Consider the following 115,343-nt stretch of genomic DNA (forward strand, 5'->3'; position numbering starts at 1 on the left):
TGTGTTTAATCCTAAATTTATAAAAATATTTGAATCAATGATTCAATTGAAGTAATCGCCTAATTGCTTAGTTAGAAAAACGCTGTGCGCTAAACGGCGCAATATCAACCAATAATGGTTTATCATGAATCATCTCTTCTACGATACGTCCTGTCATAGGACCTAGCGTGAAGCCCTGATGACTGTGACCAAAAGCGAACCACAGTTTGTCATGCTTGTCTGCAGGACCAATCACGGGCTTCATATCAGGCATGCAAGGACGTGATCCAGCCCATGCCTCACTTTCTACCGCATCTTCTAGTGGTAAGATTTTACGAGCCAGCTTTAATACGGTTTTTAATTGGCCAAAGTTCTTTGGTGCATCCATTGTGGTCATCTCAGCACCAGTTGTAATGCGAATACCCTGCTGCATTGGCCCCATAACGAAACCTTTATCCATGTCAAACATGCTGTGATTAATCGTGTTTTTTTCAGTCACTTTAAAGTGCTGATGGTAGCCGCGCATTGGGAATAAAGGCAAATCATAGCCGAGTGGTTTGATCAAGTCATTAGACCAAGGACCCGCAGCAATCACCAATTTATCACTATAATAAGTGTCATTATCAGTGATCACTTTCCAGCCATTTTCTTCCTGTACAATTTCTTTGACGCCGCTTTCTTTAAGCGTCCCACCTAGTTCTTGGAAGTTTTTTGCATAAGCTTTGACAAGCGAGCTTGGATTGGAGACTTGCCAAGAGTTTAACCAATGAATCGCGCCAACGAAACCATCAAAATTCGCGCTTGGCTCCATTACTTTTAATTCTTCTACTGTCAATACATTGTGCTCGACGCCCTGATCGCGGTCTTTGATTGCGGCAGCAATAGCTACGTTCAGAGTCTCTTCAGAACGATGTAGCTGCAACCAGCCTTTTCGACTGATCAAATCTTCAGCACCAGATGCGGTAATCATCGTTTGATGCTCACTGGTACAATGCTCAATCAGCGTCTGCCACTCTGCTTCTATTTTTTTGACAGAGGCAGGTGTAGAGTATTTCCAGTACTTCAAAAGCGCTTGATGATAACGCAAAATCGCTGGTATACGATAGCGAATATCAGTCCCTTGGTTGGGCAATACTCTGATCATTTCAGTCAACTGACGCGGGAACGGATGCGTGTGAATCGCTTCGCGCTGAATGAGGCCTGCATTACCATAAGAGGTCTCTGACCCTGGTAGTTTCTTGTCTAACAGCAATACTTGTGAATTGTTTTTTTGTAAATGCCACGCAACTGACGTGCCAACCATGCCTGCACCGATAACGATAACTTCATAGCGCATAACCTATCCTTTTCTTAGGGTATTAATACAGAGTGTCAAATATGAGGGTCTAGCGAATAAGGTGGTAATAGTAACGCATTGAGCCAAAGATTAAACCCTTATCTCATAAATATTTTTGCTATTAAGCACTTTTGGTTATGCATTAATTTAAGAGGTATTTTTTATAGGAATAATGAGGAAGTTAACGAAGTTTTTGCCTCTGAATTATTCTTTTTAAACTGAATATATATAATTCTGGTTGTTTATTTAGGAACGCTATTGAAGTAATAAACATATTTTACAAAAAGGTGGTGCCTTGAGTAGCTTCCAAAATTTTATTTGTAGTCAACCTCTCTTTCAAATAATAGCTGCAACCAGTCACTGAGACCATCAATATCAAAGGTTTTTGCACCATAACCAATATTTAGTAAATCCTCAGGCAAATACTTATCGAACTTTTCAATCATTTTATTCGGTACATTTTCAGCAAGCTTAGTCGCAGACGGCATAGGCTCATGAGCTAAAGTTTGCAAGAACCTCATAACCTGAACTGAATTAACTTTGTTAATACATATCACACCAGCATACCTCTCAGTAGAGAAATCATGTTGTATCAGCAGAGCTGCCAAGGTGTTGACAACTTTATCACCACGCCACATAAAGATATAAGTATTACCGTCTTGGTCTATAAGAGGTCGATGACGTAATTGACATCTATCAAAAGTTTCAATACTTTCTTTGAATAGCTCGCGCGCTGTTTTATCAGCGAAATCGACTTTTTTATCGCCAACTGAAATACGGTAATTGCCACTGCTTAATATGTCATACATCTCTTGACGCACTCGGTCGTGTATCGACATATCTCCGTCGCCATCAAAATTTGGAGGCTGACCGCCACCTTGGACAGCGCTCACATAAATGACCTTTTTATCCATATCGATATCTTTGACTTGCCAGCGTATACCAGCGAAGATGATGTATTGTTCGGGTAGCAGCAGAGTAGTAACGGGTAATGTGCCCAGTGTTTTACTACCAGCCACAAGACGATATTCTTCTGGCGTCTTAAACACCGCATAAAAAGTATAATGACCAACGATACGCTCGCCTACTATCCCTAACACTAATTGCTGATTACCAAGCTGGGTAATCAGTTGCATCGCGCCCATTTGTAATAATAAGGATTTAAAATGAGTAGGTGTTATCTTTTGAAAAGAACCTTGCCTACATAGCAAAGTATAAATTTGATCGGCACGGATACCGCCCCATTGACCAATGGTTGCGAGCACTTGATGAAGGAGCGTTGAGAAGTGATAAAGCGACGTGTCCGCAGGCTCAAACCATCTGCTAGCGATAAGCAGTCTTATCATTGCTAATGACTGAATAAGCTCTAAGCGTAGCCTATCCACTAAATTGGTATTCACATCGATTTCTTCTTCCGTTATAAGCATACGTAGCACTGATGAACCGCCGCGCCTACCCGAGCGCCCAAGCCGTTGCCTTAAGCTTGAAACTGAATGCGGAGCGGTAACCTGCACGACAGAATCGACTTTACCAATATCTATACCTAGCTCCAAAGTCATCGTGCAGACGGCAGTCGTTGGCAGATTATCCTTTTGCAAACGCTGCTCTAAACCTTCTCTCAACTCTTTTGCTAATGAGCCGTGATGAGGGAAAAACTCATTTGGAACGATGTTTTGCTCACATTTCTCACTTAGCAATGTGGCTATAAGCTCGGTACGTTTACGGCTATTGGCAAAGATAAGATGGTTACCGCCACGGCAGAAGCGATACAAATCCGTGCATATTTGTGATTGAGCATCATAGGAAATCTCAAAATTACTGCTCTCAATAATGGCACTCTCTAAACCAATACCTGTAAACCTTTCTTCTTCAGTTTTATTACTTTCATAGTCAGTCTCAATACCATCGATTTGTACCATTTGCATTATCTGACTAGGTTCTATATAACCTTTTAGCTGAACTTTAACGTTTGATGTCGATTCAGTGTCTTTAATAATGACGCAAGGTAAAGAATGATTAGGGCGTAGCGATAAAGGCACAGTTTCTATATTTCCCAAAGTGGCGCTTAGTGCGACTCTAGGAATAGGCGTCTCTAACCGCCCAGCCACATGCTCAAGGCGATTCAACAGCGACAATAAATGCTGTCCGCGCTCACTACCCAAAAACGCATGAAACTCATCAATGACAATATATTTCAAATCGCCAAAAGCTTGTTTTACCCAGCCTGCATCTCTTATCAATAAGGATTCAAGTGATTCAGGAGTAATCAAAATAATCCCTGAGGGTGACTTTTTCTGTTGTTTCTTTTTACTTAACGGACTGTCGCCATGCCATGGAGTCAATTGCATATCGAGTAGCTCCGCTAGACTTTGCAAGCGTCGATACTGGTCATTAATCAACGCTTTTAACGGACTGATATAAAGAATGCCAACGCCCTTTTCTTGATGAGCAATAGCGCTACAAGCAGGCAAGAAGAAAGCTTCTGTTTTACCCGCAGCCGTTGCCGCGCTGATAAGCACATCCGTTTGCCCTGATAAAATGGGCGCAATGGCTTTGGCTTGTACTTCGCGCAGTCCGTGCCAGCCTTGGTTAAAAACCCAGCGTTGCACGCGTTTATCAAGCTCGATATGGGCATCTCTCAAAGTAATTTTCCGTCCTAAAATTAAGTGTCAAACTTATAAGCTAAAGTCTGCAAGTCCATCATCTTCATCAACATCGCTCATATCGATATCCATATCGGAGGGCGTCTCAGGATCGATAGCTACCGAATTGATTAGATGATCCCATGAGATAGTAGGATTTTGGTCGATGACGGCCAGCATATCCAAAAACGCCTTGATGGTATTGCGCGGCGTTCTAAAGTAAGCATCGCCAATCGTCTGGCTACAATGTTGCAAAAAAGCTTGTAGTGATTCATCAGGTACAAGATAAGCAGTCTCATCACCGCCTGCATAAACATGACGTAGGTTTTTGAGTAAGATATAAAGCTCCTCTGGCGTTAAGCTGGCTAAATGTAGAGCAGGAGAAGAATAATCAATCACTCCTGCTTTTTTAGCAAAGCTATTATCCGCCAAACGCGTTTGCAGGGCATCATAGCTGTATAACCCTTTGCGCGGATCGAGTAAAAACTCAGGAGTACCGCCTAATAAAAACCCTAAATGCTCAGCCGTTCCTTGTAAACAATCATTTAGGATACGCAAAATTTGCTCATAGTTGCCTTGACGCGCTTGCGTGCTATTGAGCTTATATAAATTTACCATTTCATCCAAATTAACGAGCAGTCCTTGATAACCGGCATGGCGCACGAATAAACTCATGATTTTTAATGAGTCGTAGAAGGAAGCATCAGAGATAATTGTGCGCACACCCAGATCACGTTTCGCGTCGGTCTTAGTAGTATATTCTGCCCGCAGCCAGCGAATAGCGTTAACTTTTAGCTCGTCATTGCCTTCTTCGTGTCCTTGCCAATAAGCCTCAATAACTTTGGCAAAATCATAGCCGCCTACAAGTTCAGTCAGCTCCGTTAAATTGTGCTGGATAACGTCACTAATCGCCTCCCCACTGCTATCCGCTTGTTTGCGGGCCTCAGTAATAAAACGCTCAACCACACTAGCAAGACCATTACCATCAGGCTTATTACGCGTCGATAAATTACGCATCAGCTCAGAATATAAATTTCTTGCTTGCCCTGATGACGCTTGGATACGTCTATCAGGTGATAAATCGGCATTAACGGTGACCAATTTACGCTCAAGGGCAATGGCGCGAACTACGCTTAAGAAAAAAGTCTTGCCTGAACCATATTCGCCAATAATCAGCCGAAAGGCAGAGCCACCGTCAGCCACACGTTCAATATCGTCTATCAAGGCTTTGAGCTCGTTAATACGTCCGACTTGGATGTGCTGAATACCAACTTTAGGAGTCACGCCAGACTTGAGCGACTGGATAATTGCATCACGCTCTTTGGCTCTGATTTTTTTAACGCTCATATTTATTCCCTTTATTTACTGTTTTATTGACTGAAAGCTTTTAGCTCTTCTACAATCTCAAAATCGACTATGACTTCATCATCATCTTCTAATACAGGCGCATCGACGTTTTCATATGCCCAATCGTTAATAGTTTCAATGGCGCCATTTATCATTAGGTTAAGCGACTCGCATAATACGTTAACAGCTTCACGTTGCCATACCTCAGCACTAATAAGCTGATGATATAATTGGCTATGACTACTATCTAAGCCATCTATGGTCGGCTTGTTATCTGAGTTTTCAATAAGCACATTACTCTGCTGATCAGTCGCCGTCTGATTAATTATCTCTAAGGTTTCATTTTCTTCTGACTCATCCTCTACGGCAAAAATGCTGCTTAGCATCGCTTTAGCTACTGCTGTCTCGCGTTCATGTAGGGCTAATAGTTCAGCGTCAAAACTAAATAAGGTGCTGTTTTTGCTGCTATTATCTTTGGCTTGAGGCGCATTATTTATGCCCGTGTTTACTTTTTTATTCGTCGTCAACTGATGGATATCACTAGTCACTAACGTTTTATCTAAACCTAAAGCTTGATATAGCTTTTCGATTTGTTTAATTTGACTGGGTTCGATATTACCATTCGCTAAGGCAACCGTAATAATGAAACGGCTGATAAAACCAATATATTGCTCATCAAGAGTAGCCAATGTTGACTTTAGACCCGCCATATTTGCTGGAGTGTTTAATTGCCATAGCAAATAAGCTCTAAGCGAGTCTTTTTCAATAGTGCTCAGCTGACTGTCTTCATTGAGCAGCGTCAATAAGGTGTCCACTTCCCTTTTATCAACATAGCCATTAATAGTCGCTACCATGGCGCCCAGCCTCATGGCTAAACCGACTTGATAGAAAGATGAACTGGGCTTAAACTCTTCACTAAACGCATCATAACCACCAGCAAATAACACAGCGTAACCATCTGATTGCAAGCGCGTCTGATGATAACGTTGGTCAGGAGCAATACCAAAACCGGCAAGCTCTAGCAGATTAATGATCAGCTCGTTTTGTTTTTTACTCAGCGCTTTGTTATCTGTTGGTAGCAAAGGCTCGTTTAAATATGACCATAGCTCTTTAGTCGTTGTCAGCCCTTCATTATGTTCTATAACAGATTCAGCCCATCTCTTAAATTTTTCAATGACAGGGTAACGGCTGTTATGAAGTAAAGGTTTTGGCAGTAGCATGATAGCGACAATGTCATCAGTCGAGCCGCCCTCTTTACCCAAATAACGACTGTAAGCATCTAAAGCGTCATTGCACTGCTCAGCGATATTTATAAGCTTTTTAACAGGCGCTCGTAAGACGCTCGGATCTGGTAGATCATCAAGGGTAAGCTCTACACTAATAATAGAGCGACTGGCAGCATTATAGCTAAGCTTGAGCCTAGTTTTATTAGCAGAAACCAAAAATCCGTTTGAATTAGCTTCATGATATAGAGTTTGGAATAATGCTTTGAACTCAGTCTCGCAGCGCTTGGCGGGAGTTTTAAAGTTGTATTCATTAGAATAAACAAGCCACTCCCACGCTAATAGCGCAGGAATAGGCAGTTGCAACGCTACTACCTTTGCCAAACGCATCTTAAATTCTAAGTTTTGGCTAGTTACGGGCGGCGGTAGTAAATGCCCAGTTTGCGCTTTATCTTCAAACAATAATGAGCGAATAAGGGTCATAAATGCTAAAAAATGCGCTGAATAACTGTCGAATGAAGCAGACTGACTGCCGTAGATATGATTGAGTCGTGTGATCTCTTCATAGATAGCCATAAACTCAGCGTCAGAGACGATATCGTCGTTAATGTGTTCAATAATACGGCGCTCAAAACCACCAAAATAAATGAATATATAACCAATAGGAGTACTTGGATGGGCGCGATTTGAGGCGAGCCAATCAAGATAGGCTCCTCGGCATTTAGAGGACAAGCGCTCATAACTGGGCCAGTAGCCAAGAGAGTCATCCTGATGAATTTGCGAGGCACTATGGATCACTTTAGAAGAGCTAACAGACAAGCTATCATCGAGTAGTGACGGTTCACATCCGAACCCCGTTAACATTTCCAGCTGACCACCAAGATAATAAAAACCGCGCTCAATAGAGCGTCCGTTAATATTCAAAGATTCATTTTCTTTGATCCAGCGTCCTAGCTGTTTATTGGATGAAGTATTCGAAGCGTTGGATTTAGCAGACGAGATAATAAATGATGCAAACTCATCGTTATCATGATTTTGAGTAGAACGGATATTTCTACGAGAGTTATGAGAATTGTCAGGCTTGATATCAGGGGGCAATTCTATAAAAGTGGACTTCGCTGTTTTATTACCTTGAGCGTCGGCATCATATTTTTGTTTAAAAAGTGCCTTCACGTCTGCAATAAAATTCTTCATTAATGATAAGATCCATACTGATTAATATCAAAGTTGTTATAAAAAAGCACATGACTAACATTCATTCTAACAACAAACGTGCATTTTTTAATATTTATTTATTAAAATAATCAACCTATCACCACCACACCGGATCATCACTTTCCCTAATAGATTTTCTAATTGTCTCGACCGTTACCTCATCTGCGGACAGCTCAGCGATAAACCGTGATGGCTTGTCAAAGTAACCTGAATAGCTAGAGAAATAATCTGGCGCAGTCAAGTACAGCCTGCTCTTAGCACGACTACAGGCAACATAAAATAGTTTGCGTTCTTCTTCGAGTTCCTCAAAATCAGCCAAAGAGCGATGATGCGGCGTGATACCATCGACCAATGAATTAACAAAAACCACTGGCCACTCCAGTCCTTTAGCACTGTGGATGGTCGAGATAGTGACTTTGTCTTTATCTGCTTCCTCAGACTGACTGGTCATCGCCACTGAGTCATTAGGTGGATCAAGCGCTAGATTCTCTAAGAAATTATCAAGACTACTGTGCTCTGTTGCCAAGTTTTTGAGTACGCGAAAGTCCTCGCTGCGCTCTCGCCAGTTTTCTTCAATCGTTTTTAGGATAGGAATATAAAAATCTAAAATCAGCTCAATGATCGTATCAACCGACTCTGCTTGTTGAGCCTTGGTCAGTACAGTATGTAGCGGCTCAAGCTCAGGGCTTTTTTTGCTAAATTTCGGTAATAGTAATGGCTCAAATGAATTATTCTCAGTGTTGATAGCTTGAGTCAATCGCGTGGCAGTGACTGCCCCTACTCCTTTGAATAAGGTTAAAATACGATGCCATGCAATGGTGTCATTGGGGTTATAAAGTATTTTGACAAAGGCCAAAACGTCTTTGATATGCCGTCTTTCAATAAACTTGATACCGCCTACCACGATAAAAGGAATATGCCGCTCCATAAATTCTAACTGTACATAGTTGGACTGAAAGGATGTGCGACACAGTACCGCAAAATCATTGTAATCATGATCTGATTTTAACGCGATGACCTTATCGGCGATATATTTCGCCTCTTTCGTTTCATCACTTGCGCGGCTAAAAATAGGTTTTTCGCCCGTTATAGTCGCGTTTGAGTACAGCTGTTTTTGATAACCCAAAGTGATTTGCGCCGATAGCGCGTTAATATAATTTAAAACAGCGGGCGTACTTCGATAATTTTGCTCAAGCTTGATAAGACTCGCTTCAGGATAGGTTTCACCAAAGAGTAAAATGTTTTCATAATTAGCGCCGCGAAACGCATAGATACTTTGGTTGTCATCACCCACGACCATCAGCGATACGGACGCTGGTGCGCAAATCAAGTCGATCAATTGTTTTTGCGGAATATTGGTATCTTGATATTCATCAACCATAATATAACGATATCGGTTTTGTAATAACTGTCGAAAAGTATCATTGGTCTTTAAATGGCGCACGACTTGACTGATAATGTCATCGAAGTCATAGAGATGATTGGCGCGTTTATACTCATGAAAATCGATCGCCAATTGTTCAATAATAGGAATATGTACGGCAATATCAGGATAATTACTTTCGATTAAGTCGCGAATCTGAATACGACGATTTCTAGAGGTGGAAAAAATATTTTGTAGCGTGCGTTTGCGTGGAAAAGCTTGTTTTTTGATTTGGGCGGGATACTTTTTTTCTTTATAAATTAAGTCGATGGCATCTTCACTATCGCCTGTGTCTAGGATAGTAAATCTTGGGTTGATACCAAGTAGCCCTGAATACTGACGCAATAGCATATTGCAAAATGAGTGAAAAGTGCCACTGGTGATATCGTTTAGCGCTTTAGTGGTTGGCAGTATATCTTCAGATAATTCTTCATCAGACAATCGATTGACGAGTAACGTTTTGGCGCGACTTTTAATTTCATTGGCAGCTTTACGGGTAAAAGTGAGTAGCAAGATACTGCTGGGCATCACGCCGTTTTCTAACAAATAGCTGGTACGATACGTCAGCGTTTTGGTCTTGCCAGAGCCAGCACCAGCGATTACCAATACTTTCCCATCAATGGTAGTGGCAGCTAGCAATTGGTCAGGATTTAGCTCACTGGCGTAATCTACTTTTAAGCCTAAATCACTATTCAATCTTTGCTTAAGTAACTCAATATTTGCATCGTCGTCAGCATCTATTAGATTGGCCTCTAGCTTTTTAATCGCTTTTTCAAGACGCGCAAGCTTGGGTTTAATCTCCATAAAATTCTGTGGATAGTCATAGCAGCGCGTATCAAAAATCGTGGTAGTCATTATAGGAATTTGCCTTTCATTTTATTTTAGCCGCCTTTACCTATATAGAGCACTCAATACGACGTATTTCTACATAGAAGCTTAAAGGTTTGGCGAAGAGATTTTATTATTAATAGTGACTATGGCTTGTAAATATTAGTGTTGCTCAATAAGTTACGGGCGCTCATCTTGAGTGTATCTATAAGCCAAACTATTATTTTATAGTACAGCTTACCATAATTGATAAAACAGCAAAATTGCCAACGATGAGTCACACAAAATCTCAGTATACCGGATAACAACATCACCCATATTGGGTTAAATTTGCTACAATATGCCCAATTTTGATTTACTATTTGACTAAGTTTTATAATGACTAAGTTCTATAATGACTAAGTTTTATAATGATTAAGTACCGAGTTTTACAATAACTAAGTACCGAGTCTTATATTGACTACGTATCAACTGATTTTATTAATACATTGAGAGACTGTTATGGGTTTTAATTGCGGCATCGTCGGCCTACCAAACGTGGGTAAATCCACCTTGTTTAATGCTTTGACCAAAGCGGGAATTGCCGCTGAAAACTTTCCGTTTTGTACCAAAGATCCCAATACGGGTATCGTGCCAGTGCCAGACCCACGCCTAAAGAAGCTGGCTGATATCGTCAATCCTGAGCGCGTATTGCCCACCACGATGGAATTCGTTGACATTGCAGGTTTGGTTGCTGGCGCGTCCAAAGGCGAAGGTATGGGTAACCAGTTCTTGGCCAATATCCGTGAGACCGATGCAATTGCTCACGTGGTACGCTGTTTCGACGATGATAACGTCGTACACGTTGATGGTCGCGTCAGCCCTATTGATGATATCGAAACTATCAACACCGAATTGGCATTGGCTGATTTAGAAGCCGTTGAGCGTGCAATCCACAACCAAACCAAAAAAGCTAAAGGTGGTGATAAAGACGCGCAAGCATTGCTTGATGTGTTTAAAAAAGTTGAGCCATTATTAGCAGAAGGTAAAGCAGCACGCGCGGCAAACCTTGATAGCGATGAGAAAAAACTGATCAGAAGCTACGGATTAATCACTTTAAAGCCAACCATGTATATCGCTAACGTCGCTGAAGATGGCTTTGAAAACAACCCTTATCTAGATGCTGTACGCAACTACGCGACTGGCGATGATTCAATTGTGATTGCACTCTGTAATCAAATTGAGTCTGAAATTGCCCAACTTGATGAAGATGACAAAAAAGACTTCTTGGCTGAAATGGGCATGGAAGAAGCGGGTCTTGACCAAGTGATTCGTGGTGGTTATGACTTGCTCGATATGCAAACTTACTTTACCGCTGGTGTAAAAGAAGTTCGCGCTTGGACAGTCGCTATCGGGGCAACGGCTCCTCAAGCAGCTGGTGTGATTCACACTGATTTTGAGCGCGGTTTCATTCGTGCCGAAGTTATTGCCTATGATGATTTTATCGAGCACAACGGCGAAAAAGGTGCTGCTGCGGCTGGTAAATCACGCCTAGAAGGCAAGACTTATATCGTACAAGATGGCGATGTGATGCATTTTAGATTTAACGTGTAGTACATTCCCGTTCTGATAAAAACCAATATAGAGCAATCTATGTTGGTTTTTTTTATGTCTTTCATGTTATATTATAACGTAACTATTTCGGTTCTTATATTCCCTTGTTTCATATTTATAAAGGCATTTTTCATGATAGCGTTTACCCGTACTCATTCTAAAACGGCTCTACTTTGCTTTGCTTTCTTATTAGTGGGCGCAGGCTGCGAACAAAAACCTGAGACACCACTGCAAAGCGATAACGCTACCGCGACGGACGCCAGCACGGATACCACGCATGAGGATCACGAACACGACGCTCATACGGACCATGATGAACACGCGCATGATGAGCATGCAGATCATGAGGAGCACGATCACGGACATGAAGGCCATCATCATGATGCAGCAGATATGACCACTTACGCCTGTCAGCCTGAGCAAGAAATCAAAGCCCATTACGATCCTGAAAACAGCGCTCAACCTGCTACCAGTGCGCACTTATTAATCGATGGGATTGAATATGATCTGACAGCCATGACTTTACCTAAAAACAGCAATGCGGGTGCTGCCTATGAGACCGATATTGGTATTGCTAATGATGCTGGCATGAGATGGCAAGTGAGCGCTGATGCCACTAAAGCCGTATTAAGCAATAAAACACTAGATAATAGTGTCGCTGAAAGCAATGAAGCCGTACTATTTGACTGCCAAAAAACAGACGGCTAATAGTTATTAATCAATACTTATCTTAATCACTACTCACGACTCACTAAAGTTTATCCCAAAAAGGTTGTCACTATCTGCCATAAAACAGACGGTGACAACAGATGAACCGACGCGACTATTTTGCTATAGTCAATAATGAATAAAATGGATACAGGACACTATCCTACGTGACTGAGACAAATTTTTCTTGCTTGCTGTGCCTATCCAGACAGAGGCGACAAAAAATTTATCCCAGCCCCGTTGTATCTTTTTTATATTGACCAGACTCTATGCTAAGAGCAATATAATAACGACTGTCCATTCATCATTGGGATCATAATAATAATGTCTAATCATCTATCGTTCTCCTCTGCTACCACACAATGGTCACACTTACTGAGCGCTCAACGGCTGGGATCATCCAAAAAACCCAAAATAGGTGAAACGGCGCGTTCGCATTTTCATAAAGATTATGACCGATTGGTTTTTTCTCACTCCTTTCGCCAACTCAATCAAAAAACTCAAGTGCATCCATTGACCAACCAGCTCGGCATTCATACTCGCTTGACCCATTCACTTGAGGTCTCTTGTATTGGCCGCTCTTTAGGTATGATGGCAGCAGAGAAGCTCCATGACAAATTAGATAACGGTTTACCAGCGGGAGTCTCGCCAGCCGACGTTGGAGTGATTGTACAAGCAGCTTGTCTTGCTCACGACATTGGCAACCCGCCATTTGGTCATGCGGGAGAATACGCGATTCGTGATTGGTTCAGAAATCCGAACGCTCAGGCTGTTTTACGAAACTTAAGCACCAACGAGCAATTAGACCTGCTGGCGTACGAAGGCAATGCACAAGGATTTCGCCTGTTAGCGCGCAATGAACATCATCCTGATAAAGGCGGTATGCGTCTCACTTGTGCAACGTTGGGTGCTTTTATGAAATACCCTTGGCTGGCAACTCATAGCAATGATGTTAGTAACGATGTCAGTAATGATAATCCAGACAATAGCGTGAATATAAGCAGTGCTGTGAGTATAAATAATAACGTGAGTATAAACAGTAACGTGCAGAAATTTGGTTGTTTTGATAGTGAGTCAGCGCAGTTAGAAGCATTGGCCGCAACGCTGCACTTACCTCGCTCAGAGCAACACGATGGTTTTGCCCGTCATCCATTGGCTTATTTATTAGAAGCTGCGGACGATATCTGCTATGCCTTGATAGATTTAGAAGATGGCATCAATCTGAATATGCTCACCTATACCGATGTGGCCAGTATATTTTATGAGCTGATCGGCGAACGTCCTAGTAGTATTCAACTGCCAGCTCACATGTCAGTCAGGCAGAGTTTAGCGTCATTACGGGCACGCGCGATGATGCGTCTGGTCAATACGGTGACTGATGCTTTCGTGGCTAATAACGATGCCATGTTGGCTGGGAAACTGGACGGTAGCTTATTTGCTCACTGTGATGCAAGCGTGCAAAACGGCATCAATCAAGCCAAACAGTTGGCACGTGAGCAAATATTCAATCACCCAAGTAAAGTGAGAATGGAGCTAATGGCCAATCAGTGTTTGCATCGTTTGCTAGATGCCTTTGTGCCAATTGCTTGGCTAGGCAGTCAAACCGCAACCACCTCAATCACTTCAGCACCTATGTCTTTTGAACAGCAGCGTCTATTAAGCCTATTACAGCCACATCTTGACGAGCAGCGCCGCGAACTATCAGACAATACCTATCATAATATTTTGAATATCTTAGATTTTATTACGGGTATGAATGACCATGAAGCGTATAGATTGGCACAGGAATTACAGGGTCATTGGGGAACGATGGTGTAGGCGTTTAAGACAAGTTGCGTATTTCAGTCGTATTTATGCGCTGAAATGAGTATCATAAACCTCTAATGGACAATTTTGAAATATTATGAGCAGTCGCGAACAAAAGAAACTTCAAACTCGGCACGCGTTTTTTAATGCAGTGCTCGACTTATGCATGACAGGGCAATCTTTTAGCTCTATCAGCCTCAGACAAGTCACTCGTGAGGTCGGTGTTGTGCCGACGGCATTTTATCGCCATTTCAATGATATGGAGTCGCTTGGGCGCGCATTGGTGGTAGAGGAATTGGGCGGTACGCTAGCAATATTAAGCGACAGCTTACAGATTGGCCGCAAACGTAGCTTTGATCGCCAAATTGCCAAAAGTATTCAGCTGTTCCTATCTATGGTTAGTGATCAACCTTATTATTGGCAATTTTTAGTCAGCGAGCGTTACGGTGGCTCAGAGGCAGTTCGCAAGGCTATTAACGAATTGGTTAAAAAGCACGCACGCAGTCTAGCAGAAGATCTTGCGCTACAGCCAGCCTTTACCCACATTAATACCTATGACCGCCGCCTATTGGCTGAGGCTGGTGTCAATATGTTCTTTTCTTGGATCATTGATTGGTTGGAATTGACTTATACGGAAGACCATGATGATGAAATCGATTTGAGCGAGATCGAAAACAATAAACAGCTGATGCTACACAATTGCACCCGCCAAGCACAGATGCTGTTTTATGGCGCTTATAACTGGAAGTCTAGTGAAGAGACGCGCCTAAAAGATTAATGGTTGGTTTTTGATAATTATCAAAAGCTGGGTCTAAAAGCCCATAAGCGCTGCGTCACTACTTTAATATTTTTGGCCTTATTACTGTCATCAGTATTGTTCGTGCTATTGGCGTTGTTGTTACCAGTATTGGCGTTCTCGCTATTAGGGCTATTAGGAACAGTATTATTAGAATCGCCACTATTTGCTATTCCGCTAGCATCAGTCGCCGTTTTACTGATCAATACCGTTGCAAAGCGTTGTCTTGCCTGACCAACATTCGAATTGTCGGTAACCGTAATAAGTGCCATAAAAGCCTGACTATCAATGGCCAATAATGGTGTTAATTCGGCTCGTTGCTTTGTATCTAAACCACTTAAAATAGGCAGTTGCCACACATCATCAACGGATTCTAACGCCCGCTTTGACCTCATATCGACCAGCTGTTGCATCTGCTCACGAGTGCCACCGTCCATCAGTGCAGCCAACAAAACAGGACTCGCTGTATTAACGTTAATAGGCACTGAGTAAGGCACAGCGGTGACATAAGGACGGAGTGTGGCCAGCACCTCAGCAGTGACACCTCGAACTTCTTGCAGCTGATCGATACTGACAAAAGGCTGATTTGGCAACGTTTTATTCACTGCGGTACTTGATTGCTGATTGTAGACTGCTTTTTCATCACCACCATCTAAATATACGTCACTGTCCGTGTCTTGATAATCAAGTACGGCAATGGCAATATCAGGCTCTAAGTTTAGTTGTGTCAATAGCCTTTGAAAGAGTGCTAAAGCGGCGGTATCAACCGCTCCATTCTGATATAAGTTATTGATATTAAAACGAGCGGCCTCATCGCGTAATTCAATGCCGATACTGTGTGCGCCTAAAGCATAAGGCGGTATTGGTTGCGCCCAAATATCTTGCTCGCTATCTGTGTCGTTCAGTTTGTTGTCAGCACCAATCATAGTAATTGCCAATTGCTGACCTGCATTGATGTCTTGCAATAATTGGTTTTGGTCAAACACTAAGCCACTGCGCCTAATGGCAATCTTTTGGCTGGCTAGCATCGATCCTGCGACCACAGTAATACTGACCACCAAAAGCAAGATAGTGAGCAGCGCTACTCCGCGCTGAGAGTGCGCTGTCATTGACATAAACAGGCTCTGTCACTGATTCGATGGGACATTTTTATACGACCTTATCATTCAATACTACATTATAGATTGCTATTTCCCACATCACTATTAGCAGGGTTATTGCTACTTTCACCTTCGTTATTATTGCCATCATCTTTGCTATTTTCATCGTTTTTATTATTAGGAACGTTTGAGCTACTGCGTGGAATCGGTTGCGGCGCAAGTGCCCACTGCCAAGTGATTGGCATGTCTTGATAAGTAAAACTGACTGCTATACCTTTTGGCAGTAAAGCCACTTCGGGCTGTGCGCTCGCTGTAGCAGCTATCTGCCCAGAAGCACTATTGGTATTATTGTTGCTGTTTTCGTCAGGGAACTTAGGGCTCAATTCTGGTAAATATGCTTGCCAACGTCCTGCGGCGACACCTTCGAGCAGCACACTATCCAAGCTAACGCTATCACGCCCACTATCCAAGCTGGTGTATTGGCGACGAATTAAACGCTCATCTGCAAAAACGTACTCGACATGTTGTACACTGGTACTGCTTTGATAGCGTGGATCAGGATCGGCAAAGCGTATAAAGCTGACATGTTCGCCATCTAAGCTCATAAAAGGCTCAGGTTGGCTCTGTTCTGCTTGGCCACCATCATTGAGACTGTTATTCGAAATACTGTTATTCGAGATGCTGTTTTTTTGAATACCTACTGCTTGATAAGGCATGATTTGACCCATGTCTTGCTGTAGCTGCAGATAAGCATATTGTAATACAGCCAAATTGTCAGCATGGAACTGCGCGCGTTCACGAGCACGGTTGACACTATCGAATACTTGCCAGCCCGCCACTGCCAACACCGCAAATATTGCCATGGCAACCATCAGCTCAAGCAGCGTAAATCCATGTTGTTGCCTCACAGATTACCCCCTGCTGATCTCGTCACATCTGTACCAAGACTGCCCAAATCCAAACTACCAATATCTTGCTTGGCATTGCTTACTATGACATCGATATCAGTCACTGCGTTGCGCGTCTGTCCATCGATAATAGGGGCAACGGCAATATTCACCTTCTTTAATGCAGGCGTAATGGCATCACTAACCGTCATTACAATTTGCCAATCACGACCTTGAGCATTGATAGTCTGAGTACGATTTGCCGTCAGCCACGTCTCTTGAATACGTAAATCAGCCGCCGCATTCTGTGCGACGAAATGTGCCAGTGTGCGGGTGCGCAATACATCAACTGAACTCAAATAGGCGCTACTTGCGCGGCTAGCGGCGATAGCGACCACTGCCAAAATAGCCAAAGCAACCATCACTTCAATTAAGGTAAAGCCCCTCTCACGCCTAGACTTAGGAAACACTCGCTTAGCAGACATAGTAAGCGACTTAGAAGAAGTATCCATCAACTACGACCCCTGTCCGATCATCATACTACCATCAGGCATAATCGTAATCACCTCACCTACCAAACGTGAATTATGAATCACTTCAAGGGTAACAGGAGCCGCCTGCCCAGTCCCAAACCATAATATCTGTGGTACCGTTTGATCGGTAAACCAAGGCTGTAATGTTTGAGTTTGTTCAGGATTCGATGAGTTACCAGACGCCAAGCTTTGAACCCTTAAACTGACACCAGCAGGCAATTCAGGCAAGCTGACTTCTGGCTCAATCTCCCAGCTTGGGGTTGGCGGTTGATCGCCCATAGACCCTGACATATTTGTCAGATCTGCAGACAACTCCATGGCGTTTTTGGGACGACTATCCATCCTATCTGATGTGACCTCAGCCGTTTGATACGCGGTATAAGGATTCGATAAGGTGACAATGACAGGGGTGATCTGACCTTGCTTATCCGCTTGCAAACTTAAACCCATTGGCTGCATACGCTCTGCCGATAATAGTCGAACGTAATTTAATGAATCGGTCAAGTGCTCATAAAAAGCACGGTTTTTTCGGGATTCACTGCTACCGACCGACAAGCTCATCATGCCAGCAAATATGGCGATAATAACCACCACGACCACAATTTCAACGAGCGTAAAACCCGTTTGTGACCGAGAAATACTCGATGGGTTAGCATTTGATCGATTAGAAAAGGAAACAGGAGGATTGTTTAATGAGGAATATTCACGTCGATGATAACGATGTAGCGAACGTTGGCTGGTTAGGCCTACATGGCAAATGGCCGCTGAGCTGGACTGAATCTTGGCAGTGACCGGCATATTGCACCTATAAGTCTATAATTGGCTTGTCGTATGTAGACGTGTGTCACGTAGTATCGTTAATTTTTTAAAGAATTTGGCGCGATAGATTTAACCATGCTGCCAGATAGAATATGACAACACGGTATGCTTTCAACAGTACTCTAGATGATATCAAAATTAGTAGACAAGCTAATAACTGGTATTGCGATGCTCTTCCGATTCAGTATCGATTTGCTCTACCAGCTCCTGCATATCTTCATCCATTACCTCGTCTTCATCTTCATCCGCAGGATAATGACTGGGCAGCTCAAGCATTTGCTGGACAAAGGCGTAACGCAAGGTATCACGGCGACCCAAGTAGCGCTGATAAAAACTAGAATTTAATAGCCCTGCACCGCCTTGACCCATTGCCCAAATGGAAGATAAATAATCACGAGTACTTAGGTTACTATGCTCATCCTTCAGATAAGCACTGATAATATCAATCAAACGCTTCATACGCTGACGACGAATATCATATAGCTCACCAAATAAGCGATTGAGACCGGTTACCGAAGCTGCCAAACGCTCTTCAATTTGATTGAGTAACATCGCTTTTTGTGGATTAAACAGCTGCTGAAAAATCATTCGAGCAACGCCTGCCGATGGGCAGTCATCAATACGATTGATCTCAAACAACTGCTCTTCATAACGAATGATAATACGCAAATAAAGCTCATCTTTGCTGGAGAAATGCTTATATAGTGTGCCTTTAGCCAAATCAAGCTGGTCTGCCAAACTGTCTAAAGTAATATCACCATCGCCCGACTCAAGTAGCAGTTGCTCTGCCATCGCTAAGATATTCTCTTCTCGTGCCTTGAACTGATGCTGACGACTCATAACCTCTCCTAAAACCTGACAATATTAGGCATATGACCATTGTATATGTTCATGAATCGGCATTAAAAGTATGAAACCATACAAATTCTGCTCGAAGACCATCAAAGGAAATATGCTTATGTGTGCTAAAGAGTCATTGATAATCATAGGATTACGCTAGCCGTTCAAATTACTGAAAGCGTGAAAACATAAGGCTATCTCATAAATGACTGAGTGGTCATAGCATAACCATTTTAGTGATACTGTGCCAGTAAATTTTCAAAGTTTTTTGCAGTCAATGTACCCACGTCCTCCGCACTACAACCATACATATCTGCGATATAACTCGCCACGTAAGGCACATAAGCCGGCTCATTGGGTCTGCCACGTTTGGGCACAGGCGCTAAATAAGGGCTGTCTGTTTCGATCAATATTCTGTCTTTGGGCATATTTTTTGCAGCCTCTTGAATTATTTGAGCGCTTTTGAAACTGACGATACCCGAAAATGAGATATAAAACCCTAAGTCCAGCGCTCGTTTCGCTGTCTCCCAATCTTCAGTAAAGCAATGAATGATACCGTGTTCAGCACCTTCCGCTTTTAGGATATCAATCGTATCTTCTTTGGCATCACGCATGTGTATCACAAGTGGTTTTTTCAGGCTTTGGCTAGCATGAATATGACGGGCAAGGCTGGCTTGCTGCTCTTTTTTATTCTCAGTTGACCAATAATAATCCAGACCCGTCTCCCCTATCGCCCATACATGATCAGCGCTGGCAGTTTCTATCAGTCGCTCGACAGTCGCTGACTGTAACACCCCTATATCTTCGCAAGGATGGATACCCACGCTCATACCGAGATTGAGCGTCTCATCATTATAAGTGGTAATAATTTTGGCAATGTCATCGTATTCAGCAAAATCGCACATAATCGCCATCGCACGGGTGACATTGGCAGCTTTCATAGCATCAATCGCACCGGACAATTGACCATCATATTTCGTTAAATCTAAACGGTTTAGGTGGCAATGCGTATCTGTAAACATAAATAATCTCGTTGTTAGAACGTTATTGGTAAAAATGGTATTAAGTAAAAATTCGTTAGCGTATTTATTGCTCTATGGAAAGGTTTTTTCAAGCAATTCGAAACTATAGTCAACGAAAAGTTAAATCGATACATCCATAATCAGGTACTACTGGTATAAATTTTTCTCGCTTGCTATGCCTGCGCAGACAGAGGCTATGAAAATTTATCCTAGCAGCCGTATATTTTTATAGTGGATTGACTATACATAGAATTAGTGCAGCGGCACATAGAATTAGTGCAGCGGCACATAGAATTAGTGCAGCGGCACATAGAATTAGTGCAGCGGCACTACGCGCATGACTTCTTCTATGGTTGTAAGCCCTTCGCTAATGCGCTTTGCTCCAGACAAACGAAGTGGTTGCACGCCTTCTCGGTACGCTTGCTGCTTGAGTGAATCTAAACTTGTATCAGCAGCGACCAACTTCTTTAACTCATTTGATAACGGCATGATCTCATATAGACCAACACGGCCTTGATAACCCGTATGGCGACAATGCTCACAACCCTGCGCCGTATAAACTTGCGCGGGCACTGACGCACGCCAAGGCTGTACCAGCTCTTGCCACTGAATGGCAATTTCACTGTCTGGAGTCACGTCTACTGCTTTTTTGCAGTGCGGACATAATGTGCGTAACAGGCGCTGCGCCATCACACCCAATATAGTGGCTGAGGTCAAAAACGGCTGGATGCCCAAGTCATGCAAACGCGTGATCGAGCTTGGCGCATCGTTGGTATGCAACGTCGAAAGCACCAAATGCCCAGTGAGTGAGGCTTGCACCGCCATATTTGCCGTTTCGGCATCACGAATCTCGCCCACCATAATGATGTCGGGATCTTGACGCATCAACGAGCGAATACCATCAGCAAAATGCAAATCGACACCTGGGTTGACTTGCATTTGATTAAAAGCGGGCTCGATCATCTCAATCGGATCTTCAATGGTACAGACGTTGACTTGCTCTGTAGCCAGCTGTTTGAGCGTACTATATAAAGTGGTGGTTTTTCCTGAACCCGTCGGACCTGTGACAAGGATAATACCATTAGGATGAGCGGTCAGTTCATGCCACATTTCAAGCTGTTTACCGGACAAACCCAATTGAGCAAACGAGCGCACCAGCACTTCAGGGTCAAACACACGCATGACCAATTTTTCACCAAAAGCGGTCGGCATGGTAGATAGACGTAGCTCAGTCTCTAGTCCTTTTGGCGTACGTGTCTTGAGGCGACCATCCTGTGGTTTACGTTTTTCGGCAACATTGAGCCGTCCCAGTATTTTAATGCGTGCGGTCACCGCCACTATAATCGCTAATGGCATCTCGTACACCGTATGGAGTACACCATCGATACGAAAGCGCACCTTGCCTGTCTCACGGCGCAGCTCTAAATGAATATCGCTGGCACGCTGCTCAAAAGCATATTGTAATAGCCAGTCAACCACTCTGACGATATGCTGATCATTGGCATCAGGATTGGTGTTATCACCCAGCTGCAATAATGCCTCGACATTGGTGACATCAGCCGCTGCCCGTTTATGGACACTATTTGCCCCTGCAATCGCTTGCGTGACTTGATAGAACTCTCGCCGATAGCGATGAATCTGCTCAGGACTCAGATAAACCGTACGATAGCTTTTAGCTTTTATCAGCTTTTCGATACTTGCCTGCCAGTCAGTATAAAAGGGCTGATCTGTACCAATAACCACTTCATCACCCTTCACATCAACCGGTAAAATATGCTGTGAGCGTGCATATTCAAAAGACATCAGCTGCGTCACGGCAGGGACATCGACTTTTAAAGGATCAATACGAACGAGTGCCATACCCGCTTTACTAGCAAGCCATTGATTCAACCATGCCAACGTTAATTTACTCTCAGGGTTATTATCAAGTGCGTGACCATTCGGCAAGCCAAACTCACTGATGGTGAGCAGTGGATGCTGCGCTTTATCACGACGGCTGGTAATCACTAGATTGTAGCCACGCTGATCAATCACCTTATCTGCCAATAATTCATCGAGGCACCAACGTAAATCAATCACTATCGAATACTTCTGAACAGACATATTTTTCTTCTTTTATTAGGGCGTGAATTAACTCGCTTGGGAATTGATACCAGTCTAAAACCAATGCAATGCAGCTACTGTATTATTCATCACCTAATGATTAATAAATTAGTGATTAGAAACTTATTTATTAACCGTCATACGGCGTTAATATGGTGCTATAAATCCACGCCTATTATATCGTTTATCTGCAACTGTCCCGACTCTAGCAATTGAAAGCTCACATCGACAGACTTATAGCGCATGACAAATGGCGCTTTTACTTCATGACGGCGATATGCTGGACGCGGGTCTTGCGCGATTAATGCTTTGATAGCATCGATATCAGAGACGAGTAATTGATGTTGAATCTTTTGAATCAGCGCAGCGACTGTAGCGGATTCTTTATTTTTACTATTTCTATAGCCACTTTTATCAGACTGCCCTTCATGAACCAAAAGCATGAATTGCTCATACGCTGATTCGGTGATGGTCACTTGTAATAATATAGGGGCAGTCGGTGCAAAACCACTCTCTGCATGTGCAATCGCATCACTATAAGCCACATAGGGTTTGATATCGATAATGGGCGTGTCATCTATCATATCTGCACCGCGAATCACCAGTAATACGCGCCCTTCTACAATCTCAACGCGCTCAAGTTTAACGACAGACAATCCTAACGCCGAAGGCCGATACATGCTACGACTGGCGAATACACCTATTTTTTGATTACCACCGAGTCTTGGTGGCCTTACCTGCGGACGAAAACTGCTGTCTGTCTTATTAACGCCATTATTCTTGTTGATATGGTTGTGATGAAACTGCCAACTGATCCAAATATGACTAAATTCGTCCAAACCAACAAAAGCTGCTGGCGTGTCATAAGGCGCTCGCATCTCAATGATGCTGGTCAGCGCCACCAAATTAGGCTGTCTGGGTGCGCCAAATTTTTGTGACAGCGGTGCACGATGGTAGCCAATAATTGGCGCATAGTAATCGTCATTTTGGGACGAATTTTCACAACGCATAAACCTACTCCATGATTGACAAACTTGCTTTTATCTTACAGTTCTGCCCGATCTTACAAAATTACTCGCTAACGATATTCCATTTTATCATGCCACATAGTCACTGCTGGTCGGATTTTTATTTTAAAGTTTGGTATTATGAGCGAACAATTTGATGACAGCCTTTTAAATTGGTAGATTATTCTACGTTTTTACAGATTTTCTGCGCATCTCTACGTACTTATAACATTCGATAAAATGTTAAAATAGCGCTCAGATTTTTGGTTAATGAATATATAACATTATCAAACGCTGGCAAAATCGATACTTTAAAAACAATTACCTAGATAATATACAATACCAAAATACGGTCAGTACCAAGATACGATTTTTTAATTTGTCATTGAAAATACTTATTGAATACTCATTTAACTTAACGACACAGATAGCAACTTATTGACGAGGACTTTATGTCAAAACTTCGCACCGAAACGGTCACAGAGGTTCATCACTGGAACGACTCTTTATTTAGCATCAAAACCACTCGTGACGACGGCTTACGTTTTCGTAATGGCGAGTTTGCAATGATTGGTCTCGTTGTTGATGGCAGACCACTACTTCGCGCTTACTCGATTGCTAGCCCTAATTACGAAGACCAGTTAGAATTCTTTTCTATCAAAGTGCCAGACGGCCCACTGACCTCACGCTTACAGCATATCAAAGTAGGTGATGAGTTATTGGTCAGCAAAAAGCCGACAGGAACACTGGTACTAGATGACCTACTGCCTGGCAAACATCTATATATGCTATCAACTGGGACTGGAATGGCGCCCTTTTTGGCTCTAGCACGTGATCCTGAAGTTTATGAGCGTTTTGAAAAAATCATTTTGGTTCATGGTGTACGCCATGCTAAAGACTTGGCATATCGCGATATGTTTGAAAACGAGCTACCGAATGACGAGATATTTGGAGAATGGTATCGCGAAAAGTTTATCTACTACCCTACGGTTACTCGCGAGGAATTTAGAAACCAAGGCCGCGTTACCGATTTGATGAAGTCAGGCAAACTTTTTGAAGATATTGGATTACCACCAATCAACAAAGAGCATGACCGCGTTATGATATGCGGTAGTATGCCTTTTAATGCGGAAGTCTCAGCAATTTTAGATGACTTTGGCTTAACTGTTTCACCACGTATGGGCGTACAAGCGGATTACGCAGTTGAGCGTGCGTTCGTTGGATAAATTGCATTTTATCGATTCAATTTAAAATTATATTAAATAATTCTTGACGGCGAAAAATAGGCTGCTATAATACGCAGCCTATACAGAGTTAACCCTGTAGCCCAATTCGGTGATATCTATCTAATAGACATTATCTTCTAACATGCCAGTGTGATGGAATTGGTAGACATGACGGATTCAAAATCCGTTGCCTTTAAAGCGTGTCGGTTCGAGTCCGACCACTGGTACCAATACATAGTTCTATACTATCTTATAGAATAGCTAAAGCCCCTGATATCAGGGGCTTTGTTGTATCTGGCGTTCTATGCTGTCCTGCTCTGTCTATCCTAATCCATGCACTTTAAGTATACTCATGATGTAGTAGCTAATTAAATTGGACAGCTTCTAGGAGCTTGAACGCGAAAATAAAGAGCTTAAGCGAGCGAGTAAAATTATAAATAAGGCTGCTGCTTTTTCGCCTAAGCGGAGACGGGCTATCAACTCAACTAATGATCAACTTCATCGACGACAATAAAAAGCTCTATAGAATCGAGCCTGTCTGTAGGATTCTCACAGATGATAGTTTTTGATGCATTTCATTCTCTTGACGCCTTTTTCACTGATATGTTCAGTGAACGACTATCATATTAACTCTGCCCTTTAGGTAAATTTAATATTCAATTAACGCTGTATTATTAATAGCAATAATTGATTATGCAGTTTTTAGAAAAACACATTATCTCTCTCAGATAGATAGTCCTAAACATAATTTAGTACATTTGTACACCTAAAGACGAACACTAAACGTTCACTAGTAAGCCTACAATCAGGCTACACTATCTATAATCGGGAATACTCCTTAATCCTTTAAAATAAGAGATACAAGATGAGTAACGACACAAAATTGACAGTATACGAGTTGGGTATAATTAAGAACTTTCTTAGAGATCGATTGATATCGATAAAAATAAAAGAGTTTAGAACTGATTATCTAGCTGAAACCAAAGAAGAAATAAACGAGCGAGCGGATGCTTTCGGGTTAGAATTAACGGCAATTAGGGATAAAGTCGAAGTAATGATTTCAAGTCAATCAGATGTAAATAGCCAACTGATAAAAATCCTACCCAATAGTAAACGCATTGCTAAACCTGCTGTAGTTTAATAAAAATTAAGCAAATTCCTAAATGCTAAAACCACGATAAGTCGTGGTTTTTTCGTTTCTGGAGTTTAAGCACCTAAATAAAAAATTTGATTATTGTTTGTTATAGTCGAATCCAAACTGGTTTTACATAAGTATATGGTCCGGACTCTCAAACAATCCCTAATTTATTCAGCTTAAATTGAATACCATTCCTGTTATTTTTCAAATTTAAAGTAATCGGCTTTAATCAGAAAACTTAGTATTCAATTGCGAATATTTATCATTACGGTTACAATCCTCAACTTAAATTTCGAGCGAACACAATAGAGTTGCTTAATACTGCTCTAACCCTGTGGATTATAAAATGACCCAAGCAATGAGCGAAAATATCATTCGCGAGCAACGAAAAATAGAGAAAAAACGCCGCATGGTATTGTTGGCATTTGCAGTAGCGTGCTTAGTGGGGCTAGTTTTGGATGTGATGACAGGCCCTTCAATGTTACCTATAAGGGATGTGATTGAGGCATTATTGCGCCTAACGGGTGTGGAAGATAGCACCCATACCATTGTTTATGATCTGCGATTGCCCGTTGCTGTGATGGCGTTATTGGTTGGTGCATCGCTTGGGGCAGGCGGCGCTGAAATGCAAACCTTATTAAACAATCCCATGGCAAGCCCTTATACGTTGGGGTTGGCAGCAGCGGCAGGGTTTGGGGCTTCGCTCGTGATTGCGTTTGGTGGTTTTGGTTTACCTATACAATATGCCGTACCGATTGGCGCATTTGTTATGACCATGCTAGCCTCAGCAGTGTTGTTTTTATTCGCTTCTTTAAAGCAATTTGCTGCCGCTACTTTGATACTGGTGGGCATTGCCCTTTTGTTTATTTTTCAATCGCTATTATCGTTGGTGCAATTTATCGCATCGCCTGAAGTGTCTCAGCAAGTTCTATTTTGGTTATTTGGTAACCTAAATAAAGCCACGTGGACAAATATTGCGGTGGTTGCGGTGGTCAGCACAGTTTGCATTACCTTATTGATGCGAGATGGTTGGCAATTAACGGCTTTACGTTTGGGCGAAGACAGAGCCGCTGCCCTTGGCGTGAATTTAAAAATGTTGCGTATTAGAACGCTAATTTTGGTCGCTATGATGACGGCAACAGCGATTAGTTTTGTTGGAATCATTGGGTTTATCGGCTTGGTTGCCCCGCATGTTGCACGCCTATTGGTGGGAGAAGACCAACGCTATTTTTTACCAGCAACCATGCTCGCTGGAGCGGCTTTTTTATCATTTTCATCGGTGTTATCGAAAGTTATTATCCCAGGAGCATTGTTTCCTGTAGGAATTGTGACCTCATTTGTGGGCGTGCCCTTTTTGTTTTGGATTATTTGGAGTAAGCGGTGAGACAATTTATTCGTGCCACGTTGGTGACAGCAGTATTAATGACAGCGATGAATGCACAAGCTGAAATTAAGACCGTTCATGATGTATTAGGCCGTGACGTTAAAGTTGATTTACCTGCCAAACGAGTGGTTTTAGGGTTTTATTATCCTGATTATATTGCGGCAACGGGGGCAGATCATTTCGGACAAGTGGTGGGTATTTCTCGAGAGTTTTGGGAAAAATTCAACCCTGGCAGCTGGGCGTTATATAGTGAAAAATTGCCCAGTTTACAAGGCATTGCCGATATTGGCAATGTCGATAGGGGCACGTTCTCGCTTGAAAAAACCTTGGCAATGAAACCTGATGTAGTGGTATTAGCAAAGTGGCAATACGATACGCTAAAAGCTGAAATGCCTCGTTTTGAGGCGGCAAACATCCCTGTAGTGGTGGTCGATTATAACGATCAAAGCGTCGAAAATCATACGAATAGCACCAAAATATTTGGACAAATTGCAGGAACCGAACAACGGGCTAACCAAGCCGCCAAAGAATACGCCGATGGGATTGCTGATATCCAACAACGGGTTAAAGCCGCTGGGTCAGCCAAGCCAAAAATCTATATTGAATTTGGTGATAAAGGACCAAAAGAGCACAGCTTTACGTTTGGCAAAAACATGTGGGGTGCAATTGCCGATACGGTGGGCGGTGATAATATTAGTAAACCGTTTGTCGAAAACTGGGGGCCTATCAACCCTGAGCAAGTATTGGTGAGTAAACCTGATGTTATTATGATCTCAGGTACAGAAGTTGGTATGAAACAGACCGATGCGATGGCAATGGGCATCGATATCAGTGCCGATGAAGCCCAACGTCGGCTCAAAGGCTTTACCACGCGTAACGGCTGGGAAAATCTACCTGCGGTAAAAAATAACCGTGTGTATGGCATTTATCACGTGGCTTCTCGCTCGTTGTCTGATTTGGCATCGGCTCAGTTTATGGCAAAAGCCCTCTATCCTAAGGCCTTTACCGATATCGATCCTGAAAAAACCTACATGGATTTTCATGAAAAATACTTGCCAGTTAAGCCGAATGGCACGTTTTTTATCCAGCTAGGCTGCGGCGCAACTGTGTGTAAAGACGATGTATCAACGACAGCCACAGCGCCCAACAAAGTATCAGCCACAGAAACCACTACAGCCCAATCGACACCAACTGCTACGCCACCTCAAACAATATCATGGTGGGATAAGCTCGTTAATTGGCTGGGTAACCTGTTTGCTTAATTTTTGCTATTAACTTTATAAAGATATAATAATGCTTGAACTTGACCATTTAACCGTACAGCGTGGCTCGCTCACCGTTGTCAAAGCTATCAACGCCCAGTTCCACTCAGGCAAAATATATACGCTGCTTGGAGCAAATGGGGCGGGCAAATCAAGCTTATTAAAGGCGATTTTTGGTGAATTAGCGTTCTTGGGCAATATCCGCTATCAAGACACTGTGCAACGTAAAGCCCATCTGATGGCATGGCGTAAGCCCATTGCCTATATGCCCCAAGACAGCCATACCGATGCCGAGCTTAACACGCTTGAGGTAGTGCTTTTGGGGCGTATGGACGCGTTGGGTCGGCATATTAGCGATGACTTAATGCGTGAAGCGATTGACCTGATGGCGCAATTAAATATTGCCGAACTGGCACATCGCCCTATCAGTGCGCTAAGTGGTGGGCAGCGTCAGCTCGCTATGTTTGCCCAAGCCCTGCTACGTCGTCCCAAAATCCTATTACTTGATGAGCCGGTGTCGGCACTGGATATGGCACATCAAATCAATTTATTACAAAAGGTAAGGCATTATACTCAAGAACATCACCTTATTTGCTTGATGGTATTGCATGATTTAAGCCTTGCCGCTCAGTTCTCTGATGAATTGTTGCTGTTGGCAAATGGTAAAATTCAAGCACAAGGTACACCTCACGCAGTGTTACAGCCTCAAATTTTACGTCAAGTGTATCGAGTAGACATCGAGATTTTAACCAGTAGCCAAGGGTTGCCTGTTGTGCATCCTTACCGGAAAATCGATTAAATTGTTGATAATGATTAATCCACTTTTAACCCGTTTTCTTCTCAGGCAAGCTACTCGCTATCCCTGCCAAAATCACTGCCACAATACCTAAAATCTCTAATGCGCCGATGGTTTCCCCCACAAAAACTACCCCATAAATGGACGCAAATACCACGGTTAAATAAGACAATGCTGCCACCGTAAATTTTTGTCCCACATGATACGCATGGGTCATCGCTAGCTGTGCCAATAATCCTGCGCCACCAATACCGACGATATAAGGCAGGCTTTCTAGCGTCACACGATGCCATCCCACCCACGTTGCCAATACTGCCGAAATGACCGCTGCCACCGCCGAAAAGTAAAACACAATCCGCCACGCCGGTTCACCCATCAGCGACAACGCTCGAACTTGTAATAGAGCAAAAGCGGTGAAAATTCCGCCACTCAGCGTAATCAGTGTTGGAATCAACCTGTCTGACTCAAAGGCAGGTTTCAACATCAAACAAATACCGCCCAAGCCCATTAACAGCGCTACCCATGTTTTTAATGAGGGCGTTTCTTTTAGCCAGACAATGGATAAAATGGCAATGAAGACGACTGAGGTATAGTTAAGGGTTACAGAGGTTGCCAAAGGTAGCTGACTCAACCCATAAAACGCCAGTAACAATGCGGTTGTGCCTGCGACGCTACGCTGCATATGACCCCAAAAAAATGGGGTTTTAAGGGTCTGCCGACGCACGAGCGTCCCACAAAAAATCATCAATGCAGGCAGCAAAGAACGCCAAAACGCCAATTCGTAAGGGTTCATATCAAGCTGTGTGGCGGCATTTTTTACCAAAATATTCATTAAGGCAAATAAAAATGCCGCCACAATCATCCATGCTGAGCCCAACGCATACTTTGTTTTTATCATATCAATTTATCAAATGGTGAAAAAACGCTATTGTAGCATTTAGCTTCTCTATAATAGGCATGACCCCTACTATCAATCACGAGCAAAAACAGTTGGCGGTAATACCAGAGTCAGCTTTTTTTATCAGTGTAGCGAATGGATCACTATTAGGACGTGTCCTCATTTGGATTTTTTTGTGTCAGTAATCATGGTTGATGTGCATATTTCATCTGATAACAGACTCAAATTCTCTCTCTAAAAATCTAACAATACCTACTAAAACAAATCCATCAAATCAGGTAAGATAGGCATTATGACAGCGCTTATCTTACCTACTAATAATCCCCGCAAAATTATTCACATCGACATGGACGCTTTTTATGCCAGTGTCGAGCAACGTGACTTTCCTGAGCTACGGGGTAAACCATTGGCTGTTGGGGGCGATCCTAATGGTCGCGGGGTAGTAGCGGCCGCCAGCTATGAGGTAAGAAAATTTGGCGTACGTTCCGCTATGTCCTGCTATGAAGCACGCAAGCGTTGTCCAGAAGTCATATTTGTGCGACCACGTTTTGAGGTTTATCGAGCCGTCAGCAGAGACATTCGCCGTATCATGCACAGTCTAACGCCTCATGTTGAGCCTCTATCTTTAGATGAGGCTTATCTTGATGTCACCGGATTACAAGTCCATAAAGGATCAGCGACCTTGATGGCGAATTGGCTACGAGCTCAAATTCTAGAGCAAACAGGACTCACAGCGTCTGCTGGCGTATCATTTAACAAAATGCTGGCTAAAATTGCGTCTGACATCAATAAACCTAACGGTACGGCAATCATCACGCCAGCGGATGCCGATGCCTTTATTAGCACGTTACCCATCGAGCGCTTTCACGGTATCGGTAAAGCAACAGCAAAACGCCTACATGTCATGGGCGTGAATAATGGTGCTGACCTACGTCGCACGCCAGCCGCTATATTGGTGCAGGAGTTTGGTAAGCGTGGACAGTTTTATCATGACATTGCTCATGGTCGTGATGATCGCCCTGTCAAATCTGAACGTACCCATAAATCAGTTGGTTCAGAGACCACATTTAGAGACAACTTGAGGAATGATAACGAACTTCGAGTACAGATATATGAGCAAAATCATGATGCCTTTCATCAAATGAATAGCAAGCAGCTCATCGCTTATACCATTACTCTCAAGATAAAATATGCAGATTTTACTCAAATTACGCGCTCACATACTTTATCGACTGCTTTTGATAGTGCGGAATCCGCGCATTACTGGTTAGATAAACTGTTTTCGGATATACCGCGTCAGCTGCCTATTCGGCTAGTCGGTGTCACTTACTCGTCGTTGACCCCTGCCACCCAGTTATTGCCCCAGCTAAACTTGTTTGAATAATCTAAGCCAAACCTGATTTTGTTGGTTAGTGATATTAATAAAATATGCTTAGGCTATTTAAATAATATCAACGACTTTTATGCGCATCTGCACCTATTTAGCTGTCCTTTCTTATCCTCGTTTCTGCTACAATTACGCCAAAATTTACATTTATTTAAAGACTCATTATGACCGATTTTCACACTATAGACACTAATACTAAAACCTTAATTGCCGCTGATAAAGATCACGATGTCTTAGATTATTTAAGCGTTGAGGATTACGATTACGAGCTACCAGACAGCCTAATCGCACGTTATCCATTAGCGCAGCGCTCTTCCTCTAAATTACTGTATCTGCCAGCCAGCCATAAAGCCGATGACCTCGTTCAAGATACTATTAGCCACGATGACAGCAGTTTGGTTGAAGACCGTCTGTTTACTGAGTTGCCCGATTTATTAGAAGCTGGGGATTTGATTGTATTTAATGATACAAAAGTCATGAAAGCGCGGCTATTTGGTCAAAAGGACACAGGCGGTAAGATCGAGGTATTGATTGAGCGTTTGGTTGAACGCTCAGATTTGGATGTAGCGACGCTGCATGTAGAGACTATAAACGATAAACCAATCAATCAAGAACATATCGCGCTTTGTCATGTTAAAGCCAGTAAGGCGCTTAAGCTTGGACAATCTCTACAGCTTGGCGAGGGTCATATGAATGCGGTGATGATTGGCCGTCAAGAAAACTTATTCATTTTAGCGTTTAAGGCACCAATTTTGCCACATTTAGAGCTGTATGGTGAGTTGCCTATTCCGCCCTACTTTGAACGCCATGCTGATGAGACAGATAATACTCGCTATCAAACTGTCTTCCATGATCCAGCCAAACTTGCAAGCGTGGCAGCCCCGACGGCAAGCTTACATTTCGATGAAACGGTATTAAGTAAGCTCAAGGCAAAAGGCATTCATACCGCTTTTGTCACTTTGCATGTCGGTGCAGGTACGTTTGCGCCCGTCAAAACAGATAATTTGCTTAATCACACCATGCATAGTGAATATGCACATCTGCCGCAAGCGACTGCTGATCTAATCAATCAAACCCATGATAATGGCAAAAAGGTCATCGCCATTGGCACCACAGTGACGCGTGTTCTTGAAACCGCGTATCAAAAAACAGCCGTTGACGGACAAGCGCTTTCGAGCTGGTCAGGTGATACAGATATCTTTATTTATCCAGGGTTCAAGTTTGGGGTAATAGATCGACTGTTGACCAATTTCCATTTGCCTAAATCAACATTACTGATGCTCGTGTCGGCGTTTTCTGGTAAAGCCTCTATTGAACAGGCTTATCAACATGCTATTCAAAAGCAATACCGCTTCTTTAGTTATGGAGACGCGATGTTGCTTGACAAGAAGGTCAATTAGGGCGTGTTTAACATTCAACAGTGCCTATTTGTGAATGTTGAACACTCCCTCAACATTACTAAAACATTTTTTATATTGGTCGCAACAGTTGTGAAATAAACTGGTAAACTAAATGGTATTTTGTTATAACAGCAAAAACAACTTGTCTACTAAAGGGCGGCTCATGTCTTGTCATTTATCTCATCGCTTGACTACTGTACATCGCGCGGTATCAATGGCATTACTTTGTTCGGTAACTTTGATGTCGAATGCACAAGCCGCGACGTTTGGTAAGACAGTTGTCACCTCTGCCCAGCATGAACCGCTAGCTGCAAATATTTTGGTCACTGATATCCGAGCCGCTGACTTTTCGGCAAGTTTGGCAAATCCTACTATTTATCAGCAAATGGGGCTGACCCCTACTGATTCGATGACGGTTAGTTTTAGACCGACTTCTGCAACCAGTGGTCAAGTATTTATTACGACATCAAAACCTGTCTCTAAGCCTTTTGCTGATGTGGTATTGGCGATCAATGACAAAGGTCAAAGCAATGTCATTCCTAAGACATTGCTAATGCCACTCAATAATAGCTTACCCATTGACCCGTCCAAAAATATTGTGACAGGTGCAAAAAAGCCAAACTTACCAAGTGTCTCTGCAAGTACTGCTAAGCCATTAACTGTTAGAAAAGGCGCGCCGCCGCCGTTGATGTCGACATCTAATTTATCCGCGTCACAGTCAACCGCGAGAGAATTAGTGGTCTCTAAATTACCAGTACCCAGTCTTCAAACAAATAATATTCGAGCAAACGGTATTCAAGCCCCGACTGTGACATCCGCAATGATAACGGATGCTGACGCCGCTACTACAGTCAATACTGACAAACCGTTAGATATTTTAAATATACAAGTCACTCGTCAGATACAGCCAAGTAATAAGTCAGATATTGGCATTGCCGCCAACTCACCTATCATGCTAACCACGCCAAATAACCTTGAAACAAATACTACAAAGCCAAATCTTGATACGAATAATACAGCTGTCTCCGCTAGCAATATACCCTCTAACACAGTTGCCTCTGCGACGCCCGAAATAGTCAATAATACTGATATTTCTAGCAACACTGCAACTGATAATGCTATCACTCAATATCAAGTACAACGTAACGATAGCTTATGGGTAATTGCGCAGCAGATCGCACAAGAGAACAATCTAGATATTCCAACTGTGATGAAACAAATTCAATCACAAAACCCAGATGCTTTTATCAATAAAGACGCGGGTCAATTAAAAGCAGACGCCAAACTAAGCTTACCCAGCTACGATGTCATACCGTCACAAGAAAAATTAGAATCAGCTATCAGCGCACAGAGACAATATAGCCGCAGAGCAGACACACCTGTGGTCAAGAAAACCACTAAAACGCTCCCCAAAAAACCATCTGAGATGGCTCAAGCGGCAAAACAGCCTGAGAAACCCGTTATCACCAAAACACACACACTATCAAAAGCACAGTTTTCAGTGCTTGCCCCTGACCATAACGGTAGTGCAGATGGCACACAAACCAAGCCAGCCGCGACAACAGGTAATGGTCTGAGCACGGATATATTAGCAACGCTCAAATCATCAAGAAAAAGTGCCGCGGCGCAATCTCAGAGTTTGTCAAAGACCAGTAGTGCGCTTGATAGCTATACTAAAAAAATTCAACTACAGAACCGAAAACTGTCTGAGCTGCAAGCTCGTCTCAAAAAACTACGCAATCAATAATTGCCTGACTGATCAATGCAGTATGCCATGATCATAGGCGTGGGAGTAATTATGGACAATATGCTGTATATCATCGCCGCAGTGGTGCTTATCTTATTAGTAGTTGCTTTGGTCTTGCGAAAAAAGAAAGCACAGCAACCTTCAGTACAAGCGCCTGTAAAGTCAGGAAAAAATGCTGTTACTCCAGCTGCGGTGACCAAACCGGATTATGGCACTCCTACTCAAAGCAACAACAACCTTGAAAACAAATTTGATCATATTACGATTGCCCAGCGTTTTATAGATCAGCAGCGCTTTGATAAAGCGATTGAAACACTTGAGCGCGGCCTAAGTGAAAAGCCAAATAATAGCCAGTTATCTCTCAAACTGCTAAGCATATACGCCACTATTGATCAGCCAGAAAACTTCAATAACGTTTATAATGATATTAAAACTCAGAACGATCCGCAAACCATCGCTCAGGCCAATGAATTAAAAGCTTTATTTTTTGAAGAGCAAGCTCCGGTTGCGTTACAAGAGATGCCAGTAGAAGATCACACCAATTTTGAAAGTATCGATTTTGATTTACCAACCAGTCAAGTCAACGATAAAAACACCCTATCTGACCAACCAATCGCTGAGAGCAACACCAATGCTTTGGTAGAGGACTCTGTCGATAACCTAACTTTTTCAAATGATTTCGCTGAGACTGACTCTACCGCTAAAAACGTAGAGGAAGATTTTGATCTTACCATGAGCGATTTTGAAAATGACTTCGATGAGCCTGCTACTACTGAGACGCCTGCCACATCATTAAATATCACAGACCATAAAAATCTCGACACCTCTCCTACTGATGGCATGGCCACCACAGAAGATAACGAGATCATTGACTTTGATTTTGATTTTGATTTTGACTCTCCTGAACAAAGCGATTCTCCGACAGATATCTCTGTAAGTTCAGACACCTCTGATAGTGCTGTCAAAGAACTTTCACTAGATAATGAAGAATTTATTTTAGATTTTGATGATTTAGCGACTGATTTTGATAAAGAAAGTGAAGAAACGATTGCTGAAGCGTTAACGCTCAATACCACTCAAAGCAATGAGGATGACTTTACCTTATCTTTAGACAGTCTAGACGAATCAAATACAATCGAAACGATGGTAGAAAGTAAAAACCCTACATTTGAAGAAAACAGCCATATCAATGATTTTGTACTTGAAGACAGCAGTCTTGAAGATGGTAGTTTCGAAGACGGTAGTTTTGAAAACATTAATCTTGAAAACAGCAATTTTGAAGATTTAAACCTCGAAGAAAAACCGTTCGATGACAAAGATGTAGAAAATACGCTTATCGAAAAGCCTAGCGCTGCAAAGACTGCCCCATTGCTATTCGATGACAACACGGTATTAGAGGAAGGCTTTGATTTTGAAGCAGACACTTCAATGGTGCCTACTTCAGTAGCACCAGTCGAAGCTGAACGTTCAATTAACTCTGAAAGTAAAACTGAATCAGCAGACGATTTCTCATCACGTTTTTCTGCAGACTTTGACTTTGTGAAGTCATTAGACAGCAATCAAGTGACTCTCGATTTGGCAAGTCAATATATAAAACTGGGTGAATATGACAGTGCAAAACGCTTACTGAATGAAGTCATGAATCAAGGTAATAATGAGCAACAAAATAAAGCAAAAGCATTGCTTGAACGCACAGCATAATAAGTCACTCTTACTCTCATCAGCAAGCACTCTATTATCATAGAATGCTTGCTGATTTTTTTGCATTTAACTTTGATATTATCTACTATTAGTCTCTCGTTTCTTTCATATTCTTTTACGGCGCTAATACTATGCCATCTCCTGCTATGATAAAAAATATATCCAACCCTATACAACTGATTTATGCTGGTGGTACTTTCGGTAGCTATGGACGACCCTTGGCACCATTGCCAGCAGACGTATTTTTGCCTACTTTACAAAATCTACTGGCGAATCAAAATAGCACGAGCAATCTACCGAAGATCTCTTGGTTAGATAATCCGCTGATTAAAGACAGCAGTCAACTGACTCCCAGCGATTTTGTACATTTCTATCAACTTCTATTAGCGGCTTATACAGAAAATAATAAGCGTTTTGTCTTAATCACTGGGACTGACACCTTAAGTTATTTGGGCGCGTTTTTAGCAGAAGCTTTCGCAGGTAGCGATATCTGTATCGTCGTAACCGGAAGTATGCGGCCATTATTAGACAGTGAAGTGCTACACTCTTACCATATCGATGAGCAAAGCGATGCGTGGGATAATCTTAATGATGCATTAAAACTGGCATCGGCTGGTGAGGCAGGTGTCAAGATTAATTTTGGCGGCGAGTCATGGCCTGCGCAAACCGTACAAAAAATTCACAGCCATGATTTGATGGCATTTACCGGTCATTCTCGAGCAGCATATCCGGCCAATAGTTATATAAAAAGTCTGCCAGATACTCGCTGGCAGCATTGGATGGATGACCAGCAGAAAATATTGAGTCGTATTCAGAATCGCGCTGAGCATGCGCGTATCCATGCTTTATATTGTTTGCCTAATGACGTTGAGGTTATAAACAATCAATTACAGGCGTTATTATTACAGCCGCCATGTGGCATTATTCTATTAGGTTTTGGTGCTGGCAACGTCCCTTATTCAGATGCTTTGGCAGAAACGCTAAAACTCGCTCACCAACAAGGACACTTGGTGATATGTGCCAGTCAATGTCCGTTCGGCGGTGTTAGTGACAGCTATGCTGCTGGAAGTTGGCAATACGATTATCATGTCATCGCTGGTGGTCGTTTGACCATTCCTGCTATTTATGCGCGATTATTATGGTTGCTACTACGTTATGACACTCCAGCAAGACGCCGACAGCGCTGGTTGAATAACATCACTCAGCCTGGCACAACTATCAAAAAACGGTAAAAGATTACTAATTATTTCTCACTTTATAAGCGCCAAAACCACAATGTCTGAAACCATCATGTCTAACACTACAATGTCTGAAACCACAGTGTCTGAAAGTAAAATCAATGAGTCTGAGCATCCGCAAACTTATACCTTGGCCATTGCTATTGAGTTTTTGGGCACAAATTACCATGGCTGGCAGCGGCAGCGAGAAGTATTGGGTGTACAAGAAGCGTTAGAGACTGCTATTGGTAAAGTCGCTAACGAGCCAGTAGAGGTCATCGCCGCTGGGCGTACTGATGCCAGCGTGCATGCCAGCAATATGATTGCTCACTTCACCACTCGTGCGTATCGTCCCACTCAAAACTGGCTGCGCGGCGTCAACAGCTTACTCCCTGACGATATTGCGCTACGCTGGGTACAACCGATGCCAGATGATTTCCATGCACGATTTGGTGCGATTGCCCGTCGTTATCGTTACATCACGCTGAATCAGCCACAGCGCCCTGCCATTCTTAATCACCAAGTAACGCATATCTACGAACCTCTCGACTTAGCAGCGATGCAACTGGCGGCGGCCGATATAGTCGGCATTCATGATTTTAGCAGCTACCGTGCCGCAGCTTGTCAATCCAACCAACCAGTACGCACCGTGAGTCACGCCAATCTTTTCGCTCATGGTCAATTTATCGTTTTTGATATTCAAGCAGATGGATTTTTACATCACATGGTTCGTAATTTAATGGGTACCTTATATGCCATCGGCAGACATGAATTAGCGCCAGAAGAATTTTTGAGTATTTTGAATAAAAAAGACCGTACAATTGCACCGCCCACCGCCTCTGGTGATGGTTTATATTTTATCAATGCCTACTACCCTGAGCACTTCCAACAACTACTGCCAAAGGCTCCTTTAACTCCCATTTGGCTGAACCTCCCTGATTGATATATAATCGATACTGGATAAAATGGATACACGGCACTATACCGCGTGACTGGGACCAATTTTCCTTGCTTGCTGTGTCTGCGCAGACAGAGGGGGAAAAAATTTATCCCAGCCCATCGTATCTTTTTTATATTGATACTGACTATACATATCACTTACAGACTGTCAAGTCAAAAGCAGGTTCTGTATTGCTTTAATCCGCTAACTTACGTATAATATGGGCTTATTTTTAATTGATTGATACAAATTATGGCAAAAGACGATATTATCGAATTTGAAGGCGAAGTCATTGATACCCTTCCTAATACTTTGTTTAAAGTTCGTTTAGAAAACGGACACGAAATCATTGCGCATATCTCTGGTAAGATGCGTAAGCATTATATCCGCATCTTGACTGGTGATAAGGTTAAGGTTGAAATGACGCCTTATGACCTATCTAAAGGTCGTATTACTTACCGTGGTAAAAACTAACTCTTGATAGAAATCAAGGTGTTATCAACTAAAATGGCTATAAAAGCATTTATATAAATACAGGTAATGGCTTCTTTATTGCTGATATAAATGCTTGAGCGGTTTAACTGATAATAATAATGAAAATGCTAACCTGCTCATTATTGCCTATCAATGTTTTAGTTCTTAATATTAGTTTTACCATAAAAAATACCGCTAATATCAGCGGTATTTTTTTGGCTAAATTTTATGATGTTTTCAAATAAAACCATCAAATCAAAATCTAAAGACTATTTAAATTCAACGGTTGCCCCGTCTTGAATCACGCCTAAAAGTGCCAGCGCATCCCAGTTGGTTAAACGTATGCAACCAGCTGATGCTTGACGGCTGATGCGAGCAGGATCGGGTGATCCATGAATACCATAAGTCGGTTTGCTCAGCCCAATCCAAACCAGACCAACTGGGTTATTAGGGCCAGGCGGAATGATAGACTTGCTACCGTCAGCGGCTGTATAAGTATAGTTAGGCTCATGTACTTTTACTTTCACTGTATGAGTGCCTGTTGGTGAAGGCGTTGCCGTACTCCCCACTGTCGTCGGATAACTGGCAATTAACTTGTTATCCTTATCATAGGCGTATAACGTTTCAGTTGCCTTATCCGCAACAACCCGACTGACAGGTTTAGCATTAGGATTACTAGGATTATAGACAGTAATCATCTCGCCAGCCCTAAACTTGGCATTAGGATTCAGCTCTTTTAAGTATTTTTCATTGATATGAAATTTTTCTGCCAACGCTTCAGTCAGGCTTTCATAATACATACCCTCAAGCTTGGCTTTTTCTGTGGTTTCGACTGGGATTTTAGTGGTTTTGACATTTACATCTGCTTCACTTAATTGATAGCGAACCAATACTGGCTGCTTCATAAGCTTCTCGTCTTTAGTCAACGCTTGCCATGTTTCGTTATTTAAGCTCTCAGTAACGCTCAGACCGTTTGCTTTCTGGAATGCTTGCATTGCCTTACGAGTGTTTTTACCCCAGTAGCCATCAACTGAGCCAACACCATTTTGATGCCAATTTAATAGAGCCTGTAATTTCGTACCAATGGTACGATCAATGTTTACGCCCTTTTTCCACGTGGCTTCATTTACTTTTTTCGCCATGGCTGGCAAACCGTCTGTTGTATATTTTATGGTGGGGAGCAATTTATTTAGTGACGTTGCAGTTTTACTATTTCCTGTTAGCTTCTGACTGACGCCATTGGTCACTGGGCTGGCCTCTATATCAGTCGTACTGGCTTGACTAACATTACTTGTATTTCCCGTTGTCGCTGCAATGCTCTGTCCCATAAAAATTGCGGTAGAGAGACCCATCATGGCTATCGCCGTACTCATTTTTTTTAATTGATACATGTAACGCTCCTAAATTTTTATACAAACGCTAATTTTAATTTTGTGATGTTGTCATCAAGATTGATTATTTTGAATTTTTAATAACTCAATGAGTAACGCTATTAAGAGACTTAATCGTGTAAGAGATTTAGTCGTGTGATTATCGGCTAAGATAAAATCTTATTGAAATGACAATTAATTTTCTTCACTTACAATCAGTTAATATTGACACATTCTTCTGTGAGCATATAACAGCTTTATGTTAAAAACACCTATCTTCTATGGCATAACTGTTAATCATATTAATATTGAAAAAATTTTTAGAATAAATTGTTTGATACTGAAGCTCATGATGATTGGTTTCAATATGTCGTCTATAGTCAAAAAATAATAAAAGCGCTACAGTACTGCTGAAATGAATTTTCGAAGCCTCTGTCTGCACATGCCACAGCAAGCGAGGAAAATTTATATTAGTAGTACCTGACGATTGATGTATCGATTTAACTTTTTACCGACTATATAAAGCGCAAAAAACCCATAAATTGCTTGGCAACTTATGGGTAAATAAAATACAAAATCAGACGGTTATATAACGTTATAGAAAATCTGGTTGTGTTATACAGCTTTTGAGAGTGTTAGCTTTTTTGGTTTATACCAATTTGGCCAATACTGCCTGACCCATCTCGTTACAACCCACTTGCTTCAGTCCAGATTCAGTACCGTCTAAAATATCAACAGTACGTAAACCATCATCCAAAACGTCGCTTACTGCTTGTTCAATGGCTTGTGCTGCCTCTTCTTGCTTAAACGTATAACGAAGCATCATTGCCACCGATAAAATAGTCGCCAATGGATTGGCCTTATCTTGTCCAGCGATATCAGGCGCTGAACCATGGCACGGCTCATACATGCCTTTACCAGCCTCATCGAGACTGGCTGATGGTAGCATGCCGATAGAGCCTGTTAGCATGGCCGCTTCATCAGATAAGATATCACCGAACAGATTGCCCGTTACCATAACATCGAACTGCTTAGGGTCTTTGATCAATTGCATACAAGCATTATCGGCATACATGTGCGATAACGCCACATCGCTATAGTCGGCTTGCTGCAGCTGGGTCATCGTCTGCTTCCACAATTCAGTGACCTCCAAGACATTTGCCTTATCCACCGAACAGACTTTTGCAGCCGTACCTGCAGCTTTCGCACGTGTTTTTGCCAATTCAAAAGCAACCTTGCCGATACGAGTAATCTCGCTCGTACTATATACCATGGTGTTATAACCTTGCTGCTCACCATTCTCCAATGTGCGAATACCACGCGGCTCACCAAAATAAATACCACCAGTCAGCTCACGAACAATCAGTAAATCTAAGCCTGAAATAATTTCAGGTTTGATGCTTGATGCATTGACAAGCTGCGGATAAAGTTTGGCCACACGTAGGTTAGCAAACAAACCAAGCTCACCACGTATTTTGAGTAGACCTCGCTCTGGACGTTTACTGCGTTCAATACCATCCCACTTAGGCCCACCGACGGCTCCTAGCAATACGGCATCCACGGCACGTGCACGTGCCAACGTTTCATCGGGCAAAGGTTCTCCGGTCGCATCAATCGCCGCACCGCCGATCAACCCAGACTCAAGCGTCAAACCTAATGCAAATTTCTTGTTGATGGCCTCGAGCACATCAATGGCTTGGGTCATGATTTCAGGGCCGATACCATCGCCTGCTAATGTTAAAATCGTTGCCATACTAGTCCTTTTAAACGGTTAAGTTCTTATTAATTAATACGGTTATATAGTCAGTTCGAAATAAAATCGATACGTTAATAACTATGTACTACTGATATAGATTTTTCTAGCGTGCTGTTCGCAAGCGTGACAGAAGCTGCAAAAAATCCATACCAGCAGCACTGTATCGGATTTAAAGTGAATCGACTAAATATTAGAAGTTGTTAATAATTTTTTAAATTTTAATGTGCTTTTATTATGCTTCGACTTTTTTGATTTTAGAAGCCGCTGATAATGGCTCAATCATTTTGGTTTCGACAAACTCGCCTTGATTCTCAGCATCTAGTTGTTTGCAGAATCGACGTTGAACCTTATTGTCTTGTAACAGATCAATACATAGAGGCTCAGGTGATGCTGCCTCCAACAAGCTGCCAGAAGTTGTTTTAGATTTCATTTGATATGCATGTAGCTGATAAGTGCCAGCTTTGGCAAAATCATGAATCATCGCAAAACGCTCGATATAGCCTCTATTATTTTTTGGATAAAAATTGATATGTACTTCGCGCTTTGCAGGCAATACCCTTGCGTAGTAATTGGTCAAGCCCGGCATAGCAGAGGCAGATAGCGGTACAATTTTGATGGCATTTTTATTGACGAGTGGTGCCATGTTCGTATTCGTTGATACTTTTGCAATAGTCTTAGTGCCATTATAAATTGGTAACGCCGCCACAAGCTTTGGATCGACTGGCTCATGACTATCAGGCGCAATGATAAGCGTTCTGTCAATTTGCACAATTTCGCAGTGATAGGTACCCACGCATGCAATATTCACTTCGCCATCAATAGGTTTGATTTTACCTGTCAATACCATAGCGTTTTTTGCCTCATCTATTTTTTGATAGCCAGTTAATCCCTGACAGCCTGATAACAGTAAGATTGCAGCAAAAATCGCACTTGTCCATAAACTATAATATTTTTTATTCATAATGGCGGCTACTACTTATAAAAGAGATAATAAAATGTTGTAGGATACTGCCTTTCATTTTAGCCAGTTCACCGCCATAACTCAACGCTACTTTACTACCGTTCAGCCTTTTTAAGAACGATAGTTCGTGGGTTTGTCACTTAGGCTCGTACTTCGTTAAATATCCACGGGGTTTTTTGCATCATTTTATGTTCATAGTCTTTGATCGCATCACTTTGCTGCAAGGTCAAGCCAATATCATCAAGTCCATTTAACAAGCAATGCTTGCGAAAAGCATCCACTTCAAACGCATACTCTTCGCCCGTTGGCGTGATAACCACTTGACGCTCAAGATCAGCGGTAAGCTCATAACCTTCGTTGGCAAGGGTGGCTTTCATTAAGGTGTCGACAATCGCTTCATCCAGCACAATTGGTAGCATGCCGTTTTTGAAACAATTGTTATAAAAAATATCGGCAAAACTTGGCGCGATTACTGTACGAAAGCCATACTCTGAGAGTGCCCAAGGAGCATGTTCACGGCTAGAACCACAGCCAAAATTGCGACGTGCCAGCAGAATATTAGCGCCTTGATAGCGCGGCTGATTCAAAACAAAGTCGGGATTAATCACGCGTGTGCTATTGTCTTGACCCGGATACCCTTCGTCAAGATAACGCCAATCGTCAAATAGATTGACGCCAAAGCCGGTACGTTTAATAGACTTCAAAAACTGCTTTGCAATAATTTGGTCGGTATCAACGTTTGCGCGATCAAGTGGGCAAACGATACCCGTTTGAGAGTTATAAGCTTGCATAAAATATCCTATCAATTATATATTCATTGGTGAGTGCTAATTGTTAACGGCTATTTTATTAACTGTCATTAGCACTCATCAGCTATTAATCGCCAGTCTTAAAACGTTCTTACATCCACAAAGTGACCGGCAAGCGCTGCTGCTGCTGCCATTGCTGGACTGACTAAATGTGTGCGACCACCATTACCCTGACGACCTTCAAAGTTGCGATTGGACGTAGAAGCACAATGCTCTTGCGGCTCAAGTTTGTCAGCATTCATCGCCAGACACATCGAGCAACCCGGCTCGCGCCATTCAAATCCGGCATCAGTAAATAAGGTATTCAAACCTTCTGCTTCCGCTTGCAATTTCACTTGCCCAGAACCTGCAACGACTATCGCTTCTTTGATATTGTCTGCCACTTTGCGGCCTTTAATTACCGCAGCGGCATCACGTAAATCTTCGATACGTGAATTGGTACATGACCCAATAAATATACGATCAAGCTGAATGTCGGTGATTTTCTGCCCAGCTTTTAGACCCATATAAGTGTAAGCGCGTAACCAGCCTTCTTCTTGAGCCTCATCAACCGCTTGATCAGGTGTCGGTACTGACTGCGTGATATCAACGACCATTTCAGGCGACGTTCCCCAAGACACTTGTGGCGCTATTTGGCTACCATCAATCTCAACGACGGTATCAAATACTGCGTCATCATCGGAATACAAGGTACGCCAGTAAGTTTCAGCTTGTTGCCACTGTGATTCGGTTGGTGCATAAGGGCGGCCTTTGACATAATCAATAGTGATATCATCGACAGCAACCATACCCACGCGTGCGCCCGCCTCAATCGCCATGTTACAGACAGTCATGCGACCTTCCATGCTCATGTCTTCAAATACTTGGCCTGCAAACTCAATGGCATGCCCTGTTCCACCTGCCGTACCAATTTTTGCAATGATAGCCAGCACCACGTCTTTCGATGTTACGCCAGCCCCAAGCTTGCCAGTGACACGAATTTGCATGTTTTTTGATTTCTTTTGGATCAAGCACTGCGTTGCTAACACATGCTCAACTTCTGATGTGCCAATACCGTGTGCTAAACAACCAAGCGCGCCGTGTGTCGCGGTATGCGAATCACCACAAACGACCGTCATACCAGGTAATACCAAGCCTTGCTCAGGACCGACGACATGCAAAATACCTTGACGCGCATCGTTGATCGTAAATTCAGCGATATCAAATTTGGTACAGTTATCATCCAAAGTCACTACTTGCAAACGAGAGACTTTATCTTTAATCCCCGGCACACCTTCTAAGCGCTCTTTGGTGACAGTTGGCACGTTATGGTCAGGACTGGCAATATTGGCAGACAAACGCCATGGTGCTCTATTGGCCAAATCTAGACCTTCAAATGCTTGCGGACTCGTCACTTCATGCAACAGATGGCGGTCGATGTAAATCAGGCTCGAACCATCATCACGTTTGGTGACTTCGTGAGCGTTCCAAAGTTTGTCATATAACGTTTGACCAGCCATGTTGCTATCCTTTATTAGTTGCTAATTACTTAACTTTTCACTTGCCTACACAGTAGTAGACGAGGACTTAGTTTAAATGTTTTGGCTATCAGTACTCTATCATCAGTTCTTTTTAGATAAAAATTGATGATTGTAAAGGCTAAATTTCACTCTTTATTCTTGAAATCAATACTCCAGAACCACTATATTTTATAAAATTACAATATCGTTTACTGGTAACTTCATACTTATTGCTGCATTTGACTATTAAAACAAGCTTTCTGCGGCAAATTATCAAGTAAATACAATATATATGCCACAATACGACTTGATGCCTTGTGATTATAACAGGCTAATCCTATAATAATAATTGATGATTTTTGACCAGATGCAAACTTTTATTTCTAATACGTTCTGATTGGGTCATCCAACTTTTATTTATAGCTTGCTAAATAGCTAAGGACATCCGCTTGAATACCACAAATTTAACGACATTCGTCACCGTCATGCATACGGGCAGTATCTCAGGCGCAGCAGAAAAGCTGTTTATTACTCAGCCTGCGGTCAGTAAGCGCATCAAAAATTTGGAAGATGAGTTTAATATTACTTTGTTTGATACGGTTGGGCGCGGGATTGTACCGACTCAAGCTGCTAGCGAAATGTTACCTCATGCCAAACGCTGGCTAGAGGATTATGAGAATTTTAAAATCAACCTGCAACACTCTCAGCATGTTGTCTCTGGAAAGCTCGTCATCGGTACCAGTCATCACATCGGTTTACATCATTTAGCGCCCGTCCTTAAACACTTTATCCAAGCCTATCCAGCGGTGCAGTTAGAAGTGCACTTTGTCGATTCAGAAAAGGCGCACAAAGCTGTGTTAGACGGTGATTTATCACTGGCCTTTGTCACACTGCCCCCTGTTTACGATAAGCGTTTGAGCTATCACACACTATGGTCAGATCCTCTCTACTTCATGACTGGCACGCTGTCGCCTTTAGCGACCAAGTCCAAGGTAACATTAGAGCAATTAGCACGATATCCTGCTATTTTGCCATCTGCAAATACATTTACCAGTCAGATTACATTGGCTGAATTCGCTAAGCATAACCTCAAGCCTTATGCCACCATGAGTACCAATCCACTTGAGTCGATTCGTATGTTGGTTTCTGTTGGACTTGGTTGGTCAGTATTACCGCAAACCATGATCAGTCAAGACTTGGAACGTATCGACATGGCGGACAATGTTGAGTTACAGCGTTACTTGGGCGTGGTTATTAATCCAAAACTAACGCAGTCTAGCAGCGTGACTGCCCTACTAGATTTGCTTGCTCCTATCGAATAAATTACCCAACATAACAATTTAGAAAATTTGGCTATTCGCATTTGTGACTATCATACGTTATAATATGCTTGATGTTATTCTCTAACAAAAATTTACCACAAGGACACTGAAAATCATATATTGAATAATTCTAGTAAGATATGATGATTAACAGTAGGCTCAATGGTTTTAAATGATTGGTTATGTAAGTTGCTAATACTCATATACAAATAGCAGATGCGAGCAATAAAAGCAGATAAATGAACGTTAAATTTCTGTTGCTTTCTATCTCTATATGAGTGCTAGCCATAGAACAGCAGCCGTCATGTAAAACTAACAGCAAGTACTGAAACAAGCCATTATGTCCTACTTAATGGCTTGTTTTGTCTTTAGGTATTGTTTTAGGTATCGTCTTGTAAGACTGAAATTTTATAGTCAAAAAATAATTACAGCCAACAATGTTGGTTAAGGACAAGTTATATGAACGGAATTTCTAGTGGCGTGCTGATATCACTTGGCCTCTATTTTTTACTTATGATTGGTATTGGTGTCTATGCTTATTTTAAGCAGGCCAATGATACCGAAGGTTACATGCTAGGAGGACGTAGTTTAGGACCTGCAGTAACTGCATTGTCGGCAGGCGCATCAGATATGTCAGGTTGGTTACTACTTGGCCTTCCTGGTTATATGTACGCTGATGGTGTCGTTAGTATCTGGATCGCTCTTGGTTTAACGCTAGGTGCTTTACTTAACTATATCATCGTGGCACCGCGCCTTCGCGTTTATACTGAAGTGGCTGACAACGCCATTACTTTGCCTGACTATTTCGCCAACCGCTTTGAAGATAAATCGCACATGCTGCGTGTCATCTCAGCATTAGTTATTATCTTATTTTTCACCGTTTATACCGCGGCAAGCTTAGTGGGTGGTGGTAAACTTTTTGAAAGCTCACTCAACTTATCTTATAGCACTGGTCTATGGGTAACTGCTGGCGTCGTTGTTGCCTACACCTTATTCGGTGGTTTCTTGGCAGTATCGATGACTGACTTTGTGCAAGGCATCATCATGTTATTTGCGATGGTGATTGTTCCTGTTGTTGCCTTTACGGATCTTGGTGGCATATCAGCGACGACTGAAGCGGTCAGAAATATTGACCCAAGTATGCTTAATATTACTAATGGTATGACTATTATTGGTATTATTTCACTATTAGCGTGGGGTTTAGGCTATTTTGGTCAACCGCACATCATCGTCCGTTTTATGGCGATACGTTCGGTCAAAGACGTACCAACGGCACGTAATATTGGTATGAGTTGGATGGTTGTCAGCTTGATCGGTGCTTTGATGACAGGTTTTGCTGGTCGTGCTTATGTACAAAAGACAGCAATGACCTTAGACGATCCTGAGACCATATTCTTAGTCTTTACCCAGTTCTTATTCACACCGCTGGTTTCAGGTTTCTTATTAGCCGCTATTTTAGCCGCTATTATGAGTACTATTTCATCACAGCTATTAGTGGTATCAAGTTCACTAACCAAAGATGTTTACAAGTTATTCCTTGATAAGGACGCACCAGAAGCTCGTCAGGTATTGGTTGGTCGTATTTCAGTTGTGGCTGTTGCTCTCGCCTCTATCTTACTAGCCTCTGACCCAGACAGCTCAGTATTGGACTTGGTTTCTAATGCTTGGGCAGGTTTCGGTGCCGCATTCGGACCATTGGTTATATTCAGTCTAATATGGCGCGGTATGAACCGTAATGGTGCTGTTGCTGGTATGGTAATTGGTGCATTAACCGTTATCTTATGGATCTATGGCCCATTCCAAATGAATGGCATGGCACTAAACAGCTGGTTATTTGCTATTGTTCCAGGCTTTATCTTAAGTACTATCGCTATCTTTGCCGTAAGTATCATGACTGGCGGTCCAAAACCTTCAGTGACTGCGAAGTTTGAAGAGATGGAATTGAACTTAAATAAGTAACTTTATAAATTATTATGTTTTCATAAAAAACTCGCCATCAGTGGCGAGTTTTTTTGTATTGTGAACACTCGAATAGTTGCTTCACTTTCAAAGAATACAAATTGCTTTGACGGTAATATGTTTATAACTACAATACGGTCATTTTAAATATCATCACGATAACGATTAAAATCAAAAGAAAATCGATATATATTAGGGCGTGTCCTCCGTTTGAATTAAGGAGACACCTTAGGACAATAAACCATGAAAAAAGTTACTTTTATTACGGGTGGAGGCCGAGGAATTGGTCGAGCGACGGCTTTATATCTTGCAGGTCAAGGTCATAGCATTTGTATTGGATATCAACATAATGAGGAAAGTGCAAATGAAGTCGTTGCTAACATTTATGAAATGGGCGGCGTTGCACTAGCGGTAAAAGCGGATGTTTCCAATGAAGCGGAAGTTATAGATGCTTTTTTACTGATAGATAACGAGCTTGGGTCTATCACAGGTTTGGTAAATAATGCTGGCATATTGTTGCCACAAGCGTCTATTGAAGAACTGGACGCTTTGAGACTGACAAAAATATTCGCTACCAATGTTAATGGTAGTTTTCTATGTGCACGGGAAGCCATCAAACGTATGTCAAAACGTCATGGTGGCCAAGGTGGCGCTATCGTTAATGTTTCATCCGCAGCATCTCGATTGGGTTCTCCTCATGAATACTTGGATTATGCGGCCTCAAAAGGTGCAATAGATACCTTTACTATCGGTTTGTCTTTAGAAGTTGCAGATCAAGGTATTCGAGTAAATGCGGTACGCCCTGGATTTATTTATACTGATATGCATGCTGATGGCGGTGAAGCTAATAGAGTAGATAGGATAAAAGACAGTCTGCCTATGAAACGAGGTGGTCAACCAAATGAAGTGGCTCAAGCTATTGCATGGTTATTGTCGGAAAATGCTTCATACGTCACTGGTAACTTTATTGATTTAGCCGGCGGCAAATGAATTTTTAAGCACTCATTAAAGTAAATAGAATATCTATAGTTCGTGAGAAGTTAAATCAATACATCAATAGTCAGATACTACTGTAGTGATTTTACTATTTTTTGACTACATTTAATTGGCCTTCAAAACGCTGCATTGAAAAATATTGTAAATGATTTGGCGTAAAGTAAAAAAGCGACCCATTATGGATCGCCTTTTTGTTTATTAGTTATCAATATTGAAGAATACAAATATTATTTAATGTCTTGATAAGAAAGTTTCAGACCTAGGATATAACCATTGTTATCTTCAAAGTCTCCAACAATTTTACCTGTTGGCAATCGGCCTTTAGCATCACCGAACCACAAGTATTTACCACCTGCTGATACAGCCCACTCTTTAGTGACATTGTATTTTGCACCAAGACCAACACTATAGTATCCCTCAATAGGACCTAATGAAGTTGTTGGGTTACCAGCGCCACTGTCCCAACCCACTGTGCCACTAACACCTAATGCTGGTGCTAAACGCTTAGAAAGACCAAGCTCTACCTGCCATTGATCGTCGTCATAATCAACTATGTTTAAGCCATTCTCTGCATATAATGGGTTAAGCTTACTGACTTCATTATAGAGCGGTGGTGTAAGAACAAAATCACTCCACGGTACCCAGCGAACTTTAGCCGTTGCTAGCATCGTTGGATTGATACCTGTTTGAAAATCAAAGTTGACAGATTTAGGAGTACTAACTTCGTATTTACTGGTTCGATTGGCTGCTGCTGCGCCTAAAGCAGCGGCTTGTTCTGCAGGAACGCCTTGAGCGATAGCACCCGCCGCAGTTCTAATACCTACTAGCGGATAAGTCTCAGCGATTGTTACATCGTGATCAATTTCAGAGCGGTAAGTCAAAGCAGCTTTTAAAGCAATTTCAGGCTTGCTAAAAGACAAACCTGCGATATAACCATAATCCGTATCAGGGTTACTGGTTGACGTATAACCAGTAGCAGGGCCATAAGCCAGTCCACGTAATTGCACATCAGCTCGTATACGCTGTGCTACTGGACCACCATAAACCTGGAATTGCTTGTTGGCACCAAACTTCATACCAACAAGTCCTGTTAAATTTTCGCTACGAACTTCTACCTTAGTATTTTCGCCTGCACTTCCCGCTTCTGCCCGTGCTATTGCTCCTGCAGTACTAAGCGATGTAGCACCAGCAGCTGCTTCGGCTCTTTGCTGTGGAGTCAAATTTGCATTGGTTGCAAGCCCAGTCAACCTAGTAATTTCATCACCAATAGTTGCCGCATTGAAGCGTCCACCAGTTAGCTGAGTTATAGAAGCATTAACATCGCCCTTTGATACAAAATTGCTATCACCTTTATACTCGGCAGCAGCACCAAAAGGTTCATCGTATAAGACACCAACGCTAAACGTATCGTTAATATCAGTCTTTACACCATAACGAAAGAAGTCATAGGCTTCGGCGATGTCGCCAGTATTACCGCCTTTAACATAGGTATTATTAGTAGGAACGTTATCGGCACTATCCTTGCCACTAACATCAGCATCGATATAAGTATAAACAGCTTCGGCATAAGTACCATCTTGAAGAAAGGCAGTGACATCTTGACCCGAACGATCAAGACCAGCGGCGTTGGTTACGCTAGCGACGGAAAGAGTGGCAATTGCTACGGCAAGGGTTTTTAGGTGAAAGGTAGTGCGCATTGTATATCTCCAAACGTCCTCGTTGTTTAATTCACTTTAATCAAATATATGCAGCATTGCTGCGCATAATGTTCTGATCATTAAAGCGATGTCCTAAGCTGAATACTAATGCCTTTTTGACACTAAAACAACAATTAAAGTACTTTATTTCTCAAATATGACTGAACAGTACAAATGAGATGTTATTAACATACCAGTCCTTGTTTCTTATAATTAATTATATTTATTTTATTAAGTCTTACTGACAAATAGTAATCTACTTTGGCTAGGTTTGTTAATTGCAACTGCTTCGTTATAAAAGACATAATAAAAAAGCGACCCACTACGGATCGCTCTTTTATTTAATAATAATCAATACCTGTATTATTAGATGTCTTGATAAGAAAGTTTCAAACCAAGAATATAACCATCATTGTCCTCAAAATTAGACACAACTGTTCTGTCTGGTAATGAGCCTTCAGCATCACCGAACCATAAGTATTTACCACCAGCTGAGACTGCCCAATTTTCCGTTACGTTATATTTGGCACCAAGACCAACACTATAATAACCTTCAATAGGGCCTAAAGAAGTCGTCGGATTACCAGCACCACTATCCCAACCAACAGAGCCTGAAACTGCTAACTTTGGTGCAAGCCGTTTGCCTAATCCAAGCTCTACTTGCCATTGATCATCACTATAATCAACTAGAGGTAAGTTCGAGGCTGCGCTATATTTGGTTGGACTAATCGAGAAATCACTCCATGGTACCCAGCGCACTTTGGCGGTAGCTAAAGTTGTTGGATTAATCCCAGTCTGAAAATCAAAATTTAAGGATTCAGGCGTAGTTATATCAAAATTACTTGCGCCAGTAGGGTCTTGTCCTCTAATAGCCAAAGCTGGAAGATTTTCATAAATCTTTACTGAATGATCAATCTCAGAACGATATGTTAGAGCCGCCTTTAAAGCGATTTCTGGCTTACTATAAGATAAACCTGCTACCCAACCATAGTCCTGATCCGGTCCACTATGCAAAGTGTATCCAGCTGCCCCTTTATAGGCATTACCTCTTAACTTAACATTCGCTTCTAAACGCTGAGCAACTGGCCCACCATAAATCTGAAATTGATTTTCAGAACCAAACTTCATGCCGCCCATAAGTGTGAGTGTATTAGAGCGTACTTCTACATTGGTAGCTTCATCAATACTTAATAAATTCTGCACTGCATCACGTGCTGCTTCCGCTGAGTTAGCATCGTTTTGATTGGCAGCTAAAAGCTCCTGTGCATTTTTGAGTGCTTCTTCACTCAAAAATGTACCTATGAAGCCAAGCGTCTCTTTTGTACTATCAAGTGTCTCCTTAGTAGTATTTATAATATTATTATATTCATCCAAAGAAGGTTGTTGAGCTAAATTTTGATATCTTTCTAACGTTCCATTTAAACCTTCTAATGCCGTAGAATACACAAGGTCATCAAGTGCATTAGCGTTTGGTGTTTGTGCTGCTGCTCGTAGCGCTTCAACTTGAGAAATTTTATTCTGTGTATTTTCAATGGCTTGGTTAGCTACTTGCTGAATAGCCCCTGCTCCTGTTATATCTGCAACGCCTGTAAAATTGTTATCTCCACTATACTTAGCAGCTGCACCAAAAGGTTCGTCATACAGAACACCTACACTAAATTTATTATTTATATCCGTTTTGACGCCATAGCGAAAAAAATCGTAAGATTCTGCAATATCTCCACTCTTATTTCCATCGTTGTCCACACCAGTGACGTCAGCATCAATGTAAGTATAAACGGCTTCAGCATAAGTACCATCTTGCAAAAAGGCTGTGATGTCTTGTCCTGAACGGTCAAGACCAGCAGCGTTGGTTACGCTTGCAACTGAAAGGGTGGCAATTGCTACTGCAAGGGTTTTCAAGTGAAAGGTAGTGCGCATTGTATCTCTCCAAACGTCCTCATTGTTTTAATACTTTAATCATCAATATGTTTTTTGACTAACATATGTTTTCTATTAAAGCCGTATCCTCCCCTAGATACTAATATCTCTTTGACAAAAAAACAACACTGAAAACACTTTATTTCCAGAATATGACTGAACAGTACACATAAAATACAGGAAAATTCATAATTTTTTTTGTAAAAGAGGTGTTTTTTACATATTTTTGTATAAAAAATAGACAATAATTTTTTTGAACTGATTTTTCAAACGAATCTTCCTAGATTTAGAAATTACAATAAAAAAAAGCGACCCATTACGAATCGCTTTACTTCTACTGCCAGTTAGAAAAATTGAAAAACAATTGTTCTAAATATTATTTAGCTTGATAAGAAATCTTTACACCAAGTATAAACCCGTCATTGTCTTCGAAATTACTAACGATGGTTTTGGTTGGTATTTGCCCTTTAGCATCACCGAACCATAAGTATTTACCACCAGCCGATACTGCCCAATTTTCGGTAAAGTTATATTTCGCACCAAGACCAGCACTATAGTAGCCTTCGATAGGACCTAAAGAAGTAACTGGGTTACCAGCACCGCTATCCCAGCCGACCGTACCTGTCACTGCGAATGCTGGCGTCAAGCGTTTAGCAAGACCTAGCTCTACTTGCCATTGGTCATCGTCATAACTGACAAGTGCTAAGCCTTTATCATCTTTAGTAGATCGCTTGCTTACTTCATTATAAAGTGGTGGAACGATGGAAAAATCACCCCATGGTACCCAGCGAACTTTAGCCGTTGCTAATGTTGTTGGGTTGATACCAGTCTGAAAGTCAAAGTTGACTGATTTAGGTGTGGTGATGTCTATTTTATTACCTTGAGTTGCGTCTCCACCTAGGGCTGCAACCAATGGATAGGTCTCATCAATACTTGAGCTGTGATCAATTTCAGAACGATACGTTAAGGCCGCTTTCAAAGCGATTTCAGGTTTGCTGTACGCGATACCTGCGATATAACCATAATCTGTACTAGGACTGATATGTGCTGTGTAGCCAGTCGCTGGACCATATGCAATACCACGAAGCTGTATATCAGCTTTAACACGCTGGGCAACAGGCCCGCCATATATTTGGAAGTTTTTATTTTCACCAAGTTTGGCACCTAAGATTCCAGTAATACTATTGGTACGAACTTCAACATTCGTGCCTTCACCAGCAGTCGCTGCTTCTGCACGTGCTGCTGCTACGGCTGCTCCAAGAGATTGAGCTTGACCAGCTAGCGTTTGGGCTTGGATTTGAGCTGCTTGAGCTTGTTGTGCAAGCCCTGCCGCTGCTTGCGGAGTAGTAGCTTCTTGTGCTTGTGCGGCAAAATTTGCGGCTGCTTCACCTGCTAGGCTTGCGCCTTTTGTCAATTGACCAATTTTTGCCCCAGCATCTGCTATGCTGCTTGCGTTACCGTTCGAAATTGCATTAACTGATGCATCAAGATCACCTCTTGCCACAAAATTATTATCACCACCATAATCAGCTGCTGCACCAAAAGGCTCATCGTATAAGATACCGACACTGAATGTATCATCGATGTCTGCTTTTACGCCATAACGGAAAAAGTCATATGATTCAGCAATATCGTCAATTTTTTTCCCTTGTTGGTAAGCATTTTTATCTGAACCAACATAAGCATTATCATGTCCACTGACATCGGCATCGATATAAGTGTAAACCGCTTCAGCATAGAGACCGTCTTGTAAAAATGCGGTGATATCTTGACCTGAACGATCAAGACCAGCAGCACTAGCAACGCTAGCAATAGAGAGAGTAGCGACAGCCACTGTAAGCGTTTTTAAATGAAAAGCAACCTGCATTATATATCTCCAAACATCCGCATTGTTCTGCTACTACACCCGTTTTTGAAAATTGAGCAGCATCCGAGGGAGAAGATATTAAAGATTTTCTAACGCTAAAACAACTGCCAAAATACATTATTTCTATATTATGACTGCTCAGTCAATAGCTGGTACACTCATCTAAAAACTTCAACATAATTCTTTTTAATTTCAAGTTATATCACTCGTTTTTAAATGCTAATAATGCGGCGGCCTATCTGCCATCACATCAAAAGTAGCAATGCCAGCTTCTGTATCTTGGCTTTCAACTTGCTTATAAATAAGCTGTAACTGGCGTTGTAACGTCTGGATGTCTTTGTCTTGGCGTGCAATCACTTCGTCGAGGCGCTCTACTGTCATTTCAAGATGTGCCATGCTCATTTGTAAATCAATCACGTGTTGCATTTGTAGATCGTCAGAGGTAGTTGACGCATCATTTGGGGTATTAGATTGGTTCATATTTTTCTCTGAATGATAGTGTTTATATAAATAGTAGGATTTGTTAATGAAAAAGATTGGCAACCAATAAATATAGTCAATCCACTATGAAAGAGTGACAGCGTTAACTTCGCTTGCCGTATCAAATATACATCGACACGCGCTTGCCTTGTACCACTTTCAAATTGAATCAACGATAGCAGCCAATAATAAAAGCTATAAATAGTACTTATAAAACCATTTACGCTCACTACAGTCATGTGGTGGCATGTTATACTGCTGGCAATTTTGCAACAACCCCTACCTCTTTATTATATAAGCTTAAGATATCCTATGGCACTGATACATTTAAAAGATATTCACTTAGCATTTGGCGTCGCTCCTGTTCTTGATGGCATTGATTTTGCTATCAATTCGGGTGAGCGTGTGTGCTTAATCGGCCGCAATGGCGAAGGAAAATCCACATTATTTAAACTGATTAATGGCACATTGCAACCTGACAGTGGCGAGATCATCACCAACAGCAGTATGCGCGTTGCGATGTTAGAGCAAGATGTTCCTGAAACCAGTGGACGTATATTAGACATCGTGATGGGTGGCAGTCGCCGTACCGCTGATTTGCTGGTTAACTATAATAAGCAAGTCGATATGTGCGCCAATGGCGATATGGATGCCTGTGAGCGTATGGCAGACTTACAGCATGATATCGATGCGGTTCATGGCTGGGATTTAGAACGTGACGCCACGCGTCTGATTACGACGATGGGGCTTGATCCAGAAGATGATTTATCGTCTCTATCGGGCGGTCGTAAGCGCCGTGTACTACTTGCTCGTTCGCTAGTTACCAAGCCTGACGTGCTACTACTGGATGAACCAACCAACCATTTAGATGTCGAAAGTATCGAATGGTTAGAGCGCTTTTTGCTCGACTGGCAAGGTCTGACATTATTGTTTGTGACCCATGATAGAGCGTTCGTGAACAAACTATCAACTCGCATCATCGAGCTTGATCGTGGTCAATTGACTAGCTACGACGTGACACAAGGTGAAGGTGGCTATGCACGCTACCAAGAGCTAAAAGAATTACAGTTATTGGCCGAAGAAAAAAATAACGCCAACTTTGATAAAAAATTGGCACAAGAAGAAGTATGGATTCGCCAAGGTATTAAAGCCCGTCGTACCCGTAACGAAGGCCGCGTCCGCGAACTAAAAGCACTGCGTGAGGAGCGTAGCGATCGCCGTGAACAAGTGGGTAATGTAAACATTACGATGGGTCAAGGCGAAAAAAGCGGTAAGCTCGTCTGTAAAGTTAAAAACCTCCATCTGGAATACGACGGCAATGTATTGGTTGATAACTTTACTACGACTATCATGCGTGGCGATAAAATCGGGATTGTCGGACCTAATGGTGCTGGTAAAACCACACTTATCAAAGCCCTACTCGATATGTCTGATGATGAAGTCACCAAGACGGGTAATGTTGAGCTCGGCACCAACCTAAAAATCGCCTTTTTCGACCAGTTGCGCGATCAGTTAGACCTTGAAGCCAGCGTGGCGCAAAACGTCTCAGAAGGCTCAGATTTCGTCGAAGTTGGTGGTCGCAAGACGCACATCATGAGCTATTTGCAAGACTTTTTGTTTGCACCAGAGCGCGCCCGTACGCCAGTCAAGGCATTATCAGGTGGTGAGCGCAACCGCGTACTACTCGCCAAGCAATTATTGAAACCTGCTAATATTCTGGTACTCGATGAGCCAACCAACGACTTGGATATGGCGACACTTGAATTATTAGAAGAGTCAGTAGCCAGCTTTGGTGGTACTATTTTACTTATCAGTCATGACCGCTCATTTATGGATAATGTCGTCACCTCGACTTGGGTATTTGACCAAGATGAAGATGGCAAAGGCATCGTTAAAGAGTATGTCGGTGGCTATCAAGAATATTTGGTACAGAAAAACCGTGAAGAAGCGGCGCGTGCTGTCAGAAATCCAGTTAATAGCGGCGCGAACAATAAAGCCGCTAATAAAACGACAACCACAAAGCCTGAAAAAGTGGCCAAAAAACTCAATTATAATGAGCAACGCGAACTTGATAATTTACCAAAAGAGATCGCAGCATTAGAAACAGAGCAAAGTCAGCTAGAAGAAAAGCTCGCTGATGGCTCATGGTTCACACAAGATATTAATGCCGCTACTGCTGCTAGCGAGCGCTTATTAGTTATCGAAGATGAGATGATGCATAAGCTTGAACGTTGGAGCACGCTTGAGAGTTAATATCAGTCATTAAACCTTTACCATTATAAAAAATGTTAAAGACTCATTTGTCACTTTTGTCTTGATAAGCCGTTAAAGGTAAACAAATAATCACCGCTTTATTGTATAAAGTGGTGATTATTTGTTTGTAGTGGTTACAAAACGGTTAGATACTGAAAAGTTAGTGAACATTTCCTTAATTTCAAGTATCATTCGCTATTGCCAAATATCCTTATTACTTATAAGGTCATTGCATCTGTTATCTTTGATAAAGATGGATGTCAAATATCGATAATTGCTCTCTGTTACGGTGATTATCTTATGTAACCTTGCAGCATACCCTATAAATGTTGCTCTATTTTTAACACAATAATTTATTTTTTCACCAAAATAGCTTAGAATAGCAACAATTAGCAAAACTAGGCACAGCCAAAGTGGCTTGATACTGTGTATCTTTTAAGCCACAAACCCAGTGTGGGATAATCCCATTTCATTCACCTGGAGAAAGTACTGATGAGCCAAGCCGAAGGCGTTAATGTACAACGCCGTAGAGTTCTTATTGCCTCAACTGCCGCAATTGGTGCAGCTGGTGTCGCTGCGGTGGCAACACCTTTTGTCCGTTCTTGGTATCCAAGCGCTAAAGCTGAGGCTGCAGGAGCTGCAGTGACCCAAGATATTGGTTCTATCGAAGCAGGACAGATGATTGTTGTCAAATACCGCGGTAAACCCATTTATGTGGTCAAGCGTACCGAAGATATGTTAGCAGGATTAGAAAGTGTCAAGCCACTGTTATCTGACCCTGACTCTATCGCCTCATTACAGCCTGAATACTGTGCGAATCCCACACGCTCTCTAGAACCAACAACATTGGTTGTTGAAGGTGTGTGTACGCATTTAGGATGTGCACCAAATTATCGCCCTGATGTTGGTGCGACTGATTTGGGTGGTAATGACTGGTATGGTGGATTTTTTTGCCCATGTCATGGATCTAAATATGACCTAGCAGGTCGCGTTTTTAATGGCGTTCCTGCACCGCTTAACTTACCTATTCCAGACTATAGTATGGACGGTACCATTTTGACGGTTGGGGAGGCTTAATATGAGTATGGGCAAAAAATTAATGCATTGGGTAGATGCGCGTTTTCCAGCGACCGAAACCTATGAATACCATATGTCAAAGTACTATGCGCCGAAGAACTTTAACTTTTGGTACTTCTTTGGCGTACTATCAATGATTGTATTGGTCAACCAATTGGTAACTGGTATATGGTTGACGATGATGTATAACCCAAGTGCCGAAGGGGCATTTGCGTCTGTTGAATACATTATGCGTGATGTAAAAGGCGGCTGGCTCATCCGTTATATGCACTCGACTGGCGCATCTGCGTTCTTTGTCGTGGTTTATCTGCACATGTTTAGAGCACTACTATATGGCTCATATCAGAAGCCGCGTGAGCTTATTTGGCTCATAGGTATGGGCATTTATCTAGCACTGATGGCAGAAGGTTTCTTTGGATACCTATTACCTTGGGGCAATATGTCCTTTTGGGGTGCACAGGTTATTTTGAACCTTCCTGCTGCGCTACCAGTGATTGGTGACGGTCTTGCTGAATGGGTGCGAGGTGACTATATCATCTCTGGTATCACGCTAAATCGCTTCTTTGCTCTACACGTTGTCGCTATTCCACTGGTTCTTGTGGGCTTAGTGTTCATGCACATTGTGGCGCTGCATCATGTGGGTTCAAACAACCCTGATGGCATTGATATCAAAAAGCTAAAAGATAAAAATGGCGTTCCACTAGACGGTATCGAGTTCCACCCGTACTACACAGTGCATGACATGGTTGGCATCGTGGTCTTCTTTATCTGTTTCTTTGCGGTGGTCTTCTTTTTCCCAGAAGGCGGCGGCTTCTTCCTTGAGCCACCAAACTTTGAGACAGCGAACTCACTAAAAACACCCGCACATATTGCACCAGTGTGGTATTACACGCCGTTTTATGCTGTTTTGCGTGCCGTCCCTGATAAGCTTGGCGGTGTTATCGCAATGGGTGCTGCGATTGCAGTATTATTCTTGATACCATGGCTTGATAGATCTCCTGTACGCTCTATGCGTTACAAAGGCATTTTGTCCAAGATTGCCTTAACTGTCTTTGCCATCAGCTTTGTGGTACTCGGCTATTTGGGGGCGACGCCTGCAACACCAACGTCGACTCTCATGGCACGTATATTTACAGTTCTATATTTCTTGTTCTTCTTACTGATGCCGTTCTACACTGCCATTGAGAAATGTAAACAGCCACCAGAACGCGTTACCGGAGGTCACTAATGAGCACGCTAATTAAATCCCTAGCGGGTCTAGGCTTAGGCGCGGCATTGACGTTGACTGCTGGCACCGCAATGGCTGAAGGTGGTGGATGCGGCACGTTCACCAATGCCGATGGCGTTGACGAACATTTGGCTTGTAGTACTGCCCCTATTGATTTTACCAATAAGGGCTCGCTACAAAACGGTGCGAAAACCTTTATGAACTACTGTGCGGGTTGCCACTCAGCAAAGTACGTTCGTCACTCTCGCATTGCTAAAGATTTAGAAATACCACCTGAGCTGGTCGAAAAGTATTTGATGGTCACCACTGATCAAATCGGTGACCACATCACGGCTGAGATTGATCCTGATATTCAAGCGTCTTGGTTTGGTGCAGCACCTCCAGATTTATCGCTAGAAACCAGACTACGTGGGGATGATTGGGTCTATACCTATCTACTATCGTTTTATGAAGATCCAAACCGTCCTTGGGGTGCTAATAACTTAGTATTAAAAAATGCAGCGATGCCTCATGTATTGCATAACATGCAAGAACAATTGAGTGAAGAAGAATTCGAGAGCGAAGTTGGTGATCTCGTCAATTTTATGGCATGGATGGCAGAACCTCAACGTCATAACCGTCAAGTGATTGGTTTCTTTGTCATTATATTCTTATTGGTCTTACTGATTCCTGTTTACTTACTCAATAAAGAGTTCTGGAAAGACGTGAAATAAGTAATTATTAAGCATATAGATTTCAGGCATGATATTGGGCACTACTTTGGTAGTGCCTTTTTTGCACTTGATAACTGTAATTGATAATCAGACTAACATTGAAAAATAAGGCGCTCACACGCAATGTTTACGTACGTTACCTTGATAAACAAGGTGACTTTGTTTACGATGACAGCCTTTACTATTAACATTAGGCTATCATGATTGATGCAAATGACATTCCAAGTAGTCAGCTAATTTTATACGCTGATGACGGCTACGACAGTCATGTGGTGCGCCTATTACTTGAAGAAAAAAAGCTCGATTATTATTTATCACGTTTACACTCTGAGCGTCCTGAAGATTTGACAGAGCTAAATCCCTATCATACTTTACCCGTTCTACAGCAGCGTGAAATTGCACTTTATGAGGTTAACGTCATCTTTGAGTATCTTGAAGAACGCTATCATACAAACAAATTACTGCCTGAAACGCCGCAAGAGCGAGCGCAGTTTCGACAATTGGCTTGGCGCATTCAGCGCGATTGGCTGTCACTCGGTAAGCGTTTACTCATGCATCCAGACAGCTTTAATAAAGGACAAGCCGCAATTGCTAAAAAACAGCTGAGTGATTCATTAATTACCCTATCGCCATTATTTGCTCATAAGCCCTATTTTATGGCAGATGAATTTGGCTGGTGCGATATTTTATTAGCGCCCTTATTATGGCGGCTAGAGGAGATGAATATCGAATTACCGCGTGCGATTAGTCGTCCACTATTTGATTATCAAACACGTGTCTTTGAGCGTGCGAGCTTTCAAAAAAGTGTGCGTTAATTAGACAATGGCATAGCACTGTCCTAAAATAGAAAACTATCAAGAGTAACGTATCGTCTATAAATGAATAAAAACTGAAACCAATAACTCATTAATATAGTCAGGTCAATATAAAGAAGATACAACGGAGCTGGGATAAATTTTTTGTCGCCTCTGTCTGCGCAGGCACAGCAAGCAAGGAAAATTTGTTCCAGTCACGCAGTATAGTGTCGTGTATCCCTTTTATTCAGTATCGACTATAACTATTTAATAATTTCAATATAGGAAACCAAAAAATGAGCGAACTCACCTCTATTACCCCAACACGTCCCTATATGGTGCGCGCACTGTATCAATGGATAGAAGACAATGAGCTCACGCCTTATCTGATGGTAGATGCCACTGCTGAGAATGTACAGATTCCAACGGAACATGTACAAGACGGGCGTATCGTATTAAATATAGCCAGCCGTGCGACTGGCAATATGAGTATGGAAAACGACTATATTCATTTTAGCGCAAGATTCGGTGGCGTATCACAAGATATCTGGGTACCACTGACGGCGGTGCTAGGTATTTATGCGAAAGAAAACTCACAAGGTATGTTTTTTGACCCTAATGAATATGACAATTATCAGCCTGAAGAAGAGTCAATCACTACTTCTAAAAAAGAAGATACCGCCCCCAAGCCCAAACGCGATAATAAAGCAGGTTTAAAAGTTTTAAAATAAAAAATAATGGCACAAAAAAGCGGGGCGTATTGAATACGCCCCGCTTTTTTATTCTCAACGAACTTAGATACCAGTCTCGTTTGTTTTACCCATTACGTTCTGGGTAATGTCACGCCCTTTTGACCTTGGTATTTACCGCCGCGATCTTTATAACTGGTTTCGCATACATCATCGGCATCACTTTGGAAAAACAGCATTTGTGCAACCCCTTCCCCAGCATAAATACGCGCTGGCAGATTGGTCGTATTACTAAATTCTAACGTGACGTGTCCTTCCCACTCAGGCTCAAGCGGTGTGACGTTGACGATGATACCGCAGCGCGCATAAGTAGATTTGCCCAAACAAATCGTCAATACGTCACGTGGAATGCGGAAATACTCCATCGTACGTGCCAGCGCAAACGAGTTTGGCGGAATGATGCATTCATCCCCTACAATATCGATAAAGCTTTTTTCGTCGAAATTCTTAGGATCAACCACCACTGAATGAACATTGGTAAATACTTTAAATTCGGGGGCGCATCGTACATCATAACCATAGCTTGAGGTGCCGTAGCTGACCAAACGCTCGCCTGCATCATTGAATCGTACTTGACCCGCTTCAAATGGCTCAATCATGCCATGTTCTTCGGCCATTTTACGAATCCAGCGGTCAGATTTGATAGACATTTTTATTCCTTAGCAAATATTTAGTAGTGAGCGCTATTTTGGTAGCAAAGCGTATTTCGATAGCGACGATTATACGGAATTGATGTCTAAATTTATAGGGGAGCAGCCATTTTAAAACCGACAACGCTATGCAGTGGCTTTCTACATAAACACGTTTGGCTAATCAGCCCCCGCAACTATCAAAAAATCCGCTTATCATCGATAGGCTTAGCAAATTTATTAATATTGGCTTCGATATTTTTGGCAATGCTTACATAGTATGGCGCAAACTCATCATCAGCTAAGACGCTTGGCTCGCCTTTATCCACTTGCGCACGGATACCGCTTGCTAATGGCAGCTGCCCTAATAATGGTACCTGATATTGCTCCGCGATAAGCTCACCGCCACCAGTACCAAAAATCGCTTCGGTATGATGGCAGTTACTACAAGTATGCAGTGCCATATTTTCAACCACACCCAGTACGGGAATATTGGTTTTATTAAACATCTCGATGCCTTTTTGCGCATCAAGTAAAGCAATATGCTGCGGCGTAGTGACAATCACAGCACCAGTCACAGGAATGCGCTGTGCGAGCGTCAGCTGTATGTCTCCAGTACCTGGCGGCATATCGATGACTAAATAATCTAGCTGTGGCCAGTTGGTTTGATTATACAGTTGCATTAAGGCACCCGTCGCTTTGGGACCGCGCCACGCAACAGGTGTATTATCCCCATCGAGCAAGCTACCGATTGACAGCATCGCCATGCCATGAGCATTAACTGGGACGAACTGCTCATTTTCCAGCTCAGGCTTGACGCTATCCACACCTAGCATGGTTGGCATGCTGGGCCCGTAAATATCTGCATCAAGTACACCGACACGATTGCCAAGCTTTTGTAACGCTAAGGCAATATTGACTGTCGTGGTTGATTTACCGACGCCACCTTTGCCTGACGCTACCACAATAATATGACGAATACGCGGATGCGCTGTTAATGACGCCTGTGTCGGTGCTGACTTGGTAATGGGCGGTTCGACATTAGCATTGGCATTGGCATTGGCATCGGCACTTGGAGAGGGCTGACTGTCCATGGCGTTGGTCGTCTTTGGCATCGCCTTCGGTAAGGTTGAGCCCGCTCCCTTCTCTGGTGCAGGCAAACGCACATTCATATGAATGGTTTTGATGCCATGCGGATGAAGTAACTGTCCAAGCTCTTGTTGAATGGTTTCAGGATTACTGTTTTGCGGCAAACGCAAATCTAAGGTAAGTTGACCCCCATCACGTTCAAGACCTGTGACCATAGTGGCGATACTGACGGTATTGACTTCATAACCGAGCAGCACCTTATCAACGGCGCTATCACGTTCTGCGCGCTGTTGCGGCGTTTCAGATGCTGCGGTGGGAGTTTTCTTCATAAAGTTAAACATAGCTACCGTTACTACCTATATCAGTGGATTGGTATGGCAAGACAAATCGATTACTACTAGAGCGGATATGGTCAATCATATAGCCGACAAGCCTTTTGTCCAAACCTTTTATCGTGACAGTGTAGCTCAATTGAAGACATAAAAAAACCACAACGCCAGTAGGACTGACCCTGTGGTTTTTACTCATAATAGCACTTAACGATAAAATGTTAATTCATAAACCAACCGTGGCTGGCAACGATAGATTGTCCCGTAAAGACATTGCTTGGAAACGCGGCTAAAAATAACGCTAACTGAGCAATATCTTCGACAGTCGTGAATTCTTTGTCGACGGTATTGACCAACATAATGTCGTTAACCACCGATTCCTCACTAATACCCTTCTCGCTTGCTTGTTGCGGGATTTGCTTTTCGACCAAAGGCGTTTTGACAAAGCCTGGACAAATAACATGCGCGCGTACATTGTGCTCAGCACCTTCCTTTGCAAGCACACGGCACAAGCCAAGCAAACCATGCTTTGCCGTCACATAAGGCGCTTTATATAGAGAGGCTTCATGCGAGTGTACTGAACCCATATAGATGACCGTACCACCTTTGTCGTCTTTATACATATGTTGCAAAGCGGCTTTGGTGGTCAAAAACGCCCCATCTAAATGAATATCGAGCATTTTTTTCCAGTCAGAAAAATCCATTTTGTGAATCGGATCGATGATTTGAATGCCTGCGTTGGAAACCAGAATATCAATACCGCCGAAGGTATCAACTAATTTTTGCACACCTTCGTTGACGGCCATCTCGGACGTGACATCCATGGCAATAGCCAATGCCTTACCGCCATTTGCTTGGATGTCATCAACGGCTTGCTGCGCCGCTTCAAGATTGATATCAGCAATACCAACCGCTGCGCCTGCTTGAGCATAAGTTTCAGCGATATCACGTCCGATTCCACTTGCGGCGCCAGTGACCAGCGCCACTTTGCCTGTCAGATCCTGTTGTAATTGGGTGGCCATATATTTTCCTTAATAATGTGCGCTTGCTCAATTATAAAATTACCAAAATAAGCCACTAAATCATAATGGCTACCAAATAAAAATAAGCTCAGCTAAAAACAAGTAGCAATTTTGGCATTATAAGATTTATTGAGCAATATTCACTGGCGTTTTTTCTTGGAGTTCTTCAAAAGTGACACCCTCTGCTAACTCAACCAGTTTTAACCCTTTATCAGTCACATCTAGTACAGCAAGCTCAGTGATAATACGATCAACCACGCCTTTGCCCGTTAATGGTAGCTCGCAATTGGCAAGAATTTTTGGATCGCCATGTTTATTGACTTGCTCCATCAGTACAATGACTCGCTGCACGCCTGCAACCAAATCCATCGCGCCACCCATGCCTTTGACCATTTTTTTGGGAATCATCCAGTTGGCTAAATCGCCATGTTCTGACACTTCCATCGCGCCTAGTATGGCTAAATTCACATGCCCGCCACGAATCATCGCAAAGGATTCTGAGCTACCAAAATAACTGGCACCTGACTTTGCTGTGACGGTTTGCTTGCCCGCGTTAATCAAGTCAGCATCGACGTTTTCTGCGGTTGGGAACTCACCTATACCCAGTAGGCCATTTTCTGACTGCAACCATACATCCACATCTTTAGGAATGTAATTGGCCACAAGCGTTGGTAGACCAATGCCCAAATTCACATAATAACCGTCTTGTAGCTCTTTTGCGGCACGCTGTGCCATCTGTTCTCTTGTCCATGCCATGGTAACTTCCTTATTTTTACAATGTTCTATTATTAATTTAACAATATTTTGCCCGATGACGCTATTGGTCTAAGCGCCTTCGACGGCTTTGGTTGTGGTTTTTTCGATACGCTTTTCAGGGGTGCTGTTTAATACGATGCGCTGCACAAAGATACCCGGTAAATGAATCTCATCAGGATCAAGCGCGCCAATTTCTACGATTTCCTCTACTTCAACGATGGTGATTTTGCCAGCCATCGCGCAGTCTGGATTGAAGTTTCGCGCGGTTTTATTGAATATTAAATTGCCTGCTTTATCCGCTTTTTGTGCCTTGATCAATGACACATCCGCACGCAATGAGTGCTCAAGTACATAAGTACGCCCATCAAAATCACGGGTCTCTTTACCCTCAGCGACGAGTGTACCAACGCCAGTTGCCGTATAAAACGCAGGAATGCCAGCGCCACCCGACCGTAGCTTTTCTGCCAAGGTGCCTTGCGGCGTCAGTTCAACTTCTAACTCGCCTGCCAAGTATTGACGCTCAAATTCTTTGTTTTCACCCACATAAGAGGAGATCATTTTTTTGATTTGGCGAGTTTGTAATAGTAATCCTAAGCCAAAGCCATCGACACCTGCATTATTACTGATACAAGTTAAATCTTTGACGCCGCTATCACGTAGCGCTTCGATTAATACCTCAGGAATACCGCACAGACCAAAACCGCCAATAGCGAGCATTTGACCATCACTTACGACACCTTTTAGTGCTTCTTCAGCGCTGCTATATACTTTTGACTGACTCATGCTTATCTCCTTGCAAGTCTATTTTTTGTTATTTACACTGATTATTCGTCGTTATTATCTATCATATTAATACATTATCTATCGATATATCATACATAAGGTATTTATGCTAACTTACCATATTATGCCCGCAGCGACTAGAAAATAACATTAAGTGCATACGAGCCAAAAAATTGCTTAGTAGATGGTAGATCAATACCATATCAATTTACATTTAACAAAGCATCCTAAATCCACGCTTTATGATGCATTTTTTTGATTGATACCTCGGTGCTCTGTGTACTCACTACTTTAATTTTGCCAAGGAGGGCGATTATGTTTAGCACATTTGCTATTGTCATTACTTTATTACTATTGATGTTCTTTGCTTATCGCGGGTATTCCGTGCTGATTTTGGCACCGATTATGGCGATATTAGCAGTATTACTGTCAGGTGATTTTTTAAGTAGTATTCCCGCTTATACCGATGTTTTTATGGGCGCATTGAGTGGATTCTTGCTCAAGTTCTTTCCTATTTTCTTACTGGGTGCGCTATTTGGGCGTTTGATGGCAGACTCTGGAGCAGCGACAGCCATTGCCAATACGGTGGTTGAAAAACTGGGTGCCAGCAAGGCCATTCTAGCCATTATCTTAGTGTGTGCCATTTTGACCTACGGCGGTGTGTCGTTATTTGTCGTCGCATTTGCGATCTATCCAATTGCCAAAGACTTATTCAAAGCGGCAGATATTCCCAAGCGCTTGATTCCAGCGGCTATTGCCTTAGGATCTTTTACTTTTACGATGACCGCATTGCCGGGCACTCCAGCCATTCAAAATGCTATTCCTATTCCTTATTATAATACCAACGTGTTTGCCGCCCCTATTTTGGGCATAATCGGTGGCACAATCATGTTTATCGGCGGTTGGTTATGGTTACAAGCACGAGCCAAAAAAGCCAATGCGGCAGGTGAAGGCTATGGACAGCATGACGAAGAAGACACAGGCAGTATTGGAGGCACCGTAAAAGAAGCCGAAAAAGTTGAGATATTAAATACGCATCAAACCTCATTTACTGTGGCGATGATTCCGCTGGTATTGGTTATTGCCTTAAACGCTTTATTAACCTATGCAGTGTTTCCTTCAATAGATTTTAGCAATCTACAAGCTCAGTTCCCGGATCTAAATATCGCAGGTTCTCTCGGATTATGGTCGATTATCATCTCCTTGGTTGTGGCTTGTGTGGTGTTAATTTTGCTCCGTATCGGTCACTGGAACAATCTGCAAAAAACCATCAACCGTGGTACTTATGATTCTATGTTGCCTATTTTTAATACGGCATCAGAAGTTGGCTATGGCGCGGTCATCGCCTCACTGGCAGGTTTTCTCATCATTCGTGATAGCATTCTCAATCTAACGCCCGATAATCCTCTCATCTCAGAAGCTGTCGCTATGACCACGCTCGCAGGTATTACAGGGTCATCATCTGGTGGTTTGAGTATTGCGTTGTCCACTTTGGGCGAAGACTATCTAAGAATGGCGGTCAGTGCCGGTATTGATCCAGAGCTGATGCACCGTGTCGCTGTCATGGCAGCTGGTGGTTTGGATACACTGCCGCATAGTGGCGCTGTCATTACCTTATTGGCTATCTGCGGCCTGACGCACAAGCAGTCTTATTTGAATTTGGCGATGGTCACCATTATCATTCCACTGATAGCAGTGGTTGCTATTATTATCTTGGGCACCATGTTTGGCTCTTTTTAAAGAGCATTGACACCTTCAATTATTTTTTATTATCAAAGTCTCATATCTAAATAAAAACCTCATTGAGCAAATAGCTTGGTGGGGTTTTTATAGCAATTTTATAGCGCTTAAATATAACTAGAGACTGGTATTGATGGCCAATAAGTGAACGCTAAAATCGATACAGGGTGACTGGAATAAATTTTTGGCAGCCTCTGTATTATCAGTAAGCTAGAAAAAACTATATCAGTCGCAAGTGGCTACTAAGACATCGATTTTACTTAGAATTGCCCATGATCTACCTGCCATATAGCGTTAATTACCGTATTAATTATGGAGGAATGCCACAAATTTTGCCGAATTACGGTATTATAGGCACACTTTTAAATTTTCATCATTTATGGAAGTTTTTAGCCTTGATAACATCGCGTCCAATAGCCATAAACCGCTTAAGACGTTTGATAACCAACCCGTTTATATAAAAATATAGGTGATTTTGTGCGTGAGATTCTAGTAACCAGTGCCTTACCCTACGCCAATGGTGACATCCATTTGGGGCATCTTTTAGAGCATATTCAAACTGACATTTGGGTACGTGCTATGAAAGCACAAAACCACAAAGTCACCTATGTCTGCGCAGACGATGCTCATGGCACTGGTATTATGCTCAAAGCGGAAGCCAATGGAATCACAGCTGAGGAACAAATTGCGGCAGTTAAAGCCTCGCATGAAGCCGATTTTTCAAAGTTTCTCATTAATTATGATAATTATCACACCACTCACTCAGAAGAGAATAAACATTTTTCTGAACTGATTTATCGTCGTCTTAATAGTGCTGGACATATCAGTACCAAAGACGTTGAACAGTTATTTGACCCTGAAAAGCAATTGTTTTTAGCAGATCGTTTTGTTAAAGGTACCTGCCCTGAATGCGGTGCGCCAGATCAATACGGTGATACCTGTGAAGTTTGTAGCACTACTTATAATGCCGTAGAATTAATAAACCCACGCTCAACTGTTTCGGGTGCAACACCGATACTAAGAACATCTAAACATTATTTCTTTGATTTGCCAGAATTTGAGCAGTTCTTAAAAGATTGGACACGTAGTGACAATCGCCTGCAAGTATCGGTCGCTAATAAACTGCAAGAGTGGTTCGATTCTGGACTTGCCAGCTGGGATATCTCACGTGATGCGCCCTACTTCGGTTTCCAAATTCCGGACACGCCAAGCGATGAGCCAGATAAATATTTTTATGTGTGGCTCGACGCTCCTGTCGGTTACATGGCCAGTTTTAAAAACTTGTGCGATAAGCGCGAGGGTACTGAGAATGCGCTTGATTTTGACCGTTATTGGATGCAAGAAAACGAGCATAAAACCGAGGTTTATCACTTTATCGGTAAAGATATCGTATATTTCCATGCGCTATTTTGGCCAGCCATGCTTGCCGGTAGTGAGCTTCGTACACCAACGGGTGTCTTTGCTCACGGCTTCTTGATGGTCAATGGTGCGAAAATGAGCAAGTCGCGTGGCACTTTTATTAATGCCAGCACTTATGCTAAACATTTACATCCTGAGTATCTGCGTTATTACTTCGCCACTAAACTCTCTAATAAAGTTGAAGATATCAATTTTGATTTAGAAGATTTCATGCAAAAGGTTAACTCTGACTTGGTCGGCAAAGTGGTGAATATCGCCAGCCGTAGTGCTGGATTCTTGGTTAAGAAATACGACGGTATGCTTTCAGAGGTTTGCGTAGAGTCTGAATTATTAGAAGATATCACCAAAACGGGCGATGAAATTGCTGCCGCTTATGAAAACCGTGAGTTCTCACGTGCGATGCGTTTAATCATGCAATGTGCGGATAAGGCTAACGAATATATTGACGAGAAAAAACCTTGGTCACTCGCTAAGCAAGAAGGGTCAGAGCAAGAAGTACAAAACGTTTGCTCGGTAGCGGTTAACATTTTCCGTCAATTGATGGTTTATCTTGCGCCCGTATTACCTGAGCTGACTGCCAATGCCAAAGAGTTTTTAAATATTGATGATTTGAGTTTTGCCAGTCGTAATGAGTGGTTGCTTGGTCATAAAATCAATAAATTTAAACCTTTAATGCAGCGTATCGAAGAAAAAGACATCGCCGCGATGGTTGAAGACTCAAAAGCGTCGTTAACGCAAACAGAGACGTCAGTTGCTAATAAAGACAGCAAACCAGTCGAGAAAAACGAGCCTGCCGCAGCAACAGATGCTGAGCAAACTGACTACATTGGTATTGAGGACTTTGCTAAGGTTGAGATGAAAGTGGCACACGTCTTAGCATGTAATCATGTCGAAGGCGCGGACAAGCTATTACAGTTCACCCTAGATGTTGGCGAAGACAAGCCGCGCAATGTATTCAGCGGTATTCGTAAGTTTTATGAGCCTGAGCAATTGCTCGATAAAAAAGTGGTTTGCGTGACCAACCTTGCGCCGCGCAAGATGAAATTTGGCGTATCAGAAGGTATGGTTTTATCAACTGGCAATCCAAAAACAGGCTTAACGGTTGTGACGTTACCTGATGGCTGTGTCGTTGGTGACGTATTGGCTTAACCGATATGACGCATTCACTTTAAACGTTTAAAAATCATAAAAAAGATGCCATGAAGGCATCTTTTTTTTGTCGCCAAGGATATAAGCCTTACGGTTTGATGTATTCTGTAGTCAACATACCTTAAAAACGCTAAAAATTGATAATGAGGATTTCCTGATGGCAATTAACAAGCTATGCCTATTGCTTCCTTTATCTCTGTTATCTGCTAACGCCTTGGCCGCAGTAAGCGAGGTTACGGGTGACACTACTTGTACGATTATATCGTCGCTTAATAAAAAAGTAACGGTAGACATGTCTTGTCACTATGATGGTTCAATGGGCGGCAGCATGACCTACGCGATTCAGCAACTGAGTTTTCAGATAGCAAACGGTGAAACCATCTCAACTGATAATAGCGCCAGCTTTAGCTTCAATGATACAGGCGAGATGAATATTTTGAGTGACACTACGACGCTTGATGACCAACCCGCCGAGGTCATAATGCTTCGTTTACCTACATTGAAACGCGTCTCTCAAGCTGAAATAAATAAGCGTTATGAAACAGCAGACCCTGATTTTTCAGATACGCTCTATTGTTTTAAGCCAATCAAACAAGACAATGCTTTTTGTCTGCCCTATACTTTGATACAAGATATATCCTGAATGACTCTTTAGAGCGCATTGAACATTCATAAGAAGGCACCTAATTTATTGTCTTTAAACTTCTATGAAGAATACGCTTTAATTTCTTATTGCGATAAGTTACATTACTGTCATAATATGAACATACTGATCGACGGAATGATTATTTTATTGTTAGCCTGCTATCTTGGCATCAACATAGCATTGACTCGGCTAACCTGCATTTTCCAATATCATTTTTAAACATTCAAGCTAACAAAAACGAGCGTGAGCAATAATTAAGCTTAACGGGTTCAGCATTGTTGTTAGCTTGGTTTTTGAGACTGATATAACCTATGAGTTAACCCAATAATGACTATTGCTTCTACCTTACGCCTAAGCCTATACGGTGCTGCTATCAGCGCTACCCTTGGATTGATCGGTTGCTCAAATACGACAGACACTGCCGCAACGACCGATGAAAGCGCAGCGACTGATGCCGACAAACCTGCCAAATCATTAGCCATCACTCAAATTGTCGAACATCCTTCATTAGATGAGATGCGCCGCGGTATTATTGATGAGCTGGCCGACAATGGTTATGTCGATGGTCAAAATCTAACTATCAATTTTCAAAGCGCCCAAGGCAATACAGCAACAGCAGGTCAGATTGCCAAGCAATTCGCAGGAGACAATCCAGATGCTATCGTGGCAATCTCAACGCCCTCTGCTCAATCTATCGTTGCTTCAACCAAAACGATTCCGGTGATTTATACTGCCATCTCAGACCCTGTGGCAGCGAAGCTTATCGATGAAAACGATGTCCCTATCCAATCTAATGTCACAGGCTTGTCTAGTGAATTACCGATTGAGCCGCAGTTAGACAATATTCTAAAAATTGTGCCGGATGCCAAAACTATTGGTTACGTCTATAGCCCAGGTGAAATCAACTCTGTGGTGGTACTCAATCAGCTTAAAAAACTCGCACCAGCGCGTGGACTAAAAATATTAGAGGTTACCGCCAATCGTCCAACCGACGTTGCGATGGCAACCCGCAGTCTGGCTGGTCGCGTAGATGTCATTTATACCTCGTTAGACAATAACGTCGTATCAGGATTTGAAGCAATGGCAGGCGCTGCGAATGAACTTGATATTCCGATTATTGCCTCAGACGAGTTTAGTGTGAGACGCGGTGCTACGGCGGCGCTTGGTGTCAATGATTATGACTTTGGTCGTACCACAGGAAAAATGGTTTATCGGGTATTAAGTGGTGAGGCGATCAATACCATTAAGCCTGAAGTGATGAACACCTTAACCTTGTACGCCAGCCCAAAACACGCGGCTGAGCAAGGCGCGAGCTTGACAGATGACTTGTTAAAAAATGCCATCAATGTCGACAAACAGGCGCAGAGTGCCAAAAAATAATTTTTACAAGTAGTACTGATAAATAACACTGACAAACCATGTTGAGCCATCGACACAAATGGCTCGCTTTATCCTTTATCTATTAAATAATGTACGGACACATTATTACTTTCAGGAGTGAAACCCATGTTGTATCAAAATCGTTTTGGTCATTTAAATTTTAGTAAGGCACTATTATTAGGCGGGGTTTGTACCGCTATCTTGACGGGCTGTAATCAACCGGCACAAGATGCCAGCACCACTGATACTTCTGCAACTGGCGACACTGCAACAGCGATGAAAACGGTTGCTATTACCGCTATTGTTGAACATCCAGCGCTTGATGAAGTACGTAAAGGTGTCATCGATGAGCTAAATGAAGCGGGTTTTAAGGAAGGTGAAAACTTAACCGTTAACTTCCAAAGTGCACAGGGTAACACGGCCACGGCAGGACAGATTGCTAAGCAATTCGTCGCAGATAATTCAGACGTTATCATCGCGATTGGCACGCCATCAGCACAGTCAGTAGCGGCGGCGACTAGCAGTATTCCTTTAGTATTTTCCGCAGTCACTGATCCAGTTGCAGCCAAACTAGTCACAAAATTAGATGGCTCTGGTACCAATGTCACTGGTGGTTCTGATGCACTACCTTATGAGCCACAAATCGAATTGATGCGTCAAATCATTCCTAGCTTAAAAAATGTCGGCTACGTTTATAGCCCAGGTGAAGTCAACTCAACGACCATATTGAAAAACCTAAAAGAAAAATTGACACCACTAGGTATCAATGTACTCGAAGCGCCTGCCCAGCGTAGTACTGATATTGCGATGGCAGCACGTAGCCTCGAAGGCAAGGTCGATATGATCTATACCTCAACCGATAACAACGTCGTATCGGCCTATGAATCACTATATCAAGTCGCTAAGCAAAGTAAAATCCCACTCATTGCTTCAGATACCAGCTCAGTTGAGCGTGGTGCAATTGCGGCATTAGGGGTGAACTATTACGATCTTGGCCGCGAAACTGGCAAAATCGTAGTACGTATCTTAAATGGTGAAAAAGCAGGCGCTATCCCTGTCTATACACCAAAAGTGCTGGATTTATACGTCAGTCCAAAACATGCCAAAGAACAAGGCGTTACTTTGCCACAAGCAGTTATCGATAAAGCAAAAGAAGTGGTAGAATAACGCACTTTTATATTTGACGATTAATAGCACTGACAAGTGAAATGATACTTAGTGAAATGATACTTAGTGCAAGGATATTTAGCACAAGAAACCCAGCTATGAATCAGTAGGCTGGGCTTCTTATTTAAGCGGCTATTATTTAAATGCTGTTGCTAAAATATTTTAACGCAACGCATTGCTTATAGGCCTTTTATTAAGTATAAAGTCTTTGCGCCGTTTCTAGATTTGCCATGTTTTTAAGCAAAGCTTTGAACCAAAGTCGCTTATGATAGTTGTTGATCGTGACATGTTTTGGTTTACCCTAACCGCAGATGACTTAATCTGTTAAATTCACCGCTTAGCCATTTAGCAAAAACTGACTGTTAGATTTATAGATAAGCACGTGTTCGTACGCGAATTATTCTGTGGATCAACGATTAAAATGTGAGTTGCTAAACGCTTGGTTATGACTTGCTGATCTCTTATGTCCTTAATTGCTTTTTTTGGTGCGCTTGAAAGTGGTCTGATTTATGGCCTAGTCGCACTTGGTGTGCTGATATCATTTCGTACTCTTGACTTTCCTGATCTGACTGCTGATGGTAGCTTTCCATTAGGTGGTGCCATCGCTGGCATCTCTATTATCGCTGGCATCAATCCTTGGCTTGCTTGTGTCTTTGGTATGCTGGCAGGATCAGTCGCCGGTATCGTCACTGCATGGTTGCACGTCAAGCTTGGTATCCTACAACTGCTGGCCAGTATCTTAGTCATGGTCGCGCTGTATTCCGTCAATTTGCGGATTATGGGTGCACCAAACTTGCCATTATTGGGTGAAACCACGGTATTTAGTAGCTTGGTGACTGATGGTAACGGTTATTGGATGCGCTGTCTTATCATTGGTATCGTCGTGGTACTTGCCATGTTATTTTTAGATTGGTTCTATAGCACAGAAACTGGATTATCCATGCGTGCTACTGGCTCAAACCTAAGAATGGCTCAGGCGCAAGGCATCAATACCTCGTGGATGACCATCATCGGTATGGCGATTTCAAACGGTTTAATTGCATTAGCTGGTGCGCTGTTTGTGCAGACGCAAGGTGGCGCAGATATCTCGATTGGTATCGGTACGATTGTCATTGGTTTAGCGGCGGTTATCATCGGTGAAACGATCATTCCTGCCAAGCGAATTTGGCTAATTACCTTTGCTGTGGTGGTCGGTGCAGTATTGTACAAGCTATTTATTCAGGTTGCCCTGTCAAGCGATACGCTACGTAGTATTGGCTTTGGCCCGCAAGATTTGAATTTGATTACAGCGCTACTCGTGGTATTGGCCTTGGTCTTGCCCAAAGCTAAAAATAAATTTTTAAGTCGTAAAGTTCGGGCTTAATGTCAATATGCAACCATAAGGAATAATAATTATGATGCAAGCTACAGATTTGCGGTTGACCTTTAATCCTGGAACGCCCATTGAAAATCCTGCACTACTCGGTATCGATCTGAACATTGCGGATGGCGAGTTTGTGACTGTTATCGGCACCAATGGTGCTGGTAAATCGACTTTTCTTAATGCGGTCAGTGGTACTACTCGCGTCGATAGTGGCTCAATCTTATTAAATGGTATTGATGTCACTAAAAAGACTGCGCACCAACGCGCCCACTGGGTCGCTCGTGTATTCCAAGACCCGATGGCTGGGACTTGTGAGGCGCTTACCATTGAAGAAAACATGGCACTGGCTTATAAGCGCGGTGGCAAACGTGGTTTAAGCTTTGCACTAAACCAAAATAACCGTGACTTATTTCGAGAGAAACTGTCAGTACTAAAATTAGGGTTAGAAAACCGTCTAACCGATCGTATGGGATTATTATCTGGTGGTCAGCGTCAAGCCGTCAGTTTGCTAATGGCATCGTTACAGCCCTCCAAGATTCTATTGCTGGATGAGCATACTGCGGCCCTTGACCCTAAGACAGCGGCCTTTGTTTTAGAATTAACGGATAAAATCGTCACGGATAATAAGCTTACTACCATGATGGTCACACACTCAATGCAGCAAGCATTGGCGCATGGCACTAGAACCGTGATGCTGCACCAAGGTCAAGTCGTATTAGATGTTTCTGGTGATATTCGTAAAGGCATGACAGTACACGACTTGCTGGATATGTTTGAACAAACTCGTGGTGAAAAGGTCGAAGATGACAGTTTGATTTTAAGTTAACTCCAATAAAAAATCCTCGCTATTGATCTGTACTAAAAAAGCAGCGTCCTACCACTTTGTACCAGCTCACAACCACATTATAAACCTTCAAGGAAATTTATTTTTCTTGGAGGTTTTTTTGTTATCTATGGTTAATCATCCTATAAAATTTTTGCTTGTAAGGATATAGTTGTTGTAGCCGACGAAAAGTTACATCGATATATCGATGAATCTATAGTCAGATACGACTGGTATGAATTTTTCGAAGCCTCTGTCAGCAACGACACAGCAAGCGAGAAAAATTCTTAACAGTCGTATTGTGGCAACTTATGTTCTTTACCTTTATACATTAAATCTTACCTATCTCCATCAATTTATGAGATCTGTCATGCGCAAAATTCCTGTTTATACTCATCCTGCTGCCGGTTGGCCAGCCCTATTCTCCTCCACTCGTAAGCTAATGGACTATCAGACTTTTTTGCGCGGTGGCGTGAGTGTACTAAAGAGCAATCAGCCTCAAGGTGGATTTGATTGTCCGGGTTGCGCATGGCCTGATCATAAATCGCACAAGATGATCGATGTCTGTGAAAATGGTATCAAAGTACTTGCCAGCGAAACCATGACCACAAAGGCCGACGCCAAATTCTTTTTAGCACATACGGTCACTGAGCTGCAAAAATGGTCGGGCTACGAGCTTGAACATATTGGTCGCCTATCAGAACCTGTATATTATGATGCAACGCAAGACCGCTATGTAGCGATTTCTTGGGAAGCGGCTTATCAGTGTATCGCTGAACAACTAGGACAGCTTGACTCACCAGATGAGGCGCTATTTTATACCTCAGGCCGCGTTACTAACGAGCCGGCCTTCATGTATCAATTATTCGTACGTTGTTTTGGGACCAATAATTTGCCAGATTGCTCGAACATGTGTCACGAGCCAACCTCGGTCATGCTTGGTAAGCAATTAGGTATCGGTAAAGCGACAGTAAAATTGGAAGATTTTGAGCTGGCCAAACTGATATTGATGTTTGGACAAAACCCTGCGACCAATCATCCACGTATGCTTGAAATGCTTGCCCATTCTCACGAGCAAGGATGTCGGATTATCTCGATAAATCCTATGCGCGAACAAGGCTTAAGTAAATTTAGAAATCCGCAAAAGCCGACTCATATGGCGGCAGGACAGAGCGATGACATGGTCGATGAGGTCATTCAAATCCAAATCGGCGGTGATGCGGCCCTACTCACGGGTATGGCCAAATGGCTGATTCAGAATAATAAAATTAATAACGACTTTATTACAACTCATACCTCAGGTTTTGAGCCATTGAAACAGTGGCTAACTGAGCAATCATGGGCAGATATTGAACTTGGTTGCGGTATTCCTCAAGCAGAAATCATTAATCTTGCTGATCTGGTTGCCAACAGTTCAGCAACGATTTGTACGTGGGGTATGGGCATCACCCAGCATGTGCAAGGCGATGACAATGTGGCGATGATTACCAATTTGTTATTGTTGATGGGCATGATTGGTATTAATGGCGCAGGTGCCTCTCCAGTCCGTGGACATTCCAATGTGCAAGGCGATCGTACCATGGGCATCCATGAACGTCCCGCACAAAAATTACTTGATAGTCTTGAGCGAGTTTTTGAGCATCCGATGCCACAAGAACACGGTTTTGATGTGGTTACAGGTGCAAAAGCACTGATTGCTGGAAAGCTGAAAGTCTTTATGGGTATGGGCGGTAATTATGCGGTTGCAGCGCCTGATACCAAAGCGATTCAACAAGCTTTAACCACGACCCAGCTTAATATTTTTGTGGGTACCAAGCTTAATGAGACCATGCTATATCCGGGTGCAAACAATCTCATTCTGCCTTGCTTGGGTCGTACCGAGCGCATTATTACTGCGAAAGGTGAGCAATTTGCGACTATTGAAGATTCCATGTGTCAGATTGTACCGACTCAAGGTAACCTTAAACCTGTCAGTGATACTCTAAAGTCTGAGGCTCAAATTGTCGCAGATATCGCAACTCAGGTATTTGGCGCTGATTCGTTAATTCCTTGGCAAATGATGAGCGAAGACTTCGATATCGTTCGTGATTATGTCGCTCAAGCCATTGATGGATTTGAGGATTTCAACGAGCGTATTCGTACGAGCGAACGTGGTTTTCATCTTTATCATGCGGCGCGTCACCGTGTGTGGAATACTGATAGCGGTAAAGCACAATTTGAAGTGCCAACGTATCCGATTACTTATGTAGCAAGTCAAATGGCAGAAAAAACAACCGCATTTAAAAATGATGCACAAAATATTGATGACAGTCAAAACACAGGACAAAAAGTCTGGCAGTTAACCAGTGTGCGCAGTCATGACCAATTTAATACCATGATATTCGGGTTTAAAGACCGTTATCGTCACACCGATCGTCGTGATGTTTTATTCATGCATCCTGATGAAATGATGCGGTTGGGTTGGCAAAAAGGCGATAATGTCATGATCTCACGTCAAGACAGTCATGGCGAGCAACGTACTTTAGGACCGTTGGTACTTACCGACATGGACATCGCTGCCAATGCCGTTGCGACCTACTATCCTGAGTGTAATGACCTGTTTGATTTGGACGCGCATGCGCCAGACTCTCATATTCCTGCCTACAAGTCCGCTACTGTTATTTTAGAACGCGTCAATACAAGCGAGCTTGCGGCTTCTGCATAATGAGCCTCTATAAGTTAAAGGGTTAATTATATTAGGCTCTGTTGAACATTGAAATGATAAAAGGCAGTTAGCATCTACAATGGCTAAATTAAACACTCAAACTTCAGGCATCGATATGCCTGAAGCCAATGCAAAATCTAATGTGACACCATTGTCTCGCGCGCATATAGTGCAAAAACACTATTATGTACCCAAGGATTCTAGTGATCGCCAGCAAGCATATATTGAAGACCAATCGGCAAATTTAGTGGTAGAAGCAGCGATTTCTATCATTATTAATGGTATTCATTATGCGGTATTGATGGCAAGTCCTTATCAGCTAGAATACTTAGCAATAGGCTTTTTGTTCAGTGAAGGTTTGATTCAACACAGCCATGACTTATTAGATTGGGACGTCACCCAACTGACAGATATTGCCAGCTATCAAAGGTTCACTCAAGATTCAAACGACGAGACGGATACGTTAGATTCATTTGAGCAAACTTTGGCGCAGCTGCAAGACTACGATATTTATGTGGTGGAATTGACGTTAAATCAGCGCAGTCATCAGCGTATTCAAGCCCAACGGCGGCAGCTTGCTGGGCGTACAGGATGCGGTATGTGCGGCATTACTGGATTGACACAAGCACTACCCGACCTAAGCGCCTATTCACAAGACCGTTGGCAAGGTGACTTAGAGAATAACTTAGAAAGTAAATTTCAGGATAAAAGTCAAAACAAACCCGAAGACAGTGTTAGCAATAAAAGTGCGATACCAAGTTTTGACTACCTATTGCAAATACGCGCACAAGTAGACGCGACTCAGCACACCCATCAACTGACAGGCGCTGTCCATGCTGCCGCAACGATGCAGGGAACCCAACTGCATCTCTTCGAAGATGTAGGCCGTCATAACGCCCTTGATAAGCTCATTGGCTGGCAACTACGGCACAAAGTAGATGTCGACTGCGTGGTGATGACCTCGCGCCTATCTATCGAGCTGGTACAAAAATCTATTCGTAGCCAAATACCTTGGTTGGTCGGTATGTCCGCGCCTACCAGTACGGCCGTACGTGTTGCAGAGCGCTATGGTCTAGGATTGGCAGGATTTTTGCGTGACAATAGAGTGACCTATTACTCAGGCTTTTAAAACACTGCTATTCTCGGTCTTCCCGACTCTGTAAACCTCATCCTATTAATTTCTCTAGTCACTCCTTTTCCATCACTAATATCACCTCACCTTATTTATTTCCATAAAAATCAATTATTTATCTATTAAAATCAGATTCTTATTCATGCTACTACTACATAAATACGATCTGTTAGTCAACGTTTAACGATGGCTAGCAAAGATTTATGTAGGGATAAATTTGAGATTATGTAAATAATAGGTTACTCTTGGCCCACGAACATGTTACATATATTTAACATGGCTGTAGTTTTATTTATCAATAGTGAGTAAATTTAGTTAACAATAGCTATCAATTCTTACTTGAGATGATAAACACGGACAATGCGTCACATGCGACGACTGATAAAACGCTATCCTAAACGTTGCTTATTTCAGCTGATAAAGCTGTCTAAATTTAGCTTGAGCCATGAGTTCATGGTTTAGAGCTTATCTGTATTTTGCTAAAAGAACTTGTTACATAAGTCTTTTAGCATCCAGCTACTATCGAGTATCCATACTTGACAGCGTAATGGCTAAGCCATTAACAGACGCATATTGAGAGTTGCCGCTATTATTTTATTTATGCCTAGTATGGTTAATCATCCTTACTAGGGCATGTCCTCAATTCAATTGATCCTATCTAAATGGACTAAAAATGGCTAAATTTTGCCAAACATCGTCAAATAGCTGGTTAATATCCCGATATTATCGGCGCTATTTTTCTCGTTTGACGGCAATTTATCTCATCTTTATGACCATTTTTAAAATGAGGACACACCCTAAAATAGCGCGGCTGCACATCACTTTACTATTAATCTGTCATGACAGTTTGCCTCATCGCTATTGATATGCGCGAATCGTATGCGCTCTATCAATATGATTTATAAGTCACATTTTCATGATACAAATTGTAATGGTCTCAAATATATTCTTGATGCTTAGGGGGTAATTAATGCCGCCTAAATTTTATACATTTAAAACAATTGCGAGGTATGAATTTGAAAACTGAGTCATTGTTCCAATTTTCGTCACTGACTGTTATTTTATTATTAGTAGCGTTTTACGGCGGTACCTATTTGCTGTCTTTATTAATCAAAAAAGACAAGGAATCTACCACCGGCTTTATGGTGGCAGGTCATGGTGTTGGCTTTGGTATGGGTGCAGCAAGTATGACGGCCACCTGGATTTGGGCCGCCTCATTTTATGCCGCTGCCACGTCTGGCTACAAATACGGCATATCAGGGCCGATACATTACGGCTTTTGGGGTGCGCTGATGATTTTATTCATCTACCCTTTTGGCATGCGCTTTCGTGAGCTTGCGCCTAATGGCCACACCTTGGGCGAGCTTATCCACGCCCGCCACGGCTCATCAAGCCAATTAATTTTAGCCATATCCAACCTTATGGGCAGCTTAATTAGCTTGATGGTCAACTTTACCGCTGCTGGTGCATTGGTGTCAGTATTGTCACCGTTATCGTTCCAAACAGGGGTAATCATCGCGGGTGTTGGTGTACTTAGCTATACCTTAACCTCGGGATTTCGTGCTTCGGTATTCACCGATTTTGCCCAATTGGTCGCGTTGATGGCGATTGGTGTCATCATTATTCCGGCGGTGTTATTCTCCATGGGTGGTCCTGAAGTGATGGTCAGCGGACTATCGAACTTAACCTTGGAGCAGCAGGATTTCTTTTCCTCTGAAGCATTCTTTCAACAAGGTGCACCTTATTTTGTCGCAGTATTGGCCTATGCTATCGGTAATCAGACCATTACCCAACGCTTATTTGCGATTGATAAAACTAAGATTAAGGCGACATTTATTACCGCCACAGTCGGCTATGCTGGTATCGTTATTGGGCTTGGTATGATTGGCTTGATGGCTTTGACCATTGGCATCGAACCACTTGATGGCAATATGAATAACCTGATTCCGCAAATGGTCAGTATGTATCTACATCCCGTCTTTATTGCGTTATTCTTTATTTTGGTCATTGGCTCACTATCTTCAACGGCTGACTCAGATTTGTCTGCGCTATCAACCATTATGATGGCCGATGTCTACGCCAAAAACATCGCCAAAAAAGGCGGCATCAAACCAAAAACCATGATGCTCGTCGGTCGTGGGACGATGATTGTAGCAACGGCAGCGGGACTTATTTTTGCCAGCTTTAAGCTTGATATTTTGGTAATGCTAGTATTCGTTGGCGCCTTGTGGGGAGCGATTGTCTTCCCTGTCATCGCCAGTGTATTTTGGAATCGTGTGACCAACGTGGCCTTTACCTCAGCAGTAATAGTAGGGTTGCTATTATTCTGTGTGGCGCGCTTTGAATTGATACCCATTGTTGGCATCTCAGCACTATTTTTTGAGATATTAGCCAGTGTTGGTGGCGCAGTGGTCATCGGTCTCATGGTATTCGGTTTCTTGGGTCGTAAGATAGGCATGGGAGCGGCTGCAATTACGCTGGTGCTGATGTTGATCTTTGCCACTGGGTTCCTACGCCAGTACATGGTATTACTCGCTTCACTGACCGCTTACGGTGCCAGTACTATCGTTTGTGTGGTCGTCAGTCTCATGGGTGACGAGCATTTCGACTTCGATCTAATCAAGCAACGCGTTGGTGACTACGATAAATCTCCCAAAGTAGCACCAGTATCAAAGAGCTAAAAATAATAACCTTAACGGATATCAGGTAATACTTAGCAAATCACTAGCTATATGTTATCTGCTAATAAACATATAGGGAGACGACATGGACAATACCTTTATCTACGGATTATATATTTTAATTTGGCCAGCGATTACATTGGGAGTGCTGATACTGATTTGCACTGCCACCTATCGTGACATCAAAAAGGCCCAACGCGATAATAAAGACATCATTTAGGTGCTTAGTATTTATATTTTTTTGTGTATTCCTCACGAAGCATTGGCTTATTGAGGGATGCATATAGTTGGTGAAATGGTTGAAATAGTCATTAATTAGGCTTAAATACTCGTAACCTAGCAAATAACGGATGTTTATCTAAAAAATCGCTTGTAATTTATTATATTTTTGCTAATATAGTCCACCTTGATTGGCTGGATGGCAGAGTGGTCATGCAGCGGACTGCAACTCCGTTAACGCCGGTTCGATTCCGACTCCAGCCTCCAATTATTTATTAACGTTACGTTAATTTTAGCTTGCATTATTAGTATAACCGCTTATAATAGCCAGCACTTATCTAGTAGCTAGATGGTCTATCAACTAGCTTGCGTTAAAGATAAAACAAGTTTTGCCCGGGTGGTGAAATTGGTAGACACAAGGGATTTAAAATCCCTCGCTAGTAATAGCGTGCCGGTTCAAGTCCGGCTCCGGGTACCATATAGTAGTAAGAATAATCAGATTAGCCCATACGTTATAAGCGTTTGGGCTTTTTTGTGTCTGTGTATATTATGTGGACTATTGACGTGCCCTCAATTCAAGCGGTAATCTCTAAATGGGTCAATTAATTGATCACTACCCAAACCAACCTTTCCATCTAAAAAATATGAGCTGATTTGGCTAAACTTACTTGATCCTTACTTAAACAAACAAGTCGGTATATTTGAACTGGCAAATAAATCACTCTAGCCGCCAGCTCAAGCATTATTTATAAAAACAACAACCCTAAACCAATCACAACGCCACTGACAACCAATACAATCACACAAAACCCCATGATATCTTTGGCTTTTAGTCCAGCGATTGCCAAGGCTGGCAACGCCCAAAATGGCTGGATCATGTTTGTCCACGCATCGCCCCACGCGACCGCCATCGCAACTTTAGCGGGATCACTGCCAAGCATTTCTGCCGCTTCCAACATAATGGGGGCTTGAACGGCCCATTGTCCACCACCTGAAGGGACAAAGAAGTTAACCAGTCCGGCACTGAGAAAGGCGAAAAGCGGTAGCGTGTCGGCTGTCGAAACACTGACGAATGCATCTGACATAACGCCTGCTAAACCAGATGCTGTCATCATTCCCATGATGCCTGCATAAAATGGAAATTGAACGATGATCGCCCCCGCCCCTTTGACAGCTTCTTGCACGGAAATCAAATAATTGCGAGGTGTCCCATGAAATAGAATGCCAAGGAATAAGAACATAAAGTTGACCAAATCGAGCGTTAACGCAAATCCATTTTGTACAAAGTAATAAACGATAAAAGCAATGCCCATCGCACCGATGACCATCGATAAAACCCAGCTATTTTCTAAGCGTTCTGCTGGTGTCATATCGGATTTTTCTGGAATTGCTTCAATGATTGGATCCACTAAAAGTTTGGGATCCACGACAACCGTATCTTCTTTTTTCGGCATCATCAAGCGATTTAATAAAGGCACAATAATAACCAATGCTGCTACGATAATTAAGTTATAACTGGCAAAAATCGTTGCACTCGTTGGGATAATACCAATTTTGTCAGCGAATGGATGCCCTTCCGTCGCAATTGATAACGGAATTGACCCAGAGAATCCAGCATGCCAAATGATAAATCCAGAATAAGCACTGGCAATGAGTAGACGATAATCAACACCTTCGACACGCTTTGCCAACTCTTTCGCGAACAATGCGCCAATAACTAAGCCAAACCCCCAGTTGATCCAGCTGGCTGCAAGTGAGACTAACGTCACCCATATAATGGCACTTCCTGGTGAGCTTGCGAAACTCGCCAGCTTGCCTAACCCTTTTTTAAATATCGGACTGCTTGCCAATACAAAACCCGTTACTAGCACGAGCACCATTTGCATTGAAAACGCGAGTAATGCCCAAAAACCTTCACCCCAAAATGCTACCATCTGCACAGGTGAAGAGTCGGTTAATCCTAAACCCAGCCCAAAAATGACGATGGTTAAGATAATTACGAATAAAAACGGATCTGGTAAATATTTTTCCATCAAACTATTCGAAAAACGTGTGATTCCTTTCATTTTCTTACTCCCTTTTTATTTAAATATATACTTCGTCCCTAATCTCAATGCTACCTCATTCCTCCTTTTTATATCCATTCATTTAGCAGAAATTCGCTTTTTTGTTATGGCATTGGTCTTCCAACTCATTCTTATTGTTCTGCAAAAAAACCTTTGGGGAGCTTGACCAGTATTGGCAACTCCTAAACATCGGCTGGGGCAATTTTTATCAAATAGATTTTCAATAAAAAAGAGTACCTTTGAGTAAAGGCACTCTTTTGAAAAGCTAAGTTCTATGAATTTCATAATAGAAACTGTTTTCCGTTCTTACAACGTGCCATTAGTCTAACTTCACATGATAGCAGGTATCGATAATACGGCAACATAGTAACCCATGAACTGACAGCCCGTGTTAAACGAAAAGTGTTTTGATAAGAGACCACCCAATAAGCCCAAACCTATAACGGTAAACACCCCGACTAAACCACCTTCCCAAATACTGATGACCAAAATCAAACCAATAAAGGTGGCAATGATCGCTTCATGGCTGATTTTTTGCACGACAAATAATGCCGCATTTCTTGCGTAGTTCATTGAGAAAGGATAGGCAATGACAGCGGCGAGTATGACGGATAGTAGGCCGTAAAAAAGAAAATCCATCGGACTGAGTAGATGATGTAGGTTATTGCCCGCCATCTCAGCCGTCTCAACATTAAAAACAGGCGGTGCGTTAAACAAAGGAGCGGCGGGGCCGGCAGCTACTGGACTGAGTGGTAGACCAAAAGCAATTAATGGAATCAGCGCTTCTGCAATATAAGTGGACTCTGTCACGCCATTTTTAGAAGACAGTACTGTAGTCAGTCTATGATACGTATTTTTGATACGTGAACCGACGAACTCTCCCAATATGACGGTCATAGCCACAGGGCTAAAGACAAAAGTTGCACTGGATATGAGAGAAGTGATAACCGTGAACTTAATCTGTGTCTTGTTCAAAATCTTAAAAGGGTTGGGAAAATAACCCTGCCATAATTTCAAATCTGGCGCTACTTGAACCACATTTTCCTTCTCTCTAGATTGTGCTTTTCTTCCTGACGGACTCATCACAGTAAATAAATCTGCTATTAACGGACCAATAGCGATGGCTAAAAAATAAGTCACACCAAGCTTAGTATCATATTGTCCTGTAAAAGCTTTGAGAGCCAAGATAAAAGTCACAAAAGGGATAAGTAAAAGTACCGATGCCCATTTACCTTTCGAAAAATAAGCGATAGATATCGCCGCTGCCAAAAATATCCATGGTGCAAATTTAGTAATAACATCGCCAAATGGTGCCAAAATCAAGGCAAAACCGACGGCGGCAACGACCGCGATAAAAGCAGAGATGATCGAGCTTGAAATCATCTTTTTGAGGGCGATATGTGGTATGCCGAGCTTCCTCAAAAGATCAGCTTCCTCCAACATAGGAGTCGCCATCGTATCGCCAGGAATACCTAAAAGCGCCGTGGGTATAGCATGAGTCATATGTTTAGACACCGCTCCTGCCATCCAAAAGGTAAAAACTGCGGCGGGCGGCGCTCCAATTATGATCACCATTAAGGTAAGTGGCACCATGGTTGCGGTCTCGTCTGTCCCAGAAACCATGCCAATCAACGAAAAAATAATAGCGCCAATAACGCCATACATAAGCGCTGGCCAAAACTGAATCAAAATCTCATGTAACATCACCTTCTTCCTTGAAGTCTGTGTCAAACATTGGTCTGACGTAAATGCTTAGCCAGTAAGTGCCTGTCTAGTAAGTGCTTATTTAATAAATGCTTATCTAAGTAGATTCATGTATCAGCTATTATTTTTCTTCGCTATTACTTCAGCTTCCTGAAATACCGACATAAGCTGTAATAATTCAAGCTCCTCTTTAACTTCAGAAGGTAAATCATTGACACTGGTATAATTAGGATCGTCTTTTATTAATTCAACGATAAACTCTTTGACGTTTTCGCTATTATCTTCACTACTGGCGATGACGGTTCTAGCAGGTTTAAACATAATTGAACAAATAAAGCCAGATAGTAGACAGCCTCCTAAACCAATCAGCATGGCATACCCATTAAGAAGGGTTGCGTCTCCAGATAACGAGGACATATAAAGCTTGGCCAATAAAAAAGTGCCTGTACTCACGACGCTGCCTATCACGATAGCGAATAGCATGGACCTAAAATTAACCGTGTCTCCCCATACCTCTACCAAGTTGTTTTTTGAGATTTCCATATTCATGATCATCCTTGTCATCATATGCAGTTTAGAAATGCCTACCTAAAATCAGAAACTTATCGTTAATTCACCATAGATACGCATTTCAGACCAAATTAAACACTCAAATTCCTGTTAATCTTAGATTTTACGTACTATCACTATTTACGTACTGTCATTATTTACGTATTGTCCCTATTACCGTTACTGCGCAAATTTGTCAGAATCTCTTCAGCCACATCTATCCGTATTTTACCGCTCTGAACCAACAGCTCAGTGACCTTATCGACTTCGTTCGCCTTAGCGCCAGCCATAACGGCTATATTTTTTGCATGTAGTGACATGTGACCTTTTTGAATACCTGTCGTGACCAATGCTTTCATAGCAGCAAAGTTTTGTGCCAGTCCGACCGCACAGGTAATCCTAGCCAGTTCGTCTGCAGAATCAATATTAAGAATCTCTAGATTCTGCTGAGCCGTCGGATGTACTTTGGTCGCGCCGCCAATCAATCCTACAGCCATTGGTAGCTCTAAACTGCCGCATAAATTACCGTCTTTATCGATACCCCAACGAGACAAACTACGATATCGACCCGTCTGACAGGCATAAGCATGAGCGCCCGCTTCTATCGCTCTCGTATCATTTCCTGTTGCCAGGATAACGGCTGATATGCCATTCATAATGCCTTTGTTGTGGGTGGCTGCTCGATATGGATCAGCATCTGCAAATCTAAATGCTGACAACATGGCATCTCTAACCACTTCTCCCCCTATCTCTTCAGTATTCCAAGTCGCTCTCGCCATAGACAGTCGTTTGTCTGCAAGGTTCGATAAAATCCTCATATTGGCCTTGGTGTCTGTCCAGCTCTCCAATACAGGTGATAATGCTTCGACCATAGAATTAACCGCATTTGCGCCCATCGCATCACAGGTATTTACCAAAATATGTACGATAACGTTGTATTCATGACCATCATCCAAGACCCTTACTTCCATGCCTTTAAATCCGCCTCCTAATTTCACTAAAAGCGGATCTACGTCGTTGCAAATGCTTTTAATCTCATGCTCACGTTCAAGAATGATTTGTTTGGTAACCATGGGATTAATGACATGAATTAGTTGAATCTGACCAATCATTATATGTTCAGAGGTGTGAGTATAAAAACCGCCAGTCGCTCGGCACTGTCTGGCCGCATTACAAACAGCAGCAACCACTGAAGACTCTTCCGTTGCCATAGGAACGAGCTTGTCTTTACCATCGACGATCATATTAGTCGCAACGCCGATGGGTATATTCATAGTTCCAATTGCGTTCTCGATCATGTTATCGACGGTTTTGAAATCAGTATTACCTGTGTCCAAAAAGTGCTCTTGATTGAATGCGCTTTCGCCTAAAAATTCAGCGATTTTGTCTAAACGTTGCAGGTGTTCAAGTTTATAAAAGCTAGAGAGTCTTGAAGAAGAAGTTGATTCTTTCATGGGTATACATCCTGTAAAATAATTCCTAGAAGATAGAAATACCATGAGCTGAGCATTCTTCCAAGGGTACAGAAATGCTTTTTCACTTGAAACTGTACCCATTTTATAGAACGTGATTGTTCTAATAAAGGTAGTTGATTGAGTATAAAAGAGACATAAAGTTGAAGAGATCTAAATCAGATATCTTTCAATATTGTTGAAGAAAAATAAATATAGTCAGTCCTAAATAAAATAAGTATAAATACTATCAGGCGCTAATGGGATAAATGTTCCTTGCTTGCTGCGCCGTTGCAGACAGAGGCGGCGCAAAATTTATCCCGGTAGCACAGTAGTTATTTTATAGTGTATCGACTATATCGACTTGCAGATAAGTAATAATAAAAGCTTCACTCTAATGCCTATTAAATACCTCATTCTCAATAAATTTAACCGTGGTTTGATCTATATAAAACTTATTGATTCTTAAGGCGAAGTAAGTACTTTTAGCAGGAAAAAACAGACTGCCTGGCGCCATGAAAATATTGTTACTTCTTGCGGAATTAACGACTTTTTTGTCATCCATTGGAATACGAAACCATAAAAAGTGACCGCTTGGATTATGAGGATAAAGCTTTAAGCCTTCGACTTTACTTAACTTCTTTATCGAGTCAGCCGATTTCTCATACGAGAGACTTTTAAATGTTTGTAGATGATTATTTAACGTACCGCTAGTTATCATGTGATTAAGGATATTTTCAGTGATTGACGAGGTATTAATAATCGTGATCATTTTTAGCCGTGTCAGTAATTTAATCAATGGCTTTGATGCAACTATAAAGCCACATCTCAACGAGGCTGACACTGTCTTTGAAAAGCTGCTTAAGTAAATGACAGGACAGTCTTCACCGAAAAGATAGCTGGCAGGTTTGTCTCTAATGAGCAAAAAAGGATCATCTTCGACAATAAGAACATTGTTCTTCATACAGAGTGACTTGATAGCATTGAGGTTTTCTACGGTTAGGTCTGTCCCTGTTGGATTATGCGCAAAGGGCTGCAAAAACAAAATCTTAGGATGATTTTTTTGAATAATGGCTTCTAAGTTATTGACATCTAACCCAAACTTGGTTCTTTTTATAGGTATCATATTGACTTTATTTAACTTAAGTTTACTAAACAAAGGATAATACCCTGGAGACTCTACTATCGCATTATCACCTTCTATTAAAAAGTGCCTGATTATCAAATCCAAACTGTGGTTGGTTCCATAGGTCATTAGTAGATTTTGAGGTTCAACGCTGAGGGCGTGGTTTTTAAGTATGTCGGTAATAAGACCTCGAAGAACGCTGTTTCCAGCGGGGTCGCCATAACCATAGTCGAGATATAAAGGTTTGTCTCCATCATTTGGATGCCCCAAATAACTATCCAGCTTGAGTTTATCCATATACTCTCTAGGATATCGTCCTTCACCAGGTTTATGGCTATACTCGTTGACTAACTGTTGTTCTAGTAAGTCGACTCCATTATAAAAATTGGTTAAATCCAACATTGCACTATGCGTTTCTTTGTTGGATAAATCTTCACTAATATAAAATCCTGACTTCGGTAACGCCTTGATCCAATGCTGTTCTAATAAAATATTATAAGCAGTCACTATTGTATTTTTTGAAACGTTATATTTTTTTGACATCGCTCGAATTGAAGGTATTTTATCCCCAATCTTTTTTCTACCGGACTTAATATCATCAATAACTAACAGACATATCTCTTCGAACTTCTTCACCTTTCAACTCCGATTTGAATAGAAGACTAATTAAGTACACAGTAAAATGTTAGCAGTATATGCCTAAAATAAACGATACTGTCAATCATGTGGAAAACCAAACCAAAAAAAATCCGACCACATTAAGTGATCGGATTTTTAATATTTGGTGGAGATGGCGGGAGTTGAACCCGCGTCCGCCAGCATTACGCTCATGAATCTACATGTTTAGTTTCTGTCTTTAATTTTAGTCTGCACCGATCCGACAGTCAGGATGGATTAGCCGATTCTCTACTTTTGAACCCAAGCGATTGAGACAATCCCTTGTGGCGAGCCTACATGCGGACGCTTCAACTTAGTTGACCAACTGTAGGTGATCAGCAACTAGGTAAGCAGGGTTTAAACCATGTAAACAGGGTTTAAGCTGCTAGAGCGTAATTTTCGTCGTTTGCGACTATAACAATATATGTTTGATTAACGAGAGGACATATACTCTCGACATGCATCATTGAGTTTCATCACCAGCGTCGAAGCCAGAACATCCCCAATAAGGTCGACTATTATATAGGATTTATGTGCCGACTTTCAACCTATAAAACATCGCCATTACATTACGTTACAGCTTAATGATTTAAGCCAAAACGGTATTCAGCCATTTACCGATATTTTGAATTTGTGGCATACAGACCTGATGCGCCATCGGATAAGTATTATATTTAACCTCATATCCTTTCTCAGAAAGTAACTGATGCGCTTGCTCACCCAAAATCACAGGAACGACTGGATCGTGAGTGCCATGTTCAATCAAAATCGGCATGTTTTTATTGGCAGCGCTATAGTCGATATTGTCATTGGTTGCCAAATAAGTAGAGAGTGTCATTAATCCTGCCAAGCGCTCTGGGTAGCCCAAGGCCACATGATACGCCACTGCCCCGCCCTGTGAAAATCCTGCGATGACGATATGTTCAGGCGCGACGCCGCGATCAATTTCACGACGAATCAAATCCTGTATTTTCTGAGAGGACTCTTCAATCTGAGCGGTATCAACTTTGCGTTCAAGACTCATCTCTAAGATGTCATACCATGCTGGCATTACCATCCCACCATTGACAGTGACTGCACGCTTAGGCGCATGCGGAAAGACAAAACGTACGGCCATATCATTAGCCAATCCGAGCTGCGGTACGACTGGCTCAAAATCATGACCACTTGCACCCAAGCCATGAAGCCAAATGACGGCTCTATCTATCTTTTTTTGTGATGGGTTATGCTCAACAATGACAGCATCTAAATAATTACTCATATTCTTTGAATTCCTTTAAATAAAAATGATACGTAGATACGCTTTTATTTCCAATGAAGCCAATCTTTACCGCATATTTTAGTCTTTTTTATAAAAACGCTGATTATTTTACAGCTTTTAACCAAAACTGCTACTCAAAAAATACTCACTCATCATCCTAATTTCCATTAACTTTTCACATCTTTTGAGGTCTGGGAGCAAAATCTAAAACCGCTTTTGTGCTACGATCATTTAATAGACGTATACTTAGTACTATAGCTACTGTATGACGTCCTACTATTATTTTTCAATGTTCGTATATATATGAATTTGAATAAATAATTTATCTTAACCGATTTTCTTATATAACGATGTAGCGCTTATGACTCATATTTTATTGGTAGAAGACGATCCTGCTATTGCCATGTCGCTGAAAGTTACTTGCAAGCGTGAAGGCTGGGACATTACGTGGCTAGACAATGCCAGTAGCGTGCTACCGATGCTACACACTGATGAGGCAAGAGATCTATCCGCGATTATTTTGGATGTGGGGTTGCCAGATGGTGACGGGTTGAGTTTATGTCAACAAATACGCCATACCACTGACATTGATGCGCTAAAAGATATTCCTATCGTGTTTTTGACGGCTCGTAGTGATGAAGTCGATCGCATCTTAGGTTTAGAGATGGGCGGTGATGATTATTGTGCCAAGCCGTTTAGCCCGCGAGAACTGGTCGCTCGTCTAAAAGCCATTTGGCGACGTGAGCAATTATTGTCGCAGCAGTCTGCTATTCAAGCAACATCAACGGATAATAACGTTAATGAAACTTTCTCTAATAATATGTCAGGTCAAGCCTTAACATTTAATTGTCAATCTGGTATTTGGCATTATCAACCGCTCAATTACTCTTTGATGTGGCAAGAACAAAAGCTTGAGCTGAGTAACACAGAGCGCAAAATTTTATTAACCTTATTGCAAGCTCCCAATCAAGTCTTTAGCCGAGAGCAACTTTTGAATGCGGTGAGCGACTATCCAGATCATCGTTTGGCGCGGACGATAGACAGCCATATCAAGTCAATTCGTAAGCAGTTGGCGACGGTCGACGCTAGCATTGATGTCATTCATACGCATCGTGGATTGGGATATGCGTTATGTCCTGCTTAGTACTGTTATTTAATAACGTCAAATCGCTTTTAAAGCCATGAAGCATACGACTAGTGACAATCATAAAGCCAGTGACGATATTCCTACTAGCCAAAGTAACTGGTATGCAAAACTGCATCCGATCGGAACCGCGCAGCAAACCACTGAACCTAAACGAGTACTGAATTTGAGTATTTTTTTCAGGATTTGGTTGGCGGTTGCTTTGGTACTGATCATTTGCGGTGTGGTCGCGTTTACTCAACTATTTGGTTATGTCAAACCAACAGCGCAGCAGGTCATCGAAGACACGTTATTGGATACCAGTAAATTTCTCGCGGCAAATTTGCAGTTGCCATTATCCTCAGGTCAGTTATACGACGATGCTTATCAAGCAAAACTTGATACTGCCTTTATTGGCATACCAACGACTTATCAAGCCACAGAGCCAAACTATAAAAACAAAAACTATAGCAGTTTTCGGGTATACGTGACAGATAATAGAGGCATGGTCATTTACGATTCACTACCCAAACCTGATAATGACGAAGGGCAAGACTATAGTCGCTGGAATGATGTGTATTTAACCTTGAATGGTCAATATGGCGCAAGAAGTACAACGCAAAACCACAATCAGCGCGATGGTACGATTATGTATGTGGCGCAGGCCATAAAAGACGATCAAGGCAAGCTAATCGGTATAGTCAGCGTTGGCAAACCGGTCTCTAGCGTCCTGCCTTACTTGGACAATACCCGCAGTCGTATGTTTATAACAGCGTTGTTTATGAGCGTTGCGGCTCTTATTTTAGCAGGACTGGTGGCATGGTGGCTCAAACAAAGCATCACCTTGGTGACCCAATATACCAGTGCGCTGGCGGAGAATACCAAAAAACCGTATTTCTACTTAGGGCATGAACTCAATAGCCTGACAGATACGATTGAATCTATGAAACATCAATTAGAAAATCGAGCTTACGTCACAGATTATGTTCATACGCTTACTCACGAGCTCAAAAGCCCCTTAACAGCAATTCGCGCCAGCAGCGAGTTATTAGAGGACGATGGGCTCGATGCAGATGATCGGCAAATGCTCATACAAACCATTGGTGAGCAAAGCATCAAAATGCAGCATCTGATCGATCGCCTCCTGTTACTTGCCAAGATTGAGCAACCCACCTTTAAGCTGAATCAAAAGCTAACGCCTCTGCTGCCATTACTACACAGTCTAGCAAAAGACAATGCAGCTAAGTTGCAACAGCAGCATCTGCCCCCTATCGAAATCTATATTGATGATCAATGCTTTACTGAAACGACCGTTTTACAGCCAAATATGTTGGCACACACCAGTGTTTTTGCTGACCAATTTTGGTTGGTACAAGTGCTACAAAATGTACTAGATAACGCCATTCATTTCGCCGAAAGCACGGTCATTATTTATATACACAACACACTGAACACCGTGACTATTGATATATTTAATGATGGTAAATTGCTACCTGAGTACGCGGTAAATAAAGCCTTTGACCGTTACTTTAGTCTATCGCATCACAGTCAGCCTGCTCATCATTCAACAAGCCATTCGTCAGATAAGGAGGCTTCCCACAACCTCGAACCAGAATCTCCTAGCATGGCACGCAGCACAATCAAAAAAGGGACGGGTCTTGGCTTAACCTTAGTCAAACAAGTCATTGAACATCATGGCGGTCATGTTGCTATTAATAATATTATTGCCAACAATGGTAAAGATAATGTCGCTACCAATCAGCTTTCTGGCGTAATGGTTAGTATTACGCTACCTTTGGCTAAAGGCTAACCGTTTTAGAGAAAATCAATACTTGCCTACTCCAATAAATATCTTGCCCTTCTTTCAAAGCTTTATTCTTAGTGACAATTCATTAACTTTCCATCATTCCTACACGTGATTTCTATCTTTTTATTTTACGATAGCGTTATTCATATTCGTAAGCTAAATTTAAGGTAGACAAAGCAATGCAAAATCTCATTCATCAAAATCAAATTATAGAAAACTGCTTGGGTCGTAGTCGCCATTATTGTCTACAAGCCTTATCGCGCGAAGGGATCGATAACATTACTTTTGGCCATTGGCTAGCCATTCCCAGTCAGCAATTACTTTTGGTGTTTCGACATCAACAATGTGTGGCGATTGATGATTATCAGCAGGCTGCTTAATACAGCCAAAAAACAATAAAAGCGCGACAGTACTGCTGGCATAAATTTTTTGAAGCCTCTGTCCGCAACGGCACAGCAAGCGAGAAAAATCTATACCAGTAGTATCTGACGATTGATGTATCGATTTAAATTTTCACCGACTATATCTTTTATTATTAAATCGATTACAATTCATAAGCCCAGTAAATGTCTTATAAACTTCCATAAAAAAGCCCTTTATTTTTCTAATAAAATTTTATTAAAAAAATAAAGGGCGAATAACGTTATAACGAGTTGTTTAAGTAATAGACTGTACTGGCGGCTGAACATCAGCGTTTTGACCACGATGACGCAGATAATGATCGAGCAATACAATCGCTAGCATGGCCTCGGCAATGGGCGTTGCGCGTACACCCACGCAAGGGTCATGACGACCTTTGGTCAACATGTCCACCGACTCACCTTGAGTATTAATACTCTTGCCAGCAGTAGTGATACTAGACGTAGGCTTAAGGGCGATACTGACTCGAATATCTTGTCCTGACGAGATACCGCCCAATATACCGCCCGCGTGATTGGCCGTAAAGCCATTTGGCGTCATCTCATCACGAGAACGATGACCAAACTGTCCTGCTACCGCCATGCCGTCACCAATCTCAACCCCTTTTACGGCGTTGATACTCATCATAGCATGAGCAATATCGGCATCTAAGCGGTCAAACACCGGCTCACCAAGTCCAACTGGCACGCCACTGGCAATCACTTCAAGACGAGCACCGCAACTGGTGCCTTCACGGCGTAAACTGTCTATCAATGCCTCAAAACGCGTCACTGCATCCGCATCCGCACAAAAAAACGGATTGCTATTCACGAATTCCCAATCAATTTGACTGGGCTCGAGTACGTGACTGTATTCATTACCGATTTGGGTAACGTGACCACGTATTTGTACCCCTAAGCGATCTTGTAGATATTTTTTGGCAATAGCGCCAGCTGCCACTCGCATCGCCGTCTCGCGCGCTGACGAGCGCCCACCACCACGATAATCGCGAAAGCCATACTTCATACTATAAGTGTAATCAGCATGACCCGGACGGAAGGTATCTTTGATTTCGCTATAATCTTTTGATTTCTGATTGGTGTTGCGAATCAGTAGACCAATAGACGTACCCGTTGTTTTACCTTCAAATACGCCAGAGATAATTTCAACTTCATCAGATTCACGGCGCTGGGTCGAATACTTAGACGTACCCGGTTTGCGTCGATCCAAATCCACTTGCAAATCATCCTCTGATAACGCTAGACCTGGCGGTATACCATCGACGATTGCCATGAGACCTGCACCATGCGACTCGCCACAAGTGGTCACCGTAAAAACCTGTCCGATACTATTGCCTGCCATATTTATCCTTAAACAAGTAAACGCGATTGCTGGTTATTTGATCAATCATTTGTGCGTTGAACTGGTACTATTTTTAATTGACACTATTTTTGATTAGCACTACTTTTGATTGATACTATTAATATGTATTTACGATGCACACATACTACTGAATGCCGTCCAATAGCTGCACATAAGCGGCAAATAGCTGACGATTTGCCATGAGCTCATCATAGGTAATAGCAAAAACGCCATGACCGCCGTGGGCAAACTTCAGCCAATCGAACTGAATTTCAGGATAGGCTTGTTTTAATGCCCATTCACTATCGCCCACTTCACAGACAAGCAAGCCTTCTGGGCTAAGATAATCTGCTGCTTCAAATAGGATGCGATGTACCAAATCCAATCCATCTTGACCCGCTGCTAACGCGTGTTCAGGCTCGTGTAAAAACTCAGGTGGTAAATCTGCCATGATAGCGGCATCGACATATGGCGGATTTGTAACGATTAGCTCGTACTGATTTTCTGTCGGAATCTTAGCAAATAGATCTGATTCAATCACATTCACTTGATGGCCAAGATCATGATGATCGACGTTGACCATTGCCACCTCTAACGCCCCTTTATCAATATCAACGGCATCAACGAGCGCATCGATGAAACGTGTCGCAAGAGCAATCGCAATACAACCTGAGCCCGTACATAAATCTAAGATGCGTTCAGGCTGCGACAACTGTTTAACGTCTAAACCATGATCATAAAATATGGAGGTTTGTTCATTGACGCTAACACCAAGCGGTTTGGCCAGCTCACTGACTTCAAAATACGGGTGAAACTGCTGACGAATCAACTCTGCTATCGGTGAGCGCGGGATCAAAACACGTTCATCGACATAAAAAGGCAAATCACAGAAATACGATAAATTGATCAAATAGCTTAGTGGCTTACGCTCAGCGATACGTTCTTCTAATAAGTCCAATACCTGCTGCTTCTCTGATGTGGTCAAGCGGCAGTCAAGAATCTGCTCATTCGCTGACCAATCTAAAGAGAGCGTGTGCAATACAATGGCCGATGCTTCGGCAAATTCATCCGTGGTACCTTGAGCGACGACCACATCATAATTACGGAGCTGCGTGACCGAAAAACGAATGAAATCACGAATACTCACTAGCTGCTCGCGCGCTTCTTCTAATTCTGCAGGCAAGTTGGCAAATTGATCGTGTTCACCGACAAGCCCAGTTTCCAAATCATACTCCAGCTCACCTGCTAAAGCTTCAGAGCCATCTTCATTGAAATATTGATTTTGAAACTCTTCTGCGCTCATTGTTTGGTCTTCTGACATATCGCACCTTGCTGATTACATGCTCACGGACTACATGTGTGTGGGTTAAATCGCTTTTTGTGAAAAGCTAATCTATTAAATGAAAATCTAATTATGCATTATAGACACAAACACTAAGTAGCGCCAATATTTGCCTCTCTGCTGCCCTTTTTACATTTATACAAATGGCGCAAATAATGAGAGTTTTGGATAATAATCTAACCTTACCTTATAAACATCCGTGCTATGTTCTTGCCCAACTGTAGTGAATACGTCAACAGTTGACGTTTAACAACAGCTAAATGCAAAAAGATGTATCAAAAGTTTGCGAAGCAATCAAATTATGCGCATAATAGCCGCATTAGTAGCAACTACAAGTGACTCAACATTATGAAAATAAAGCCTATTATTACTGCTATATCTATCGCTGTCGTTGGTGCCAGTGTTAGCGCACTTGCCGCCACCACTGATAGTACTCGCACATTGCCAGTACGTACGATGAATTCAGCACCTAGTCTCGCTCAAAAAGTTAGCCTCGATGTGCAAGAAAATCGTAGCAGCTCAGTTGCCGAATCTGATCGTATGACGCAACTGATTGATTCAAAAAAGAGAGCAGAGACATCTGCGCAGCCAAAAGCAGCCCCAGCAGACAACATGAGCGCCGCCGAGTTGACGCTTAAGGATGAACGCTCTGATAGCACTGATGATATCAGTGAAGGTCAAGCCGTTGCTGCCCCTAGCGACGTAGCCTCTATTGACTCATCTGACCCAATGGCTTTTGAGCTGCCTGAAAACGAAAAACGTCAAGATTTTAGCGACGACCCTACCATCAAAAATATCGAAGATAAAGATGGTAAAAGATACACCACGCTGAACTTGTCAAACTATGCCAAACAAGTGAATGAGTCTACTTGGTCATCCAATATGAAAGTCAACTCAGCGATGACTATTAAAATTCAAGCGTTACTCGATTGGAACCATGCTTCTCCTGGCCCTATCGATGGTGGTTGGGGTATGAATAGTAAAAAAGCCCTTATCAACTTTCAAACTATGAAAGGCTTGTCAGCAACCGGTAAAATGGATCAAAAAACATGGGATGCTTTGATCAAAAACATCTCACCCACTAAGCCTGTACTGGTCACTTATACCATCACTGACGATGATATCAAGACCAATTTTACGAACACACCTGCGGGCGCAGAAGCCAAGTCAAAAATGAAAGGTCTTTATTATCAAGACATCAAAGAGATGTTTGGCGAGCGTTTCCATATGGATGTGCGCTACTTAGACAAGCTAAATCAGAACAAAGGATACAAAGCGGGCGAGACCATCACTGTCCTCAATACACGTGGTCCACTTGATCAGCGTATTAACCGCGTTATCGCCAATAAAGCAGAAAAAACGCTTTATGCTTACAATGATAAAAAACTGGTTGCCACCTACCCAACGACGATTGGTAGTGATGACACACCATCGCCACATGGTACTTTTAAGATCGTTAATAAAGTAAAAATGCCTTGGTATAAAGCCACGGTCGGTGATGGCGCTCAGAAAAAAGTTTATATGTTACCACCAGGGCCAAACAATCCTGTCGGTGTCGTATGGATGGGCTTGTCTAAACCTTCTTACGGTCTGCATGGCTCACCGCAGCCTGAAGGAATCAGTCGTCAAGCATCACACGGCTGTATTCGCTTGACCAACTGGGATGTATTAGAGGTTTATGCCAATATCGAAAATGGCGCAACCGTTGAGCTTCAATAGTTTTTAGTAATGATGATCAAAAAGACCTCGATATTGAGGTCTTTTTTTATGCTTGCTGATAAGGCTTGGTTGACGTCAATCACGGATATAGTGTCGTGTATCCATTTTATTCAATATCGACTATATTCTCTAACTTTATACCTTATAACTGTTTTCGTTGCCAGTAAGACTGCCAATTTTTTTGGCAAAAAACATAGCGGCTGGGATCGAAACCAAAGCGCCTAGCGCTATCGCTATTTAGACATGAGATATCTCATTAAAGCCCATAATTAAGACTCCAATTATAAAAAGCCCCATGGTAACGGTTGCTGCTATTAAATATACAACGCAAAATAATAACCAGTTCATAAATTACTCCTCATTAATATTGTGGATATAATATATTTATACTTTAAATCCACAAAAAAAGTAAGTATTTATTGTAACCCCTTAGACTATCTATATGAAGTGACTACACATGAGAACCTTGTTATCGTTTAGGTCTCAATACTATTCAGATATAGTTGGGTCGATATAAAAAAGAGACAACGGGGCTGGGATGAATTTTTTGTTGCCTCTGTCTGCGAAGGCACAGCAAGCAAGAAAAATTTGTCCCAGTCACGCAGTATAGTGTTGCGTATCCATTTTATTCAGTAGCTCAGATAGTTTAACTATTATTTTTTGAACACTTATTACTTGTGACCTCCTCCTTTTAGTCAGACGCATAAAACTCATATACTTTTAACGATTTATTATTACAATAATGGCTTTCTTTGACCTCTCATTTACCTCTCAATAAAGCTACCTGTTATGACTAAACCTAAAAAAAACGTATCTAACGAGTCACCGATGACTCAGGATTTAACAGACCCTGCTGATATTATGGCCAAACCAAAATCTTTAACTCAAACCGCGACTGAAGCTTCTATAACAAATGAGAGGCCAGATGATACTGAGTCAGACGAACTTGGTAAGGACATGGCTTGTGAGCAGGCACCTAAAACTGAAGCAAAAGTAAAAATGGAATCCCTTTCGCCTGACGTGGTGGTTGCGTCATTAGAAGATTCTGAGGCAAACGTCCACTCAGATGAAGACCAATCACAAGTAGCATCAGAAGAAGAAACTATAAAGCCAGAATGTATAGCAGTAGAGGACACCGAGGCAGAAAAATTTTCAGCACAGGATTCAAGCCAGCTAGAACCCGAAAGCGAGGAGTTAACGGCAAATAACGATAGTGAACTGCCAGAAGAGGATAAGGAAAAAGAGAAAGAAGAGGACAAAGTCAAAGAAAAGAAAGAAGCCAAGCTCGAGTCTTATAAGCAATTTGTCGCAGAACAATTTAATAATAAAAAAGTCGATTACCCAGAAGTCAGGGTCACTATTGAAGCCAACGCTTTGCCCAGTAAAATGTATTTTATTATGAATACGCTTTCTGCCATCATCGCAAGCTATGGGCTAGTGACCAATTCAGCAGCCGTGGTCATTGGCGCCATGTTAGTTGCAATGATGTTAGGCCCTATTACGGGGGTAGCATTGGCGATCATTGACTATCGTATGCCGCTACTGCGTAAGTCTTTGCTCACTGTCTTGGCGGGTGTATCTTTGGTTATTTTGGTCGGATTTGTGGTTGGCCTATTGCATCAAGGTCAGCCATTGACGAATGAGATTTTATCTCGCACTCAGCCTACCTCTATGGATTTAATGATTGCCTTGGCTGGTGGTACTGCGGGTGCATATGCGATGGTATCACCGCACTTATCTGTGGCTGTCGTCGGAGTCGCCGTTGCCACAGCCTTAGTGCCGCCCTTAGCTGCCAGTGGTATTTTATTTGCTAATGGTGAGATGCAGATGGGGCTTGGCGCTGCCTTATTAGCCTTGACTAACATCATTGCTATTCAGTTCACCAACGCCATGGTGCTGTGGTTTTTGGGATTCCGTCGACTAGTAGATGATGATTATAAAACTGGTGCTTCTTTGATATTTTTGCGCCGCAATGCCGTCACACTTTTATTATTGGTCGGTTTAGGGATTTATCTGACCATCAACCTAAATACCAATGCCAAAAAACAAGCCTTTGAGAATAATGTTAAACAAACAATCAATATGTACTTTATCGATCAAGGTAATGTACTGACCAATACTCAATTTGATAAAAATGACAACTTTCAAATCATTCGTGCAGTAATCCGTGGTGAGACCAGCCCAAGCTCGCAAGATGTACAACAGATAGAAGATATAATTACAAAAGACATGGCAAAAAATTTCCCAGATTATTTGCCTATTAAATTGCAATTACGATACCTACCAGTACAAGTCATTGAGTCTAATCCTTTAATAAAAGACAAGCTTAATGAAACCGATGCTGCAATTTTGACCAATTAACATCTATTTTAGCCAGCTACTTTTGGTTGACCAAAATGCTGGTTTTATTCATAGAATATCCTAGCGGTTATAACTCTTATACCAAGAGCTTGGGCGTTTGTGCTAAAATCGCATGCAAAATTATTTTACTCAATTCTATCTGTCAGTAAGGAGCCGCTGTGAGCCAGCCATTTCGCTCAGCCGATATTCGCCAAGCCTTTATCGATTTTTTTATAAGCAAGCAGCATACCCCAGTCCCATCGTCTAGTTTGATTCCGCACAATGACCCAACATTGCTATTTACCAATGCGGGTATGAATCAATTTAAAGAGACATTTTTGGGTATGGAGCCGCGTGACTATACACGTGCCGTGACCTCACAAAAATGTGTACGTGCTGGTGGTAAGCATAACGACTTGGATAATGTCGGTTATACCGCGCGTCATCATACTTTTTTTGAGATGCTAGGTAACTTCTCATTTGGTGATTACTTCAAGCAAGCAGGTATCGAATACATTTGGGAGTTTTTAACCTCAGATGAGTGGCTAGCGATTGATAAAAATCGTTTGTATGTCACCATTTACGAAACCGACGATGAAGCGTTTGATATTTGGAATAAAAACATTGGTATTCCAAGTGAACGCATTATTCGTATCGGTGATAATAAAGGCGCGCCTTACGCATCAGATAATTTTTGGACCATGGGCGATACTGGTCCTTGTGGCCCTTGTACCGAGGTTTTTTATGACCATGGCGCCGATATCGAAGGCGGTCTACCGGGTACACCTGAAGAAGATGGCGATCGCTATATCGAGATTTGGAACTGCGTGTTCATGCAGTTCAATCGTCAAAAAGACGGTACGCTACTACCGTTACCTGCGCCAAGTGTTGATACTGGTATGGGACTTGAGCGTATTAGTGCCATCATGCAAGGCGTTCATGGCAACTATGAGATAGATCTATTTACTCATTTGATGGATGCAGCAGCTGATATTTTAGAGATTGACAATGAAAAACAGTCATCACTAAAAGTCATCGCTGATCACATTCGTGCTGTATCGTTTTTGATCGCTGATGGTGTCACGCCAAGTAACGAAGGTCGCGGCTATGTACTGCGCCGTGTGATTCGTCGTGCCGTTCGTCATGGTAATAAGCTTGGCGCAGACAGTGATTTCTTTTATAAAATGGTCGCGCCACTGGTGGCTGAAATGGGCACCGCCTATCCTGAGCTAGCAGACAAGCAAAGCGTCATCGAAAACGCCATTCAAAAAGAAGAAACACAGTTTGCCAAGACATTGGCGCAAGGTTTACGCTTGCTTGCCAGCGAACTTGAAGGTTTACAAGATGGTGACACGCTATCTGGAGAGGCGGCGTTCAAGCTTTATGACACTTATGGTTTTCCAATCGATTTAACTGCGGATATCACTCGTGAACGCGGTATTGCCATTGATGAAGCTGAGTTCGATGAGCATATGCAAGCACAGCGTGAGCGTGCTCGTGATGCAGGCAAATTCGACGTCGATTATAGCAGCGTCATTCAAGTAGAGGCGCCGACGACCTTTATCGGTTATGAGCAACTTGAAGAAGATGGCGTGACTGTTGACGCTCTTTACCAAGACGGCAATCCAGCAAACAGTTTGACCGAAGGCACGGAAGGCGTAGTGGTACTTAACCGTACACCGTTTTATGCCGAAGGTGGTGGTCAGGTTGGTGAGCTGGGTGAAATCCGTACCGCGACAGGCGTCTTTGACGTTCAAGATACCAAAAAATCTGGTCAGGCGATTATCCATTATGGTGTGGTTACCATGGGTGATATCAGCACTAAGCAAACGGCAGATGCTCAAGTTCTCTCTAGTATCCGTGCGGCAAGTGCCAAAAACCACTCTGCCACTCACCTATTGCACGCGGCACTAAGAGAAGTATTGGGCGCAGAAGTCACGCAAAAAGGCTCACTGGTTTCAAGCGAAGTGCTACGTTTTGATTTCTCATATGACAAGCCTGTCAGTAACGCCGAGATTACGCGTGTAGAATGTCTCGTCAACGAGCAAATCCAAGCAAATACGCCTGCCCGCATTGAGAATATGTCTATTGATGAAGCAATGAAACAAGGTGCCATGGCGCTGTTTGGCGAAAAATATGGCAGCGAGGTTCGTGTCCTTACTATGGGTACAGATAGTATCGTAGACGGTCAGCGCAAGCCTTTCTCTATCGAGCTATGCGGTGGTTTGCATGTACAACGCACTGGTGATATTGGCGTCTTAAAAATCACTAGCGAATCAGGCATTGCTGCCGGTATTCGTCGTATCGAAGCCGTCACTGGCATGAATGCGGTCAAAAACATTCAGCAAAACGAACAACAACTCAGTGAATTGGCCAGTCAGCTAAAAGTAAAACGTCCCGAAGTGGCGCAGCGTGTGCGCACTATGGCGGACAAGCAGCGCGACTTAGAAAAGCAGTTAGAGCGTTTACAGCAGAAGATAGCCAGCGCGCAAGCAGCCAATTTATTAGATGACGTTCAGACCATCGCAGGCACGCCGGTTCTTATCAGTATGCTAAGTGGTATCGATGGCAAATCTATTCGTACGCTTATGGACGATATTAAATCCAAACTGCCTGATAGCGTCATTGTCTTGATTGGGGATAAAGACAACCAATTAGCACTAGCAGCCAATGTGGCAAAATCTCTCACCGCTAAAGTAAAAGCGGGTGATATTATTCGTCACTTGGCAGGTGAGCTTGGCGGTAAAGGCGGTGGTAAACCTGACTATGCACAAGGCGGCGCACCAAAGTCTAGCAACAGCACAGCCGTTGTTAATGCGCTACCTGCTTGGATTGAAACCCAGCTCGGCTAAGCATTAAGTCAAGTACAATTCTGCTAAATTGCCCGCAGAGTATGCGATTGGTTATAACCACTATAACCAATCGCCATGTATATAGACCACGCTGACACTTAACGTTGTGACGCAAATATGCTATAAAGGTCAACGTCTGAACATATCGCTCATTTATTAAGTATCAAATAAGTAACATTGAAAAAATAAAAAGCATAGGACGCAACCCTTATAATACGGCTTTATCTATGCAAGCATTGATCGACAGTCACATTGGCTCTCATCGATGATAAAAAAGGCCATTAATGAATAATAGGTAGGTTTTTATGGCGTTAATAGTACAGAAATACGGCGGCACCTCGATGGGTAGTATCGACCGCATTAAAAACGTCGCCAAACGAGTCAAACGCTGGCATGATAATGGCCATCAAATAGTCGTTGTGGTATCTGCCATGAGTGGCGAAACCAACCGTTTAATTGATCTGGCGCGCCAAATCAGCAATCAGCCTGATCCTCGCGAATACGATCAAATGGTCTCAACGGGTGAGCAGGTTTCTATCTCCTTGCTCGCCATGGCGATTAAAGAGCTTGGTATTGGGGCGCGCTCATTTACGGGTCGTCAAGTTGCCATCAAAACCGACAGCGCCCACAATAAAGCGCGTATTGAAAGTATCGATGATAAAAATATTCGTGAGCAGTTAGATGCTGGCAATATCGTCATCGTTGCAGGCTTTCAAGGTATTGACGAAGAAGGCAACGCAACCACGTTAGGCCGCGGTGGTTCTGATACCACAGGCGTCGCTATTGCCGCCGCACTAGGTGCTGATGAATGTCAAATCTACACTGATGTCGATGGCGTCTATACCACTGACCCGCGCGTGACTTCAAAAGCCAAAAAGCTTGAAAAAATCACCTTTGAAGAAATGCTTGAAATGGCAAGTCTTGGCTCTAAAATTCTACAAATCCGCTCAGTAGAGTTCGCTGGCAAGTACGGTGTGCCTTTGCGTGTGCTATCTAGCTTTGATGAAAATACCGACGGCAGTTTTGACCAAGAGTTTCAAGACAACGTCGGCACCCTAATTACGATAGACGAAGGAGACAATATGGAACAGGCAATCATTTCAGGTATCGCCTTTAACAGAGACGAAGCAAAAATTGTAGTGCGCGGTGTACCTGACCATCCTGGTATCGCTTCTGCTATCTTAAGCCCGATTGGTCGCGCCAATATCGAAATCGATATGATTGTGCAAAATCTTTCGGTCAATGGTACGACAGATTTTACTTTTACGGTCAATCGCTCTGATTTAGACAAAACCATGAAAGTGCTTAACGAAGAAGTCAAAGACGAGATTGGTGCCAAAGAAATACTAGGCAATAGCGAAGTTGTCAAAGTGTCTTTGGTTGGTGTCGGTATGCGCTCACACGCCGGTGTCGCAAGCCTAATGTTCCAAACACTGGCTGAAAACAATATCAATATTCAAATGATATCGACCAGTGAAATCAAAGTATCTGTTCTGATTCAAGATCAGTATTTAGAAAAAGCCGTTAAGTCATTACATACCGCATTTGGTCTTGACCGTGAAGATGGCGAAAGTAAAATCGCTGGACTGTGATATTTACTAGGGCGTGTCCTCAATCTGAAAATGGTGATAAAAATAAGATAAATGGCAGCCAAACAAGGAAAATAGTGCAGATAATATCGAGATATTGACTAGCTATTTGACGATGTTTGGCAAGATTTAGCTATTTTTAACCCATTTAGTCGTTTTTGTTCAGATTGAAGACACGCCCTAGCTATTAAAATATGGTTTTAGTGGTTACGGTCACATAATAAGCAAATATTGATAGTATTTAAGCAAAATAGGATCTATTTAGATCCTATTTTTATTTTTTATTATTGCTAAGGTTAATCTTTATCTAATAGTTTTGTGAAAATCCGTGACACTATCTGTTATGCCCCCTATAATGGGGCTTTCATTTGGGCTAAATGAATTCACCTATCATTGCCGCTATTGGCACGATGTTAAGTATTGTGGTTGTCATTTATACACTGCATATTTAGTGCTGCGGTGATGTTCTGCAATTGAGTAATAATACAATGAGTAATAATTTGTTGATGCGACATAAGGAGTGTGACGCATGTTAATTTTGACACGCCGCGTGGGCGAAACGCTAATGATTGGTGATGAGGTCAGTGTGACTGTCCTAGGTGTTAAAGGCAATCAAGTACGTATTGGTGTAAACGCACCTAAAGATATTGCCGTACATCGCGAAGAGATTTACCAGCGTATTCAGCATGAGCGTTCTGTACAGTCGCAAATGCAGCATCTTGAGCAAGGCAGTTTTGCGCCTTCATTTGATGACGAAGATTATTTTAATCGTTAAGCCAAGCTACAATATTTAAGGTTTAACGACATTTAAAGTTTAGTGACTAATAATCCTCGAGCGCACAGGTATTACATTTTCATAAGCAGTATCTATAAACGCTGCTTTTTTAATCTGCTCTAAGGTCATTTATTTATGAGTATCCGCCAATCAGATGTATCGGCTTTACTTAATGGCTTGAACAAAAAAGCCATTGGATTCAATGATGTCATCAGTTTTATTGATGATTTTTACCGGTATGTACCTGCGCCTTTCGTTAATGGCATGGTACATAATGCAGCTGGTGAAAATGAAGGTAGTGCGAAGATTTTTGGTTTTGCCAAGCACCACGGTCTGAATCAATTGGATACGCTAAAACTGTTCGGTGAGCATTATGCCAACGTTCAAGCAACGCCTAACGGTACAGATCATGCTAATATTCGCAATTTTCTCCATTGGGGCTGGCAAGGATTCTTAATGCAAAAGAATCCATTAACGGTACGTCCTAGTGTTGATACGTCTGCGCTTTAATAATTAATTTATTCAGCAATAAAAAAGCCACGCTAACTAGCGTGGCTTTTTTATTATGTGTCATTATCGATGATTGAGCCTATTTATCACGAAATTTAATAGGTTGTACCGCGCCTTTAGGATTGGGCATATTAGGATAGTGATGCTCATGCTCGACATCGCATTCAGCACCAGCAATAGAACCATCTTCTTTGACTGGTTTGTGAATGTAGCCCGTGCGCTCGGCAGGTGACAGATGTTCATGCTCCCAAACCATTACCGCTTGCATACACGTCTCGCGCTGCTCAGCACTCAGCTTGCGACCATCAGGCCATTTACCCAGCTCAATCGCCATACGAAATTTATCAACCACTTCTGGCGTTAAACTTGCTAATATTGTTTGTTTATCCATCTTACCTACTCTCCACTACTGTTTTTTATACTGCTATTTTTATACTATAGACGCTATTATTCATCGTCTATAATATCATCATCAACGTCAAGACTGAATTCTTCTGCATGGACGTTCCAGTGCAACTTCGTGCGACATGCTTCATAGAAGTCAAACCCTGGCGGATGTAATAGGGTCAATTTATCAGGATGCTTACGAATATAAAGCCGTTGCTCTTGTTCAAGTGGGACGCTTGGCTTGCCATCTGCACTAACCATCGGTTGAGTACGATTGTCTTCATGGATGCGGATACAAATCTCGCTGTTACCACTCACCACAATCGGTCGACTAGATAACGTATGTGGATGCATAGGTACCAGACAGATGGCATCCATGCTCGGATGAATGATGGGGCCGCCACCAGATAGCGCATAAGCAGTTGAGCCAGTCGGTGTCGCCGCTATCAAGCCATCGCTATGCTGTCTATAAACATCCTGACCATCAATTTTCATCTGAAAGTCAATCATATGTACCGATTTTCCTGCATGCAACACCACATCATTGAGCGCCATGTCCTCATGAATGATATTGCGCCCTTCTCGTATCTCCATGGTTAATAGAAACCGATGATCCAATTGATAGTCGCCCATCAATACTTGGCGTAGTTTAAAGGCGGCTTCATCAGGTTTTACGTCGGCTAAAAAACCCAAACGGCCACGATTGATACCTAATACAGGCACACGATAACGCGCCAGCGCCTCAGCGGCGTGCAATATCGAACCATCACCACCAACCACGATAACCAAATCACAAATCTCACCAATCAAGCCACGCTTAACAATTTTGACTTTTTCAATCTCGGTCAGATCTAATGTCGGCAAATTCGCCGTTTGCATATCCATAATCAATGTAAGATTCATATCATTGATGGTTTGAGCAATCTGTACTAGACTTTGGGTGACGCTACGCTTACCCGCGCGGCCCATCAAACCAATGCGCCTAAAAGCAGGATTTTTGATCGCGTGGAACAGCTCTGATTCATGTAAGTGCGGTAATCTTGCTGACTGCGCTGAGTTTTCCATAAAACGACTCGGTATAACGATAAAGTACAGGGGAATGATAGCGGTAAATACACGCTTAGACTAGCATGTTTATGAATTATCGTTGTTAACTGTCGTAATCAATGCCATATAAAAGCAGTCACAGGTTATCTTTAGACGCGCCTGTTTAGTGTTTAGTGACGTATTACTTTTATGAATTAACAACCCTCTCTAACGTGTTGTAAAGCATTGACAGTTGTCACGTAAACACCGTTGACAATAATGGCGGTTTTGCTAAAGTAGCTAATATCTATATTATTTTTACTTTATTAAGGACATATTTATGGCCAATCCTATTGTCAGTCGCGCAGAACTTGCGATCGGCGGTAATCCCATGACGGTCAAGGGTGTGATTCAAAAGACCAGTCTCCTACTTGGGTTATCAGCCATCACTGGTGTGGGCTTTTTCTTTTACGCGCTGATGGCTGGTTTATCGCAAGGTTTTATTACGATGGCAGCCTTTGGTAGCATGTTTGCCGCTTTTGGTCTTGCCCTTTTCATCACCTTTAAACCACAAAAAGCCAAAACCTTTGCCGTTCCTTATGCTCTCTTAGAAGGTATATTTCTAGGTGGTATCTCGCTGTTTTTCATGAGAATGTATCCCAGCGTGCCAGTCACTGCCATGTGTGCAACGTTTGTGACAGCAGCGGTTATGCTAGGTCTATATCGCTCAGGTTTGATTAAAGTCACTCAGAAGTTTCGCTCAATTGTGACTTCAGCGCTAATCGCTATTATGCTCGTTTACGTCGCGCAGTGGGTTCTTTCTTTAGCGTTTGGTTCAAGCTTGCCATTTTTATTTGAAGGCGGCGTTATCGCTATTGGCTTTAGCTTATTCGTGATTGTTATCGCTTCTTTTACGTTGTTACTGGACTTTGATAATATTGATCGCGGTGTGGCAATGGGTATCTCTGAAGACTATGAATGGTTATTCAGTATCGGTATCCTTGCAACGCTAGTGTGGATGTACATCGAATTTATGCGTCTGCTAAGCTATCTACAAGACTGATATAAAAGCTGTCTAGCTATACTGTAAATAAAAAACCGCCTCTCATCTAAGGCGGTTTTTTATGGATTAAATTCAAGTCTGATTCAGACTAAGCGCGTTTTAAACGCAGCGCATTCAATACGACGAACAATGAGCTTAATGACATGCCAATAGCAGCAAGCCAAGGCGGGACGTAACCCAAAGCGGCTGGTATCAATACACTACTATTATAAATAAGTGCCCAGCGAAAATTTTGTTTGATGATACGTTCCGTTTTATTAGCGATACGCTTAGCGGCAGTAATGGATTCGATTTGTCCATTTAAAATAATGCTATCACTTGATACTTGGGCCAAATCTGCTGCCCCAGCAATTGAGGTCGACACATCTGCCGCCGCCAATACTGGTGCATCATTGATACCATCTCCGACCATTAGTACTACCGCACCTTCAGCCTGCAATTTTTGAATATGATTGACCTTATCCATTGGCGATAGGCCGTTATAGGCAAATGGCAGACCTAAGTTTTTAGCCATCACTAGTGCTTGTGGACTTGGATCTCCTGTCAGCATGATCGGTTCAATACCTTGTCCTTTGAGCATATCAATCATGGGTTTGACACTGTCACGTACTTTATCATTAAAGTAAAAACACGAAAGCGCTTGCCAATCCTTTGACTCACTTTGCTGACGAGACAAGACTACCGCTGAGCTGGCACGGTGTGTCGTCAAATCAATGGTAAATTCAGGATTTACATCAGAATTAGTATTCATTTTATCTAAGGCAAAATCGACATGACCAATTCGGTATGACACTCCATCAATCACCGCTTCTACGCCGCCTGCGGGATAATGATGCAACTCTTGTGTCGCTGGCAGATGCAATTGATAAGCAGCGGTCAGTAAAGCATGAGCAATGGGGTGACGACTTCCCACCTCTAGAGCTGCCGCGATGGACAATACTTTGTCTTTTTGTTCAGATAACGCTAAGGCATCATTTTCATTATGATTTATAGACGCTGAGTTTATAGACACTGAGTTTATAGACACTGAGTTTATAGACACTGAGTTTACAGGCGCTAAGTTTATAGGCGCTATTAGCTCAATATTGAGTAAGTTTGGCTTGCCATAAGTCAGCGTACCTGTTTTGTCAAAAGCCACATGGGTGATCTCAGCCAGCGTTTGTAGCGTATGTCCACGCGTCGTTAAAAAACCATAGCTGGCCAATCGATTTGTTGCCACCGTTAAGGCAATGGGGGTCGCTAAAGATAGCGCACAAGGACACGTCGCAACCAAAACCGCTACCGTCGCCCAAATAGCTTGGCTTGGATCGACCATGTACCATCCAATAAAGACCAAGACTGACAATACTAAAATCCGCGCGACAAACCAACGCGCCAATTTATCGGCTTGCTGTGCCAGCTTTGGCTTTTCACTCATGGCACGATTCATTAGCCGATCAATCAAGCCAATTTGGCTGTCTTTTGGCAGCGCTGTGACTAGCATCTCAAATGGTTGACTATCATTTTGTGCACCGCCAACGATATAATCGCCCTGAGTCTTGATAATCAAGTCGCCCTCACCCGTTAGCAAGCTTTGCGACACCGTTGCGGTTGGACTGAGCAAAATACCATCACTGATGATCTCAGAACCTGCCTCAACCATGACGATATCACCCACTTGTAAGCTGTGGGTGGTCACCATCTGTTTTTCTTCTGTATGATCTTTAGGTAATGATAGACCTAGTAATTGATTGCGTGTCTGCTGCCATCCTTGTGCAATATGTGACGTTAACTGATGAACATTGGCATCCATGCTCTGCATAAAGTTAGGCATAAAACTGGACACATTTTGGTCGCTGCTCTCATGCACATCTCCATCACTGACCTGAGTAGCAGGATCCTCACTTTCCTTATTAACCATTGTTTTTTTGAGACTATTTTGCTCTAACTGCTGCAAAATGCGTTTAGCAGCCTCTTTATCTTCAGCAATCTTTTGAACCAGTACAGGTTCAATTACCACCAAATCATTGGCCATGGTAGCGGCTTTTAAACGCGCATTATGCTCAATATAACGCCCAGCCAACAAGAATAAAATAAACATACTGACTGAATCATAGTATGTCTCTCCTTGTCCTGTGATAGTGGCATAGAGACTGGCAAAAAAAGTAATAATCAAAGCAAGACTGACGGGCACATCCATATTGACTTGACGGGCGCGAACCGCTGACCATGCTGAGGTAAAAAAAGGCATGCCCGCATAAAAGAAAACAGGCGTACTAACAAATAGAGAGACCCAGCGCAAAAAATCTCGCTGAAATATCAACATATCGCTATATTCACCAAAGTAAAGGGCAACGGCATACATCATGGCTTGCATCGCCCCCAAAGCTGCGATACCTAGACGCAATAGCATCTTATTGTTATGACGTGCCAGCATGGCTTCATGAGTATCTTGCCGATAAGGCTTGGCTTCGTAGCCGATTTCGTTGATAACGGCTAAAATGCGACTAATGGGTAGTTTTTCTTCATTCCAAGTTACCCGCATACGCTGATTGGTCAAGTTAACCTGACATTTATCAATACCCTCTAACTCAGCTAAACGCGACTCAATCAACCAAGTGCAAGCCGCGCAGCGTAGATTATTGACAGACAATTCTGCCACTGACAGACCATCTTGCGCATAAACAAACTGAGATTTTATCTCATCATGATCGTAAACTTCGAGGCGCGTTAACTGGGTTGGCAGACTTGCCGTGCGGTTAATCTCTGAGCGGTCCAAATAATATTGCTCAAGTCCAGCCTCTACGATGCTTTGTGACGCCAGTTGACAGCCCATACAACACATCTCACGCGACTTGCCTAGTATTTCAGCATAAAATGGTGGCTGCGGCACAGGATCACCGCAATGAAAGCAGTGACCTGCAAGTGGCAGCACTAACCCTTCAGTGATAGAATTGTCTTCATGATAATGAGTGGTGGATGCCACTGGTGATGGAGTACTAGACATAATCGCGCTTACTTCCTTTATATAGGTTTGCTCGAACCCTATTTGCTCTAAGTAAACTTGCTATCATTAATTGTGTTCAACATCGTACAAAATAGCGGTTTTCAATAATCTCGGCTTCAGCTATTTGGCACAGCATAAGCACTACTAAGCATAAGTACCACTAAGCATAACCACTACTAAGCATAAGCACTATTAGCTGTCAAAAAATAAGCACCAAAAGCGGATTCATACAAAATACATCGTGATAGCAGTCGTAAATTGCTATCTTATATAGCAAATATAAACTCAATTAAAAGCTGCCAACGCTTTACTGTAGATATCTATGTTTCAATAGAGATTATACTATAAGCAACGGCTTTGAGCAGTATAACTGCCCATCGCCTATTAGCAATGAATACTTGCATTGACGATGATAGATTGAAAAATTTGTCAATTTGCGTCATTATGAGGCAGTTTTTTATCCAAAAATGGTGCGACATCAGTGCAAAAATCCAATTTCAAGCTACCACAGTCATCTAAGCATGCTCGGCATACGCTACCCTCACAGCAGCGCGGCTTGGTGTTTAGTAGTATTATATTAATCGTCATCATCGCTGGCATGGTGTTATTGGCACTATATTTAATCAAACTTGACCGCACCATTACTCACAAGTTTGAGGGCAAGCGCTGGGATATTCCTGCCAAAGTATATTCTCAGCCGCTTGAATTATATCAGGGCGCTAATGTCGATACCGATACCATGAAGAAGTGGCTGGAGTTGCTTAATTATCAAAGCGACAAAGCTTATGATCGCACTGGTACTTATCATAAAGCAGGCAATACCTACTTTATTCATACGCGCGGTTTTACTTATAGCGCAAGCGATAAAGACAGCGAACAAGTCATCAAAATGACGATTGCTGGTAATAAAATTGATTCAGTTCAAAGTACGGTGCCTGCCAAAAGCGGCATCATTCGCTTAGAGCCTGTGAATATCGGTGGTATTTATCCAGACAGTAATGAAGATCGTTTGGTTGTGTCTTTAGATGAGGTGCCACAACCATTAATTGATGCTTTGATAGCCACTGAGGATCGCGCATTTTATGAGCACAAAGGGGTATCTATACGCGGTATCGCTCGTGCTGTACTGAACAACTTTTCTGGCGGCTCTAGACAAGGCGGCTCGACTATTACTCAGCAGCTTATCAAAAACTTCTATCTCAATTCAGACCGTACCCTAAAACGCAAAGCCAATGAGGCATTGATGGCTGTGCTGCTAGAGCTGCATTATAGCAAAGATGAAATTTTGCAAACTTATCTGAATGAGATTTACTTAGGTCAAAACGGCAACCGTTCTATCAATGGTTTTGGCTTGGCTTCGCAGTTTTATTTTGACAAACCACTTAAAGAGCTGCGTTTAGATCAACAAGCCTTGCTCGTCGGTATGGCAAAAGGCCCGAGTATTTATAATCCACGCCGCAATCCAAACGATTCAAAAGCGCGCCGTGATATTGTGCTCAGCAATATGCTGGCAGTAGGCTCAATCAATCAAGAAGATTATGATAAAGCGTTAGAGAGACCGCTTGGTGTCGTTGATAAGCCTGTTGAAGGTAAGAGTCAATTTCCTGACTTTTTGGATATCGTTAAGCGTGAACTCAATACCGTATACTACTCTGATGATCTCAAAAATGAAGGTCTGATTATTATTAGTACCTTAGACCCTATTGCTCAGTTAGCCGCAGACAAAGCCGTTGATAAAAAGCTGGGTGAGCTACGTCGTAATAATAGCAAAACCAAAAACCTGCAAGGCGCGTTAGTGAGTGCCAATCCTGAGACAGGCGAGCTTGTTTCTGTGGTAGGCAGTGGCAGTGAATTTACAGGCTTTAACCGTGCTGTCGATGCCAAGCGTCAAGTAGGATCGTTATTAAAGCCCATTATTTATATGACAGCGCTTGAAAGTGGCCGATATAACCTCGCCAGCTCCATAGATGACTCACCCATTACTGTCAATC

The 115,343-nt window shown here is 42.3% G+C and carries 85 protein-coding genes, 3 tRNA genes, 1 other RNA gene and 1 pseudogene (1 of these 90 only partly in view); 50 read left to right on the forward strand and 40 right to left on the reverse strand.

Features of this window, described 5'->3' with window-relative positions; genetic code table 11:
- Positions 1-67: 67 nt before the first annotated feature.
- The 5 genes from JMX48_RS03185 to JMX48_RS03210 form a co-directional block, all read right to left on the reverse strand.
- Positions 68-1,315: an NAD(P)/FAD-dependent oxidoreductase gene (locus tag JMX48_RS03185; protein WP_201534234.1), complete on the reverse strand. Its 1,248-nt coding sequence runs from the start codon at positions 1,313-1,315 to the stop codon at positions 68-70.
- A gap of 314 nt (positions 1,316-1,629) precedes the next feature.
- Positions 1,630-3,957, reverse strand: a complete 2,328-nt coding sequence (locus JMX48_RS03190) for a DEAD/DEAH box helicase (RefSeq protein ID WP_227687876.1) — start codon at positions 3,955-3,957, stop codon at positions 1,630-1,632.
- A 33-nt stretch (positions 3,958-3,990) separates the two neighbouring features.
- Positions 3,991-5,304 (reverse strand): ATP-binding protein, encoded by a 1,314-nt coding sequence (locus tag JMX48_RS03200; protein ID WP_201534237.1) that lies wholly within the window; start codon positions 5,302-5,304, stop codon positions 3,991-3,993.
- Positions 5,305-5,327: 23 nt separating this feature from the next.
- Positions 5,328-7,721 carry a TerB N-terminal domain-containing protein gene (locus tag JMX48_RS03205; RefSeq protein ID WP_201534240.1) on the reverse strand — a complete coding sequence of 798 codons (2,394 nt, stop codon included), beginning with the start codon at positions 7,719-7,721 and terminating at the stop codon, positions 5,328-5,330.
- A 118-nt stretch (positions 7,722-7,839) separates the two neighbouring features.
- Positions 7,840-10,020, reverse strand: a complete 2,181-nt coding sequence (locus tag JMX48_RS03210; RefSeq protein ID WP_201534242.1) for an ATP-dependent helicase — start codon at positions 10,018-10,020, stop codon at positions 7,840-7,842.
- Positions 10,021-10,494: 474 nt separating this feature from the next.
- On the opposite strand from JMX48_RS03210, the gene ychF reads away from it, so the two are divergent.
- The 4 genes from ychF to JMX48_RS03230 all read left to right on the forward strand — a co-directional run bounded on the left by ychF (position 10,495) and on the right by JMX48_RS03230 (position 14,878).
- Positions 10,495-11,586 (forward strand): redox-regulated ATPase YchF, encoded by a 1,092-nt coding sequence (gene ychF / locus JMX48_RS03215; RefSeq protein ID WP_201534244.1) that lies wholly within the window; start codon positions 10,495-10,497, stop codon positions 11,584-11,586.
- 132 nt (positions 11,587-11,718) lie between these two features.
- Entirely contained in the window at positions 11,719-12,294 is a 576-nt protein-coding gene (locus tag JMX48_RS03220) for a hypothetical protein (protein WP_201534246.1), read from the forward strand.
- A 324-nt stretch (positions 12,295-12,618) separates the two neighbouring features.
- Positions 12,619-14,112, forward strand: coding sequence for a deoxyguanosinetriphosphate triphosphohydrolase (locus tag JMX48_RS03225; protein ID WP_201534248.1), 1,494 nt, complete (start codon positions 12,619-12,621; stop codon positions 14,110-14,112).
- Between the two features lie 85 nt (positions 14,113-14,197).
- A complete protein-coding gene (locus JMX48_RS03230) occupies positions 14,198-14,878 on the forward strand; it encodes a TetR family transcriptional regulator (RefSeq protein WP_201534249.1) in 681 nt (226 codons plus the stop codon).
- Positions 14,879-14,898: 20 nt separating this feature from the next.
- Here the strand turns inward: JMX48_RS03230 and gspK are convergent, their stop codons facing one another.
- The 8 genes from gspK to tsaA all read right to left on the reverse strand — a co-directional run bounded on the left by gspK (position 14,899) and on the right by tsaA (position 23,210).
- A complete protein-coding gene (gspK, locus tag JMX48_RS03235; RefSeq protein WP_227687877.1) occupies positions 14,899-16,011 on the reverse strand; it encodes a type II secretion system minor pseudopilin GspK in 1,113 nt (370 codons plus the stop codon).
- 62 nt (positions 16,012-16,073) lie between these two features.
- Entirely contained in the window at positions 16,074-16,904 is an 831-nt protein-coding gene (gene gspJ, locus JMX48_RS03240) for a type II secretion system minor pseudopilin GspJ (protein ID WP_201534250.1), read from the reverse strand.
- Positions 16,901-17,395, reverse strand: a complete 495-nt coding sequence (gene gspI, locus JMX48_RS03245) for a type II secretion system minor pseudopilin GspI (protein WP_227687878.1) — start codon at positions 17,393-17,395, stop codon at positions 16,901-16,903. The genes gspJ and gspI overlap by 4 nt, the downstream gene beginning before the upstream one ends.
- Before the next feature lie 3 nt (positions 17,396-17,398).
- Positions 17,399-18,214 carry a prepilin-type N-terminal cleavage/methylation domain-containing protein gene (locus tag JMX48_RS03250; protein ID WP_201534251.1) on the reverse strand — a complete coding sequence of 272 codons (816 nt, stop codon included), beginning with the start codon at positions 18,212-18,214 and terminating at the stop codon, positions 17,399-17,401.
- Between the two features lie 171 nt (positions 18,215-18,385).
- On the reverse strand, positions 18,386-19,075 hold the full coding sequence (locus JMX48_RS03255; protein ID WP_201534253.1) for a TetR/AcrR family transcriptional regulator: 690 nt from the start codon (positions 19,073-19,075) through the stop codon (positions 18,386-18,388).
- Between the two features lie 233 nt (positions 19,076-19,308).
- Positions 19,309-20,097: a TatD family hydrolase gene (locus JMX48_RS03260; protein ID WP_201534256.1), complete on the reverse strand. Its 789-nt coding sequence runs from the start codon at positions 20,095-20,097 to the stop codon at positions 19,309-19,311.
- 315 nt (positions 20,098-20,412) lie between these two features.
- Positions 20,413-22,200: a GspE/PulE family protein gene (locus tag JMX48_RS03265; protein ID WP_201534258.1), complete on the reverse strand. Its 1,788-nt coding sequence runs from the start codon at positions 22,198-22,200 to the stop codon at positions 20,413-20,415.
- Between the two features lie 158 nt (positions 22,201-22,358).
- Positions 22,359-23,210 (reverse strand): tRNA (N6-threonylcarbamoyladenosine(37)-N6)-methyltransferase TrmO, encoded by an 852-nt coding sequence (tsaA, locus tag JMX48_RS03270; protein ID WP_201534260.1) that lies wholly within the window; start codon positions 23,208-23,210, stop codon positions 22,359-22,361.
- A 449-nt stretch (positions 23,211-23,659) separates the two neighbouring features.
- Between tsaA and JMX48_RS03275 the strand changes: the two genes are divergently transcribed.
- The 6 genes from JMX48_RS03275 (at position 23,660) to JMX48_RS03300 (ending at position 29,016) form a co-directional block, all read left to right on the forward strand.
- The gene (locus tag JMX48_RS03275) at positions 23,660-24,433 is read left to right on the forward strand and encodes a ferredoxin--NADP reductase (protein WP_201534262.1); all 774 of its coding nucleotides are present in this window, start codon (positions 23,660-23,662) and stop codon (positions 24,431-24,433) included.
- Positions 24,434-24,577: 144 nt separating this feature from the next.
- Positions 24,578-24,663: transfer RNA gene (locus JMX48_RS03280), tRNA-Leu, on the forward strand.
- 635 nt (positions 24,664-25,298) lie between these two features.
- Complete coding sequence (locus JMX48_RS03285) at positions 25,299-25,574, forward strand: hypothetical protein (protein WP_201534264.1); 276 nt, start codon at positions 25,299-25,301, stop codon at positions 25,572-25,574.
- A 343-nt stretch (positions 25,575-25,917) separates the two neighbouring features.
- Complete coding sequence (locus JMX48_RS03290; protein ID WP_201534266.1) at positions 25,918-26,955, forward strand: FecCD family ABC transporter permease; 1,038 nt, start codon at positions 25,918-25,920, stop codon at positions 26,953-26,955.
- The gene (locus JMX48_RS03295; RefSeq protein ID WP_201534268.1) at positions 26,952-28,217 is read left to right on the forward strand and encodes an ABC transporter substrate-binding protein; all 1,266 of its coding nucleotides are present in this window, start codon (positions 26,952-26,954) and stop codon (positions 28,215-28,217) included. The genes JMX48_RS03290 and JMX48_RS03295 overlap by 4 nt, the downstream gene beginning before the upstream one ends.
- A 31-nt stretch (positions 28,218-28,248) precedes the next feature.
- Entirely contained in the window at positions 28,249-29,016 is a 768-nt protein-coding gene (locus JMX48_RS03300) for an ABC transporter ATP-binding protein (protein WP_201534271.1), read from the forward strand.
- Positions 29,017-29,041: 25 nt separating this feature from the next.
- On the opposite strand, the gene JMX48_RS03305 is transcribed toward JMX48_RS03300, so the two are convergent.
- Entirely contained in the window at positions 29,042-29,911 is an 870-nt protein-coding gene (locus tag JMX48_RS03305; protein ID WP_201534274.1) for a DMT family transporter, read from the reverse strand.
- 292 nt (positions 29,912-30,203) lie between these two features.
- On the opposite strand from JMX48_RS03305, the gene dinB reads away from it, so the two are divergent.
- From dinB to infA, 7 genes are all read left to right on the forward strand, one after another.
- Positions 30,204-31,295 carry a DNA polymerase IV gene (gene dinB, locus JMX48_RS03310; RefSeq protein ID WP_201534284.1) on the forward strand — a complete coding sequence of 364 codons (1,092 nt, stop codon included), beginning with the start codon at positions 30,204-30,206 and terminating at the stop codon, positions 31,293-31,295.
- A 167-nt stretch (positions 31,296-31,462) separates the two neighbouring features.
- On the forward strand, positions 31,463-32,698 hold the full coding sequence (queA, locus tag JMX48_RS03315) for a tRNA preQ1(34) S-adenosylmethionine ribosyltransferase-isomerase QueA (RefSeq protein WP_201534287.1): 1,236 nt from the start codon (positions 31,463-31,465) through the stop codon (positions 32,696-32,698).
- 163 nt (positions 32,699-32,861) lie between these two features.
- Positions 32,862-34,445 (forward strand): FimV family protein, encoded by a 1,584-nt coding sequence (locus JMX48_RS03320; protein ID WP_201534290.1) that lies wholly within the window; start codon positions 32,862-32,864, stop codon positions 34,443-34,445.
- Positions 34,446-34,496: 51 nt separating this feature from the next.
- A complete protein-coding gene (locus JMX48_RS03325) occupies positions 34,497-36,146 on the forward strand; it encodes a FimV/HubP family polar landmark protein (protein ID WP_201534293.1) in 1,650 nt (549 codons plus the stop codon).
- Between the two features lie 131 nt (positions 36,147-36,277).
- Complete coding sequence (locus JMX48_RS03330; protein WP_201534295.1) at positions 36,278-37,378, forward strand: asparaginase; 1,101 nt, start codon at positions 36,278-36,280, stop codon at positions 37,376-37,378.
- A 73-nt stretch (positions 37,379-37,451) separates the two neighbouring features.
- Positions 37,452-38,306: a tRNA pseudouridine(38-40) synthase TruA gene (truA, locus tag JMX48_RS03335; RefSeq protein WP_201534646.1), complete on the forward strand. Its 855-nt coding sequence runs from the start codon at positions 37,452-37,454 to the stop codon at positions 38,304-38,306.
- Between the two features lie 249 nt (positions 38,307-38,555).
- On the forward strand, positions 38,556-38,777 hold the full coding sequence (infA, locus tag JMX48_RS03340; protein ID WP_021814850.1) for a translation initiation factor IF-1: 222 nt from the start codon (positions 38,556-38,558) through the stop codon (positions 38,775-38,777).
- A gap of 269 nt (positions 38,778-39,046) precedes the next feature.
- Here infA and JMX48_RS03345 read toward each other — a convergent pair whose 3' ends face one another.
- The 5 genes from JMX48_RS03345 to leuC form a co-directional block, all read right to left on the reverse strand.
- Positions 39,047-40,168, reverse strand: a complete 1,122-nt coding sequence (locus JMX48_RS03345; RefSeq protein WP_201534297.1) for a L,D-transpeptidase family protein — start codon at positions 40,166-40,168, stop codon at positions 39,047-39,049.
- 628 nt (positions 40,169-40,796) lie between these two features.
- Positions 40,797-41,900 carry a 3-isopropylmalate dehydrogenase gene (leuB, locus tag JMX48_RS03350; protein WP_201534299.1) on the reverse strand — a complete coding sequence of 368 codons (1,104 nt, stop codon included), beginning with the start codon at positions 41,898-41,900 and terminating at the stop codon, positions 40,797-40,799.
- Positions 41,901-42,135: 235 nt separating this feature from the next.
- The gene (locus JMX48_RS03355) at positions 42,136-42,864 is read right to left on the reverse strand and encodes a hypothetical protein (protein ID WP_201534301.1); all 729 of its coding nucleotides are present in this window, start codon (positions 42,862-42,864) and stop codon (positions 42,136-42,138) included.
- Positions 42,865-43,004: 140 nt separating this feature from the next.
- Positions 43,005-43,655: a 3-isopropylmalate dehydratase small subunit gene (gene leuD / locus JMX48_RS03360; RefSeq protein WP_201534302.1), complete on the reverse strand. Its 651-nt coding sequence runs from the start codon at positions 43,653-43,655 to the stop codon at positions 43,005-43,007.
- 98 nt (positions 43,656-43,753) lie between these two features.
- The gene (leuC, locus tag JMX48_RS03365) at positions 43,754-45,172 is read right to left on the reverse strand and encodes a 3-isopropylmalate dehydratase large subunit (protein WP_201534304.1); all 1,419 of its coding nucleotides are present in this window, start codon (positions 45,170-45,172) and stop codon (positions 43,754-43,756) included.
- Positions 45,173-45,621: 449 nt separating this feature from the next.
- On the opposite strand from leuC, the gene JMX48_RS03370 reads away from it, so the two are divergent.
- The 3 genes from JMX48_RS03370 to JMX48_RS03380 all read left to right on the forward strand — a co-directional run bounded on the left by JMX48_RS03370 (position 45,622) and on the right by JMX48_RS03380 (position 49,443).
- Positions 45,622-46,494, forward strand: coding sequence for a LysR family transcriptional regulator (locus JMX48_RS03370; protein ID WP_201534306.1), 873 nt, complete (start codon positions 45,622-45,624; stop codon positions 46,492-46,494).
- A gap of 459 nt (positions 46,495-46,953) precedes the next feature.
- Positions 46,954-48,453, forward strand: a complete 1,500-nt coding sequence (gene putP, locus JMX48_RS03375; protein WP_201534308.1) for a sodium/proline symporter PutP — start codon at positions 46,954-46,956, stop codon at positions 48,451-48,453.
- Positions 48,454-48,696: 243 nt separating this feature from the next.
- Positions 48,697-49,443: an SDR family oxidoreductase gene (locus JMX48_RS03380; protein ID WP_201534310.1), complete on the forward strand. Its 747-nt coding sequence runs from the start codon at positions 48,697-48,699 to the stop codon at positions 49,441-49,443.
- Positions 49,444-49,676: 233 nt separating this feature from the next.
- Here the strand turns inward: JMX48_RS03380 and JMX48_RS03385 are convergent, their stop codons facing one another.
- From JMX48_RS03385 to JMX48_RS03400, 4 genes are all read right to left on the reverse strand, one after another.
- Positions 49,677-51,146 carry an outer membrane protein transport protein gene (locus tag JMX48_RS03385; RefSeq protein WP_201534313.1) on the reverse strand — a complete coding sequence of 490 codons (1,470 nt, stop codon included), beginning with the start codon at positions 51,144-51,146 and terminating at the stop codon, positions 49,677-49,679.
- A 366-nt stretch (positions 51,147-51,512) separates the two neighbouring features.
- Positions 51,513-53,066, reverse strand: coding sequence for an outer membrane protein transport protein (locus JMX48_RS03390; RefSeq protein ID WP_201534316.1), 1,554 nt, complete (start codon positions 53,064-53,066; stop codon positions 51,513-51,515).
- Between the two features lie 376 nt (positions 53,067-53,442).
- A complete protein-coding gene (locus JMX48_RS03395; RefSeq protein ID WP_201534318.1) occupies positions 53,443-54,933 on the reverse strand; it encodes a hypothetical protein in 1,491 nt (496 codons plus the stop codon).
- A 219-nt stretch (positions 54,934-55,152) separates the two neighbouring features.
- Positions 55,153-55,413 (reverse strand): SlyX family protein, encoded by a 261-nt coding sequence (locus tag JMX48_RS03400; RefSeq protein ID WP_201534320.1) that lies wholly within the window; start codon positions 55,411-55,413, stop codon positions 55,153-55,155.
- A 312-nt stretch (positions 55,414-55,725) separates the two neighbouring features.
- On the opposite strand from JMX48_RS03400, the gene JMX48_RS03405 reads away from it, so the two are divergent.
- The 6 genes from JMX48_RS03405 (at position 55,726) to JMX48_RS03430 (ending at position 62,209) form a co-directional block, all read left to right on the forward strand.
- Positions 55,726-57,666, forward strand: a complete 1,941-nt coding sequence (locus JMX48_RS03405; protein WP_201534322.1) for an ATP-binding cassette domain-containing protein — start codon at positions 55,726-55,728, stop codon at positions 57,664-57,666.
- 492 nt (positions 57,667-58,158) lie between these two features.
- Positions 58,159-58,743 (forward strand): ubiquinol-cytochrome c reductase iron-sulfur subunit, encoded by a 585-nt coding sequence (petA, locus tag JMX48_RS03410; RefSeq protein ID WP_201534324.1) that lies wholly within the window; start codon positions 58,159-58,161, stop codon positions 58,741-58,743.
- Between the two features lie 7 nt (positions 58,744-58,750).
- Positions 58,751-59,971 carry a cytochrome b gene (locus JMX48_RS03415; protein ID WP_413786345.1) on the forward strand — a complete coding sequence of 407 codons (1,221 nt, stop codon included), beginning with the start codon at positions 58,751-58,753 and terminating at the stop codon, positions 59,969-59,971.
- Positions 59,971-60,684, forward strand: a complete 714-nt coding sequence (locus tag JMX48_RS03420) for a cytochrome c1 (protein ID WP_201534326.1) — start codon at positions 59,971-59,973, stop codon at positions 60,682-60,684. Before JMX48_RS03415 ends, JMX48_RS03420 begins: the two co-directional genes overlap by 1 nt.
- 200 nt (positions 60,685-60,884) lie before the next feature.
- Positions 60,885-61,499, forward strand: coding sequence for a glutathione S-transferase N-terminal domain-containing protein (locus JMX48_RS03425; protein WP_201534328.1), 615 nt, complete (start codon positions 60,885-60,887; stop codon positions 61,497-61,499).
- 275 nt (positions 61,500-61,774) lie between these two features.
- Entirely contained in the window at positions 61,775-62,209 is a 435-nt protein-coding gene (locus JMX48_RS03430) for a ClpXP protease specificity-enhancing factor (RefSeq protein WP_201534330.1), read from the forward strand.
- A gap of 92 nt (positions 62,210-62,301) precedes the next feature.
- Here JMX48_RS03430 and dcd read toward each other — a convergent pair whose 3' ends face one another.
- The 5 genes from dcd to JMX48_RS03455 form a co-directional block, all read right to left on the reverse strand.
- Positions 62,302-62,877, reverse strand: coding sequence for a dCTP deaminase (gene dcd / locus JMX48_RS03435; RefSeq protein WP_201534333.1), 576 nt, complete (start codon positions 62,875-62,877; stop codon positions 62,302-62,304).
- Between the two features lie 179 nt (positions 62,878-63,056).
- Entirely contained in the window at positions 63,057-64,286 is a 1,230-nt protein-coding gene (gene apbC, locus JMX48_RS03440) for an iron-sulfur cluster carrier protein ApbC (RefSeq protein ID WP_201534336.1), read from the reverse strand.
- Positions 64,287-64,495: 209 nt separating this feature from the next.
- Complete coding sequence (locus JMX48_RS03445) at positions 64,496-65,296, reverse strand: 3-hydroxybutyrate dehydrogenase (RefSeq protein WP_201534339.1); 801 nt, start codon at positions 65,294-65,296, stop codon at positions 64,496-64,498.
- A gap of 126 nt (positions 65,297-65,422) precedes the next feature.
- A complete protein-coding gene (locus tag JMX48_RS03450) occupies positions 65,423-66,052 on the reverse strand; it encodes a CoA transferase subunit B (RefSeq protein WP_201534342.1) in 630 nt (209 codons plus the stop codon).
- Positions 66,053-66,121: 69 nt separating this feature from the next.
- Positions 66,122-66,835, reverse strand: a complete 714-nt coding sequence (locus JMX48_RS03455) for a CoA transferase subunit A (protein WP_201534345.1) — start codon at positions 66,833-66,835, stop codon at positions 66,122-66,124.
- Positions 66,836-67,150: 315 nt separating this feature from the next.
- Between JMX48_RS03455 and JMX48_RS03460 the strand changes: the two genes are divergently transcribed.
- The 13 genes from JMX48_RS03460 to JMX48_RS03515 all read left to right on the forward strand — a co-directional run bounded on the left by JMX48_RS03460 (position 67,151) and on the right by JMX48_RS03515 (position 83,736).
- On the forward strand, positions 67,151-68,575 hold the full coding sequence (locus tag JMX48_RS03460) for a GntP family permease (protein ID WP_201534348.1): 1,425 nt from the start codon (positions 67,151-67,153) through the stop codon (positions 68,573-68,575).
- Positions 68,576-69,052: 477 nt separating this feature from the next.
- Positions 69,053-71,143 carry a methionine--tRNA ligase gene (metG, locus tag JMX48_RS03465; protein WP_201534351.1) on the forward strand — a complete coding sequence of 697 codons (2,091 nt, stop codon included), beginning with the start codon at positions 69,053-69,055 and terminating at the stop codon, positions 71,141-71,143.
- Between the two features lie 157 nt (positions 71,144-71,300).
- Positions 71,301-71,786, forward strand: a complete 486-nt coding sequence (locus JMX48_RS03470) for a hypothetical protein (RefSeq protein ID WP_201534354.1) — start codon at positions 71,301-71,303, stop codon at positions 71,784-71,786.
- 330 nt (positions 71,787-72,116) lie between these two features.
- Positions 72,117-73,169: an ABC transporter substrate-binding protein gene (locus tag JMX48_RS03475; RefSeq protein WP_201534357.1), complete on the forward strand. Its 1,053-nt coding sequence runs from the start codon at positions 72,117-72,119 to the stop codon at positions 73,167-73,169.
- A 126-nt stretch (positions 73,170-73,295) separates the two neighbouring features.
- Positions 73,296-74,336 carry an ABC transporter substrate-binding protein gene (locus JMX48_RS03480; protein WP_201534360.1) on the forward strand — a complete coding sequence of 347 codons (1,041 nt, stop codon included), beginning with the start codon at positions 73,296-73,298 and terminating at the stop codon, positions 74,334-74,336.
- 463 nt (positions 74,337-74,799) lie between these two features.
- Entirely contained in the window at positions 74,800-75,699 is a 900-nt protein-coding gene (locus JMX48_RS03485) for an ABC transporter permease (protein WP_201534362.1), read from the forward strand.
- A 31-nt stretch (positions 75,700-75,730) separates the two neighbouring features.
- Positions 75,731-76,525, forward strand: a complete 795-nt coding sequence (locus JMX48_RS03490) for an ABC transporter ATP-binding protein (RefSeq protein WP_201534364.1) — start codon at positions 75,731-75,733, stop codon at positions 76,523-76,525.
- Between the two features lie 367 nt (positions 76,526-76,892).
- Positions 76,893-79,226 carry an FdhF/YdeP family oxidoreductase gene (locus JMX48_RS03495; RefSeq protein ID WP_201534366.1) on the forward strand — a complete coding sequence of 778 codons (2,334 nt, stop codon included), beginning with the start codon at positions 76,893-76,895 and terminating at the stop codon, positions 79,224-79,226.
- A gap of 79 nt (positions 79,227-79,305) precedes the next feature.
- Entirely contained in the window at positions 79,306-80,355 is a 1,050-nt protein-coding gene (locus JMX48_RS03500; protein ID WP_201534368.1) for a formate dehydrogenase accessory sulfurtransferase FdhD, read from the forward strand.
- A 1,034-nt stretch (positions 80,356-81,389) separates the two neighbouring features.
- Positions 81,390-83,039, forward strand: coding sequence for a sodium:solute symporter family protein (locus JMX48_RS03505; RefSeq protein ID WP_201534651.1), 1,650 nt, complete (start codon positions 81,390-81,392; stop codon positions 83,037-83,039).
- Between the two features lie 85 nt (positions 83,040-83,124).
- On the forward strand, positions 83,125-83,259 hold the full coding sequence (locus tag JMX48_RS14060) for a putative transporter small subunit (protein ID WP_227687880.1): 135 nt from the start codon (positions 83,125-83,127) through the stop codon (positions 83,257-83,259).
- Positions 83,260-83,451: 192 nt separating this feature from the next.
- Positions 83,452-83,525: transfer RNA gene (locus JMX48_RS03510), tRNA-Cys, on the forward strand.
- A gap of 124 nt (positions 83,526-83,649) precedes the next feature.
- Positions 83,650-83,736 (forward strand) — tRNA-Leu (locus JMX48_RS03515).
- A 268-nt stretch (positions 83,737-84,004) separates the two neighbouring features.
- Here JMX48_RS03515 and JMX48_RS03520 read toward each other — a convergent pair.
- The 7 genes from JMX48_RS03520 to JMX48_RS03550 all read right to left on the reverse strand — a co-directional run bounded on the left by JMX48_RS03520 (position 84,005) and on the right by JMX48_RS03550 (position 92,072).
- Positions 84,005-85,324, reverse strand: coding sequence for a short-chain fatty acid transporter (locus JMX48_RS03520; protein ID WP_201534370.1), 1,320 nt, complete (start codon positions 85,322-85,324; stop codon positions 84,005-84,007).
- A gap of 330 nt (positions 85,325-85,654) precedes the next feature.
- Positions 85,655-87,028, reverse strand: a complete 1,374-nt coding sequence (locus JMX48_RS03525) for a tripartite tricarboxylate transporter permease (RefSeq protein ID WP_201534372.1) — start codon at positions 87,026-87,028, stop codon at positions 85,655-85,657.
- 114 nt (positions 87,029-87,142) lie between these two features.
- Positions 87,143-87,577 (reverse strand): hypothetical protein, encoded by a 435-nt coding sequence (locus tag JMX48_RS03530; RefSeq protein ID WP_201534374.1) that lies wholly within the window; start codon positions 87,575-87,577, stop codon positions 87,143-87,145.
- 158 nt (positions 87,578-87,735) lie between these two features.
- Positions 87,736-89,031 carry a hydroxymethylglutaryl-CoA reductase, degradative gene (locus tag JMX48_RS03535; RefSeq protein WP_201534377.1) on the reverse strand — a complete coding sequence of 432 codons (1,296 nt, stop codon included), beginning with the start codon at positions 89,029-89,031 and terminating at the stop codon, positions 87,736-87,738.
- A gap of 391 nt (positions 89,032-89,422) precedes the next feature.
- Positions 89,423-90,790 (reverse strand): PLP-dependent aminotransferase family protein, encoded by a 1,368-nt coding sequence (locus tag JMX48_RS03540; protein ID WP_201534380.1) that lies wholly within the window; start codon positions 90,788-90,790, stop codon positions 89,423-89,425.
- A gap of 146 nt (positions 90,791-90,936) precedes the next feature.
- Positions 90,937-91,315, reverse strand: a transfer-messenger RNA (tmRNA) gene (gene ssrA / locus JMX48_RS03545).
- Between the two features lie 85 nt (positions 91,316-91,400).
- Positions 91,401-92,072 carry an alpha/beta hydrolase gene (locus tag JMX48_RS03550; RefSeq protein ID WP_201534383.1) on the reverse strand — a complete coding sequence of 224 codons (672 nt, stop codon included), beginning with the start codon at positions 92,070-92,072 and terminating at the stop codon, positions 91,401-91,403.
- Between the two features lie 361 nt (positions 92,073-92,433).
- Here JMX48_RS03550 and JMX48_RS03555 point away from each other — a divergent pair, with 361 nt between their 5' ends.
- The 3 genes from JMX48_RS03555 (at position 92,434) to JMX48_RS03565 (ending at position 95,382) form a co-directional block, all read left to right on the forward strand.
- The gene (locus tag JMX48_RS03555) at positions 92,434-93,216 is read left to right on the forward strand and encodes a response regulator (RefSeq protein WP_201534386.1); all 783 of its coding nucleotides are present in this window, start codon (positions 92,434-92,436) and stop codon (positions 93,214-93,216) included.
- Positions 93,217-93,253: 37 nt separating this feature from the next.
- Positions 93,254-95,005: a two-component system sensor histidine kinase CreC gene (creC, locus tag JMX48_RS03560; protein WP_201534389.1), complete on the forward strand. Its 1,752-nt coding sequence runs from the start codon at positions 93,254-93,256 to the stop codon at positions 95,003-95,005.
- Positions 95,006-95,181: 176 nt separating this feature from the next.
- Positions 95,182-95,382, forward strand: coding sequence for a hypothetical protein (locus tag JMX48_RS03565; RefSeq protein WP_201534392.1), 201 nt, complete (start codon positions 95,182-95,184; stop codon positions 95,380-95,382).
- A gap of 277 nt (positions 95,383-95,659) precedes the next feature.
- Here the strand turns inward: JMX48_RS03565 and aroC are convergent, their stop codons facing one another.
- Complete coding sequence (aroC, locus tag JMX48_RS03570) at positions 95,660-96,763, reverse strand: chorismate synthase (protein WP_201534395.1); 1,104 nt, start codon at positions 96,761-96,763, stop codon at positions 95,660-95,662.
- Positions 96,764-96,908: 145 nt separating this feature from the next.
- The gene (gene prmB / locus JMX48_RS03575; RefSeq protein ID WP_201534398.1) at positions 96,909-98,084 is read right to left on the reverse strand and encodes a 50S ribosomal protein L3 N(5)-glutamine methyltransferase; all 1,176 of its coding nucleotides are present in this window, start codon (positions 98,082-98,084) and stop codon (positions 96,909-96,911) included.
- A gap of 366 nt (positions 98,085-98,450) precedes the next feature.
- Between prmB and JMX48_RS03580 the strand changes: the two genes are divergently transcribed.
- From JMX48_RS03580 to JMX48_RS03605, 6 genes and pseudogenes are all read left to right on the forward strand, one after another.
- Positions 98,451-99,824, forward strand: coding sequence for a L,D-transpeptidase family protein (locus JMX48_RS03580; protein ID WP_413786346.1), 1,374 nt, complete (start codon positions 98,451-98,453; stop codon positions 99,822-99,824).
- Between the two features lie 789 nt (positions 99,825-100,613).
- On the forward strand, positions 100,614-102,185 hold the full coding sequence (locus JMX48_RS03585) for a DUF389 domain-containing protein (protein ID WP_201534401.1): 1,572 nt from the start codon (positions 100,614-100,616) through the stop codon (positions 102,183-102,185).
- Positions 102,186-102,343: 158 nt separating this feature from the next.
- Positions 102,344-105,016, forward strand: a complete 2,673-nt coding sequence (alaS, locus tag JMX48_RS03590) for an alanine--tRNA ligase (protein ID WP_201534403.1) — start codon at positions 102,344-102,346, stop codon at positions 105,014-105,016.
- 305 nt (positions 105,017-105,321) lie between these two features.
- Positions 105,322-106,608, forward strand: a complete 1,287-nt coding sequence (locus tag JMX48_RS03595; RefSeq protein WP_201534406.1) for an aspartate kinase — start codon at positions 105,322-105,324, stop codon at positions 106,606-106,608.
- 526 nt (positions 106,609-107,134) lie between these two features.
- Positions 107,135-107,302, forward strand: a pseudogene (gene csrA, locus JMX48_RS03600) (carbon storage regulator CsrA); the annotation flags it as partial.
- A gap of 213 nt (positions 107,303-107,515) precedes the next feature.
- Positions 107,516-107,890 carry a HopJ type III effector protein gene (locus JMX48_RS03605; protein ID WP_201534409.1) on the forward strand — a complete coding sequence of 125 codons (375 nt, stop codon included), beginning with the start codon at positions 107,516-107,518 and terminating at the stop codon, positions 107,888-107,890.
- Between the two features lie 79 nt (positions 107,891-107,969).
- Here the strand turns inward: JMX48_RS03605 and JMX48_RS03610 are convergent, their stop codons facing one another.
- On the reverse strand, positions 107,970-108,281 hold the full coding sequence (locus JMX48_RS03610) for a YeaC family protein (protein WP_201534412.1): 312 nt from the start codon (positions 108,279-108,281) through the stop codon (positions 107,970-107,972).
- A 56-nt stretch (positions 108,282-108,337) separates the two neighbouring features.
- The gene (locus JMX48_RS03615; protein ID WP_201534414.1) at positions 108,338-109,342 is read right to left on the reverse strand and encodes an NAD(+) kinase; all 1,005 of its coding nucleotides are present in this window, start codon (positions 109,340-109,342) and stop codon (positions 108,338-108,340) included.
- A 301-nt stretch (positions 109,343-109,643) separates the two neighbouring features.
- Here JMX48_RS03615 and JMX48_RS03620 point away from each other — a divergent pair, with 301 nt between their 5' ends.
- Positions 109,644-110,366 (forward strand): Bax inhibitor-1/YccA family membrane protein, encoded by a 723-nt coding sequence (locus tag JMX48_RS03620; protein WP_201534416.1) that lies wholly within the window; start codon positions 109,644-109,646, stop codon positions 110,364-110,366.
- Between the two features lie 88 nt (positions 110,367-110,454).
- Here JMX48_RS03620 and JMX48_RS03625 read toward each other — a convergent pair whose 3' ends face one another.
- Positions 110,455-113,352, reverse strand: a complete 2,898-nt coding sequence (locus JMX48_RS03625) for a heavy metal translocating P-type ATPase (protein WP_201534418.1) — start codon at positions 113,350-113,352, stop codon at positions 110,455-110,457.
- A gap of 481 nt (positions 113,353-113,833) precedes the next feature.
- Here JMX48_RS03625 and mrcB point away from each other — a divergent pair, with 481 nt between their 5' ends.
- A protein-coding gene (gene mrcB / locus JMX48_RS03630) for a penicillin-binding protein 1B (protein ID WP_201534420.1) crosses the window boundary here: on the forward strand, positions 113,834-115,343 show its 5' portion. It continues 953 nt past the right edge of the window; only the first 1,510 of its 2,463 coding nucleotides appear in the window; it begins with the start codon at positions 113,834-113,836; the stop codon falls past the right edge of the window.

This window comes from Psychrobacter immobilis (assembly GCF_904846225.1).
Lineage (GTDB): Bacteria > Pseudomonadota > Gammaproteobacteria > Pseudomonadales > Moraxellaceae > Psychrobacter > Psychrobacter immobilis_F.

Excerpts from the sequence above, each read along its gene's own strand:
- JMX48_RS03185 (WP_201534234.1), bottom strand. The coding sequence starts at position 1,315 with ATGCGCTATGAAGTTATCGTTATCGGTGCAGGCATGGTTGGCACGTCA.
- JMX48_RS03200 (WP_201534237.1), bottom strand. The coding sequence starts at position 5,304 with ATGAGCGTTAAAAAAATCAGAGCCAAAGAGCGTGATGCAATTATCCAG.
- JMX48_RS03205 (WP_201534240.1), bottom strand. The coding sequence starts at position 7,721 with ATGAAGAATTTTATTGCAGACGTGAAGGCACTTTTTAAACAAAAATAT.
- JMX48_RS03210 (WP_201534242.1), bottom strand. The coding sequence starts at position 10,020 with ATGACTACCACGATTTTTGATACGCGCTGCTATGACTATCCACAGAAT.
- ychF (WP_201534244.1), top strand. The coding sequence starts at position 10,495 with ATGGGTTTTAATTGCGGCATCGTCGGCCTACCAAACGTGGGTAAATCC.
- JMX48_RS03220 (WP_201534246.1), top strand. The coding sequence starts at position 11,719 with ATGATAGCGTTTACCCGTACTCATTCTAAAACGGCTCTACTTTGCTTT.
- JMX48_RS03225 (WP_201534248.1), top strand. The coding sequence starts at position 12,619 with ATGTCTAATCATCTATCGTTCTCCTCTGCTACCACACAATGGTCACAC.
- JMX48_RS03230 (WP_201534249.1), top strand. The coding sequence starts at position 14,198 with ATGAGCAGTCGCGAACAAAAGAAACTTCAAACTCGGCACGCGTTTTTT.
- gspK (WP_227687877.1), bottom strand. The coding sequence starts at position 16,011 with ATGTCAATGACAGCGCACTCTCAGCGCGGAGTAGCGCTGCTCACTATC.
- gspI (WP_227687878.1), bottom strand. The coding sequence starts at position 17,395 with ATGGATACTTCTTCTAAGTCGCTTACTATGTCTGCTAAGCGAGTGTTT.
- JMX48_RS03250 (WP_201534251.1), bottom strand. The coding sequence starts at position 18,214 with ATGCCGGTCACTGCCAAGATTCAGTCCAGCTCAGCGGCCATTTGCCAT.
- JMX48_RS03255 (WP_201534253.1), bottom strand. The coding sequence starts at position 19,075 with ATGAGTCGTCAGCATCAGTTCAAGGCACGAGAAGAGAATATCTTAGCG.
- JMX48_RS03260 (WP_201534256.1), bottom strand. The coding sequence starts at position 20,097 with ATGTTTACAGATACGCATTGCCACCTAAACCGTTTAGATTTAACGAAA.
- JMX48_RS03265 (WP_201534258.1), bottom strand. The coding sequence starts at position 22,200 with ATGTCTGTTCAGAAGTATTCGATAGTGATTGATTTACGTTGGTGCCTC.
- tsaA (WP_201534260.1), bottom strand. The coding sequence starts at position 23,210 with ATGCGTTGTGAAAATTCGTCCCAAAATGACGATTACTATGCGCCAATT.
- JMX48_RS03275 (WP_201534262.1), top strand. The coding sequence starts at position 23,660 with ATGTCAAAACTTCGCACCGAAACGGTCACAGAGGTTCATCACTGGAAC.
- JMX48_RS03285 (WP_201534264.1), top strand. The coding sequence starts at position 25,299 with ATGAGTAACGACACAAAATTGACAGTATACGAGTTGGGTATAATTAAG.
- JMX48_RS03290 (WP_201534266.1), top strand. The coding sequence starts at position 25,918 with ATGACCCAAGCAATGAGCGAAAATATCATTCGCGAGCAACGAAAAATA.
- JMX48_RS03300 (WP_201534271.1), top strand. The coding sequence starts at position 28,249 with ATGCTTGAACTTGACCATTTAACCGTACAGCGTGGCTCGCTCACCGTT.
- JMX48_RS03305 (WP_201534274.1), bottom strand. The coding sequence starts at position 29,911 with ATGATAAAAACAAAGTATGCGTTGGGCTCAGCATGGATGATTGTGGCG.
- dinB (WP_201534284.1), top strand. The coding sequence starts at position 30,204 with ATGACAGCGCTTATCTTACCTACTAATAATCCCCGCAAAATTATTCAC.
- queA (WP_201534287.1), top strand. The coding sequence starts at position 31,463 with ATGACCGATTTTCACACTATAGACACTAATACTAAAACCTTAATTGCC.
- JMX48_RS03320 (WP_201534290.1), top strand. The coding sequence starts at position 32,862 with ATGTCTTGTCATTTATCTCATCGCTTGACTACTGTACATCGCGCGGTA.
- JMX48_RS03325 (WP_201534293.1), top strand. The coding sequence starts at position 34,497 with ATGGACAATATGCTGTATATCATCGCCGCAGTGGTGCTTATCTTATTA.
- JMX48_RS03330 (WP_201534295.1), top strand. The coding sequence starts at position 36,278 with ATGCCATCTCCTGCTATGATAAAAAATATATCCAACCCTATACAACTG.
- truA (WP_201534646.1), top strand. The coding sequence starts at position 37,452 with ATGTCTGAAACCACAGTGTCTGAAAGTAAAATCAATGAGTCTGAGCAT.
- infA (WP_021814850.1), top strand. The coding sequence starts at position 38,556 with ATGGCAAAAGACGATATTATCGAATTTGAAGGCGAAGTCATTGATACC.
- JMX48_RS03345 (WP_201534297.1), bottom strand. The coding sequence starts at position 40,168 with ATGTATCAATTAAAAAAAATGAGTACGGCGATAGCCATGATGGGTCTC.
- leuB (WP_201534299.1), bottom strand. The coding sequence starts at position 41,900 with ATGGCAACGATTTTAACATTAGCAGGCGATGGTATCGGCCCTGAAATC.
- JMX48_RS03355 (WP_201534301.1), bottom strand. The coding sequence starts at position 42,864 with ATGAATAAAAAATATTATAGTTTATGGACAAGTGCGATTTTTGCTGCA.
- leuD (WP_201534302.1), bottom strand. The coding sequence starts at position 43,655 with ATGCAAGCTTATAACTCTCAAACGGGTATCGTTTGCCCACTTGATCGC.
- leuC (WP_201534304.1), bottom strand. The coding sequence starts at position 45,172 with ATGGCTGGTCAAACGTTATATGACAAACTTTGGAACGCTCACGAAGTC.
- putP (WP_201534308.1), top strand. The coding sequence starts at position 46,954 with ATGAACGGAATTTCTAGTGGCGTGCTGATATCACTTGGCCTCTATTTT.
- JMX48_RS03380 (WP_201534310.1), top strand. The coding sequence starts at position 48,697 with ATGAAAAAAGTTACTTTTATTACGGGTGGAGGCCGAGGAATTGGTCGA.
- JMX48_RS03385 (WP_201534313.1), bottom strand. The coding sequence starts at position 51,146 with ATGCGCACTACCTTTCACCTAAAAACCCTTGCCGTAGCAATTGCCACT.
- JMX48_RS03390 (WP_201534316.1), bottom strand. The coding sequence starts at position 53,066 with ATGCGCACTACCTTTCACTTGAAAACCCTTGCAGTAGCAATTGCCACC.
- JMX48_RS03395 (WP_201534318.1), bottom strand. The coding sequence starts at position 54,933 with ATGCAGGTTGCTTTTCATTTAAAAACGCTTACAGTGGCTGTCGCTACT.
- JMX48_RS03400 (WP_201534320.1), bottom strand. The coding sequence starts at position 55,413 with ATGAACCAATCTAATACCCCAAATGATGCGTCAACTACCTCTGACGAT.
- JMX48_RS03405 (WP_201534322.1), top strand. The coding sequence starts at position 55,726 with ATGGCACTGATACATTTAAAAGATATTCACTTAGCATTTGGCGTCGCT.
- petA (WP_201534324.1), top strand. The coding sequence starts at position 58,159 with ATGAGCCAAGCCGAAGGCGTTAATGTACAACGCCGTAGAGTTCTTATT.
- JMX48_RS03415 (WP_413786345.1), top strand. The coding sequence starts at position 58,751 with ATGGGCAAAAAATTAATGCATTGGGTAGATGCGCGTTTTCCAGCGACC.
- JMX48_RS03420 (WP_201534326.1), top strand. The coding sequence starts at position 59,971 with ATGAGCACGCTAATTAAATCCCTAGCGGGTCTAGGCTTAGGCGCGGCA.
- JMX48_RS03425 (WP_201534328.1), top strand. The coding sequence starts at position 60,885 with ATGATTGATGCAAATGACATTCCAAGTAGTCAGCTAATTTTATACGCT.
- JMX48_RS03430 (WP_201534330.1), top strand. The coding sequence starts at position 61,775 with ATGAGCGAACTCACCTCTATTACCCCAACACGTCCCTATATGGTGCGC.
- dcd (WP_201534333.1), bottom strand. The coding sequence starts at position 62,877 with ATGTCTATCAAATCTGACCGCTGGATTCGTAAAATGGCCGAAGAACAT.
- apbC (WP_201534336.1), bottom strand. The coding sequence starts at position 64,286 with ATGTTTAACTTTATGAAGAAAACTCCCACCGCAGCATCTGAAACGCCG.
- JMX48_RS03445 (WP_201534339.1), bottom strand. The coding sequence starts at position 65,296 with ATGGCCACCCAATTACAACAGGATCTGACAGGCAAAGTGGCGCTGGTC.
- JMX48_RS03450 (WP_201534342.1), bottom strand. The coding sequence starts at position 66,052 with ATGGCATGGACAAGAGAACAGATGGCACAGCGTGCCGCAAAAGAGCTA.
- JMX48_RS03455 (WP_201534345.1), bottom strand. The coding sequence starts at position 66,835 with ATGAGTCAGTCAAAAGTATATAGCAGCGCTGAAGAAGCACTAAAAGGT.
- JMX48_RS03460 (WP_201534348.1), top strand. The coding sequence starts at position 67,151 with ATGTTTAGCACATTTGCTATTGTCATTACTTTATTACTATTGATGTTC.
- JMX48_RS03470 (WP_201534354.1), top strand. The coding sequence starts at position 71,301 with ATGGCAATTAACAAGCTATGCCTATTGCTTCCTTTATCTCTGTTATCT.
- JMX48_RS03475 (WP_201534357.1), top strand. The coding sequence starts at position 72,117 with ATGACTATTGCTTCTACCTTACGCCTAAGCCTATACGGTGCTGCTATC.
- JMX48_RS03480 (WP_201534360.1), top strand. The coding sequence starts at position 73,296 with ATGTTGTATCAAAATCGTTTTGGTCATTTAAATTTTAGTAAGGCACTA.
- JMX48_RS03485 (WP_201534362.1), top strand. The coding sequence starts at position 74,800 with ATGTCCTTAATTGCTTTTTTTGGTGCGCTTGAAAGTGGTCTGATTTAT.
- JMX48_RS03490 (WP_201534364.1), top strand. The coding sequence starts at position 75,731 with ATGATGCAAGCTACAGATTTGCGGTTGACCTTTAATCCTGGAACGCCC.
- JMX48_RS03495 (WP_201534366.1), top strand. The coding sequence starts at position 76,893 with ATGCGCAAAATTCCTGTTTATACTCATCCTGCTGCCGGTTGGCCAGCC.
- JMX48_RS03500 (WP_201534368.1), top strand. The coding sequence starts at position 79,306 with ATGGCTAAATTAAACACTCAAACTTCAGGCATCGATATGCCTGAAGCC.
- JMX48_RS14060 (WP_227687880.1), top strand. The coding sequence starts at position 83,125 with ATGGACAATACCTTTATCTACGGATTATATATTTTAATTTGGCCAGCG.
- JMX48_RS03520 (WP_201534370.1), bottom strand. The coding sequence starts at position 85,324 with ATGAAAGGAATCACACGTTTTTCGAATAGTTTGATGGAAAAATATTTA.
- JMX48_RS03525 (WP_201534372.1), bottom strand. The coding sequence starts at position 87,028 with ATGTTACATGAGATTTTGATTCAGTTTTGGCCAGCGCTTATGTATGGC.
- JMX48_RS03530 (WP_201534374.1), bottom strand. The coding sequence starts at position 87,577 with ATGAATATGGAAATCTCAAAAAACAACTTGGTAGAGGTATGGGGAGAC.
- JMX48_RS03535 (WP_201534377.1), bottom strand. The coding sequence starts at position 89,031 with ATGAAAGAATCAACTTCTTCTTCAAGACTCTCTAGCTTTTATAAACTT.
- JMX48_RS03550 (WP_201534383.1), bottom strand. The coding sequence starts at position 92,072 with ATGAGTAATTATTTAGATGCTGTCATTGTTGAGCATAACCCATCACAA.
- JMX48_RS03555 (WP_201534386.1), top strand. The coding sequence starts at position 92,434 with ATGACTCATATTTTATTGGTAGAAGACGATCCTGCTATTGCCATGTCG.
- creC (WP_201534389.1), top strand. The coding sequence starts at position 93,254 with ATGAAGCATACGACTAGTGACAATCATAAAGCCAGTGACGATATTCCT.
- JMX48_RS03565 (WP_201534392.1), top strand. The coding sequence starts at position 95,182 with ATGCAAAATCTCATTCATCAAAATCAAATTATAGAAAACTGCTTGGGT.
- aroC (WP_201534395.1), bottom strand. The coding sequence starts at position 96,763 with ATGGCAGGCAATAGTATCGGACAGGTTTTTACGGTGACCACTTGTGGC.
- prmB (WP_201534398.1), bottom strand. The coding sequence starts at position 98,084 with ATGTCAGAAGACCAAACAATGAGCGCAGAAGAGTTTCAAAATCAATAT.
- JMX48_RS03585 (WP_201534401.1), top strand. The coding sequence starts at position 100,614 with ATGACTAAACCTAAAAAAAACGTATCTAACGAGTCACCGATGACTCAG.
- JMX48_RS03595 (WP_201534406.1), top strand. The coding sequence starts at position 105,322 with ATGGCGTTAATAGTACAGAAATACGGCGGCACCTCGATGGGTAGTATC.
- JMX48_RS03605 (WP_201534409.1), top strand. The coding sequence starts at position 107,516 with ATGAGTATCCGCCAATCAGATGTATCGGCTTTACTTAATGGCTTGAAC.
- JMX48_RS03610 (WP_201534412.1), bottom strand. The coding sequence starts at position 108,281 with ATGGATAAACAAACAATATTAGCAAGTTTAACGCCAGAAGTGGTTGAT.
- JMX48_RS03615 (WP_201534414.1), bottom strand. The coding sequence starts at position 109,342 with ATGGAAAACTCAGCGCAGTCAGCAAGATTACCGCACTTACATGAATCA.
- JMX48_RS03620 (WP_201534416.1), top strand. The coding sequence starts at position 109,644 with ATGGCCAATCCTATTGTCAGTCGCGCAGAACTTGCGATCGGCGGTAAT.
- JMX48_RS03625 (WP_201534418.1), bottom strand. The coding sequence starts at position 113,352 with ATGTCTAGTACTCCATCACCAGTGGCATCCACCACTCATTATCATGAA.